Origin of the sequence: Corallococcus sp. RDP092CA (assembly GCF_041903675.1) — a bacterium.
Taxonomy (GTDB): Bacteria; Myxococcota; Myxococcia; order Myxococcales; family Myxococcaceae; genus Corallococcus.
The window spans coordinates 1-112,183 of record NZ_JAYESI010000026.1 but is presented as its reverse complement, the minus strand read 5'-3'; the positions used below and the strand labels follow the sequence as shown (position 1 = coordinate 112,183).

Sequence of the window (112,183 nt, the reverse complement as noted above, 5' to 3'; positions counted from 1 at the left end):
ACGTCCGGCGGCGACGTGGGCGGCGCGCAGCTGTCGCTCGTCACCAACGTGGCGGGCGGCGCGGTGACCGGCGCCCAGGCGTCGCTGGGGCTCAACGTGGCCAACGGGGACGTGGACGGCGTGGGGCAGCTGGCCCTGGGCGCGAACGTCGCGCGCGGCGCGCTGGGCGGCATGCAGGCGGCGCTGGGCGCCAACGTCACCACCGCGGACGCCACCGGGCTCCAGCTGTCACTGGGGGTCAACCACGCGAACGGCACGATGAAGGGCGTGCAGTTCACGCTGGGCGTCAACTCCGTGACGACGGCGGCGCGGGGCATCCAGGGGTCGGCGCTGCTCAACCGCGCGCCGTCCCTCACCGGCGTGCAGCTGGGGTTGATCAACGTGGGCGGCGACGTGTCCGGCGTGCAGCTGGGGTTGCTCAACGTCGCGGACACGGTGACCGGCGTGCAGCTGGGGCTGGTGAACGTCTCCGACGCGGTGAACGGCGTGCCGCTGGGGCTGGTCTCCTACGAGAAGGAGGGCCAGCTGCACCTGGAGGTGTTCGGCAGCGACGTGCAGCTCGCCAACCTGGCGCTGAAGTTCGGCGGCAGGCACCTCTACACGACGCTGCTCGCGGGCCTTGGCCCGGACGACCGCGTCCAGCGCTTCAGCCTGGGCCTGGGCGTGGGCGGGCACATCCCGCTGGGCTCGCGCTTCTGGGTGGACGTGGACGTCGCGGGCAGCCAGGTGCTGTCCACGCGGGAGCCGTTCTCCAGCGCGTCCAACACCCTGCTGTCGCAGGCGCGCGCCATGCTGGGCTTCCAGGTGATGCCGAGGCTGGCCGTGTTCGCCGGTCCCACCTACAACGTGGCGTTCACGTGGGGGGAGCCGGAGTTCGCGAAGCTGACCACGCTGCCGGTGCGCTCGCACGCCATCGGCACGGACACGCGCATGCAGCGCTGGCCCGGCTTCCAGATGGGCGTGCGGCTCTGAGGCCCACGCCGGGACCGCGCGGGACGCGGCCCCGGTGCGAGGGGACTCAGTCCACGACGCGGGTGGCGCGCAGGACGATGGCGTCGCCCGCGGGGCCGGCCTTGAGCCGCGTGTCCAGCGAGCCCTCCACCTTGAGGCCCCCGCTGAAGGCGCGCTTCATGAGCTCGCTGGCCTTCTCGGTGTCCCCGCCCGTGATGGCGCTCAGGTCGACCTCATGGAGGGTCTGGAGCTTCTTGTCCGGCGCGTCCGCGCTGAACAGGTCGTAGTGGTCGCAGGGCGGCGCGAAGCAGCGCTTCCCGTTGTCCTTGATGATGTAGACGGTGCTGGTGGTCATGGTGACGTCTCCGGGTGAGGGGGTGGGGGTGGCCGTGCCGGGCTCGTTGGCGGCGCCCGCGGGCGCCTCCACTTCGGTCCGCTTCAGGTCGGCGGGGGCCGCCGCGCCGGGCACATCGCCGCCGGACGGCTGCGCGGTGGGAGAGGACGGCGTGCTGCACGCCACCGGGCCGAGCGCGAGCACGGCGGACAGAATCAGGGAGCGGGCGTTCATGGCGACTCCTGAAGGAGGGCGGGGAGGCCCTCCTTCAACGCGGGAGGGGCACGGCCGGGTCCACTCTGCCCGGCCGCGCGCCCGCCTGCCAGGGTGACAGGGGCGATTTTCCTCCATGTCCCACCTGGACACCCGACCAGTCCGGATTGCCCGGCCGTAGGGCCGCGGAGCGCCGTTCGCAAGAGGGACGATGGGCGATTCCCTTCGTTGACGCTCCTGCATGCGCAGGCTACATCCGGCCCGTCAGTGCGGCCTCCGGGGCCGTGACCTGTAAGGACGCCCACGATGGAATTCCGCATCGCCGCCGACGAGCTGAAGAAGGCCCTCTACCGCGCCCAGGGCATCGTGGAGCGCAAGACGACGATGCCCATCCTCGCCAACGTGCTGCTCACGGCGAACAAGGGCAGCATCACGGTCACGGCCTTCGACCTGGACATCGGCATCGTGTCCGAGCACGCGGCGGACGTGTCCAAGCCGGGCGCCGTCACGCTGAGCGCGAAGTACGTCTTCGACATCGTCCAGAACCTCCCGGACGCGGAGGTCACGCTCAAGAAGCTGGCGAACAACTACGTCGACATCGCCTCCGGCTCCGCGCACTTCAAGATCGTCGGCATGGCCGCCGAGGAGTACCCGAAGCTGCCCAAGGAGGAGAACGCTCCGCTGGTGCAGATCTCCGGCAACGTGCTGCTGGAGATGATCAAGAAGACCCAGTTCGCCATCTCCAGCGACGAGACGCGCTACATCCTCAACGGCGTCTTCTTCGAGCCCCAGCCCAGCGGCAAGGTCCGCATGGTGGCCACGGACGGCCACCGGCTGTCGCTCATCGAGCGCGAGATGTCCGGCGACTTCAAGCTCAAGAGCGGCGTCATCATCCCGCGCAAGGGCCTGATGGAGCTCAAGCGCCTGCTGGACGAGGCCCCGGACGCGGAGTGCCACCTGGGGTTCGCGGAGAACTCGGCGCTGTTCAAGAAGCCGGGCCTCACCATGGTGATGCGCCTCATCGACGGGCAGTTCCCGGAGTACCAGCGCGTCATCCCCAAGGAGGGCGAGAAGGTCGTCCTCGTGCCCAAGGTGCGCCTGCTGGAGGGCCTCAAGCGCATCGCGCTCCTGTCCGCGGACAAGAGCAACGCCATCCGCATCGGCCTGGAGCAGGGCAAGCTGCTCATCACCGCCAGCAACCCGGACCTGGGTGAGGCACGCGACGCGCTGGACGTGGACTACAAGGGCAACGACATCACCATCGGCTTCAACGCCCGCTACCTGATGGACGTGCTGGGCGTGACGGACACGGACGAGGTCAGCTTCGAGCTGGGCGACGAGCACAGCCCGGGCGTCCTGCACGGCCCTGGCGACCGCAGCTTCACCGCCGTGGTCATGCCCATGCGCGTCTGAGCCGGCGCTGTCGTCCACCTTCCCACGTCCGCGGGGACGCCACCGTTCCACGTCCGACGCTCCGCGCCATGGGGGAGCCTGCGTCCGGCGCGTGCGCTCCCTATGATGGGGGCGTGGCCACCCGTCCAGACGACCTGAGAGCGCGGCTGGAGGACCGGGCGGACCTCCTGGAGGCCACGCGCCTGCGCTACCGCGCGCTCAAGGGCGTGCTGGAGTCCTTCTTCTGGAAGGACCGGATCCGCAACCACTTCGAGCTGCTGCGCGAGGTGGCCATCGCCCAGCCGGAGGTGGACGCGACGCTGGCCGCGCTGCGGCGCCGCGTGGAGGCGGAGGGCTGGCCGGGCAACGCCTCGCCCGTCCGGCTGATGCACGAGGTGGAGCGCCTGCGCGAGGCGGTGGAGCGCGCGGTGGAGCGGCGGCTGTCCGCCAGCGCCTCCAGGGACTCCGGCGCGGACGACGACGGCGCGCGGGAGGAGGGGCCCACGACGCTGGGCGAGCGGCTGTTGCGCCTGGAGACGGAGGCGCTGGACGCGGCGCCGCTCCTGGGAGGCCGCGTCTGGGCCCAGGCGGTGGAGCTGTTGCCGCGAAACCTGCCGGAGCTGCGCGCCGCGTGCGCCGCGGGCGAGGTGTTCGAGCGGGTGTTCAAGCGCCCCGTGGCGGAGGGGGCGCCGGCCTTCACCGACGACGAGGCGCGGGAGCTGGCCCGGGCGCTGCCGCTGGGCGCCGCCGCGCTGGTGGCGCTGTGGGAGCGGCTGGAGCGCTACGACAGCCGGGGGCGGGTGAAGGACTTCCTCCAGCGGCGCATGCGCCGGGCGCCGACGCGGGTGGCGCGCAGCGGGCCGGAGCTGCTGCTGCACGCGGCCTTCTGGCACGACGTGGCGCGGGTGCGGGTGCGCGCGGTGCTGGAGGCGGAGCTGGCGCCGGTGGTGCCGCGCGAGGCGGAGCTGTCCGCGCTCCTGTCCTGGCGGGCCGCGCTGTCGGAGGACCCCGCGCTGCGGCTGTCCGCGCGGAGCGTCTTCACGGAAGGGCGCGCGGGGTTGGTGGAGACGGCGGCGGCGCTGGCGGCCCTGTCGCGCGAGCGGCCCCGGGGCGCATGGAACGAAGAGGTCGCGTGGTCGCGGCTGGAGCAGGCCGCGCAGCGGGCGCGCGCGGAGGAGGGGCCGGAGGCGGAGGCCCTGCGGGACGCCCTGCGCCTCTTCGTGATGCTGCGGGGCCAGGCGCGCACGCCCGCGCGGCTGTTCTCGCCGGAGCACGCGAGGCCCGCGGGGGGCGACGTGGCGAAGAACCGGGACCTGGTGGCGCTGGTGCAGGCGGCGCGGCACGCGGCGCTGCGGCAGGGCGGCTGAAGACAGACACCGGCTTGGGGGCGGTGGCGGGCTTCTGTTAGGTTGGACCGGCCCGTTCTTCATTTCCTGTCGCAAGCCCCGCCCATGACCCAGCCTGTTCCTCCGCCGTCCGATGACGCGGCGCCGCTTCAGTTCGACCGCGCCGAGTTCACCGAAGCGCCCTCTGCGCCGAAGTGCTCCGTCTGCCAGCGCGCCATCAAGAGCGTGTATTACGACTTGAACACGCGCCTGCTGTGCCCCGCGTGCCGCGAAGACGTGGAGGCGGCGATGACGGGCGGTTCGAAGTTGAAGCGCGTCTTGAAGGCATCCGTGTTTGGAGTTGGCGCGGCCATCGCCGGCGCGATCGCGTACTGGGTGGTGAGCCTGTCGGGCATCAACATCGGCCTCGTCGCCATCGGGGTGGGGTGGATGGTGGGGATGGCGGTGTTCAAGGGCTCGGAGAGCCGCGGCGGCGGGGGCTACCAGGCGCTGGCGGTGGTGCTGACGTACCTGTCGGTGGCCGCGTCGCTGGCGCCGCAGGTGTACAAGGAGGTGTCGGCGGGGTTCTCCCAAGCGGAGGAGCCGGCGGCAGCGGAGCCGGTGGACGAGGACGTCCAGACAATCGCCGCGCTGTTGGGGACCGCGGTGCTGACTCCGGCGGCCCCGGTGCTCGTGGGAATCGACAGTCCCATTTCCGGACTCATCTACAGCTTCGCGCTGTTCGAGGCGTGGCGCCGCACGAAGCGGACGGAGCTCCACCTCGGCGGGCCGTACAAGTTGCAGGAGGCGTCCGCGGAGGGTGAGGCCGCGCCGGCGGAGCAGGAGCAGGCCGTTGGCTGAAGCGCTCGCGGTTTCGCTCCTCACGCAGCGGTGTGAGGGGTGTGGTTCGGAGCTCGCGCCCCGGCTGCTCACGTGTCCGTCGTGCCAGCGGCTGCTGTACGCGAAGCGGCTGGCGCAGCTGGCGGCGGACGCGCAGGCGGCGTCAGGGCGGGGCGCGCCGATGGAGGCGTTGGCGCTGTGGCGCGAGGCCCTGGAGTTGTTGCCACGGGGCACGGCGCAGCACGCGCAGGTGACGGCGCGGGTGAAGGCGTTGGGTCAGCAGGCAGATGCGCAGGGGTTGTCGGGGCCGCTGGTGGAGGCGGAGCGCAAGCGTTCGGGGATGCCGAAGGTGTTGGCCAGCATGGGCGCGGTGGGCCTGATGCTGTGGAAGTTCAAGTTCGTGCTGGCGTTGCTGTTGGGCAAGGGGAAGCTGCTGCTGCTCGGGCTCACGAAGGCGAGCACGCTGTTCTCCATGCTGTTTGCGCTGAGCTTCTACTGGACGATATGGGGCTGGAGCTTCGCGCTGGGGCTGGTGGCGTGCATCTACGTGCACGAGATGGGGCACGTGGCGGCGCTGCGGCGGCTGGGCATCAAGGCCAGCGCGCCCATGTTCATCCCGGGCTTTGGTGCGGTCGTTCGCCTGAAACAGGAGCCCGTGGATGAGCGCGAGGATGCGCGCATGGGGCTTGCGGGGCCCATCTGGGGCAGCGCGGCGGTGGTGGTGGTGCTGGTGGCGGCGGTGCTGACGGGGTGGAAGGTCCTGGGTGCCATCGCGCACTTCGCGGCATGGATGAACCTGTTCAACCTGGTGCCGGTGTGGCAGCTGGACGGCTCACGCGGGTTCCGGGCGCTGGCGCGCCCGCAGCGATGGCTGGTGGTGGCCGTGGTGGGCGCGACGTGGTTCGCCACGGGAGAGAACCTGCTGTTGATCATCGCGGGAGTGGCCGCGTTCCGGGCCCTGCTCACGCCCGCGTCGGAGAAGGGAGACCTGCGCACGCTGGTGGAGTTCAGCGCGCTGGTTGTGGGCCTGGGCGCGTTGGGCTGGGCCGCGCAGCACTGGACGGGAGTGACGGCGGCGCTGTGACCGGACCCGAGACGCTCATCCAGGTGGGCCCCTACCGGCTCCTCCGCCTGCTGGGAAGCGGAGGCATGGGGCAGGTCTTCGCGGCGCTCCACGAAGCAACCGGACAGGAGGTGGCCCTCAAGCTGCTGTCGCCCGAGTCCGCGGAGGATCCCCAGCTTGTCGCGCGCTTCCTTCAAGAAGCGCAGGCCCTGGCGCGACTGGACCATCCGGGTGTGGTGCGCGTTCTCGACAGCGGGCGGATTGGCACTACCGCGTTCCTCGCCATGGAGTTGCTCCAGGGGCAGTCCCTGCGTGAATGGATGAACAAATCCAGAGGCGACTTCCTCGGGGCCCTGGCGCTGTGCTGTCAGATCGCGAGCGTCATGGTGGACGTCCACGCACGCGGCATCGTCCATCGCGACTTGAAGCCCGAGAACATCTTCCTCTGCCCGGAGGCCACGAAGGCTCCGGGTCAGAGGGTGAAGCTCCTGGACTTTGGCATCGCCAAGCTGCCTCCCGGTGACGCGGGGCCTCTGGACCTGACCCATGTCCATACGCATGAGTCGACCCTCATTGGCACGTACGCATACATGGCGCCCGAACAGTTTCGCAGTGCCGCGTCTGTCGGGCCGCGCGCAGATGTGTACTCCCTGGGGGTGGTGCTCTTCGAACTGCTCGCGGGCCACACGCCCTTCGCCTCGACCGAGCCCATCGAACTGCTGACCGCGCATGCTAAGGAGGAACCTCCTGCCTTGAGGCAATGCGCTCCGGATGTGCCCGGGGCACTGTCCGCGTTCGTGGCCACCCTCCTCGCCAAGGAGGCGGAGGCCCGGCCCTCCATGGAGCGGTGCCAGGAGGTCCTGGCGCAATCCTGGAAACCTGAACCCGAGGACTGCCCCATCCCGGGGCTTGCACCCTTCACCGAGTCCCATGCCGCGCTCTTCTACGGACGTGACGCGGAAGTGGCGGCGCTGCTCGGGCTCCTGGAAGAAGCGCGCGTTGGGGCTCGCCGCTGGGTCCAGGTGGAAGGCCCCAGTGGTGGAGGAAAGTCCTCGTTGCTCCACGCGGGGCTCCTGCCCCGGCTGAGGACCTTGGATATCCGGCAGGGCGCCCGATGGCTCATTGCCACGGTTCGTCCGGTGAGTGTCAACGTAGATGACGCGTGAAAGGATTAGGCCGAGTGCTTCAACTTCTGCACTGCCTGGGTGGGGTGCGGGGAGGGTCCGAGGCGCACGGGGCCCGCGGGAGTCCAGGCGCGCGTCTTGCCGCGCCAACGCTCCGGGTGACGGCGGCGAGCGCGCTGGTAGAGCGCGTCGCGCTGGGCCAGCACCTGCTGTTCGCGGCGGAAGTGACGCTCGTCCGGGGTGACGAAGCTCAGGGCACTGTGGCGGTGCTGGCAGTTGTACCAGGCGACGAAGGAGGCGACCCAGCCCTTCGCCTCATCGAGGGAAGCAAAGGGCTTGTCGGGGAAGCTGGGCCGGTACTTCAAGGTGCGGAAGAGAGCCTCGGAGAAAGGGTTGTCGTCCGAGACGCGCGGGCGGCTGAAGGAAGGCACCACGCCCAGCCACTGGAGGGTGGCCAGCAAGGTGGCGCCCTTCATGGGGCCGCCGTTGTCCGAGTGCAGCCGCAGGCCCTCGGGACTGTCGGCCTCCAGCGTCGCACGGCGCAGCAGCGCGGAGGCATTGTCGGACGACTCTTCCTCGTGCACCTGCCAGCCCATAATCCGGCGGCTGTACACGTCCATCACCAGTAGATGATCTGCCCCCGTTCTTCGGGCCACGCGTTACGAGAGTCCTGCGGCGTTGCTGATGCCGTGCTCGGGGAATGATGCAGCGGGGCCGGCATGGGCACGGCGAGCTCCGACCTCCGCGGGTGTCTTGTAGCCCAGACTGCTGTGCGGACGCTTCTCGTTGTAGTCGCGCCGCCACGCCTCGATGAGGACGACGGCCTCCCTCCTGGTGGCAAACCACTCCGCCGACAGGCACTCGTCGCGGAAGCGGCCGTTGAAGCTCTCGTTGGTGCCGTTCTGCCAGGGCTTGCCCGGGTCGCTGTAGGCCGTTTGGATGCCGCTGGCCTCCAGCCACCTGCGCAGGGCCTTGGCGATGAACTCCGGGCCGTTGTCGCTTCGCAGGTACTTCGGAGGACCGTGCACCGCCACCAAGCGCGAGAGCACCTCGATGACGCGCCTGGCGTTGATGCGCCCGGCCACGTCGATGGCCAGGCACTCGCGGCTGTGCTCGTCCACGACGGTGAGGCATTTGAGCTTCTGCCCGTTGGCGCATGCGTCGTGCACGAAGTCCCAGGCCCATACGGAGTTGACGCCCTCGGGCTTCGGCTGCCGCGGCTGTCCGAGCCGAAGGCGCTTTCTCGGCCGCCTGCGAGACAGCGCCAGCCCTTCCTTCCTCCAGAGCCGGTGCACCCGCTTCACGTTGACGGCAGGCCCGTCACGCCGCAGCAGGGCCCAGGCCCGCCGGTAACCGAACCGGGGGCGTGCCCGAGCAATGCCGCGCAGCTTCTCCACCAGCGCCGCGTCCTTCTCCTCCTTGCGGCTGGCGTAACCCAGGCTGCTGCGTGCCACCTGAAGCAGCGCGCACGCCCTGCGCTGCGACACGCCTCGCTTCTCGGCGTACCGCACCTGCCGGCGGCGGACGGGCGCGCTCACCATTTTTTTGTGGAGATTTCCTTCATCACCTCGATTTCGAGATCCCTCTCGGCCAAGAGCTTCTTCAGGCGCGAGTTCTCCTTCTCCAACTCCTTGAGCCGAGCCGCGTCGCTGGCCTCCATACCGCCGAACTTCTGCCGCCACCGGTAGAGCGTCTGCTCGGCGACGCCGTGCTTCCGGGCCACCTCCACCACGCTGGCTCCAGGCGCCTCCGCCTCCCGCAGGACACGGACCATCTGCTCCTCGGTAAATCTGCTCTTCCTCACGACCGACCTTCCTCCTGGCCGCGAGGACTCTCTCACGCTTCAACTGGTCCGAAAATCGGGGGGCAGACCAAGCGCCTCCGGCCCCATCATCCGGCGCACCATCTGCTCCTTGAACTGCTCCGTGTACGGCACGTCCTGTCTGCCCTTCATGCCCCCTGGGTGCTTCTGCCGGCCTCGCGGTCCGGGCGACAACTACGCTGGCACAGGGGGGAACTACCTCTTCGTCGGCAATGACGAAGCGGGTCGCAATCTGGCGGGGCTCAGCTCCCTGGTCGCTACGTGCGAGGCGAACGGCATCAATCCCGAGGCGTACCTCACCGACGTGCTGATGCGTCTTGGCAGCCACCCCGCGTCACGCCTGGACGAGTTGCTGCCGCACCGCTGGCAGCCGTCCGCAGCCTCCGCGCCTGACTCTTCCTGAAGCGACGCACGCCTTGGCGACCACGACCTCCACGCGCGGCTGCCATGCATCGCGAGCGGAAGGGGGCATCCGTCGAACGTCGCCCGTCGGTCGGTTACGCCTCTTCCTGGGCCAACGCCTCAACGCGATGGGTCCGGTGGTGGCCTATGAGCGCACCGCCGCGGGTGGCTACGTCCCCTTCCTGACCGTGGAGACTGGGTGATGGCCAGGAGCCCGCGCGAAGTGGCACCGTCGGCTGCTGACCACACCTGGATGGCGACCTTCTGACCGCGTCTATGTCCGCAGGCTTCGCTGGACGGTAGATTCCGGAGCATGGATTGGAAGCTCCTACGCCTGGGCGCGGCCATCGCGCTACTCACGGCCTGTGCTGGCGGGAGCACACGGCGCTCCGCGCACAGTGACCTGCGCTTCGTCGACTCGGAGACCGCTGGGAAGCTGCGCCATGCAGCCTGGGTCGCCGAGCAGGGCGCCTCTTCCTCCTCGGCTTCAATCTTGGTCCAGGCGGCCCCCGTCATCCTCGGATTGATGCATCGGGGCCACGGAGCGGATGAATTGGAGGAACGACTCGCGGAATGCGCGGTCCAGGCCGAGCGTCAGGGCAATATGCGTTTCTTTCAGGACCGTCCGCCGACGCGCCAGGAGTGCCGCGAGGTGGTAGGGCGCGATCGCTGCGGCAACCCCATCACCCGGGCCATGCAACTCGGGAAGCAGAAGCACGTCCTGGTCCTCCAATGCGCAGAGGAGGTGCTCAAGGAACTTTGGGCCGCGCCCTACAGCATCGAGCAGCGCTACCGCTACTATCGGAATGCCCGGTTCGTGGAGACGATCAGCAGGGAGAAGGAGACGCGGATGCTCGCCGAGGGATGCACCGATGAGCTCCGAGGCACGATCAAGCCAGACCTCGTCCTCTATCCGGACCGCGACCTGCTCAAGGCCGCGCTCACCCTCGACTTCAAGTTCCCCTGCCCTGAGGACAACGAACCTCAGTGGACCGTCTATGGAGACGGCAGTCCCTATAAGGGACAAACGCAGGGACGGATCTACCAGGAGGCGCTTGGAGGGAAAGCCCTGCTCGTTTCTCCTCAGAATGGAGTGGTGCCCCCGCGATGAGAGAGAGCCTCCCTGTCCTTCGTCTTCATTCCAGGGGGGGCTCGGTCGTGGCCCGCGACGGTGTCGTGGTCTCGTTCTTCATCCCCCATGACCACAGGACCGTGGCTCAGGAATGCTGGCGGGCCTTGCAGACCTATTTTCGCGCCATCCCGCCCCAGTCGCTGAACTGGTACGGCGCGGACGATGGGGATGTCCTTGAGCTGGATGCGGACGGATGGGACGTCACTCGCAAGAAGATGCTGGATTGCACCTGGGCCCTGGCCTGGCACATCGGGTTGTCCGACCTGCCTGGAGGGACCGGTGGGTACCAATTCGAGTACCACGGTCTGAACCTCGACAACCCAATCCATGGCGCGCCCGCCACGGCGATTTCCTTCACCTTCCCGACTGAATACCTCCTGGAACAGGGACCCCAGCGGATGCGGGCCCTGGTATTGGAGTTGGCTCGGGAGCTGCCCTTCCATTTCGGTTACGCGAGCTTCGCTCTCGTCTCGCGAGATGGCTCCTGGACCGCAGGGGACTGGAAGCTCCTGGAGAAATACTCCGCGCGGTATCTGGGCGTAGACCTGTCCACGTCTGCCGACATCGGTTACGTCATCGGAACCCACGCCCTGGGCGCGCACTGGCTCACCTTCTTGGGCCTACCGCTGCTGGACCGGCTCGGTGGCGCCGACGCCCTGAGACAGGCACTGCCGTTCCCGGAAGTCTCCTTCCTCCCCATGGAGCAGGAACGTCTGCTGCTGACCTTGAGCGAATGGCCCGAGGCCATCGACATCGAGCAGGCCCCCATTCCGCCCCAGTACCGTGCCCTGGCCTGCTTTCTGAAACCCTTCATGTACGAGTCAGGGGAGGACGGCATCGGGCGCTACCTGGACCGCTGGAGACGACGGCTGTGCCCATGAGCATTCCAATCAGCGCGGAGTCCCGGCTCCGAAGGTTGCTCCGGGTCTTCAGTCAGACGGGCGGCGAAGGGACATGGACGCGCCCGTTCGACAACCTCCCCGTGGAGACCCGTGCCTACCTCCTGGAGCGAGCCGCACTGACGGCGGAAGAACTGCCGGTGCTCGCCTTCTTCCAGGACCCCGAACACTGGGTGCTCATCAGCACCGAGCGCATCCTGCTGGCGCAGGCGCATGGCTTCCGGTCCATTCCCTGGAGCGACCTGGAGAACGCCACGACAGACGCGGCGCACCTTCAGGCCGCGGGCGGCAAGATGTCCATGAGCCGGCTCAAGCTCCAACTTCGAGATGCCGCGGACATCGAGGTCGACGTCGAGCCCGGCCGTGCGTTCTTCGGGCTCTGGAACGTCTTGAAGACCATCGCGTCCTTCCGGCGACCGTGAGAGCAGCCAGCCAAGGGCACCGCCACGGTCAGAGGCGGATATCTTCATCGGGTCATGGGAGGCCTGTAGTACGAAGCACTCCCCCTTCTCGGTGACGTTGTGCGCCTCCTCTCGCTCCAGGTCCAGGACTTCCGCAACCTCCCGGCGGTGCAGCTCGCGCCCAGCCCTCACGCGACCATCGCCGTGGGCCAGAACGGGCAGGGGAAGACCAACCTCCTGGAGGCGCTCTACTTCCTCGCCACCCTCAAGCCCCTGCGCGCCGGCCGCCTCTCCGAGCTCGTCCGCTGGGGCTCCCAGGCCGCTCGCGTCACCGGCCGCTTCCTCCTCAAGGGCGCCGAGCGCGAGATCTCCGTCGAGGTCGGCGGCGGCACCCGCCAGGCCCTCGTGGACGGCAAGAAGGCCGCCAGCCTCGAGGACTACTTCGGCGGCGTCTCCGTCGTCGCCTTCACCCCGGATGACCTGGAGGTCATCAAGGGCGGCCCCGACGCACGCCGCGCCTTCCTCGACCGCGCCGTCTTCAACCGCTTCCCCGCCTTCCTCAAGGAAAGCCGCGAGTACGCCCGCGCCCTCAAGAACCGCAACCGCCTGCTCCGCGACGGCGCCACCGTCGACGCCGCGTACCTCGACGCGTACGACGAGACCCTCGCCCGCGCGGGCGCGCGCCTCTACGCCCGCCGCCGCGCGCTGATGGCCGAGCTCGCCTCCCGCGCCCAGGCCACCTTCGCGTCCATCGGCCGCACCGCCGACCCCGCGGTTTATGGCTACCACCCCGCGCACCTCGGCGCGGACTTCGCCCACGCCGATGAAGCCGCGCTCGCCTCCGCCCTGCGCGAGGCCCTCTCCGCGCGCCTGCGCCGCGACCTGGACCGCGGCTTCACCTCCGTGGGCCCGCACGTGGACGACGTCTCCGTCACCCTGGGCGGACGCAGCGCGCGCGCCTACGCGAGCCAGGGGCAGCAGCGCGCCCTGGTGCTGGGCTGGAAGATCGCGGAGATCGAAAACCTGGAGGCCGCCATGGGCTTCCTCCCCCTGCTGCTCCTGGATGACGTCTCCAGCGAGCTGGACCCCGAGCGCAATGCCTATCTCATGGGCTACCTAGCCCGGAGCGGCGCGCAGGTCTTCCTCACCACCACCGACGCGGGGCTCGTCCGGGCCGCCGCCGCCGGTGACACCCTCTGGCTCACCGTCCACGCCGGACAGGTGGCCACCGAGCCGCCGCCCGCCCCCTGAGTCAGTGCGCCCGCCGCCGGTGCCAGGGCCAGTGCACCGACCTTCGCCCCGAGTGATGGGGCAGCTCCTGCCGCGTCACGTGCCCGAAGTACTCGAAGCGGAACTCCGCCCACAGCAGCCCGAACGCCACCGCGAATAGGAAGACCGCCAGCGTCAACCACCACGCCGTGCCCGTGGCCAACGCGGCGATGAACAACACCCCCAGCACCGCCGCCAGCCCCAGCGAGACATCCCGCAGGCGCTTCGACTCGCTGAAGGCCATTCCCATGGCGACCATGGAGAGCGCCAGCAGCGGCCACGCCAGCCAGTACGCCGTGCGCGCGTACAGATTGGCAATCGACAGCAGGAACAAACCGAACCCGAATATCGCCAGTCCGCCGTCCATCTCATCCTCCTCGGTGAGAATCCCCCGGCTCCCGGCTGAACATGCGACCTCCCCATGTCCGCATGCACCCGACCTCCTCCAGTCCGACCGGGGACACGGCGGGAGAGCGGCCCCGGCCTTTGCGCGGGAATACCCGGCCCGGGGGCGGCGTCCCCCGCCCGGGGGGCCGCCGGGGCGCCGGGCACTCGACCGCCGTGCGCCGCGAATGGGCCCGGAAGTCGACGTTCGCGCCGACGAAGCGGTTGAAGTTCTTGCGGACCCGTCAGGCGTGCACCATGACGAGGGCTCACCGTCCCACCGGGCTCCCGGGACGTTTGAATTGAAAATGGTGCCATGCCGCGCTTGCTGCTGACGCTCGTGCTGTCCGCCCTCCTCGCGGGGTGCCACCGCGCGACGTTCGAGGACTCGGTGCTCCGGAAGTCCGACGTGAAGTACCGCGTCGGCCCGCTGTCCCAGGACGTCTGGGAGCGCCGCGGCTTCGCCGACAACGACCTCGCCTTCGTGGAGCGCGGCGACACCGGCCGCGTCATCGCCACCAACGCCACCTGCCGGGACCACGACGACCCGTCCCTCCAGGTCCTCACGAAGCACCTGCTCATGGGCTTCACCGAGCGGCAGGACCTGGGCCAGCGCACCTTCACCCTGGACGGCCGCGAGGCCCTCCGGAGCCGCTACGTCGCGCGGCTCGACGGCGTGCCCGTGTCCCTGGAGCTGGTGGTGCTGAAGAAGGACAACTGCGTCTTCGACTTCAGCTACGTCGCCCCCGTGGGCACCGCCGACGCGCGCATGGCGGACTTCGAGGGCGTCTTCAGCGGCTTCCACTCGGAGCGCCTGCGATGATGCCCGAGGCGAAGCTCTTCGCCGGCGGCCCCAACCTCAAGGAGCGCCTGCGCGAGCGCATGGAGTCCCTGGGCGCGCTGTCCGTGATGACCGGCCAGGTGTTCAGCCGCGCCGTGCGCCCTCCCTACGACTGGGCCGGCCTCATCTTCCACACCGAGTCCCTGGGCGTGCGCTCGCTGCCCATCGCGCTGCTCACCGCGACGTTCGCCGGGCTCGTCATCTCGCTCCAGTTCGGCTACTTCCTCGCCCGCTTCGGCGTGCAGTACACCGTGGGCCGCGTGGTCATCCTCACGCTGTTCCGCGAGCTGGCCCCCGTGCTCACCGCCCTCACCGTGGGCGCGCGCATCGGGTCCGGCATCGCCGCGGAGCTGGGCTCCATGACCGTGACGGAGCAGGTGGACGCCATCCGCGCGCTGGGCGCGGACCCGCTGCGCAAGCTGGTGGTGCCGCGCGTGTTCGCGTGCCTCATCGTGCTGCCGGTGCTCACCGTGTTCTCGGACGTGGTGGGCCTGGTGGCCGGCGCCCTGGTGGTGAAGTCCCAGTACGGCATCTCCCTGGACCAGTTCTCCCAGGGCGCGCTGGACGCGGTGCTGATGGGCGACTTCGTCTCCGGCGTCGTCAAGGGCGCCGTGTTCGGGCTCATCATCGGCCTCGTCGGCTGCTTCAAGGGGCTGGCGGTGGAGGGCGGCACGGAGGGCGTGGGCCGCGCCACCACGCAGACGGTGGCCATCACCTCCGTCACCGTGTGCCTGGCGGACTTCTTCATCACGAAAATCACGCTCTACTTCTGAAGCCGCCCGCACCATGCGCAAGGCCCGCCACCACAGCGACCCCGCCGTCCCGTTCAGCTTCCGCAAGCCCACGCCGGGCGAGGAGCTCATCCGCTTCGACGGGCTCATCAAGCAGTTCGGCGCCAAGCGCATCTACGACGGCGTGGACCTGGACGTGCGCGCCGGCGAGACGCTGGTGGTGCTGGGCGGCTCCGGCGTGGGCAAGAGCGTGCTGCTCAAGTGCCTCATCGGCCTCCTGCACCCGGACGGCGGCAGCATCCTGTTCGAGGGCTACGACCTGGCGAAGTTCTCCGAGGAGCAGTTCCTGGAGGTCCGCAAGCACGTGGCCATGGTGTTCCAGGGCGCGGCGCTGTTCGACTCGCTCAGCGTGGCGGACAACGTGGCGTACCCCCTGCGCGAGCACTTCCCCACCATGTCCCGCGCGGAGATCCAGAAGCGCGTGGCGGAGAAGCTGGAGCTGGTGGACCTGCCCAACACGGAGAAGCTGATGCCTTCGGACCTGTCCGGCGGCATGCGCAAGCGCGTGGGCCTGGCGCGCGCCATCGCCACGGAGCCGGAGGTCATCCTCTGGGATGAGCCCACCACGGGGCTGGACCCCGTCACCACGCAGACCATCAACGAGCTGATTGATTCGATGAAGCAGCGCCTGGGCGCCACGTCCATCGTCGTCACGCACGACATGGTGAGCGCCTTCGTGCTGGCGGACCGGATGGCCATGCTGGCCAACCGCAAGATTGTCCAGGTGGGCACCCCGGAGGAGATGCGCCGCTCCCAGGTGCCGGAGGTGCGCGCCTTCATCGACGCGCGCCGCCTGGAGCTGAACCCCCGGGGAACACCATGAGTCTCTTCACCTCGACCCCCAAGGAGAAGCGCCTGGCCGTGAGGGCGGGCCTCTTCGTCGCCGTGGGCCTCGCCGTGGCCGGCGTCGTCGTCTTCTTCATCGGTCGCGAGTCCAACCTCTTCCAGCGCCAGGTCATCTTCCGCGCCTACTTCCAGAGCGTGGACGGCCTGAGCGACCAGTCCCCCGTGTGGATTGGCGGCCTGAAGGTGGGCCGCGTGAACAGCGTGTCCTTCTCCGAGGACCTCTCGGACAGCCGCTTGCAGGTGGAGTTCCAGGTGGCCGGCGTCTACGCGGGCCGCGTCCGCGCGGACTCCGTGGCCCGCCTCACCAGCATGGGCGTGCTGGGCGACAAGGCGGTGGACATCTCCCTGGGCAGCGCGGACCAGCCGCCCATCGAGCCCGGCGGCGTCGTGAAGTCCGCCACCGGCGGGGACCTGTCCAAGCTGATGTCCAGCGCCAGCCGGGTGATGGAGAACTCCGTCGAGATCAGCGAGTCCCTCAAGGACGCCGTGAAGACCTACGCGAACCCGGACCTGTCGAAGGACCTGGCCCGGAGCGTCGCCTCGCTGCGCAACATCATCGAGGAGGTGGAGAAGGGCAACGGCGCCCTGCACGCCCTCATCTACGACCCGCGCATGGGCCAGGAGGTGAGCACGCTGCTCTCCAACGCGTCCGGCGCCGCGAAGCGCCTGGACGGGGCCCTGGGCCACGTGGAGGCCCTCCTGGGGGAGGTCCGCCGCGGCGACGGCACCGCGCACGCGCTCATCTACGGCCAGGACGGCGCGGTGGCCATGCGCGAGCTGGGCGAGGCGGCCGGCCAGCTCGCGGGCCTGCTGGAGGACGCGAAGAAGAGCCCCAACGGCGCCGTGCACCAGCTCGTCTACGGCGACGCGAAGGGCATGTTCGCGGACCTGGGCAGCGCCGCCGCGGACATCAAGCAAATCACCGCCACCGTGGCCCGGGGCGACGGCACCCTGGGCGCGCTCGTCAACGACCCCACCGTCTACGACGACCTGCGCGAGGTGCTGGGCAACGTGAAGCGCAACCGCATCCTCCGCGCCCTGGTGCGCTTCTCCCTGAGCAACCGCGAGTCCCTGGAGCAGGTGGGCGCTCCCCAGACGGCGCCCACCCAGCTCACGCCCGACGACGCCGGCACCCCCGCGAAGCCCGACGCCGCGCCCCCCGCCCCCTGAGCCTTCCAGGGCGTCCGGGAAGAGGCGCGCGCCGGGCCGTGGCCGGTCTTCCGCCGCCGGGGTCCCCGTTCAGGGGGCTCCGGCGTCTTTCTTCTTTGAAATGAAACACAGACAGGCCGCACCTCCGCCCGCGACGCCTGGTTTGCCTTCATCGGTTTTTGGAGTGAATTCAGGTTTCCAGCGCCCATTGACTTGAGCGGGTTGTTCCGTGTATTTCCGCCTCCCCACTTTCCGAGGAGTTGGGAAAATGCTTCGTCACGTCGCGCAGCGTGGTGGCCGTATCGCGGTGGTCGTTGGCACCCTGATGTCCCTGGCGGGCTGTAACAACGCCCCGACCTCCGAGGAGCCGACTCCAGCTCCCGCGGAGGAGACCACCCACGCGGAGGCCATTCCGCACCGTGGCTGCGCGACCGTGGAGCCGTCCGCCGACGAGAAGCTGGAGATTGAAGCGGCGATCGCCGGCCGCGTGCAGGCGAAGCGCGCGGTGGGCTCGGTGAACGTGCCGGTCTACGTCCACGTCATCCGCAAGGGGACGGGCGTGGCCAACGGCGACGTTCCGGACTCGCAGATCACCGCGCAGATGAACGTGCTGAACGCGGCGTACGCCAACACCCCGTTCAAGTTCACCCTGGCTGGCACGGACCGCACGACCAACGCGTCGTGGTTCAACCTGGCGCAGGGCAGCACCAACGAGAAGAACATGAAGAACTCCCTGCGCAAGGGTGGCAAGGAGTCGCTGAACCTCTACACCGCGAACCTCAGCGGCGGCCTGCTGGGCTGGGCGACCTTCCCCTCCAGCTACACCAGCCAGCCGAAGATGGACGGCGTGGTCATCCTCTTCAGCAGCGTCCCCGGCGGCACGGCGTCCCCCTACAACCTGGGCGACACGGGCACGCACGAGGTCGGCCACTGGCTGGGCCTGTACCACACGTTCCAGGGCGGCTGCTCCGGCTCGGGTGACTCCGTCAGCGACACGCCGCCGGAGGCCTCGCCCGCGTACGGCTGCCCGGTGGGCCGCGACACCTGCTCGGGCGGCGGCGTGGACCCCATCTACAACTTCATGGACTACACGGACGACAGCTGCATGAACTCGTTCACCGCCGGTCAGGTGTCCCGCGCGGACAGCGTGACCGCGACGTACCGCTAGGCCGCGGCCTCGCCTCCTGGAGTCCCGGACGCCGGAGTCCCCCACTGCACGGGGCTCCGGCGTCTTCGTTTTCCAGCGTGGACAACCCGGCACGCGCTGCTCACAGTGGGGGACCGCCCTCCGCCGTCTCATCCGGAGGGGGCCTTCAGGAGGGTATGGCGCCGTGAGAGACCTGTTGATGATTCCCGGGCCGGTGGACGTGGACGCGGAGGTGCTGCAGGCGATGTCCGGGCCGGTGCCCGGGCACCTGGACGCGGGCTTCATCGCCACCTTCGGCCGGGCCCTGAAGCGCCTGCGCGAGGTGTCGCTCGCCCCCGGCTCGCAGCCCTTCGTCGTCTCCGGCAGCGGCACGCTGGCCATGGAGCTCGCCGTGGCGAACGTCGTCGAGCCCGGCGACCGCGCGCTGGTGGTGAACACCGGCTACTTCAGCGACCGCATGGCCCACATCCTGGAGCGGCACGGCGCGAAGGTGACGCACGTGCGCGCGGGCGCCGTGGGCAGCGCCCCGGACGTGGCCCAGGTGGAGGCGGAGCTCCAGCGCGGCGGCTTCAAGCTGATGACCGCCACCCACGTGGACACCTCCACCGCGGTGCTCGCGCCCGTGGAGCCGCTGGTGAAGGCCGCGCGCCAGCACGGCGTCCTCTCCGTGGTGGACGGCGTGTGCGCCACCGCCGGCGAGGCCTTCCACCAGGACGCGTGGGGCGCGGACGTGTACCTCACCGCCAGCCAGAAGGCGGTGGGCGTGCCCCCGGGCCTCGCGCTCCTCACCGTGAGCCCCCGCGCGCTCGCCGCGTGGAGGGCCCGCAAGGCGCCCGTCGCCAGCGTGTACTCGGACTGGGCGGAGTGGCTGCCGGTGATGGAGGCCTACGAGGCCGGCAAGCCCGCCTACTTCGCCACCCCGCCCACGCCCCTGGTGTGCGCGCTGGACGTGAGCCTGGGGCAGATCCTCGCGGAGGGCATGGAGGCCCGCTTCGAGCGCCACCGCCGCATGGCCCGCGCCTTCCGCGCCGCCTGGGGCGCGCTGGGCCTGCGCCTCGTCCCCGCATCGGAGGCCGTGGCCGCCAACACCCTGAGCGCCGTGTACTACCCGGACGGCGTGGACGCGACGCTCGTGGGCCGCGTGAAGGCCCAGGGGGTGGCCATCGCCGGCGGCCTCCACCCCGAGATCAAGACGCGCTACTTCCGCGTGGGCCACATGAACCGCGTCAGCGCCGGCGACGTGCTCGTCACCGTGGGCGCCATCGAGCGCGCCCTGCGCGCCGCCGGTCACCGCCCCGCCGCCCCCGGGACGGCCGTCTCCGCCGCCCAGGCCATCCTCTCCGAGTAGGACTCGGAGTGTGGGGCGCGGCCCTCATCCCTTCTCAGGGCTCAAGAGAAGCCGTCCGTGCCCCCATTAGAATTGGATAAGCTGGAAGATAATGACAGGTACTTCCTGGATTCCATGTTTTTCTTGCCGCTTCGCTGGAATTATGTGATTTAGCTGCACGGTGTGGGCGGGGCGTGGGCCCCGGCACCTGTGAGGGGGAAGGGCCGCGCTGGAGGATGGGACCTGGGCAACGGGGGGGCCTGATTCCAGCGCTTGAAGCAGGAGTGTCGGTATGGATCGCGGACCCGTGGAAGGTTCGTCGAAGGCGGCGGCGGTCGGGGTGGCGGAGGGCGCGGAGTGGCACCTGGCGGAGCGGTGCCTGGCCGCGACAGCGGAGGATGGCGCGCGGGGGATGTTCTTCCTGGGCGTGGCCGGGGTGGTGGGCTTTCTCCAGGGCGAGGCGTCCGGCGCGAGGTGCCTGGCGGCGTCCGGGCTCAAGGACCTGAACCCCGCGGACCTGTACCCGGTGACGCACTTCCTCCCGATGGCCGCCGAGGCGACGCGGCTCCTGCGCCCCCAACTGGGCGACTGGGAGCAGGCGCTGCGGTACATCGGGACGCAGGCCACGGTGGACTTCCTGTCCTCCATGTTCGGCCGGGAGCTGATGCAGTCCGCCGCCGGCAACCCCCGGCGGATGCTCCAGCACATGGCCGAGGGCTACCGCGCCGCGGTGTCCTACGGCGAGCGCAGCGTGCTCTGGACGGGCGACCACAGCGCCCGCTTCGTGATGCGCCGGGACTTCATGCCCGTGCCGTACCACGAGGGCGTGCTCCAGGCCGCCCTGGAGGCGGTGGGCGCGCAGGACATCCAGGTGCACGGGCGGCAGCTGTCCCTGCTGGACAGCGAGTACGACGTCTCCTGGTAATCCATGAATACCCCCGCGTGCGCGCGGGGTCCGGACGCGGGACGTTCACCAGCCACCGCTCGGTGCTGAACGTCCGCCATTTCTCCCGCTGGCGTGACAGGCAGGGCCACTAGCATGTGCTGAAAGAGGCCCACACCCCACGGGAGGAGTCACGCAAATGGATGCAGCACGAGGCTCCCGGCCGGTGGGGCATGCTCAGCCCCCGGAGCTGACCGGCGTGGCCCGGGCATGACGCCCTTCCGGCTGTTGCTGGTGGAGGACAGCGTCAACGACGCGGCGCTGGTGACGGCGGAGCTGGAGCAGTCGGGCTACCTCCCCACGGCCCGGCGCGTGGAGACGCTGGAGGCGCTGCGCGACGCGCTGGCCTCCGAGCCGTGGGACCTGGTGCTGTGCGACTACCGGCTGCCGCGCTTCAACGCGCTGGACGTGCTGGCGCTGCTGCACGCCCGGGGGTGGGACGTGCCCCTCATCGTGCTGTCCAGCCAGCTGAGCGAGGAGCAGGCCGTCACGCTGATGAAGGCGGGCGCGCGCGATTGCTTCTCCAAGGACCGGCTGGCCCGGCTGGGGCCGGCGGTGGCGCGCGAGCTGGAGGAGACGCGCGTGCGGCGCGAGCGCGCGCGGGCGGAGCTGGACCGCGACATCCTGGCCAGGGCCAGCGAGCTGCTCACGGCGTCCCTGGAGCAGGCGGCGCGGTTGGACCAGCTGGTGCAACTGATGGTGCCCCGGGTGGCGGACTGGTGCGCCTTCTTCCTCCAGGACCCGGACCAGGGCGGCCTGCGGCTGGTGGCGCTGGCGCACCCGGACGCGGAGCGGCGCGCCCTCGCGTGGACGCTGGACCAGCGCTTCCCGCTGGACCCCCAGGCCGCCGCGGGTCCCGCGCACGTGCTGCGCACCGGCCAGCCGGAGTTCATTCCGGACGTGCGCCAGCGCCCGGTGCTCATCACGAAGGACGCGGCGCACCAGCGCGCCATCGAGGGGCTGGGGCTGCGCTCCGTGGTGAACGTGCCCCTGCCCGGCAACGAGGGCCGGCTGGGCGTGCTGTCCATGGGCACGCTGGGCGAGCGCGTGCTCGCGCCGGTGGACCTGGCGCTGGCGCAGGAGCTGGCGCGCAGGACGGGGCTGGTGCTGGAGAACGCGCGGCTCTTCCAGGAGGCCCGTGAAGCGGTCCGCCTGCGCGACGAGTTCCTCACCGTGGCCGCGCACGAGCTGCGCACCCCGCTCACCACGCTGCGGCTCCAGCTGGGCACGCTCCTGCAGCGCTCGGAGGCGCACAAGCTGGAGCCGGACGTGGTGACGCGGCTGGAGCGCAGCGTGCGCCAGGTGCGCCGGCTGGGCACGCTGGTGGAGGGCCTGCTGGACGTGTCGCAGCTGTCCAGCGGCGAGCTGTCCCTGATGCCCGAGCACTTCGACCTGGAGGAGCTGGTCGCGGAGGTGCTGGAGCGCTACCAGGCGGAGGCCCGCGCGGCCGGGTGCGAGCTGCGCCAGTCCCCCCGCCGCGGGCTCTGGGGGACGTGGGACCGGCTCCGGGTGGACCAGGCGGTGGCGGCGTTGATCTCCAACGCGCTCAAGTTCGGTCCGGGCCGGCCGGTGGAGGTGGACGTGGGGCGGGAAGGGAGCTTCGCGCGCATCCAGGTGCGCGACCGGGGCATCGGCGTGCCCGTGGACCAGGTGGAGCGCATCTTCGAGCGCTTCGGCCGCGCGGTCAGCTCGCACTCGTATGGCGGCCTGGGCCTGGGGCTCTACCTCGCCCGCCGCGCCGCGGAGGCGCACGGCGGACGGGCCTGGGCGGAGCCCACCGCGGGCGAGGGCGCGCGCTTCACGCTGGAGCTGCCGCTGGAGAGGGAGGCGCGCGAGTGAGCCGGCCGGTGCTGGTGGTGGATGACGACACGGACCTGCGGGAGGCGCTGGAGGAGGTCCTGCGCGACGCGGGCTACACCGTGTTCGGCGCCGGCAACGGCCTCCAGGCGCTGGAGGTGCTCCGCCGGGAGCCGGTGCAGCCGGCCCTGGTCCTGCTGGACATGATGATGCCGGTGATGGACGGCGCCACCTTCGGCCGGCAGATGCGCCAGGTGGAGGCGTGGCGGGACATCCCCGTGCTCGTCTTCTCCGCCTCCGCCAACGCGCGCCAGGTCGCGGAGGAGATGGGCGCCTGCGGCTACCTGCGAAAGCCGGTGGACGTGGAGACGCTCCTCAAGGCCGTGGCGGCCAACAAGGCCCCCGAGGCCCCCTGAGACCCGGAGTCACTCGGGGTCACCTGGAGTGTGTGTCCTCCCTCGCAGGCGGCCTGGCGCGTCCGTGTTGACGCTGCGCGCAGGCCGCTGATAAGTGCGTCCTTAACACTTTCAAGCGAGGCCTGTCCGATGAATCCCCACATGCTCGCCCAGCTCCTGGTCCAGCTCATCGTCATCATCGCAGTGTCCCGGCTGATCGGCCGGGGCGCACGCTGGCTGGGGCAGCCCCTGGTCATCGCGGAGGTGGTGGCGGGCATCGCGCTGGGCCCGTCGCTCCTGGGCTGGCTGGCGCCGGACGCCATGCGCTGGCTGTTCCCTCCGGACTCCATGCCGTTCCTGAAGATGCTGGCCGAGGTCGGCCTGGTGCTCTTCATGTTCCTGATTGGCCTGGAGCTGGACCCCAAGCTGCTCAAGGGGCGGGGCCACGCGTCGGTGGCCATCAGCCACTCCAGCATCATCACCCCGTTCGCCCTGGGCGCGGTGGCGGGCGCGCTGTGGCTCTACAAGTCGCTGTCCAGCCCGGACGTGCCGTTCTCCTCGTTCGTGCTGTTCATGGGCGTGTCCATGAGCATCACGGCCTTCCCGGTGCTGGCGCGCATCCTCACGGAGCGCGGGCTGATGCAGTCGAGGCTGGGCGCCATCGCCATCGCGTGCGCGGCGGTGGACGACGTGACGGCGTGGTGCATCCTGGCGTTCGTGGTGTCGCTGGTGCGCGCGTCGGACCTGGCGCACGCGGCGCTCACCACGGTGTTCGCGCTGCTCTACATCGGCTTCATGCTGCTGCTGGTGAAGCCGTTCCTCGCCCGGCTGGGCGCGCGCGTGGCCAACCGCGAGGGGCTCACCCAGAACGTGGTGGCCATGACGATGATCCTCCTGCTCGCCTCCGCGTGGACCACCGAGTCCATCGGCATCCACTCGCTCTTCGGCGCCTTCATGTTCGGCGCGGTGATCCCCAAGGAGGGCGGGCTGGCGGCGGCGCTGGCGGAGAAGCTGGAGGACGTGGCCGTCGTGCTGCTGCTGCCCGTGTTCTTCGCCTTCAGCGGCCTGCGCACGCAGTTGGGCCTGCTGGACACGCCGGAGGCGTGGCTCACGTGCGGCGCCATCATCGCCCTGGCGTGCCTGGGCAAGTTCGGCGGCAGCGCGGTGGCCGCGCGCCTCACCGGCCTGCGGTGGCGGGAGGCGGGGGCCGTGGGCGTCCTGATGAACACGCGCGGCCTGATGGAGCTCATCGTGCTCAACCTGGGCCTGGACCTGGGCGTCATCTCGCCCACGCTCTTCACGATGATGGTCATCATGGCGCTGGTCACGACCTTCATGACCACGCCGCTGCTGCGCCTGCTGTACTCGCCGGAGGAGCTGGCGCGCGAGAAGCTGGTGCAGGCGCCGGAGCCGTCGCTGGCCCCGTCCGCGTACACGGTGCTCCTGTGCGTGTCGCACGGGCAGGCCGGCCCGGGCATGGCGGTGCTGTCGCGCGCGCTGGCGGGCGAGCGCAACGAGGCGAACCTCTACGCGCTGCACCTGCTGTCGCCGGACCGCGCGCTCAAGGCCCGCGCGGAGGAGGCGCTGGAGCCCACGGCCGCGCCCGGCGGCGCGCTGGCGCCCCTGGTGGGCCGCGCGGAGAAGCTGGGGCTGCCGGTGCGCACGCTGTCGTTCGTGTCCTCCGAGCCCGCGCGGGACATCTGCCGCACGGCGCAGGCCAAGCGCGCGGACCTGGTGCTGCTGGGGTGGCACAAGCCGCTCTTCAGCCAGACGGTGCTGGGCGGCACGGTGCGCGAGGTGATGCAGGAGGCGGGCGGCACGGTGGCGGTGCTGGTGGACCGGGGCCTGGCGCAGGTGCGCCGGGTGCTGGTGCCCTTCGTGGGCAGCCAGCATGACCGGGCGGCGCTGGGGCTGGCGCGGCGGCTGGTGAAGCAGGCCGGCGCGGAGGTGACGGTGCTGCACGTGACGTCGCCCGAGGGCGCGGGCGCGGGCCGGGCGCAGGTGGAGGAGCTGTTCCCCGCGGACGAGGGCGCCGCCGTGAAGCTCAAGGTGGTGCGCCACGCGTCGCCGGAGGAGGCCGCGCTGGAGGAGGCGAAGGCGGGTTACGACCTCGTGGTGGTGGGCCTGGGGAGCGAATGGGGCCTGGAAGACCGGCTGTTTGGCGTGCAGCGCGAGCGAATCGTTCGCGACGCGCCCGCCTCGCTGCTCCTCGTGCGCCAATCGAAGGCGGCGACGGTGCCGGCCCGGACCCCGGAGCAGGGCCCGGCGACGGAAGCGCCCCACCCGTCGGCGCAGCCGCTCGGCGCGCGGAGCTGACCGCCATGCACCTGGGAGCCACACTGCGCCTGCTGCGGGTGGACGCGGGGCTGTCCCTGCGCGACCTGGCCCGGCGCATCGGCGTGTCGAGCGCGTACCTGAGCCGCGTGGAGAACGGCGTGGACGCGCCGCCCACGCAGGAGCGGCTGACGGCCATCGCCCGGGAGCTGGACGTGCCCCCGGGGCTGCTGATGGACGTGGCCAACCGGGTGAGCCCCTATGTCGCGGGCTACCTGGAGGACGTGCCCGCGGCGGGGACGCTGATGCTGGACATCGCGCGGCGCAAGCTCACCGGCGCGCAGCTGGCGCGCGTGCGGGCCTTCCTGGACGCGGAGTTCCCCCTGCGCGAGGTGCGCGGCGACGAGCCCGTGCCCCCGCTGGGGCCGCTCCTGAGCGCGGAGCGGGTGGTGGTGCAGCTCTCCTGCGGGGACTATGACGACGCGCTGGACGTGGCGGCCGGCCGGCTGGCGGCGGCGCTGCCCGGCGCGGACGCGGCGGCGCTCGCGGAGGGGCTGCGCAAGCGGGAGGACGAGGTCCCGTCCCAGGTGGGCAGCGGCGTGGCGGTGCCGCACGCGTTCGTGGCCGGCGCGGCCCCGGCGGCGGCGCTGGTGACGCTGGCCCGGCCCCTGAAGGTGGACACGCCGGACGGCCTGCCCCTGCGGCTGGTGGTGGCGCTGGTGGACGGCCACGTGGGCCGCGCGCGGCTGATGCGGCTGGCGCACGTGGCGCGGCTCGCGGGGCGGGGGCTGGCGGACCGGCTCCACGGCCTGGAGGAGCCCCAGCGCGTGCTGGAGACGCTGGAGGAGCTGGAGGCGCTGCGCTGAGGGCCTGGGGGCCGCGCTCCCCTCAGCGCGCCGGCGGCACCCAGTGCTCCCAGGCGCCGATGTCGCGGTAGCCCAGGTGCCGGTACACGCGGAGGCCCGCCGGGGTGGACTGGAGCACCGTCGCGGCGCACCCGCGCTTGCGCGCCTCGGCGATGATGCCCCGCATCACCGCGGACGCGAGCCCCAGCCCCCGGGCCTCCGGGTGGGTGGCCACCAGGTACACGCCCGCCGTGTCCGCCACGTCCACCGCCAGCCCGCAGGACAGCGCCCGGCCGTGCTCGCGCGCCACCACGGTGTGCACCGGCAGGCGGGGCGGCCGCTGCCACACGGAGAGGATGTCCCGCCACTCGGCGCCGTAGGTCTGGACGTTGAGCTCCACCAGGTCGTTCAGGTCCTCCACGGGCTCCACCGGCACGCCGGGCGCCGCGTCCGGCAGCTCCTCCAGCCAGGCCCCCATGGCCACCACGGTGAAGTCCGGCCGGTAGCCCGCGGCGCCCAGCACCCGCGCCGCGTCCCGCTGCCCCGGCGTCAGGGTGACGCGCCAGCGCGGCAGCCCGTGCCCCCGGTAGAAGTCCGCGACGGCGGGCAGCGCCCGGGCCAGCGCGTCCGCGTCCGTGAAGAGGACCTGCTGGAAGTGCGCGTCCTGGTAGCGGGGGAGCGCGAACGCGTCCACGCCGGGCAGCCGCAGGTGGCGCAGCGGGCCGCGCTCGGCCTGCAGCCGCTTGAAGGCGATGAGGTTGGTGCGCAGTCGCTGGGTGAGCTCGGCGTCCGTCATGCGGGCCGCCAGCCTAGGCACGGGGACGACGGGCAAAGAACAGCCCCGGAGGAAAGGACGCGCACACCGTGCGCCAGGGGGTTAGGTTTCACTCCCTTTCCGCCCGCCACCATGACCCCGCGCTTCTTCTCGTTCGATCCACGTCCCACCCGAATCGCCCTCATCGTGGGCGCGTGCCTCCTGGCGGTCCTCACCGCCTGGGCCCTGGCGGACTACCGGGGCGGAGGGGGGCTGGTCGCCATGGCGCGCGCCGGCCTCAGCGCGGGCCTGATGCTGGCCTTCCTCGTCTCCATCCACCGCCTGCGCCCCCGCGCGGGGTGGGGCGTCACCCTGGACGCCGCGGGCGTGCGGGTGGCCCGCCCCTTCAGCGGCCAGCCGCTGGAGCTGCACTGGGGGCAGATTGATTCCGTGCGCCAGGTCGGCCGCAAGGGGAGCGTGCTGGGCCTGTTCCTCAAGGAGGAGGGAAGGGTGCTCGTCACGCGACATCTTTTCGCCCGCAGGGCTGTTTATGAAGAGCTGATCGCGGCGCTGGAGGACCGCCTCCCGCCCTCGCGTTTCGATGCCTGATTCATGAATCTTTCCGCAGCCTTGCGTGGGCTCCCGGAGCTTGTCCGGGATGCCCGGTGGTGGTAGGCACAACGGGCTTGAGCCCTGTCGCAACGGCAGCCTTTCCCAAGGACACGCTTCACATGGAAAAGACCCCCGCTACCGGTGTCGCGCCGGCCGCGCCGCCCGCCGATTATGGGACGGACGCCATCACCAAGCTCGAAGGGCTGGAGGCCGTCCGCAAGCGCCCCGGCATGTACATCGGCGACACGATGACCTACGGGCTCCACAAGCTCGTGTACGAGGTCGTCGACAACTCCGTGGACGAGGCCCTCGCCGGCCACTGCACGGACATCGACGTGGTCATCCACGTGGATGGCTCGCTCAGCGTCCAGGACAACGGCCGCGGCATCCCCGTGGGCCCGCACCCCGACCCCAAGTTCAAGGGCAAGGACACGCTGGAGGTCGTGCTCACGGAGCTGCACGCCGGCAGCAAGTTCGGCAACGGCGCGTACAAGGTGTCCGGCGGCCTGCACGGCGTGGGCGTCACCTGCGTGAACTTCCTGTCGGAGTGGTTCAAGGTCCGCGTCCAGCGCGACGGCAAGGTCTACGAGCAGGCCTACGCGCGCGGCGTGTCCAACGGCCCCCCGCAGGAGACGGGCACCACGGACAAGCGCGGCACGTTGATCCACTTCAAGCCGGACCCCACGGTCATGGAGACGGTGGACTTCAACTTCGAGACGCTCAGCCAGCGCCTGCGCGAGCTCGCGTTCCTCAACGCGGGGCTGCGCATCACCATCCGCGACGAGCGCACCCAGAAGGAGCACGACTTCAAGTTCGACGGCGGCATCTCCTCCTTCGTGGAGTACCTCAACAAGGCGAAGGAGGCGCTGCACGACAAGCCCGTCTACATCAAGTCGGAGCGCGAGGGCGTGTCGCTGGAGATCGCCATGCAGTGGAACGATGGCTACGACGAGCGCATCTTCACCTTCGCCAACAACATCAACACCCACGAGGGTGGCAGCCACCTGTCCGGCTTCAAGGCCGCGCTCACGCGCACGCTCAACAGCTACGCGGAGCGGGGCGGGCTCTGGAAGGACCTGAAGGAGACGCCCGCGGGCGAGGACGCGCGTGAGGGCCTGTCCGCGGTCATCTCCGTGAAGCTCTCCAACCCCCAGTTCGAGGGCCAGACGAAGACGAAGCTGGGCAACAGCGAGGTGAAGGGCCTGGTCGAGCAGATGGTGAACGACCAGCTCGCCACCTTCCTCGAGGAGAACCCGCCGCTCGCCAAGAAGGTCGTGGCGAAGATTGGCGACGCGTGCCGCGCCCGCCTCGCCGCGCGCAAGGCGCGTGAGACGGTGCGCCGCAAGGGCGTGCTGGACGGCGGCGGCCTGCCCGGAAAGCTCGCGGACTGTCAGAGCCGCGACCCGCACGAGAGCGAGCTCTACATCGTGGAGGGTGACTCCGCGGGTGGCTCCGCGAAGCAGGGCCGGGACCGGCGCAACCAGGCCATCCTCCCGCTGCGCGGAAAGATCCTGAACGTGGAGAAGGCGCGCTTCGAGAAGATGCTGACCAGCGCGGAGATCGTCACGCTCATCACCGCGCTGGGCACGGGCATCGGGGCGGAGGACTACGACCCGGAGAAGGCGCGCTACCACCGCATCATCCTGATGACGGACGCGGACGTGGACGGCAGCCACATCCGCACGCTGCTGCTCACGTTCTTCTACCGGCAGATGCGCGAGCTCATCGACCGGGGCTTCGTCTACATCGCGCAGCCGCCGCTCTACAAGGTCACGCGCAACAAGAAGGACACCTACGTCAAGGACGAGCGCGCGCTGAACGAGTACCTGCTGCGCATCGCCGCGGAGCACTGCCGGGTGAAGACGCCCACGGGCGAGCTGGGCGGCGCGGAGCTCAAGGCGCTGCTGGAGAAGGTCATCACCTACGAGGAGCGCCTGGAGAAGCAGGCCAAGCGCCGCGACGCGCGCATCGTGGACGCGCTGGCGCAGGCCACAAACCTCCGCGCGGAGCTGCTCGCGGACGGGGCGGCGGTGGAGGCGGAGCTCGCGTCCATGCGCGAGTACTGCCAGCGGCGCATGCCGGAGGTGGTGGGCCGGCTGTCCACGCGCCTGGAGCAGGACGCGGAGCAGCAGGAGTCCCAGCGGCTGGTGGTGACGACGGACGTGAACGGCTCCATGCGCGAGTCCGTCTTCGACCAGGCCTACCTGTCCTCGCCGGAGTACCTGGAGCTCGTCGCCCTGCGCGAGGCGTTCCACTCGCTGGGCAAGGCGCCCTACCGCGTCCAGGTGGACGCGGGCGAGGTCACGGCGTTCTCCGTGCAGGAGGTGCTGGCCGCCGTCCGCAAGGACGCGCAGAAGGGCCTGGGCCTGCAGCGCTACAAGGGGCTGGGCGAGATGAACCCGGAGCAGCTCTGGGAGACGACCATGGACCCCAGCCGCCGCACGCTGCTCCAGGTGCGGGTGGAGGACATGGTGGAGAGCGACGAGATCTTCTCCCTGCTCATGGGCGAGGCGGTGGAGCCCCGCCGCGAGTTCATCGAGCGCAACGCGCTGGACGTGCAGAACCTGGACATCTGAGGTCCCGCGCCGCGCGCGGCGCCCTGAAGCACCAGGCCGTCACTCGCCGGGCCCCGGGACGGAAAGACCCGTGGGCCCGGTGCCGTTTCCCGGCTCCGCGCCCACGTGCCCTTCCCATCCTTGTCGAGCCGGGCCGCGGAAGCGAAGCGTGGCGGCCCCCGTGAGCCCTTACGGAAGGAACCTGGAGAGGAGTGACCAGCGCGAGGACGCCCCCGCGCGCATGTTCAGGAGGGCGGTGACGCCGATGACGCCCGCCATGGCGGCGATGTTCGCGATGCCGCCCACGTCCAGCGCCCGCATCGTCCGCGCGGCCTTCTCCGGCGTGCGCGCGGTGGGCGTCAGGCCTGTCTCCACGGGCACGGCGCCCCCGGGGGCCTGCTTCGCCAGGAGGGCCCCGCCGACGATGTTGGCCGCGCCCAGCGCCACGGTGGCGCCGAGCAGCACGTCCTTCGCGAGGACCAGCCCGCGCGTGGTGCGGTCGAGCTCCCGGCCCGTCAGCCGCGAGCGGCCCACCAGCCAGGTGAGGGCCGCCAGGCCGACGGACGCGGCGTTGACGATGTTGAAGCCGTTCCAGGCGGCGTTCACCACCTGTCCGCGCTCGGTCTGGGAGCCAAGCACCTTCACCGCGGGGTTGAGCGCCACCTTGCCGAAGAGCGAACCACCGAAGCCGGCGGCGAGCCCCAGGTCGTGCAGGACCAGGCCGGCCGAGGACAGGACGGGCATCATGGGCGGACTCCTGTGGAGAAGAAGTGGATGTCCGTGAGGGTAGCCACGGGCCGGGGGCGCGGGAGCAGCGCGTCAGGGCGAGACCGGGAGTGGAGCCACGGCTCGCCTGCCGGCCGTCCTCGCCGGGCGGGGGCCCGGCTGCCCGGCCGTTACCGCTCGGAGCTCCGGGCGCCGCGCAGCGCCTCCGCGCGCTCCTTGCGGGACATGTTCGTCACGTCGACGATGTCGAAATCGAGCGCGCCCTGGTTGTCCCCCAGTTGCAGGTCGGGGAAGACGCAGCGCAGGTCCTGCACGCCGGACACCTGGTAGCGCTTGCCCGTCTCGAAGAGGCGGTGCGTGCTGCGCACGGACTCGGCCTTGGGGCCCTTCTCCACGCACAGCACGGTGTGCACGCGGCCATTGGCGCCGGAGCGCACCTCCGCGAAGTCGTCGCGCACGGTGAAGGCGTAGGTGGACTTGGGGTTGAGGCCGCGCAGCAGCATCTGGTGCTGGGGCTTCACCTGCACGGCGTTCTTGTCCGCCTCGAACAGCACCGAGCGGGGCGGGACGTACGCGGACTGCCGCAGGTGCACGCGCACGGCGCCGCGGTTGTCCTCGGGGCCGGTGTCATCCAGCGCGAAGAAGTGGAGCTTCTTCGCGCCCTTGAGGGTGCGAGGCGCGCCGCTGACGAAGCCCACGGCGCTGTCCGCGGGCACGTCGCCCTCCGCGTAGTAGACGAGCGTGCCGGACGCGGTGCCGTCGCCGCTCGCGAACGCCGCGCTGCCCTCGGTCCACACGGAGTAGGCCACCGAGGGCGACACGTCGATGGTGGCCGTCGGGTACTCCAGCAGCGGCAGCGCGTTGTACATGGGCCGCAGCACCAGCAGGCGGGTGGGGTAGTCCACGCGCCGCATCTCTCGGTCCGGGTCGTTGGCCAGCGCGTCCTCGCCCGTCGCGGTCCCGGCGGAGGCCAGGCCGCCGTCCGCCTCCGGGGCGGTGCCCGCGTCCTCGGCGGGGCCACCCGCGGCGGCGACCGCGCCGGCGGTGCCCGCGTCCTGGGACGGGGCGCCCGCGTCGAGCGCGGTGGCGGTGGGGATCTCCGACGCCATCTGCGTGGTGCCGGGCGCCACCTCCAGCTCCGCCTTGAGGTGGACCTCCTGCTGGTTGGGGGTGAAGCGCCGGGTCCAGGCGCGGTAGCCCGGCCGGGTGATGACGATGGTGTGGGGCGTCCGTTGATCCGCGCCGATGACGCGGCTGGGGGTGGTCCCCACCGGCCGGCCGTTGACGACGATGGAGGCCCCTTCCGGCTTGGAGGTGAGCCACAGGACGACGGGCTCGCCGGTGCCCTCGGGGACCTCCGGTGGGGACATGAAGTGGAGCAGCAGCCCCAGGACGGCGAGCACGGCGGTGACGCCGAACACGGCGATGCTCAGCTGGCGCACCTGCTTCACGCGCTTGCGCTCGTGCTCGGCGGCCTCGGCGGCCAGCTTGTCGCGCGCGTCGTCCGCGGTGGTGCGGACCCGGGGGGCCTCCCTCTCCACGGGCTCCGGCGGCTCCGGCGCGATGGCCGTCTCCACCGGGGTGTCATGCGGCGCGGCCAGCGTGGGCAGCGCCGGGGGCATCGCGGTGGGCTCGATGCCGCCGTCGGTGTCCGGCTCGGGCGGGAGCTCGGGCGGCAGGGGGCGGCGGCCGGCGCCGGTCGTCTCCCGGGGGCCCCCCGTCGTCACGCGGCGCGCGCCGGTGCTGGTGTTGCGACGCACGGCGGTGGCCTGGGTGGACGAGCGGCGCGGGGCGCCGTCGGTCGAGGGCCGCAGGGCGGGCGTGCTGCCGGTGACGCGCACGCCGGGGCTGGAGGGGCGCACGCCGGGGCTGGAGGGCCGGCCGTTGCTGGACGGCCGGCCGTTGCTGGACGGCAGCCGCGCGCGGCCCTGCGAGGGCTCCGAGCCCGGCGTCTGCCACGCGGCCAGCTGCTCCTTGAAGCCGGGCGCCAGCTCCACCTTGCGTCCCTCGGCGGCCAGCTCCTCCGCGAAGAGGTACGTCATGAGCTGGCTGAGCATCGCGGGCGTGAAGCGGGGCGTGTCCCGGTAGAGCAGCTCCACCGCGGACTCGCTCAGGTCCTTCGCCGTCTGGTAGCGCGCGTCGCGGTCCACCGCCATCGCGTGCGCGACGATGCTCTCCAGGTCCTCGCCGATGGCCGGGTTGATGGCGGACGGGGGCAGGCAGTCGCCGGTGATGATGCGGGGCAGCACGGTGACGAACTCGCCCTCGAAGGGGCGCCGGCCGCAGAGCATCTCGTAGAGGACGACGCCCGCCGCGTACACGTCCGTGCGCGCGTCCAGGTCCTGCCGCCCCTGCGCCTGCTCCGCGGAGAAGTACGGGTACTTGCCCTTGAGCGTGCCCGGAGACGTCTTGGCCTCCACCGCGCTCGTGGCCTTGGCGATGCCGAAGTCGATGACCTTGACCTCGCCCTCGTAGGAGATGAGGACGTTGTCCGGGGACACGTCGCGGTGGACCAGGCCCAGCAGCTGGCCATCCTCGCCCACGTGGCGGTGCGCGTAGTCCAGGCCCTCGCACAGCTTGCTGACGATGTGCAGCGCCAGCGGCTGGGGGAAGAACCCGATGCCCGCGCGCGAGGCGCGGCGCAGCACCTTCGACAGGGGCTGGCCGTGCACCAGCTCCATGGCGATGAAGTACTGCCCGTCCACCTCACCGAAGTCGAAGATCTGCGCGATGTTCCCGTGCGTCAGGCCCGCCACGAGGCGCGCCTCGCTGATGAACATCTCCACGAAGTCGTGGTCGTCCACGAAGTGCGGGAGGATCTGCTTGATGACGCAAGGCTTGGTGACGCCCATCGCGCCCGTCATGCGCGCGCGGTAGGTGACCGCCATGCCTCCCGCGGCAAGCTTGGAGACCAGGACGTACTTGCCGAATGGCTGGAGACTGGGTTCTGCCACGAGCGGGGAGGCGAGGCCGGGATTGGGAAGGCCCAGCATACTCTCCTTCCATTGAAAGTCCCGGGCGCGCTCGCATGGCATGCGAAGATTTCGCTCCGGGTGCTGACCGGATGCCGCGAGCCTCCCCATGGGTCGGAACCACCCTCGGCGGTGACGCGACGTTCCAGGGTGGGCGGGGGAGGGCCGTGAGGCGGACTGTTGCGCCGGTTCACACTTCTTCACGCTGCTTCGTTCAGCGCTTCCCGGGGGCGGGGTTATCACCTGCGCCGTTCCGGGCCTCGGTCCGGGGTGGGGGTGGTGGAAGGCCGCTCCTGGGAAGCGAGACGACGGCCATGGGGCATGGGCGCCCGGTGTGGAGTGCGCGGGCCACCTGCGTGGTGGTGCTGGGGTGGCTGCTGGCCTCGGGGGCCGCGCGGGCGCAGGACGGCGGCTGGAGGTCCGCGTTCGACCTGCTGGCGAGCGGTCCCGAGCTGGGCGGCAGCGACATCCCCCGGGACACGCCGTCGCGCCGGGGCTCGGACGCGGCGGTGGTGCCGCCGGAGGTGATGGCCCGGGTGCTGACGGAGGAGGGCCCCAGGCCGGTGCCCACGGCGTCCGCGGCGGAGGCGGGGCCGGTGGTGGCGCCGGAGGCCCCGGCGGAGCCGCAGGGCGCGCTGGACGGGGGCCGGGTGTCGGAGCCCCAGGCGCGCCTGGGGGAGGACGCGCCGCGGCCACCCTTCAAGCCGCTGCCGGTGGCGGTGGCGGTGGCGCCGGGGCTGCTCCTGCACGGGCTGGGGGCGTGGACGGCGGGGGACGCGGCGACGGCGAGGGGCCTGTTCGCGGCGGAGGCGACGGGGCTGGGCCTCGTCGCCGCGGGGCTGGTGCCCATCGCGCTGACGGGCGCGTCGCGCAAGACCATCGGGCCGCTGTACGCGGTGACGCTGACGGGGGCGGGGGTGTTCTCGCTGTCGATGCTGGCGAACCTGTACGCGGTGACGTCGCCGGCGTTCGACCCGGGGCGCGTGCCGGACACGCTGCCGCCGCTGGAGCTCGACCTGGGCTATCAGTACGTGAACGACGCGACGGCGGACTCCCGGAACTTCTTCGCGCTGGGCGCGGTGGCGCGGCTGTCGGCGGTGCGGCTGGAGGCGTCCGCGCGGCTGGCGCCGGACGAGGGCAACACGCTGATCCGCGCGGGCGCGGCGTACCGGCTGTGGGGCGCGCCGGAGCGGATGCTGGGGCTGGGGGACGGGACGTCGCTGGATGTGGAGGGCTTCGCGACGTACCACCGCTACCCGACGGAGGGCTTCACGCTGGGCGGCGGGGAGGTGGCGCTCAGGGGCCGCTACGCGCTGGCGCGCTTCGGGCCGCGCTTCGCGGGGGCGTTCGTGGAGGGCGGCCTGGGGGTGTCCGCGCAGGCGTACAGCTACCCGGGGCGCGTGGACGACGACAACCTGTACGGCCAGCTGCTCTACACGTTCGGCTACGGCGTATGGCTGGGGCGGGGCGGGCCGCTGAGGGGCGAGGCGGTGCTCTTCTACGACCACCGCAAGGACGGGCTGGTGGGCGGGGTGCGAGGCCGGGGCGGCGGCATGGTGGGGTCGTTCGGCTTGAAGGGGCGCGTGCTGGTGACGGAGCGCTGGGGCGTGGCGGCGGAGGCGCAGGCGGGCGGAGCGTTGATGGGGCGGCTGTCGCTGGTGTACGCGGTGGGAGGTGACACGTGAGCGGGACGCGTGAGGACGCGGTGGGCGCGCGGGAGGCGGCGCGGCTTCGCGGGGGAGCCGTCACCCCGGGCGCGCGTTCCCAGCATGGCCTTCGGGCCCTGGGCGCGGTGGGCCTGACGGCGGCGCTGCTGACGGCGGGCTGCATGCGCCCCGGCGAGGACCGCGCGGTGCGCGACACGCGCGTGGGACAGGCGGAAGGAGCCGCGCTGACGGTGGAGGTGGAGGGCGGGCTCGCGTCGGTGCGGACGCTGGCGTCGGGGACGCTGGAGCTGTGGGGGCAGGCGCCGGCGTTCACCACGCGCGTCACCGCCGCCTCGGACGCGCGGACGGACTGGCTGTTCACGGTGCACAACGCGATGCCGGACGCGGCGCTGGAGGCCGTGGACGCGGCGGGCGCGCCGCTGGAGGTGGAGGCGCTGCCGGACGCGCACCCGACGGTGAAGGTGTGGCGCGTGGCCCTGCGGCCGGGGGCGGCGGCGCGGCTGACGGTGGCGCCGCCGGACTGGGACGCGCGGGAGCCGTTCCGGTTCGCGGCGCTGGCGGACGTGCAGGAGGCGCTGTCGAAGGTGGGGGACATCTACGCGCGGCTGAACCAGGACCCCACGCTGCGCTTCATCTTCTTCGCGGGGGACCTGACGGAGTACGGGACGCGCGAGCAGTTGGAGGAGTTCCAGCGGCGGCTGGAGGCGGACTCGCGCATCCCGCTGTTCGCGACGCTGGGCAACCACGAGACCTTCACGGACGACGCGCGCGAGTACCAGCGGCTGGTGGGCCGGGGCAGCCAGCACTTCGTCTTCCGGGGCGTGCACTTCAGCCTGGTGGACTCCGGCAGCAGCACGGTGGATCCGCTGGTGGAGGAGGCGCTGGACGGCTGGCTGGAGGAGGCGCGCGACGCGGTGCACGTGGTGGCGATGCACATCCCCCCGTTGGATCCGATTGGCGTCCGGGGCGGAGGCTTCGCGGTGCGCAACGAGGCGGCGGGGCTGGTGGGGAAGCTGGCGCGGGCGGGGGTGGACCTGACGCTCTACGGCCACATCCACAGCTACTATTCGTTCTCGAACGCGGGCATCCCGGCGTTCATCTCGGGAGGGGGCGGGGCGATTCCGGAGCGCTTCGACGGGGTGGGCCGGCACTTCCTGGCGGTGGACGTGGATCCATCGGCGGGGGTGCGGGAGGTGGGGCTGGTGCGGGTGGATTGATCAGCACGGGCCTTGACGAAGCGCGCGGGGCCGACTTTCCGGCCCGCGAGAAGACCCCCTTGAAAGGACACTGAACATCTGGGCAGATAGGCGCCGTTCACCGCCTTGTGAGGAGGCCTGCCCATGTTCGAAACCCCCGAGAACGATTCCATCTCCCCCGCGCTGCGCGCGCTGCTCGAGCTGTTCGCCACGGACCTGGCGGACGTGAAGTTCCCGGACGTGGACACGGCGGTGCTGGGCGAGGCCGCGGCGCACGTGCGGGAGAAGGCGGAGGCGGTGGCCCGGGCGCAGGCGGCGCTGGACGCGGCGAGGCAGGCGCTGAACGAGAGCCAGGAGTCGCTCTTGCAGAAGGGGCAGCGCGCGCTGGCGTACGCGAAGGTGTTCGCGGAGGACGACGCGGAGCTGGGCGGGAAGCTGGAGGCCATCCACCTGCCGCGCCCGGTGCGCAAGGGCGGCCAGGCCCCGGGGGAGCCGGTGGGCGCGGCGCAGGGCAGCGAGGAGAACGCCCCGCGCCGCCGCGGCCGCCCCCCCAAGCTGCGCCCGGTGGCCAACCTCTTCACGGACGGCGGCAACGGCGCGGACGGCGCGCAGGACGAGGCCGCCGCGAGCCTCCAGTCCTAAGCCCGCGCAAGAGAAGACCGCGTGCCCCCGTACGGCGCTGCCGGGAGCACGCGGTCATGTTCACCGAAGGGCTAGTTCTTCGGGAACGAGGTCCAGCCGGCAAGCCAGTTGGTGGTGCCCACCGCGCCGACGAAGCGCGCGCTGGTGTCGAAGCCCGCGCCCGGGGTGGCCGCGTTGTCCGGGTTCAGCGCCGGAGAGCCCGCCGCCGGGGTGAAGTCCGGGGCGTCCAGGTTCGTCGCCGCCGTCAGCTGCGCGTCCACGACCTTGTTGTTCAGGCCCACGGCCAGCACCTTCTCCGCCTCCACGAACTTGCTCACGTCCGGATCCGTCACGTTGCCCGCCGCGTCCTTCTTGGGGTTCGGCGCGTTCGGGATGGACGCCGTGTCACCCTTGTTGCTCCAGAAGAACGTGTTCTGGATTGAGAGCTCCGGCGTGGCCGCGTTCCACAGCGCCGCGGAGGCCGTGCCGTCCACGTCGACCGCCAGGTCCGCGAAGTTCGCCACGATGACGTTGCGCAGCAGGCCGCCCGCGCCCGTGTTGAACACCAGGCCCTCCTGCGCCGGCGTCGTGCCCGCCGCGCGGCCCGAGCCGATGAACGTCGCGTTCCAGATCTCCGGCACCGTGTGCGGCTGCGCGGCGTTGTCGTTCTTGTTGCCGGAGGCCTCGATGCCGCGGTTGCCCACGGTGGCGTTCTGCTGCACCACCAGGAACTGCACCTTGCCGCGCCAGCCCAGGTCGTAGTCCAGGCCGTCGTCGTCCGGCTGGGTGATGACGATGTGCTTCAGGTTCGCCGTGCCGCCGAACATCTCCACGCCGTCGTCGGCGCCCTTGTGCACCTGCACGTAGTCGATGTCCGTCGCGCTGCCGCACGCGCCCGTCGTCAGGCCGTTGAGCTCGTTGTCCTCGGCCAGCTCGTAGCCCGCGAACTCGATGCGCGCGTACTTCAGCTTGCCGCAGTCGTGCGCGTCATCTCCGCCGCCGTACTTCGTGCGCGTGTCACCGCTGGTGGCGAAGAAGCCCTCGATGGTGTTCTCGCCGCCGGCCACGTTGATGGTCGCCTTGCCCAGCAGCACCACGCCGCCCCAGTCACCGGCCGCGCGCGTGCCCGCCGCCTGCGCGCTGGTGAAGACGATGGGCTTCTCCGCCGTGCCCACCGCGTTGATCTTCGCTTCGCGGGTGATGACCAGCGCGCTGCCCTGCTCGCCCTTGACGGTGACGCCCGGCTCGATGGTGAGCGTGCCGCTCTCCACGAAGACGTAGTCCTTCAGGGTGTACGTCGTGCCCGCCTTCCAGGTCGTGTCGCCCTTGATGCTGCCGGACACGTCCTGCTCGGTGGCCTGCGGATCACCGCCGTCCGGGTTGCCGTTGTTGGGCTTGTCGTCGTCACCGCAGCCGGCGAGCAGCGCCAGGCTGGAGAGCGTGAGGACGGAGGCAAAGAGGTTCTTCATGGTGGATGCGTCCTTTCAGGGGAATGGAGGGGAGCTACAGGGCCCAGCCGAGCGCCGCGGTGAACGCCACGCCGGGCTTGTACGTCTGCACCGTCACGTCCCCCTGGCGGAGGGTGACGGACGCGTTGAGGAGGTTCGCGGCGGTCAGCTTCAGCTGCGTCGCGCCGAGCTTCTGGGTGAGGGTGAGGTCCACGCGGTGGAAGGGCCGCTCGTAGACGTCCGGCAGCCCCTGCACGCCGACCTCGCTGATGCGCTGGCCGTACACGTTGTAGAGCACGGCCACCTCGGTGCCGCTCTCCGGCCGCTCGTAGCCCACGTTCACGTTGACCACGTAGGGGGACTGGCCCTGGAGCGGGCGGTCCTTGTTCGTCTGCGCGCCCAGGGCGCCTTCACCCAGGTCCACCTTGGACTGGATGAGCGTCAGGTTCGCGCCCACGCGCACCGGGCGCAGCGAGGGGCTGAGGCGCGCCAGCGACGCGCGCGCCTCCAGCTCCACGCCGTAGCTGTCCGCGCCGGCGGCGTTCTCGAAGCCCAGGTCGCCCGAGTCCGGGTTGCGGATGACGCGCTCGATGGGGTTCTGGAAGCGCTTGTAGAAGGCGCTCGCGGCCACGACCTCGTTCTCGCCCACGAACCACTCGGCGCGCAGGTCGACGTTGTGGATGCGCGTCTCCAGCAGGTCCGGATTGCCGGACACGTTCCGGCGGCGCACGAAGTCGAAGAAGATGAAGGGCGCCAACTCGCGGAAGGTGGGCCGCGCCAGCGTGTAGCTGTAGCCCGCGCGCAGGTTCACCTCCGGGGACAGGGCGTAGGTCGCGTTGAGCGACGGCAGCACGTCCAGGTAGTGCTGATCCGCGCCGCTGTTGTCGCTCTCCACGCCGGTGAACGGGTCCTTGAGCCGCAGCTGCTGCGAGGACGCCTCCACGCGCACGCCGCCCACCAGGCGCAGCGGCTCCACGGGCTTGTAGTCCGCGGACACGTAGCCGGCGTAGATGCCCAGGAAGGCGTTGTAGGCGTCATCCGCGCGCGTCGTCTCGCGCACGGTGATGGCGGTGCCCACGTTCTCCGGCGAGAAGAGCTGCTCGGGGGACTGGGTGCGGTCCACCGGCTCCTCGGTGAGCAGGTAGCGGAAGCGGCGCGCGTTGAAGTCGCGGAAGGACACCTGGGTGAGGCCGCCCACCTTCACGCGCAGGTCGGAGGTGAAGGGCAGGGTGAGGTTGAGGCTGCCGCCGGTGGACGTCTCGCCCAGCTCCGCGAAGAATCGCTCGCCGCTGTTGGGCTGGTTGGGGAAGGACAGCTGCGCGTCCGGGTTGCTCAGGCTGGCGCTGTAGAGCGTGTCGCGCGTGTCCGGCTCGTCGCGGTCCACGCGGGAGACGTTGGCCTGCCAGTCCACCTCCGAGTCGCCCAGGAGGCCCAGGCGGTGGAAGCCGCGCAGCTGCGTGAAGGACAGCGCGCGGGTGATGAACTGGAGGCGGGTGCTGGCGTAGGTGTCCCCGCGCACGTTGTTGTTGCCGTTGGCGGTGTACGTGCGGGTGTCGGTGCCGCGCGTGTAGAGGCTGAAGAGGGTCAGCTCGTTGTCGCGGTCGAACTGGTAGCCCACGCTGGCCAGGCCGCTGAGGTTCGCGGTGGAGAAGCCCTGCGTGGTGCGCGCCACATCCTGGGAGATGAGGCCGCCGGACTCGTCGCGGGCGGCGCGGGCGAAGTCCCCCGTCTGCACGCCGTCGCGGTGGCCGTAGTTGACGGTGGCCAGGTAGCCCAGGCGCTGGTTGCCGAAGCGCAGCGTGTCCCCCAGGGACGCGCCCAGGCCCAGGTTGGGGGCGGCGCGCGTGGTGCGCTTCTCCCAGACGTTGCTGAAGCTCTCCCACTGGCTCTCCAACTGCTGCGCCGTCTCGCCGCCCGCGCCCAGGCGGTGGTCGCGCGGGAGCGCGGACGGCAGGTCGCGGTCGGAGGAGGCGAAGCCCAGCGTCTCGCCGAAGCCGCCCTGCGCCTGCGAGTTGCGCTCGCGGAAGGTGGTGACGGTGTCGCCGCCCAGGGTGAGGCGCGGCTTGAACTCGAACTGGGACGGGTAGGTGTTGGTCTCGATGAGGAGCGTGCCGCCGCCGAAGGTGCCCGGCAGGTCCGGCGTGTAGCTCTTCACCACGTTGAGGTTCGCGAGCAGGCTGGTGGGGAACAGGTCCAGCGGCACGCTGGGCTCGTCCGGCTCCGGGCTGGGCAGGAGCGCGCCGTTGAGCAGCGTGGTGGCGTAGCGGCCGCCCAGGCCGCGCAGCAGCACGTAGCGGCCGTCCACCACGGTGGCGCTGACCACGCGCTTCACCGCGTCACCGGCGCTGGAGTCTGGCGTGCGGGCGATCTCCTGCGCGCTGATGGCGTCGGAGACGGCGGCGGCCTTCTTGCGGTCCTGGAGCAGGGCGCCCTCCGCGCGGCGGTCGGAGCGGGCCTCGACGACGACCTCCTGCACCGCGCCCACGTCCGCGCTGAGCGCGACGTCCAGCTCCGTGGCCTTGCCCTGCGTGACGACGACGCCCGTGATGCGGCGGCCCTGGTACACGTCGTAGAAGGCGCGCAGGTCGTACTTGCCCGGCGGCAGCGCCAGCCGGTAGTGGCCGTCCAGGTCGGTGAGGGCCTGCTTGTCGGCGCCCGTCACGACCTTCACGGTGGCCTCGATGAGCCCTTCACCGTTGGCCTCGTCCGTCAGCCGGCCGTAGATGCCTGTGAAGCCCGGGGGCGGCGTGGCGGACCCGGCCAGGGACTCGTCGTCCATGGCGGCCTCGTCGGCGGCCGTGGCCTCCGACGGCGTGGCGCCATCGGCCGGAGCGGGCTGCGCGGCGGTCGCATCCGCAGGCTGCGCGGCGGTCGCATCCGCAGGCTGCGCGGCGGTCGCATCCGCAGGCTGCGCGGCGGTCGGATCCGCTGGCCGCGCGGCGGCGGGGATGGAGTCCTGGGGCAGCGGGTTCGCGGCGCTGCCGGGCTGCGTGCCCTGCGACGGCGCGGGGCTGGTGGGCAGCGCGCCGTCCGGCTGCGACGGCGCGGCAGGGGCGGGCACGGTGCCCGGCGGAGGGGGAAGCTCGCCGGCGGGCTGCTGGCCGGGAGACGCGGAAGGCGAAGGCGCGGCGGGCGCGGTGGGCTCCGCGCCGGGCGCCTGCGCGAAGGCAGGCAGGGTGATGAGCACGAGTGACGCCACGAAGGCGCGCACGAAGCTTGTACGAGACAACACGGCTCTCCTTGCCGACAGCGACGCGCACTCAACGCGACGCCCGTGGCATTGGGATGAAGGGTTTGTGACGTCTGCGGCGGCGGCGGGAAAACTCGGCGTCACGAACCGCGCGCGGCCTCACGCCGCGCGCGGGACGGCCAGGGGTCAGTCCGCCAGTCGCTCCGGCAGCACGGCGACGGTGATGTTCCCGCCCCGCGCCAAGTCCAGCACTTCCATGGCACTTCCGTACGGCACCGCGTCGCCCGCGTCGAAGAAGACGATCTTGTCCGCGCGCGCGTTCAGCATCCGTTGCAGGCGCGCCACCACCTGGTCACGGGGCACTTCCTCGTGGTTGATGCGCAGCGTGCCGGTCTTGTCCACCGTGAGGACCACCGGCGGCTTCGCGTCCGGAGACGGAGGCGTGGCCTCCTCCTGCTTGTCCGGCTTCGCGGGCACGTTCATCCACAGGTTCTTGGTCATCAGCGGCGTGACGACCATGAAGATGATGAGGAGGACGAGCACCACGTCCACCAGGGGCGTCACGTTCATCGTGGGGCGGACGCCGCCGCCCTTGCTGCCACCGACGTCGAAAGCCATGGCGCGTGCCTCCCCTTCAGTCCTTCTTCCGGTCGATGACCTGCAGGCTGATGCCCGGGAACCCGATGTCCTGCATCGCCTTGAACACGCCGCGCACCTGCGCGTACGCCACGCCCTTGTCCGCCTTGAGCACCACGGGCGCGTCCGGCTTCGCCTCGTGCAGCGCCTTCAGCGCCTCCACCAGCGCGTCCCGCTCCAACTGCTTGCGGTCCAGGTAGAACGCCCCGTTGGCCGCCAGGCTCACCGTGGTGGGCTCCAGGTTCTTGTTCTCCGGGTCCGGGTTCATCGCCGCGGGCAGCTCCACCGCGGCGCCGGCCTCCAGCTGCGGCGTGACGACCATGAAGATGATGAGGAGGACGAGCACCACGTCCACCAGGGGCGTCACGTTCATCTCGGGGGTGAGGCTCTTACGCGTGGCCGACATCGCCCGCCTCGGTCCGCGTGGAGACGACCTCCGAGCCCGACGCGTGCGCGGCGCCGTGGGCCACCGCGCGCTTCTCGCCGCTCATGTCCTCCAGGTAGTCCATGAACTCGCTGCGGGCCTGCTCCAGGGAGAGCAGCAGCGCGTCCGCGCGGGTGGACAGGAAGTTGAACATCAGCACCGCGGGGATGGCGACCAGCAGGCCCAGCGCCGTGACGACGAGCGCCTCCGCGATGCCGGCGGACACCGCGCCCAGGCCGCCGGAGCCCTCCTTCGCGATGCCGGCGAAGGCCTCGATGATGCCCACCACCGTGCCGAGCAGCCCGACGAACGGCGCCACCGAGCCCACCGTGGCCAGCACCGACATGCCCCGGCGCACGTCCGCGGTGATGCGCTCGTTGATGCGCACCAGGTCGCGCCGCGTGAGCTCCACCGCGCCCAGCTTCCCGGCCGGAGCGCGGGACCTGGCGAGGAACGTCTTCATGCCGCCGCCCAGCATCATCGCCAGGTGGCTGCTCTTGCTGCCGTCCGCCTCCTTCACCAGCGCGTCGTGCTGCTGCTGCGCGAGCAGCGGACCGGCGCGGCCGGCGAACGCGCGGGACGCGGCGCGCGAGCGGAAGAAGACGAACAGGCGCTCGAAGAAGACCGCCAGCGACGCGACCGCGAAGGCGACCAGCGTCCAGGCGATGCACAGGGCGAAGACGCCCATGTGCGCGTAGATTTCCTTGAGATTGAAGTTCATGGCGGTGGCTCTCCGAAGGGGGAGGAAGGCGTCAGGACTTGAGGCGGAACGGGACCTTGAAGATGCGGAAGACGGCGGTGGGCTGACCGGAGACGATGGCGGGCTTGAAGCGCCACGTGCGCACGGCGGCCAGCGCGGCGCTGGCGAAGGGCTCGTCGCCGCGCATCACCTTCAGGCCGGTGACGCGGCCGTCGACCTCGACGACGCCCTTGAGGATGACCAGCCCCTCCAGGCCCTTGGAGCGGGCGTCGGCGGGGTACTCGGGGATGAGGTTCGACGTCAGCGGCTCCGGCGGCGTCCCCGTCTCCGGGAGGTTGATGGGCTGCGCGCGGCCACCGCCAATGGCCATGCCCTCGCCGCTGCCGGTGCCACCCACCACCCCGCCCGGGACGAGCGTGCCCGTGCCGCCGACGGCCATGGGCGCCGCGGCGACCACTTCCTTCTCAGCCTCGGGCGGCTTCTCGAGCGGCACCGCGTCCGGCGCCTTCAGCGGCGCGGGAGCGACGGTGGGGACCGCGGGCGGGGGCGCGGCCTTGGCCACCGGAGGCGCGGCGCGAGGCGGCGGCTTCGCGACCGGCGGTGGCGGCGGTGGCGGCTTCACCTCCACGACGGGAGGCGGCGGCGGAGGCGGCGGGGGACGGAAGACGACGTCCACCTTCTTCTCCTGGATGACCTCCTTGACCGTGTTGGCCGCGGTCATCGCCGCCACGGCGATGAGTCCGAAGACGGCGACCGACGCGGTGGTGGAGAGGGCGAACCGCCGGGCCGCAGGCGCGCTGGAGGCGCTGTCGAACGTTTCGAACATGGCGGGGCTGCATATAGCGACGCCATGTGTCACGAAGGTTCTGGCTCCGTGACACTTTGCCCCCGGCTGTGTCTCGATTGAGTTACGGACCGTGAGGAATCAGGAAGCCCCGCGGCAGCTTCGTCACGGACTTGTCGGAAATAACCGCCGTGGGCGTTCCGTGACGTTGCGTCTGCCACAGCAGCGCGATCAGCAGCGCCGAGTAGGCCACGGCGAACGGCCGGAGGAGCAGCACGCGCCGGGCGAGCTCCGGGCCCAGCACCGCGTCCGACACGGCCACGCCGATGAGGGCCACGCACGCCACGCACGCCTGGCCCAGGCGCGAGCGGCCCTCCAGCGCCGCGCGGATCACCGGCCAGGCGAGCAGGTAGTTCGCGCGCCACGCCAACGGTGACAGGAGGGTGACGCCCAGGCAGCAGAGCGCGAGCAGCTCCACCGGGCCGGGGCGCGCCCACGCGAGCGCGCCGACGAACAGCGCCAGCGCCACGGCCTGGGCCACGGTCATCGCGCCAGGAGGCGGCAGCGACTCCGGCGGCAGCACCAGCGACAGCAGCAGCGTGGGCAGGCCCTGCGGGTTGTGGCCCAGCGCCCACGGCGGCGTGGTGCGCGCCAGGGTCTCCGTCCAGTCACGCAGCTGTGACAGGGTGCCCGCCCAGCCGTAGCGGCCCAGGGTGGGCAGCACCAGCAGGACGCCGAAGAGGGCGGTGGTCCCCACCACGCGCCAGTGACGGCGCCCCAGGAAGAACAGCCCCGCGAGCGCGGCCGGCGGCTTGAGCAGGCACGCGACGGCGAAGGCCGCGCCAGGGCCCCACGCGCGGCCCCGCTCCGCGCCCACGGCCGCGAGCACCAGCAGCCACAGCAGCACGGCGTCCACCTGGCCGTAGAAGATCTCGAAGGAGAACGCGGGCAGCAGCGCGGCGGTGGCGAGCACCGGCGCCCACGGCCACGGCGTCGCCTCCCCCGCCTCCGGGGCCGCGCGGCGCGTGAGCACGGACACGGCGCCGAGCGCGAGCACGGAGCCCAGGTTCCACAGCGCCACGGCCGCGCGCGGCGGCACGGCGGTGAAGGGCAGGAACAGGGGCGCGGTGACGGGCGCGTACTTGAACGGCATGGTGCCGTCCTCGGCGCGGTAGAGGTCGGTGCCCTCGCGGAAGCGCTCGGCGGCGGTGAGGTAGACGCGGAAGTCCGCGCCGCGCCGGGGGTGCTGCCCCACCGCCACGGCCGCCACGGCGAGCACCAGCAGCAGCGCCCACTCCACCTTCAGGGAGGCGCGTTGGCGGGGGGGCTCAGCGGTGCTCATTCACGGCCAGGGACACGGTGGGGCGCGCACCATTTCACGCGGGGGCGCCCCGCCGCAATCACAGGCCGTAGGCTTCCAGGAGCCGCAGCCACACCTCGCTCACGGTGGGATACGACGGCACCGCGTGCCAGAGCGTGTCCAGCGGCACCTCGCCCGCGACGGCGATGGTGGCCGCGTGGAGCATCTCGCCCACGCCCGGCCCGGTGAACGTCGCGCCCACGACGACCCGGCGCTTCTCGTCCACCACCAGCTTGGCCGTGCCCTGGAGGTCCTTGCCCATGACGGACGCGCCGGCCACGTTGCCCAGCGCGTACTGCACGGTCTTCACCGGCACGCCCGCCTCGCGCGCCTTGTCCTCGGTGAGGCCCACGCTGCCCACCTGCGGGTGCGTGAAGATGACCTGCGGCGTGGCCTTCGCGTCCGCCCACGCCTTCACGGGCCTGCCCAGGAGGACGTCGCCCAGCAGGCGCGCCTGGTACTTGCCCATGTGCGTGAGCAGGTTGCGGCCGTTCGCGTCGCCGCAGGCGTACAGCCAGCCGCCGTCCACGCCCGTCGCGCGGAGCTGATCATCCACCTCGATGGACGCGCCCGGCTTGAGCCCCACCGTGTCCACGCCCAGGTCGTCCGTGCGCGCGGTGCGGCCCATGGCGACGAGCAGCGCGTCCGCGCGCAGCGTGTCCCCGCCGGTCAGCGTGAGGGTGTACTCGCCCTGCGCGCCGGAGCGCTGCACCTTGGTGGCCTGCGTCTCCAGCAGCACCCGCACGCCGGAGTCGCGCAGCGCCTGGGCCACCTGCTCGCCCACGAAGGGCTCGAAGCGCTTCAGCAAGCGCGGCCCGCGCTGCACCAGCGTGACCTCCGAGCCCAGCTCGCGCCACGCCTGCGCCAGCTCCACCGCCTCCACGCCGCCGCCCAGCACCACCAGCCGGCCCGGCACGGCCTTGGCGCCGGTGCCCTCGCGGTTGTCCCACGGCTTGGATTCCTTCAGGCCCGGGATGTCCGGCAGGCGGGGCTTGCTGCCGGTGGCGACGACGACGGCCTTCTTCGCCTCCAGCTCGCGCGCCTTCCCGTCCTTGCCCGTCACGGTCACCTTGCGCGGGCCGGTGAGCCGGCCGTGGCCGCGCACCACGGTGAGCTTCGCGCCCTCGGCCCACTTCACCTGGGACCTGTCGTCGTAGCCGGACACCATCTGGTCGCGGTGCTTGAGCACGGCGTCCGCCTTGAGCGGCCCCTGGATGAGCTCGCGCACGCCGGGCGTGTGCTTCGCGAGCCACAGCGTCTCGCTGGGATGCAGCAGCGCCTTGCTGGGCATGCAGGCCCAGTAGGAACACTCGCCGCCCAGGAGCTCGTGCTCCACCAGCGCGACCTTCAGGCCCCCCGCCGCCGCACGCGCGCCCGCGTTCTCGCCCGCGGGACCCGCCCCAATCACCACCACGTCGAAAGTCTCGGCCATGAACCCCTCCCGCCCCCTGCTTGCCCCGGGAAGGCCGCCCCGCCAATCCGACTGGCGCCGCGCGTCGGATGGTGGATGGAGCGGCTGGTCACCAGAGGACAGCGCCGCCGCGTCAGGACCCGGGAGGCCCCCGCGTCTGGGCGCGGACCGCTTGCCGGAGGTGTGCCATGGGACGTGTCGCCAGAGGGGTCTCGGTTCGCTCCGCGCGGTCGCGCTGCTAGCGTCACCGGCGGCGTCCAGCTCCCGTCCGAAGGCCGCGCCCGTGTGAGCGCCGCCTCGGGCCGTGGAGGGCGCCTTCGCCGTGAGGTCCAGGCGGCGTGTCCGCGCGGGGTCGCTCGCGTGCACACCCGGCCGTGCTCCGGCACGGCTCGCAGGAATCCGTCTTCATTCATGTCCTCTTCCAGGCATCGCCGTACCCGCGCGTCCAGCCGGCGCTCGGGCTCCTCGCTGTTCCATTCCGAAGCGCCGTCCGCGCGTCACCTGCGCGTCCAATCCACCCTCTCCGAGGACGTCTCGCTGCTCTTCCGGAGCGAGCTGTCCGACCCCCGCCTCGAAGGCGTCGCGCTGGCGTCGTTCGAGCTGTCCCCCGAAGGCCGCATCGCGCGCATCGGCTACACGCTGCCGCACGACGCGGACCCCGCCGCCGTGAAGGAGGCCCTCACCCGCGCGGAGGGCTTCCTGCGCTCGCGGCTCGCGGAGCACCTGAACCTCAAGCGCACCCCGCACCTGCGCTTCGTCCTCATGGGCACCGCCCCGCGCACGGAACCCGAGGATGGGGAAGGGGGTGACGCATGATGCCCCGCATCCTCGAGGCGCCGCCGGGCGCCGTGCCCCTCCTCGCCTGGGCGCGCGGGGTGCCCGCGGCGGCCCTGAAGCAGCTCCAGCGGCTCGCCGCGCAGCCCTACGTCGCGGAGCACGTGGCGGTGATGCCGGACGTGCACCTCGCCTCGGGCGTGGCGGTGGGCACCGTCTTCGCCACGGAGGCGCACGTCGTCCCCGGCGCGCTGGGCAACGACCTGGGCTGCGGCGTGAGCGCGCACCGCTTCGCCTTCCCCGCCGCCTCGCTGTCGCGCGCGGACCTGGAGCGGCTCCTGTCCCAGCTCGCCCGGGTCATCCCGGTGGGGGACGCGGTGCACCGGGGCCGGGGCCTGCCCCTCCCACCCGCGCTCCAGTCCCCGCCGCTGTCCACCCAGAAGCTCGCCCATGCCTGGGAGCGGCTGGCGCCACGCCACCTGGGCACGCTCGGGGGAGGCAACCACTTCCTGGAGCTGGACCGCGACGGCGCGGGGGACCTCTGGCTGCTCATCCACTCCGGCTCGCGGGGCGTGGGCGGCGCCGTGGGGGAGCACCACCAGCGCGTGGCCCAGGCGCTCGGTCAGGGCACGCCGCCCGCGCTGCGCACCGACACCGAGGCGGGCCAGGCCTGCGTCCACGACCTGGACCTGGCGTGCCGCTTCGCCCGCGCGAACCGGGACGCGCTCGCGGCCCGGGCGCTCTCGGTGCTGGCGGACGTGGTGGGCGTGCCCCCGGACGCGGACAGCGCCGTGGACGTGCACCACAACCACGTCGCCTGCGAGACGCACTTCGGCCGGGCGCTCTGGGTCCACCGCAAGGGCGCGGTGGGGCTGGACGCGGGGGCCCGGGGGCTCATCCCCGGCTCCATGGGCACGGCCTCCTACGTCGTCGAGGGCCTCGCGGAGCCCCGCGCCTTCCGCTCCTGCTCGCACGGCGCGGGCCGCGTGCTCACCCGCGCCGAGGCCCGCGCCCGCATCCGCCCGGACGCGCTGGCCCACGCCCTGCGCCGCGTGGTGTTCGACCCGGGGCGGGCCCGCGCCCTGGTGGAGGAGGCGCCCGCCGCCTACCGGGACGTCGCCGAGGTGCTGGAGGACGAGGTGGACCTCGTGACGCCCCGCGTCCGGCTCACGCCCCTGGCCGTGCTGAAGGGCTGAGGGAGGGCGCGCCTGTCGGGTGGATGACAGCCCGTCCCCCTGCCAGCCGCCCGGGTGGCCTCCGGGGGGAGTGATCCACCCCCCCGCACTCCACGGATGGCGGGGCTCGGCGTCGGAGTGGGTTCCCGCGCCCGTCAAAGTGCCGTAGTATCAGCCCACGAGTACGCGTGCGAACCTGCTGGGGCGTCGTCTAATGGCAGGACGTCAGACTTTGACTCTGATTATCAAGGTTCGAATCCTTGCGCCCCAGCCACTCCGCTCCGGGGGGGACGCGGTCCTGAGTCCGTCCGGAGTTTGAAGGCGGTGGGCTGATGCCGCAGAAGACGCTCCTGCTGGTCACCGTGGGCAGTCCACCGTCCGCGCTCGTGAATGCCTTGCAGGAACCGCTGGCGACGCACCTGGGCGTCAGCGCGGTCGTGGGCCGGATGGCGCTGTCCTCCCCGGCCTACGCCTTCAACAAGGACCGGAGCCAGTACCACTGCAACGCCATCATGCGCCGGCTGGGCACGGTGCTGGACGAGGCGCGGCGGGACGCGGGGACGGGGGACGCGCGGCCGGACCTGGTGATGGGCGTGACGGACGCGGACCTCTTCGAGCCGGACTCACCCTTCGTCTTCGGCCAGGCGGACCGCGAGTCCAAGGTCGCGGTGATGAGCCTGTTCCGGCTGCGCCAGGGCGCGGAGGGGGAGCAGCTGCGCCGCCGCGTGCAGGTGGAGGCGGTGCACCAGGCCGGCCACCTCATCGGGCTGTCGTACTGCGAGGACTCGCGCTGCGTGATGTTCTTCCCGCAGTCCGCGCAGGACATCGACCGTAAGTCGCTGGGCCCCTGCAACGTCTGCCGCAACGAGCTGAACCGCCTCAACCGCTGAAGCCGTGCGCGCTCCCGGACACGGGCGCGCGTGAATGCCTCCGTGCGCGTTGACGTCCTGTCCCGCGCGCCCTGTAGTGTGGGCGCGCGAAGCGCGAGTGACAGGGCCGGCACGGCGGGAGACACAGCGATGATGGGCATGCGGCGATGGCTCGGGGGCGTGGTGGCGGTGGGGGTGTTGGGGGCGTGCGAGCCCCTGGACGCGGGCGGTGGTGGCACCATCGGCGAAGTCCTCTTCGACCGGGGCTTCGCCTTCGTGCGCGATGACCGGAACATCTACGTGGTGGACGACGACGGCGACCCCAACAGCCCGCAGCGGCTGACGACGGGGGGTGGCGCGTACACGCCGTCCATCTCCAAGAACGGCAACAGCATCGTGTTCGTGCAGCGCTCGGGCAGCACGTACTCCCTCCAGACGGTGCCCACCACGGGCGGCCCGGTGGCCACGCTGCTGAGCACCAACGACGCGGCGTGCGGCAGCTGCACCAACTTCCGCGGGCCCACGTTCAGCCCGGACGGCCGCACCATCGTCTTCGCGTTCGAACGGACGCCGGGGGCGCTGAGCACGCTGGGCCGCATCGCGGTGGATGGCAGCGGCTTCGTGGAGCTGACGCCCAACGCGGGGGGCGTCGCCTTCGGGTCGCCGTCCTTCTTCCCCAGCGGCAACACGGTGGTGGCCCCCGCGGGCGACAGCGCCTCCTACTACAACAGGCTCGCGTTCGTGCCGTTGAGCGGGGGCTTCGCGCAGTACTCGTACCTGGGCAACGAGGTGCTGGCCGCCGCGAACCGCGCGGTGGTGTCCCCGGACGGGCGGCAGGTGGCGCTGGACGCGCGGCTGTCCAGCGGCAGCACGCGCATCTTCGTGGGCAACGTGACGGCCACCGGCCTCAGCGGCTCCCTGCGGCGGCTGACGGACTACACCGCGAGCGCGGTGCAGGAGAGCTTCCCCAGCTGGGTGAGCAGCACGGAGCTGGGCTTCCTCTTCAACGACTCCGGCGGTGACCCGAGCATCTACCGCGCCCCGGTGTCCTCCACGGCCAGCTCCGTGACGCTCGCGGTGCCCTCCGCGAACGAGCCCTTCTACGGGCCCAACTAGTACGCGCCCCGCGGGCGCTTCTCCCCGCTGGGAAGCGGCTTTCCGTGCGGCTGTGGCGCTTCGTGGTTCCGGAGCTTGCCCGCGGGGGGGGAGCCGCGCGGCGCCGGGGCCTTCTTCGAAGGCGCGTTCATCAGCACGATGACGGCCAGGAGCAGGAACACCCCCGCGCCGAGCAGGCCGCTCAGGACCATGAGCGGCCCGAGCTCCGTCCCCACGCGCTGATGGCGGTGGGGGTTGTCCGGCAGGTAGCGGACCTCCAGGGCGTCTCCCACGGAGCTCTGGCTCCCCCCGAACAGCCCCCGCCGTCGTTCCCGGTATTCGCCGTGGATCTCCCCGCCTTCCGGCAGGGGGAAGGCGTACTCCACGATGTTGTACTTCCAGTCCAGCAGGCTCCGGCGGACGGAGACCACCTCGCCGTAGGCGTGCAGGCCCTCCTCCCGCAGCCTCACGGTGAGCCGCCGCTGGAGCAGCATCCGCGCCAGCATCCACAGGGGCGCTCCCACGAGGAGCACCACCATCAGCATCGCGTTCATGGGCATGGCGTCTCTCCCGGGCTAGGGCGAGTGCCGCAGTTCCTGCCGGCGGATGTCCTCGATGAGCCAATGGGCGCTCAGGACGCCGAGGACGCCCACGGACAGCACCAGCACGAGGAGGACGGTCCCCCGGATGACGTCCCTCCGCTCGACGCCGGCGCCCACCCGCATGTTGTGGTGCGGCAGGTCCGCCAGGTAGACGACCTCGACGGTGGAGCCCGGCTCCCAGTCCCCGGCGTCGGCCGCGCCCCGGAAGTTGCCGTACATCCGCGAGCCGTCCGGCAGGGCGAAGGCGTAGAAGACGTGGCGCTGTTGGCTGCGCGCATACCTCGTGACGCTCTGGACCTCGGCGTGCACGCGCACGCCCTCCTGCCGCAGCCGCACGGTGAGGCCCCGGTACTTCAAGAGCAGTCGCCACAACAACACGGGCACGCCCACGAAGACCGCGATGAGGAGCAGGAGGAGCGTGTCATTCATGGCGGCGCTCAGGATGGCGGGGACGGGGACGCGGAGGCAACCCGGGGGCCTCCGGCGCCGCCTTCGCCAGCGGCGCCACCCGCCCCATGAAGCTGAGGGATACCTCGAAGCGCGCCACGCCGTGCCTCCCGCCCGCCCCTTAAGCGGGCACCCGGCGACGCGAAACGGCAATGCCCTCCGCGCCCCGCCGTAGAGCCCGCGTGCGGGGCCCTCCCTGGCGTCGCGTCCGCCGAAACGCCATGCTCCGCGCGTCCTGCCGGAGGTACGCACCGTGTCCCTGTTCGATGCCGTCGCCGCGGGTGACCGCGCCGCCCTGAGCGCCCAGCTCGACGCGGGCGCGGACCCCAACCCCTTCGACGTGGAAGGGCGCACGCCGCTGATGGTGGCCGCCCGCGCGGGCCGGGACGACCTGGTGCGCGTGCTGCTGGAGGCCGGCGCGGACCCCTCGCTGCCGGACGCCGTGGGCGAGACGCCCTACGTCTCCGCCGCCGCCTACGGCCACGTCAACGTCTGCGCGCTCCTGGCCCCGCACGCCACCGCGGACGAGAAGGACATGGCGCGCACGCTGCTCAAGAATCAGGGCCTCGACGAAATCCCCTCGCGCCCCTCGCGCCCGTCCGAGGTCCCGCCCGGCGGCCTCCGCCGCAAGCTCGCCTCCGCCGGCGCCTACGTCACGAGCAAGCTGGGCGACGACGGCGCCACCAAGAGGCTGGAGCGCGTGCTGCGCTCGGAGGGCAACGCCCCCAAGGGCCGCAAGTAGTCGCCCACCTCCGGAGAAGGCGAAGGGCCCGGCCGCTCCCGCTTCGGGGAGCCACCGGGCCCTCGTCACAGCCGGAGGCGCGCTCGCGCTACTCCGGCTTGGCGCTCACCACGGGGCTGGGCGCCACCGTGCCGCCCTTGTTGCTGACCTCCATCGAGTCCGCCACCAGCTCGGTGATGTCCTTGATCTGGATCTGCTCGCGGCCGGTGTCGTTCTTCGCGTCGTTGAGCATCGTGGAGCAGAACGGGCAGGCCACCGCGACGATGCCCTTGCCGCCCGGCTCCTTGTAGTCGCCCACCATGCCCGGCTTCTTCTTGTCCGCGGCGTCGGGGAAGGGCGTGCTCGGGTCCTCCGCGTGCTTGAGCGTGAGGGCCACCTCGTTCATGCGGTTGTGGTTGATGCGCGTGCCGATGTGCTCCTCCATCCACATCCGGCCGCCACCGGCGCCGCAGCAGAAGCCCTCGCGCTTGCTGCGCTGCATCTCCACCACCTCCAGGCCCGGGATGCTCTGGAGCACTTCGCGGGGCGCGTCGTACACGCCGTTGTGCCGGCCCAGGTAGCAGGGGTCGTGGTAGGTCAGCTTCGTCCCGGCGTTCATCACCGAGGACAGCTTGATGCGCTTGTCCTTGAGCAGCTCGTTGATGAGCTGCGTGTGGTTGATGACGCGGTACTCGCCGCCGAACTCCGGGTACTCGTTCTTGATGGTGTTGAAGCAGTGCGGGCACTGCGTGATGACCGCCTTCACGCCCATCGCGTTCCAGGACTCGACGTTCGTCTTGGCCAGCGTCTGGTACAGGTACTCGTTGCCCATGCGGCGCGCGGAGTCGCCGTTGCACATCTCCTGCTTGGACAGCGTCGCGAAGGACACGCCCGCCTCGCGCATGATCTTCACCAGCGCGCGGCTCACCTTCTTCTGCTTGTCGTCGTAGCTGCCCGCGCAGCCCACGAAGAACAGGTACTCGTACTCGCCGCCGTCACCCCAGGTGGGCAGCGCCAGGTCCTCCGCCCACTCGTCGCGCCGGTCCTGGCCCAGGCCCCAGGGGTTGCCCTGGCGCTCCATGCCCTCGAACACGCGCTGGATCTCCGGCGGGAACTCCGCCTTCACCTGCACCTGGTAGCGGCGCATGTCGATGAGGCGCGGGACGTTCTCGATGAACACCGGGCAGGCCTGCTCGCACCAGCCGCAGCTCGTGCACGCCCACACCGTCTCCGCCTTCAGCGCGGTGCCCACGATTTCCGGCAGGGGCTCCTTCACGCCGTTGGGGCCGTAGCCCTCCTCCACCCAGCGCTCGTTGTCCCAGATCCAGTGCTTCAGGTCCTGGTTCACGGCCTTGTGCGTGAGCGGCTTGCCCGTGATGTACGTGGGACAGTGCGTCTGGCACCGGCCGCACTCGGTACAGGAGTACAGGTCCAGGCCGTTCTTCCAGGTGAGGTCCTTCACCGTGGCGGCGCCGAACTCCTCCTTCTCCAGGTTGGGCGTGGGCAGCTTGCCGGTGGAGTGCGTGCGCTGGAAGAAGACGTTGGGCAGGCCCGTGATGATGTGGAAGTGCTTGCCCAGCGGCAGGAAGTTCAGGAACGCCAGGATGATGGTCAGGTGGATGAAGAAGCCCGCCACGCCCAGCACGTGCGCGACCGGGTGGCCCAGGGGCATCATCGCCAGGCCGGTCAGGCTGGTGAGCGGCTCCCACCAGACCATCGCGGCCGGCGCCGCCGGCACCTGCGTGGCGCCCATCGGCACCTGCTGCGCGGCGGCGTGCGCGGCCACCATGTGGCTGCCGCCGAACATGAACTCGGTGATCATCAGGGCCGCGATGAAGCCCAGGATGAGGTAGGCCTCCCAGGACTGGGACATGCGGTCCGGCTTCACCTTCCAGCGCGTCCACACGAAGAACGCCACGCCCAGCAGCGCCAGCCCGGCCACGACGTCCTTCACCAGCAGGTAGACCTTGTAGAGGAAGAGCAGCGGCGGCGCGGCGTCCCACGCCGGGTGGGAGAGGTCGGTGAGCACGTCCAGCGCGGTGGACGAGAAGCCCATCACGAACAGCATGACGGTGCGCAGCGCCAGCACCATGAACGCCGCGTAGATGAAGATGTGGAACAGGCCCGGCGTGAACTCCTCCGGATCCACCATGCGCTTCTGGCCCAACCCGAAGCGCACCAGCTGCGCCACGCGGTAGGGGATGTGGTCCAGCCGGTTCTCCTTCTTCATCGCGAGCAGCACGCCCACGCGGCCGGACATCGTGATGACGAAGATGGAGATGAAGCCTGCCAGCAGCAGGCCGGTGATGATGGGGTTCATGGAACCTCGAGACCCTCTGGGGCCGCACGACGGCAACGCCGGGTTGCTGCGACGCGGCAATTCTGGAGTGTCAGTCAACCCTAGCAGGGGTGATTCGCGAATCAAGCGCCGTTCCGAGGCCCTGTCCCGCAGCGTTTTCTCCACCGCGTCCGGGCCGCCCTCCAGGGCAGGGGCGCTCTGCCTCGCTGACCCCGCCGTTCCCGCACGCGAACGCCCCCTGCCTGTCATGCCGGAAGGCAGGCGGCCGGGCATGCCGCGCTGGAGCTCACAGGAACTTGGCTGCCCCGAGGGCTTTACAAAACAGGGGTAGGGGCTCACCATGTCCGTAAATCGGTCAAGATGAACTTGTAAAGGGACCCGCATGGGGCGGGCCCGGTTGGCCGACGCAGGGCGTCCAAGGGGACGCGAGCCGTCAAGGGCCGCACACCCCGTGAACGGAGCGCCGAGGAGCCGGACATGAGCCACGACGAGAGCACGTACCTGGACGAGGGGCGGGACGACCTGGAGCTGACGGCCGAGGGCGAGTCCGGACGGGCGGTGCAGCCGCTGGAGCCCACCGAGGACCGGCGCTGGGGCCACCTGCCCGAGGAGGCCTGGGGTGGCTGGAGCGTGGTGGAGTGAGGCCCCGCCCCCGCGGCCCGTGGCCTGCGCGGGGGCCTTCGCTGGCGAGCCTGTCGGACAGTCGGACAGGTCCTGGGATTTGCACTCCCGGACGCTGATGCGGTGCGCTGGACGCCGTGACGCTCCCCGCCGTGGGCCGGGTCGAGCCTCCGGACGCGGGTCCCCCGGTTGACCGGTGTCGGACCTCAAGGAAGTAAATTCGTAAACACTGGGTGTCCCTGCGGAAAAGCAGGTGCTTGTGGGTGAGGCGGGGCGCGCGGAGGGGTGTGGCGGCGCCGGAGCGCGGGGTGATCGCCGGGCGTGGACGGGCCGTGAGTGGGGGAGGCCCCGGTCGGGCGGGACACGTTGCTTTCACGACCGGAAACCCGACATCCTTCCTGGCATACGCGACAGGACCTTCTGGGAGACGGACGCGGGCCCGTGCACAGGGGCGTTCCGGGGCTCCAGGGCGTCGTCGTGACAGGATTGGCAGGCAGGATGGGCCCACCCACCATGCGGGAGCGCGGATGAAGCAGATGGCCTGGGCAGTGGAGCGCGACGCGGAAGGCGGCCGCGAAGTGCTGCTGCTGGTGACCCTGGAAGCCGAAGCGGAGACGCCTCGGGCCCCGGTGGCGGTGAACCTGGTCATCGACCGGAGCGCGTCCATGCGGGGCGCGCCGCTGGCGGCGGCGGTGGAGGCGGCGCGAGCGCTGGTGGAGCGGGCGGGCCCCAAGGACTACGTCGGCCTGCTCACCTTCGACGCGGACGCGGAGCAGGTGCTGCCCGTGCGCGCCATGGAGCCGGGCGCGAAGGCGGCCTTCCTGAAGCTGCTGTCCCGCCTGGACTCCGGCGAGGGCACCGCGCTGCACGAGGCCGTGGAGCACGGCGCGGAGGCCGTGCGGCGCGTGCTGGTGCCGGGCGCCCGGCCGCAGCTGCTCATGCTCACGGACGGCGAGCCCTCCGTGGGCCCCACCGCGCTGGGCGAGTTCAAGGTGCTGGGCCAGCGGGTGCACGACTCCGGCGTGGCCCTGCACGCGCTGGGGCTGGGCAAGCACTACCTGCCGGAGATCCTGGAGGCCCTCACGGCGCCGTCCGGCACGGGCTTCACCCACGTGGACGACGCGGAGGGGCTGCCGCTGGCGGTGGGCGCGCTGGGCGCGGAGCTGTTCGGCGAGGTGGTGTCGGACGCGCGCGTGTACGTGCTGCCCACGGGCTTCGCGGACCTGCGCTGCCGGCACCGCTACCCGTCGCGCGTGGAGGGGGACGCGATGAGCGCCGCGCTGGGGGCGGTGTCGCACGCGTTCCCGCGCCGCGTCCTCTTCGCGGGCGTGCTGGAGAAGGGCGACTGGAACCTCACCGTCACCGCCTCGTACACGGAGAACGGCGACACCCGGCGGCTGTCCGTGCCGGTGACGCGCCTGTTGCCGGACAGTGACGAGGGCCGCTTCGTGCGCGCGGTGTCCGCGGAGCTGGAGCTGGTCTCCCATGAGGCCGCTGCCTGGAAGGCGCTCTCCCGCCGTCAGCAGGACGCGGCCGAGCGGGCGCTCGAGGGCGCGGACAAGGGGCTCTACAAGCTGGCGCGCCTGGGCTCCGCGGAGGTGCCCGCGCAGCGGCACGTGGACCGTCTGGCGGACCTGCGCCGGGCGGTGGAGCGCCGGGCCGCCCAGCCGTCCGCCCTGGGGGTGCGCCGGGCCCAGTCGGAGGTGTCGCGCATCACCATGAGCCGCATCGGGCCGGCGCTCGCCGCTCCGGCCCCGGCTCCTGCCCGGGCGGCCCTGCCCGCCGCGGCGAACGGGGGCGCGCCGCCGCAGGCCGTGACCCTGGACAGCGGCGGGCACCTGCCCTGGAAGACGGGCGGCGGCGAGTCGTAGGGCCCCCCCCGAAAGTCACCCTCCGGGGGCTTCGAGCGTAGAGGGACTGCGCGGGGCCGGGGGTGACCCCCGACGTCGGGCGTGCGGGCATGCGGAATGCCCGGCCGCCTGGAAGGTTGAGTGCATCCCGCGGGGACGCATCCCAGGTAGCACGGCGTTTCCAGGTGGATTAACGGGAGTCGCATGACGCATCCGTGGAGCAAGAGGTCTGGAAGCCGGCTCGGTGGGCTGGGGGCGGTGGGCGCGTTGCTGTTGGCGGCGTGGGCCCAGGCCGCCGCGCTGCCCGCCACCGCCGTGGGCAGCACCGCGCCGGACGAGGGCGACCCGCGCCTGGAGGGCGCGCTGCTCCTGGACGCCACGCAGGTGAAGGCGGGCGGCGACTTCCGCGTGGGCGTGCGCCTGAAGCTGGACCCGGAGTGGCACGTCTACTGGAAGAACCCGGGGGACTCCGGCTTGGCCACGGAGGTGTCGTGGGACGTGCCGGGCGTCACGGTGGGGGAGCTGCGCTGGCCCTTCCCCAGCACGTTCCGCACGCCGGATGGCTTCATCACCACGCACGGCTACCACGACGAGGTGCTGCTGTTCGCGCCCGCGCGCGTGTCGGAGAACGCCAGCGGCACGCTGAACGTGTCGGCGGCGGTGGACGCGCTCGCGTGCAAGGTGCACTGCATCCCCGCGCAGCTGGTGCTGACGCGCACGCTGCCGGTGGGGCCGGAGACGGTGTTGGACCCGGAGTTCGCGCCGCGGTTCGACGCCGCGCAGGCCCAGGTGCCGGCGCCGGTGGGCGCGGAGGGCGCGCCGCGCGTGGCCCTCAAGCTGGACGGCGCGACGCTGACGGCGGGCCAGCCCTTCACCGGCACGCTCACCGTGACGGGGGCGGACGGCAAGCCGTTCGCGGGGGGCGTGGAGGGGGACTTCTTCGTGCCCGGCCGCATCGCGGGCGTGGACAGCGTGGCGCTGACGCAGACGGCGCCGGGGACGTACGCGCTGAAGGGCCAGGCGTCGTCGGTGGTGCCCAAGGGCGAGCCCCGGCTCACGGGCGCGCTGCGCCTGGGCACGCAGGCCCAGGGCTACACGGCGGTGGACGTGGACACGGCGCTCGCGCCGGTGGTGGCGGCGGCCGGGGCCGCGCCTCCGGTGGCGGGCGCGGCGCCCTTGAAGGTGCCGTCGGTGAAGGACGCGGTGGGCAAGGTGCAGCCCGCGGCGGCGCCTCCGGTGGCGGGCGAGTCGCCCCTGGGCCTGGGGCTCGCGCTGGTGTTCGCGTTCCTGGGCGGCGCGCTGCTCAACCTGATGCCGTGCGTGTTCCCGGTGCTGGCGCTCAAGGCGTACGGCTTCACGCGGATGGTGCAGGAGGAGAAGGGCAAGGTGGCGCCGCACGCGGCGGCGTACGCGGGCGGCATCCTGGCGACGATGCTGCTGCTCGCGGGCGCGGTGCTGGCGGTGCGCGCGGGTGGCGCCAGCGTGGGCTGGGGCTTCCAGTTCCAGGAGCCGCTGTTCGTGGCGGGCGTGAGCGCGGTGCTGGTGGCGTTCGCGCTCAACCTCTTCGGGGTCTACACGCTGGGCGCGGACGGCACGGCGCTGGCGGGCAAGGTGGACCAGAGCCACGGCCTGATGCGCAGCGCGGGCGAGGGTGTGCTCGCGGTGGTGCTGGCCACGCCGTGCTCGGCGCCGCTGCTGGGCACGGCGGTGGGTTTCGCGTTCGCGGCGGGCCCGGCCACGGTGGTGGCGGTGTTCGTGGCGCTGGGGCTGGGGCTGGCGCTGCCCTTCTGTCTGCTGGTGCTGGTGCCGGGGCTGGCGAAGCGGCTGCCCAAGCCGGGCATGTGGATGGAGCGCGGCAAGCAGTTCCTGGGCTTCGCGCTGCTGGGCACGACGGTGTGGCTGGTGTGGGTGATGGGCGGGCTGGCCGGCGTGGACGGCATGGCGCGGCTGCTGGCGTTCCTCATCGCGGTGGGCCTGGGCACGTGGCTGTACGGCCAGTCGCAGGGGCTGGAGGGCGGGCGCCGGGGCGTGACGCTGGCGCTGGCGGCGCTGGTGCTGGTGGGCTCGGGGGCGGTGGCGCTGCGCTTCGAGGAGGCGCAGGCGTCCATGGATGCGCGCGGCGCGGTGGCGTCGTCGCACGGCGGGGCGCAGGCGTGGGATGAGGCCGCGGTGTCGGCGGCGCTGGCGGCGGGGCAGCCGGTGTTCGTGGACTTCACGGCGGACTGGTGCCTCACGTGCAAGTTCAACGAGCGCACGGTGCTGTCGCGCGACGACGTGCGGCAGGCGTTCCTGAAGCACAACGTGGCCTTCTTCGTGGCGGACTGGACGCGGCGGGACGCGCGCATCACCGCGAAGCTGGCGGAGCATGGCCGCGCGGGCGTGCCCATGTACCTGGTGTTGAGCCCGGGCGCGCCGGACAGGCCGGAGGTCCTCAACGAGCTGCTCACCGCGGACAGCGTCATCCAGGCGGTGCAGCGCGCGGCGGAGTGCGGGTCGCCGTTGAAGGGTGGCTCGGTGGTGTGTGCCCGGCCTTGAGCCGGGAGTGAAGTGGCGGTTGGGCTGTTCGTTGCGCGGCGTTCAACTCATTGGAGGTTCCTTCATGAAGCAGGTCTTCAAGGCACTCGCTCTCACCGCGGCCTTCGTGTCCGCTCCCGTCTTCGCCGCGGACACCGCGGAGGTGGGCAAGCCCGCTCCGGCGTTCACGCTGAAGGACGAGGCGGGCAAGGCCCACTCGCTGTCCGAGTACAAGGGCAAGGTGGTGGTGCTCGAGTGGACGAACCCGGAGTGCCCGTTCGTGAAGCGGCACTACGAGGCCAAGACGATGCAGAACACGCAGAAGGGCTTCGACGCGAAGAAGGTGGTGTGGTTGACGGTGGACTCGTCCTCCACGCACAACGCGAAGAGCGCCGCCGAGTGGAAGAAGAAGGAGGGCTTCAGCCAGCCGGTGCTGCTCGACACGGACGGCGCGGTGGGCAAGAGCTACGCGGCGAAGACGACGCCGCACATGTACGTCATCGACGGTGAGGGCGTGGTCCGCTACGCGGGCGCCATCGACAACGACCCGCGCGGCAAGGAAGCCAACAAGGTGAACTACGTGCAGACGGCGGTGGACTCGCTGCTCAACGGCAAGCAGGTGGCGACCCCGACCTCCGAGCCGTATGGCTGCTCCGTGAAGTACAAGAGCTGAGCGACGGTCACGTCGTGAAGTTCAAGGCCCGTGTCCCTGCGAAGGGACGCGGGCCTCTTCATTCCGCGTCGCGGTGGGCGTAGTCGGGGCCCAGGCCTTCGATTCGGTAGGTGTTGCCGGGGTAGGTGCGGTTGCGTGTCGTCTCCAGGGTGGAGGGGTAGCGCTCCAGCGAGACGTGGCGTTTGACGCGCTTGCGCAGCTTGAGCGCTCCACGGACCAGGCCGCCGACCCAGGCGGGTGGGGCCTCGAACTGGATGGCGGGTAGCAGGCGCGGTGGCACCAGGCTGAGGCTGATGGGCGCCACCAGCGGACGCAGCGGCCCTGGCACCCAGCCGGCGAGGATGTCCACCGTGGATCGGGCCACGCGGTGGCTGGCTTCGTTGGGCACGAACTCGCGGGCCTCGTAGTCGCGGATGAAGGCGTCGTAGGCGGCCTTGTCCTCGGGGATGTCCTTCAGGCCCATGCGGCGGCCGACCTCGCACCAGTAATGGAACCAGGCCTCTTGCTCGTGCGCGGTGAAGGGGCGCCAGCCGAAGTCGTTCATCCACTGGATGGGGAAGTCGATGAACGTCCACAACACGAAGAGGAAGTCCTCGTTCGGGATGCGGAAGAAGGAATGGATGTGATTCATCTGCTCCAGCGAACGGCGCCCATCCTCTCCCTCCCAACCGCACTCCATGAACCGCGCGATGAGCAGCCGCGTGTCGTCGTAGCGCTTCTGGCCGCGCTTGTTGAACTCGCCCGTGCGGTCCAGCAGGCGGGAGACGGAGCGGCTGCCGTAGGTGTGGAAGAGGGCGATCTCCGTGGACCGCACGATGTCGAAGGGGAACTCGTAGTTGGTCAGCAGGTGCACGATGCGCTGGCAGTCGCGCCGTGCGTCCAGGGCGGCGATCTCCCGGCTCACCTCCGGCAGTCGCGCTCGCCAGAAGGGCTTGCGGTAGACGGGGCCGGGCACGTGGGCCGCGCGAGGGTTCCCCGCGCCGCTGAAGGGGCAGCCCGAGGCGACGGACGCCTCGGGGGGATAGGCCGGGTCGGTCATGGCGGGGCGGCTCCGGGAAGCGAGACGGCGCGGGATGCTAGCCCGCTCCATGACGGCACGCCGTGGCCTTGAAGGGCTGGCCGGCGGAAGACCTTGTCCGAGGCGACAGTGCGCCGGACCTTGTCTTGAGGCGCAGGACATCCAGACAGGAGACGCGACCATGGCCAGCAACAAGGGGCCGCCGGTGAAGGGGCCCGAGCGCACGGATACCCACAGCGCGGAGGAGCTGGAGCGGGAGGCCCGGCACCAGCGTCCAGACACCGAGCGGGGCGACGTGACGGACGAGGACGTGGGCGAGGATCGCATCCTCCAGAAGGGCCTTGGCGGCTACGGCGCGCAGAAGGGTACGGAGCCCGCGAGGGAAGCGCCGCCGCTCAGCGACGACGGCGAGCGGTAGCCGTTGCCCGCCGCGCGCGGGATGGGGCCTCTGAAGACTTGGAGTGCCGCCAGGGACCCTGCGCGGCTGGGGCAAGGGCGTGTTCGTGGTCGATGGCATGGGCCTGATGCTGACGTGTCCATGAGTCTCAGCCGTGTGCGTGCCATTCGAGCCCACCGGGCAGGGACATGACGACCATCGCGGGCGCCCGGCTCCACGCGGGCTCGTGCACACGTGGCACCGGCGCCGCGAAGCCTCACGCCGCCACCGGCTCACGGCGGCGGCGGGCCCGGGCGGAGACCTCCCGGCGGCGGCCCTTGCGCAGCACGTCCAGGTGGACCTCCTCCTCGCTGGCGAGCGCCATCAGCCGTTGCAGGTCATCCACGCTGTTGACCGGCCGGTTGTTGATGCCGAGCAGCAGGTCGTCCGGCTGGAGGCCCGCGTCGTCCGCGGGCGTGCCCTCCTGCACCTTCAGCACGCGCACGGCGCGAGGTTGGCCGGTGTCCTTCGCGAGCGCGGGCTCCAGGTTCACCGCCGTGGCGGCGATGCCCAGGAACTTCCGGTCCACCCGGCCGCGCTGGATGAGCAGGCTCGCGACCCAGGCCGCCGTGGTGGCGCTCACCGCGAAGCCGATGCCCTGCGCGAACGGCAGCACCAGCGTGTTGAGCCCCACCACCCGCCCACGCGTGTCGAGCAGCGGCCCGCCCGAGTTGCCTGGGTTGATGGCCGCGTCCGTCTGGAGCATCCCCTCCAGGATGACGCCGTCGGGCAGCGTGATGGAGCGGTTGATGGCGCTCACCACGCCCAATGAAACGGACTGCTCCAGCCGGAAGGGATTGCCGATGGCCATCACCAACTGACCCACCCGCACCGTCTCCGGAGCCGCGAGCGGCAGCGTGGGGAAGCCGTCCCCCTCCGCGCGCACCACCGCGAGGTCCGTGGGGGCGTCCGCGCCCACCAGCGTGCCCCGGCGCTCCTCGCCGCCGTGGAGCTGCACGGTGAGGCGCCTGGGCGTGCGCATCACCACGTGCCGGTTGGTGAGCACGTAGCCGTCCGGCGTGAGGAACAGGCCGGTGCCGTGGCCTCGCGCGTGCTCCACGCCCACCACCGCTGGAGCCGCGCCGGCCACGAGCCCCTCCAGGTCATCCGAGAGCTGCTGCAACAGGTTCATCGCCGGCTCCTTTCAAGAACGCTTGCCCACGGTGATGGGCACCTCGCGCAGCTCGCCCGCGCGCAACACCTTCGCCGGGACGGACGTGCCCACCTTGTCGTCGCCCAGGTAGCCCAGCAGGTCCTCCACGCCGCGCAGCGTCTGGCCGCCCAGGCTCACCAGCACGTCGCCCATCAGCAGCCCTGCCTTCTGCGCGGGGCCGTCCGGATCCACGGAGAGCAGGATGAGGCCCGCCTTCGCGCCCTCGAGCTCCCGCGGCAGGCGCACCGGGTAGGCGCCCACGCCCAGGTAGCCGCGGCGGACGCCGCCGTGCTCGCGCAGCGAGCTCGCCACGCGCGTCAGCGTGCCGCCGGGGAGGACGACCGCAGCGGTGCGCGAGAAGGCCGCCGTGGGGATGCCCAGGAAGCGGCCCTGCGCGTCCACCAGCGCGCCGCCGGAGAAGCCCGGAGGCAGGTCCGCGTCGGTCTCCAGGTAGCGGTCCACCTGTCCGCCCGCGTGCGTGCGCCAGTCGCCACCGAACGCGCTGACGATGCCCAGCGTGGCCCGCGCCGTGCGCCCCGGCCGGCCGAGGGCCAGCACGATATTGCCGACCTTCACGTCATCGAGCGGCGCGGGCGCGAGCGCCGGGAGCCCGCTGGCGTCGGCCTTGAGGAGCGCGAGGTCGGTGCTCGGGTCGCGGCCCACGAGCTCGGCGGACACCGAGCGGCCGTCCGCGAGCCCCACCTGGATGGAGCCCTCGTGTTCGACGGCGTGGCTGGTGGTGAGGATGTGGCCGTCGGCATCCCAGACGACGCCGCTGGCGCCCCGGCGGCGGCGGGCCTCGACGCGGACGAGGGAGGGCGCGATGCGCTCGACGACGGTGGAGATGGACTGTGAGAGGGATTGGAGGGCGTCGGTGGACATGGCGTGTTCCTTTCGAGCCAGAAGCTAAAGGGCTCGAAGTCGCGCCACATCGGCGGACCGGGCAGGACGGCGACCCAGCCCTTCGGGCAGGTCGCCCCTCCATCCGGTCAGGGCCCTGGTTTTTCGAGCAGGGCGCCGCCCGGGCCAAAGCCCAGGGACAGGCACAGCACGCGGCGTCCCTTCACCTGCGGCGCCCGCCGCGCGGACTCGGCCGCCAGCTCCGCGTCGTTGAGCACGAGCACCGGCCCTCCCTCGTCCGGCAGGCCCGCGTGGGCGAGGATGTCCTGGACCAGGGACGCCGCGCCCTCGAAGCCGTAGGTGCAACCTCCGGGCAGCAGGCGCTCATCCAGGGGACACGGCAATGCCAGACACAGCGCGTCCGGAGGCTCGCCCGTGCCCTCCGCGAGGAACGTGCGCAGCGCTCCCGCGATGAACGCCACCGTGTCCCGGACGTGATGGCCGTCCGCGGGGCGCGGCTGACCGATGAACAGCGGAGGCAGGGTCGCGAGGTCGCGCTCGACGACGCGCGTGGCGCCGGGCCGCGCGAGCTTGAGGCTCGTCTGCCCCACGTCCACGCAGAGGGGACTCCGCGCGCCCTTCGCCTCCAGCATGCGCAGCCCCGCGCGCACGGGCGCGAAGCGTGGTGACAGCGCGATGTGCACCGGGCAGCGCAGCGCCGCCGTGGCCTCCCTCACCGCCGCGGGAAAGCCGTCCAGCTCCGCCAGCCCTCCGCTCAGGTACGCCGCGTCCGGCGCGTGCTGCTTCGCCAGCAGGAAGAGCGCCTCCGCCAGCGGGAGCATCACCCGGGCCGAGAGCGTGGCGCCGGGAACGCCCGCGCGCCGGTCGTCCTCCACCCACGGCGAGCCCAGCACCTCCCACAGCTCGCGGCCGAACACGGGCAGGTTCCACACCTCCAGCGAGGTGACTCCCTCGGGGCGGTGCCGGCGGGGGCTCCACTTCGAGCGGCTCATGTCACCAGCCCGGCGATGCGTTCGGCGGCGGTCCTCGCGCCGTCCTGCGCGCGGTAGGAGCGGGAGATCTCCGCCACGCGGTCGCGCATGGGGGACTCCGGCGCGAGCAGTCGCGCGATGGCCTCGCGGCACGCCTCCACCGTGAGCGTCCTCGGGTCCCTCGCGAGCCCGGCGCCAGCCTTCTCCAGGAAGTGCGCCTGCACGGGCTGGTCGTTGCACACCGGCAGCAGCAGCATGGGCACGCCCGCCGTCATCGCCTCCATCACGGAGTTGGCGCCGCCGTGGGAGATGAACGCCGCCGCGCGCTCGAGTACCTGACGCTGGGGCGTGTAGCGCACCGCCACCACGTCACCGGGCAGCGTGCCCGGGAAGTCCGTGTCCGCCAGCTCGCCCGCGCACAGCACCAGCGTCACGTCGAAGGGCTTCGCGGCCTCCGCGATGAGGCGGAACAGCTCCGGCTGATACGAAATCTGGCTGCCGAAGGACACGTACAGCACGGGCTTTCTTCCCAGGCGCTCCCAGGGGAAGGGCACCTCGTCGCCCCGGCGTTCGGGCGGAACGGAGGGACCCACGAGCAGCGTGTGCGGGGGCACTCCCGCGTCCGGGCCCAGGAACGCCTCGGTGGCGAAGATGACGTTGAGCCTTGGCGACAGGCACTCGCAGGTGCGGAAGCGCGCGTCGAAGCCGTGACGGCGGAACAGGGCCTGACGGTCTTCCTTCAGCGCCCCCACGTTGCGCAGCAGGGCAATCTCCGGCCGCGGCTCCAGCAGCGTGAGCGCGGAGGACACGCCCGCCCAGGGGATGCCCTCCGTGTGCGCCGCGAGCACCGCCGCGTACTGCATCCCGTCCAAGGCCATCACCTCCGGACGGAAGGCGCGCACCACCGCTCGTACAGGCTCCAGCATCGCGGGGACCGAATCCAGGAGCAGGCCCCGGATCCACCTCCCCAGCGCCACGTCATCGAGCACCAGCTTCGCCAGCGCCTCGCCTCCGGTCTCGATGCCCGGTGGCGCGGCTTCGACGTGCGGCAGGCGCAGCACCTCCACGCCCAGGGACTCGAGCTGCGGCGCGGGCTCGGGGATGCACAGCCAGCCGACGGTGTGCCCCAGGCGGCGCAGCCATTGGGCCACGCCGACCATCGGGTTGAGGTGACCCTTTTCAGGAGAGGTGGCGATGAGGACTCGGGACATTCAGGAGGGCGCCTCGGTGTGAGCCTGGAGCATGGCCAGGGACACGAGGCGCATCAACAGGCGATCCATCGGATCGGCCCTCGGGTCGTCTGGCGACAGGCGGGTGTAGCGCTCCAGCAATCCCAGCACCGCCCGCGAGTCGATGACCTGGAGGGGCCCCAGCCGCGCGGGAGACAGCCAGGCGCGATACAGCTCCAGCCAGCGCGCCCGCACTGGACTGGAGAGCGCGGTGTGCCCATACCGGGGCGTCTTGCGCGCGAGGCGGACCTCCTCCGGCACCAGCGACCGCACCGCGTGCCGGAACAGCCACTTGCCGAACCCCTCCCGCAGCAGCACGGACTCCGGCAGGGCCAGCGCCACGCGCGCGAAGCCTTCATCCAGATACGGCGTGCGGACCGTGAGCCCATGGGCCCGGGCGCCTCGCAGCTCGGGCGGGAGGATGAGCTCCGTCAGCACCCACCTGGCGTAACGCAGCTCCTCGGTGGGGAGCGCATCCTCCGAGGGCAGCTCCCACGGCGCGGCGAGCCCGGTCCCCAGGTTGTCCACAGGGGGGGCGCTCGGGGCGTGATCGCTGTCTTCGCCCTCGGAGACAGTCCTCAAGTTGTCCACAGCCGGGGGGGCTCCGCGAGGGTCCCTGGCTTGATCGGCACCACGGCCGTCCGAGGACAGCGCTCCCGTGGAGGGAGGCGTGGATGGCTTTGATTCCTGATCGCGCCGCGGGGCCCCGTCCCGAGGGCTGTCTGACTTGTCCACAGCCCCCGGTGCCTCGCGGGGGAGGGGCGCATGATCGCGCGAGCCGGCCTGGAGCGGCGTCCACGGGTTATCCACAGCCGCCAGGACCTGCGCGGCCAGGGCCCGGTCCTCGTCCACGCGGGCCTTCGCGGAAGGAATGGCGCCGGGGGTGCCTCGCAGCACTTCATCCGCCCCCGCGCCGCTCAGGAGGACGGGGCCCGCGCCCTGCCGCCGGGCCTCCAGATAGAACACAGCGCTGGCCACGGCCCGGGCGTTGAGGATGACGGTCTGGTTGGCGAGGACCGCGTGCTCGAACAGGTCCGGGAGCACGGCGTCCGGGATGAGCACGTCCACCAGCTCCGCGCCCGTCACCTTCGCCATCCGCCGCGCGTTGCTCCGCTCCACCGCGTCCGCGAAGTGCACGTCCATCGTCCACGCGCGTACCTTCCCGGGGGCGTGCCGCGCGGCCATCGCGCACAGGGCCGCGCTGTCCACGCCGCCGCTCAGGCTCACCTCGTGCGCGCCTGCCTCCACATGCGCCCGCACGGTGTCGGACCAGGCCGCCAGGAGCCGCGCCGCGAGCCCTTCCTCGTCCCGTGCCTCCACCTCCCGGACGACACGGGGGAGCGCCACGTCGATGCGCAGCCCCGCGTTGGACGCACGGGCATGGAGCAGCAGGTCGCTCACCGCCCGAGGAGACAGGCCGCGCGCGGGAGCCCTTCCAGAAGGCGACACCTTGGGATCGCGGGTCGGCATGCGGGCCGCATCATAGGGGCCTTGGCCCGCCGTATCAGGGGGAAGCGGGGTGACGGTGACGGCCCGTGACGGCGGCGGGTGGAATATCCTCCCGGAAGGCGCTTCGCTTCACACGAGCAGGGGAGGGCGGGACATGCGGGAGGAGGCAGTGGAGGTCGTGCTGCGGGAGCGCTTCGGACTGGAGTCCTTCCGGCCCGGACAGCGCGAGGTGCTCACGGCGCTGCTCCAGCCCCACGGCTCCGCGCTCGCGGTGTTCCCCACGGGCGGGGGCAAGTCGCTGTGCTACCAGCTCCCCGCGCTGCTCCTCGAAGGGCTCACGGTGGTGGTGTCACCGCTCATCGCGTTGATGAAGGATCAGATCGACGCGCTGGCGCGGCGGGGCATCCGCGCCGCGCGGCTGGACTCCTCCCTGTCGCTGGAGGAGGCCCGCGAGGTGACGCAGGCCCTGCGCGACGGGACGCTGAAGCTCCTGTACGTGGCTCCGGAGCGCTTCAACAACGAGCGCTTCATGGGGCTCCTGCGCGAGCTGCCCATCTCGCTCTTCGCGGTGGACGAAGCACACTGTGTCTCCGAGTGGGGCCACAACTTCCGGCCGGACTACCTCAAGCTCGCGCAGGCGGCGCGCACGCTCCGGGCGGAGCGCATCCTGGCGCTCACCGCCACGGCCACGCCGCAGGTGGTGCACGACATCTGCGAGGGCTTCGGCATCCCGGAGTCGCACGCGGTCGTCACCGGCTTCTACCGGAACAACCTCACGCTGGAGACCACGCCCACGGGCCCGGAGGCGCGGGACGCCCTGCTGGTGGAGCGGCTCAAGGCGCGGCCGCCCGGCCCCACCATCGTCTACGTCACGTTGCAGAAGACGGCGGAGCGCGTGGCGGAGCTGCTGCGCGCGGAGGGCTTGTCCGCGAGCGCCTACCACGCGGGGCTCGAAGCCGAGGAGCGCGAGCGGGTGCAGGAGGCATGGACCCGCTCCGCGAAGGGCATCGTCGTGGCGACCATCGCGTTCGGGATGGGCATCGACAAGGCGGACGTGCGCGCCGTGTATCACTACAACCTGCCCAAGGGCCTGGAGAGCTACAGCCAGGAGATCGGCCGCGCGGGCCGCGACGGAGCGCCGTCCGTCGTGGAGCTGCTCGCGTGCCCGGACGACGTGCCCACGCTGGAGAACTTCGCGCTCGGGGACACGCCGCTGCCAGAGGCGCTGACGGCGCTGGTGAAGGAGCTGCTGTCCTCGGGGCCCGAGCTGCACCTGGACCTGTACGCGCTGGGAAACCGCCACGACCTGCGGCCCCTGGTGTTGCGCACGGCGCTGACCTACCTGGAGCTGGAGGGCGTGCTGCGCCAGGGCACGCCGTACTACGCGGGCTACAAGGTGCGGCTGGCGGACTCGGTGGAGGCGCTCGCGGGGCGGTTCCAGGGCGAGCGCGCCCGCTTCGTGAAGGACCTGTTCGCGCACGCGAAGAAGGGGCGCACCTGGTACACGTTCGAGCCCTCCGAGGTCGCGCAGGCGCTGGGCCAGCCGCGAGACCGGGTGGTGAAGGCGCTCGACTACTTCCAGGAGCAGGGCTACGCGGAGGTGCAGGTGGCCGAGCCGCGCCAGCGCTACACGCGGCTGCGCGAGCGCGAGGACGCGGAGGCGCTCGTGGCCCTGCTGCAGGAGCGCTTCCAGAAGCGCGAGGCCCAGGAGGTGTCACGGGTGCGCGACGTCCTCCGGCTCGTCATGCACGACGGCTGTCAGAGCAACGCGCTGGTGGCCCACTTCGGCGAGCGGCGCGAAGCCCCCTGCGGTCACTGCACCTGGTGCCGCACGGGCGTGGCGCGCGTGCTGCCACCGCCGCGCCCCCGGCCGGAGCTGCGGGCGCAACTGGACGTGGCCACGTTCCGGTCGCTCGTGGCGAAGCACCCGGAGGCGCTGGGGCATCCCCGGCAGGCGGCCCGCTTCCTCTGTGGCCTGAGCAGCCCCGCGCTCTCCAAGGTGAAGCTCGGTGGGCACAAGCTCTTCGGCGTCCTGGCCGAGTACCCATTCGCCCAGGTGCTGGCGTTCTGTGAAGCCCCGTGAACGTTCAGCGGATCGCGGTCATCAGGGCCGGTGAGAAACGGGCAGGGAGGTTCGACCCTGCGCCCTGGAGACGTCTACACATTGATAGGGACAGGACGGTAGGCTGACTCATGGCGACGCTGATTCCCTCCCTCAACCAATGCCTCTCGCGGATGCAGGCCGGGGAGAAGCGGTTTGCCCGCCGGTTGGAGGAGAAGCTCGAGGACGACTACCTGCTCTGGTACGACGTCCCCATCGGGGGGACGGGGCACCACCCGGACTTCATCATCCTGCACCCTCGCCGGGGGCTGCTCGTCCTCGAGGTGAAGGACTGGAAGCGCGACACCCTCCGGAGCATCGACAAGACGCGCGCGGTCCTGATGACGCAGGCGGGCCTCAAGGAGGTGGCCAACCCCTTCGAGCAGGCCCGCCTCTATGCCCAGGAGATCGCGACGCTGCTCCAGCGCGACCCGCTGCTCGTGGGGGCCGAAGGCCCGCATCGGGGGCGACTGCTCCTGCCCTGGAGCTACGGGGTCGTGCTCTCGAACATCACCCGGAAGCAGTTCGACGATGGACAGCTGGGGAAGGTGCTGCCCCCCGCTCATGTCATCTGCCGGGATGAGATGGCGGAGGACGCCGACCCTGAGGGCTTCCAGCAGCGGCTCTGGGACATGTTCCCGTGGTCGCCCACGCAACCCCTCTCATTGCCTCAGTTGGACCGGATCCGCTGGCACGTCTTCCCCGAGCTGCGGATTGGCACGGGCCCGCTCGCCCGCTCCGCGCCAGTCCAGGCGGAGCTGGAGCTTTCGGTTCCGGACCTCATCCGCATCATGGACCTCCAACAGGAGCAGCTGGCTCGCAGCCTGGGGGAGGGACATCGCGTCATCCACGGGGTGGCGGGCTCCGGCAAGACGATGATTCTGGGCTATCGCTGCCTGCAACTGGCCCGGACGCTTCATCGCCCCATCCTGGTCCTCTGCTTCGGGAAGCCGCTCTATGGCTGGCTGGAGCAGATGCTGCGAGCCCAGGGACTGTCAGGGCAGGTGGTCATCCAGACATTCCATGCCTGGTGCCACGCTCAACTCCGCCATTTCCATGCGGGGCTCCCGCCGCCGGGGCTGTCGTCCGGTGAGTTCGCCGAGCAGCTCGTTCAACGCGTCATCGCCGCCGTGGATCGCGGCCTCATCCCCCGGGCACAATACGGGGCGGTGCTCATCGACGAGGGCCATGACTTCCAGCCGGAGTGGTTCAAGCTCATCTCGCAGATGGTGGACCCGGGGACGAACTCGCTCCTGCTGCTCTACGACGACGCCCAGTCCATCTACCCGCATCGGCGGTTCAGCTTTCGGAGCGTGGGCATCCAGGCCCAGGGCCGTACCACCATCCTGCGGCTGAACTACCGCAACACCGCGGACATCCTCCGGTTCGCCGCCGACTTCGCGCGAGAGGTCCTGACGCCCAGCGACGCGGACGAAGATGGCGTTCCGCTCGTCCAACCCCAATCCGCGGGACGCCGTGGACCTGTGCCGACGATCGTCGAGCTGCCGAGCCTGCATGAGGAGCTGCGCTACATCGCGGGGCGCTTCCAGCAGCTCCACGCGGAAGGCCACGCCTGGAATGAGATGGCGCTGCTCTATCGGAGCGCGGACATCGGCCAGCGCGCCGTCCGGCAGCTGACCCACCTGGGTATTCCGCTGCAATGGGTGGGCAAAGGCGCTGGCCAATCCGCCTTCAAGTCCTCCGAAGCCAGCGTGAAGGTCCTGACGTTCCACTCCAGCAAGGGGCTGGAGTTCCCCGTCGTCGCCATTCCACGCCTCAAGCGACCGGCACCCGAGCGGCCCGATGCCAGGGAGGAAGCTCGCCTGCTCTACGTGGCCATGACCCGTGCGATGGAGCAGCTCGTCCTGACCGCGAGCTGAGGACACGCTGCTTCGAACCTGCGTGGAAGATCAGGGGTAGACTCCCGCCCCGTGCGCTACGAGCTTCACGACAGCCGCGTCCTCACCTGGTCCCTGGAGACGCACGTCACCACGCACTGCAACCTGCGCTGCGCGCAGTGCTGTCCCCTGTCGCCGCACCTGCCCGCGTGGGCCGTGTCCCCCCAGGCGCTCGCCGAGGACCTGCGCCGGCTGTCGCGCGTGCTCAAGCCCAACGTCTTCAAGCTCACTGGCGGCGAGCCCTTCCTCCACCCGGACCTGCCCGCCGTGCTGGACGTGGTGCGCGCCTCCGGGCTCACCGAGCAGGTGTCCGTCACCACCAACGGCTTCCTCGCCCAGAGCGCCCCCGACGCCGTGTACGAGCGGCTCGACCGGATGACCCTGTCGTTCTACACGTCCGCGCCCCTGCCCGAGCGCTCCATCGCCCGCATCACCGAGCGCTGCGACCGGCACGGCGTCCACCTCACGGTGAAGGCCATCGACCGCTTCCAGCGCATCACCCCGGACGCGCCGCTCGCGTCCGACGCGGAGGTGCGCGACGTCTTCGCGAAGTGCTGGCTCAAGCAGCGCTGTCACCTGGTCCACCAGGGCCGCTTCTACACCTGCACCCGGCCGCCCCACGTCGCCACCGTCCTCGCCGCGGAGCACCCGCACCTGCCCGCGCTCGTCGAACGCGACGGCGTGCCGCTCGATGATCCGGACCTGCTCACGCGCCTGCTGGCCTACCTGGAGCGGGACGTGCCGCTCGCCACCTGCCGCCACTGTCTGGGGTCCAGCGGCCCCTGGGAGCCCCACGCGCAATTGCCGCGCGCTCGCGCCGCGTCCTGATCAAGGCGCCGGGTCCCCGGCCTTTGCGGATGGCGCGGCCAGGGGCAGCTCCACGGTGAAGACGGAGCCTTGGCCCAGGAGGCTCTCCACGCGCACCGTGCCGCCCATGGCCTGCACCAGCGTGCGGGTGATGTAGAGGCCCAGGCCCAGGCCGCCGTAGTGCCGGTCGCTCACCGCGCGCTCGAAGCGGCCGAAGAGGCGCGGCAGCGACTCCTCCGAGATGCCGATGCCCTGGTCCCGCACCGTCATCGCCGCCTTGCCGTCGCGCACCTCCAGGCGGACCTGGATGGGGCGCCCCTGGCCGTACTTGATGGCGTTGTCCACCAGGTTCACCACCACCTGCTCCAGGCGCGGCCGGTCCCACAGGCCCGTCATCACGGCCTCCGCGGCCTCCAACTGGAGCGCGGAGCCGGAGCGCGCGGCGGGGCCCTCGTAGGCGGTCACCACGTCGCGCACCAGCTCCACCAGGTCCACGGGCGCGCACTCCAGCGACAGCCGCCCGGCCGCGATGCGCGACACGTCCAGCAGGTCGTTCACCAGCTCCGCCAGCTTCTTCAGCTGCCGCGAGCCCACGTCCAGGTAGCGCTCCACCACCTCGCGCGGCACCGGGCCCGGGTTGCGGTCCAGCTCGCGCCGCAGCGCCTGGAGCTTGAGGTTCAGCGGCGTGAGCGGCGTCTTCAGCTCGTGGCTCGCGATGGACAGGAACTCGTCGCGCAGGCGCACCGCCTCGCGCGCCTCGCGGTACAGCCTCGCGTTCTCCATGGAGAGCGCGGCGCGGTTGGCCAGCTCCTGGAGGAAGGGCAGGTCCGCGGCCGTGTAGCTGCGCCCGGAGCGGTGCGTGGTGACGAAGCTGAGCAGCCCCAGCGAGTGCTCCCCCGCCACCAGCGGCACCACCACCAGTGAACGGACGCGCAGCTTCCGGAGCAGCGCGACGCGCGCCGGGTCGTTCGTGAGCTGCGGGAGGAGGTCGTCGGTGAAGTCCTCGATGAAGAAGGGCTGGCCGTGGAACAGCGGGGCCCGGCCGGCCAGCTGGGGGATGCCCGACACGTACGTCGTGCGGATCCGCAGCGCCTCCGCGAGCGCCTCCGGCTCCGTGTCCGCGTGCTCCACCTCCATGCGCTGGAAGGAGCCGTCCTCCAGCGCCGAGTCGATGAGGCACCAGTCCGCCAGCGTGGGCACCGCCAGGCGCACCACGTTGCGCACCGTGGCCTGGTAGTCCAGCGACGTGGCCAGGAAGGAGCTGGCCCCCGCGAGGATGCGCAGGTGCTCCTCGTTGTGCGACAGCTCGCGCGCCAGCCGCTCCGCCCGCGCGCGGGCGTGCACCAGGTCCGTCACGTCGAAGCCGAAGCCCGCGATGCCGTCCACCTGCCCGCGCGTGTCGTGCGTGGGCGTGTACGTGGCGTCGAAGATGTAGTCGCGGAGGGAGCCGTCCGGCTGCGGCAGCTTGAGGTGCACCTCCCGGCCCACGAAGGGCTCTCCCGTCGTGTAGACGTGGTCGAGGATGCGGGCCACGCGCTCCGCCTCCTCCTTCGGCCCCACCTCGCGCGCGGGCAGCCCCAGCAGCCGCGCCGGGTTGCCCAGCAGCGCGGAGTGGAGGGGGTTGGACAGCTCGAAGACGTGCTGCGGGCCGCGGAAGATGGCCAGGTGCGCGGGGGCGTGCATGAACAGCTCGTGCATGCGCGCGCGCTCGTACTCGGCGGCGGCGCGGGAGGAGCGCTCGCGCGCCAGCAGGTCCGCGCGCTCCGCGTTGGCCCGGCGCAGGCGCACGTTCAGCGTCGTCGCGAACAGCGACAGCGCGAGGAAGAACAGCAGCGGGGCGCCGGTGTCCGGCTCCAGCCGCCATGCCTCCAGGGGCTGGAGGAAGAAGTACTGCACCAGGACCAGCGACAGCCCGGTGGACACCATCCCCGGCCCCCAGCCTCCCCGCCAGCTGGAGAACACGACGGCGGCGAAGAAGGCCAGGTACGGGGTGCTGGTCATCACGGGCCAGAGGGCCCGCTGGAGGACGAAGGCCACCCCCACGCTCACCACCGCCAGCGCGTAGCGCACCCACGCGGAGCCCTCTTCCCTCCGGAGCACCGGAGGCGTGCCCGGAGACGCGGGAGGAGGCGGCGCCGGTGGATGCGGCGGGGCGGACGGAGCGGAGGCGTTCATGGACGCGCGGGGCGGACGGGCCGGCGGACGGCCGTCAGCGTGTCTCCTTCCGCCGGTCCGCCTGGAGGAAGCCCTGCATGGCGGTGGGGTAGCGCTCGCCCGCGGCCACCCCCGGCGGCGCGATGGCCTCGATGTCCGCCAGGTCCTCCTGGCGGAGCTTCACGTCCAGCGCGCCCAGGTTGTCGTCCAGGTACTTGCGGCGCTTGGTGCCGGGGATGGGGACCACGTCCTCGCCGCGCGCCAGCACCCAGGCGAGCGCGAGCTGCGCGGGCGTGCACCCCTTCTGCGTCGCCAGCCGGTCGATGTGCTCCACCAGCTTCAGGTTGCGCTGGAAGTTCTCCCCCTGGAAGCGGGGCGAGTGGCGGCGGTAGTCGTCCTCCGGCAGGTCCTCGAAGCGCTTGAACTGGCCGGTGAGGAAGCCGCGGCCCAGCGGGCTGTAGGGGACGAAGCCCACGCCCAGCTCGCGGCACGTCTGGAGGACGCCGTCCTCCGGGTCGCGGCTCCACAGCGAGTACTCCGACTGGAGCGCGGTGATGGGGTGCACGGCGCACGCGCGGCGCAGCGTCTCCGAGTTCGCCTCCGACAGCCCCAGGAAGCGCACCTTGCCGGCCTTCACCAGGTCCGCCATCGCGCCCACCGTGTCCTCGATGGGCGTCTTCGGATCCACCCGGTGCAGGTAGTACAGGTCGATGACGTCCATGCCCAGGCGCTTCAGGCTCGCGTCGCACGCCTGCCTCACGTACTCGGGGCTGCCGTTGACGCCGCGCGACTGGGGGTTCGCGGGGTCGCGCACGAGGCCGAACTTCGTGGCCAGGACGATGCGCTGGCGGTGCGGCCCCAGCACGCGGCCCACCAGCTCCTCGTTGCGGCCGGGGCCATAGGCGTCCGCCGTGTCGAAGAAGGTGATGCCCCGGTCCAGCGCGTGGAGCAGCGTGGCCTCCGACTCCGCGTCATCGCGGCCCGCGTAGAAGTCCGACATCCCCATGCAGCCCAGGCCCAGCGCTGAAACGGTGAGGCCCTGCCTGCCCAGCTTCCGAGTCTCCATGTGTCCTCCGTGCGGGTGCGCTTCCCCATGAAGAATCTTCACGCGAGGCGCGGGAATCCAGGGCAAACGCTCGGGCGGAGGCCCGGCTCACCCAGAAGGCTCCAGCTCGCAACGGAAGGGGAGCGGCTTGGCGACCGGGGCCCCTCCTTGCTCCCCGCGCGCCTCCACGACGGGGGCGTCCCAGCCCAGGTTGCGCAGCGCCGCCGCGAGCCGCTCGCACAGCGCGGCCACGCTGTCCGGGGGCGCGCCCGAGAGCTCCAGCGTGAAGCGCTCGCGCGTCACCTGCGTCAGCCGGAACGCGCGCAGCGGATGGTGCTTGAACACCCAGGCCAGGGACCAGGCGTCCACCGCGCGCCCCGAGGGCGTGCGGAACGCGCAGGCCCCGCGTCCCCCGAACCCCGTCAGCGTCCAGCCGTGGAAGCCGCAGGCGCACGCGTCGCGCCGCACGGTGCCCGTGTCCCCGGGGCGGTAGCGCAGGAGCGGCAGCACGCTGGGCCGCAGCCGCGTCACCACCACCTCGTCCCCGTCCGGCTCCAGCCAGACGTCCGGCGTGAGCACGTGGAAGCGGCCCTGGTTCGCGTCCTCCAGGCACTCCCACGCGAGCGGCCCCGTCTCCGTGGCGGCGTAGTAGTTGAGGACCGGCACGCCGCGCTCGCGCCTCCACGCGTCGCGCAGCGCCTGGGGTAGGTGCTGCGCGGAGGTGAGCGCCAGCCGGGGCGAGGGCACCTCCGGGTGGGCCAGCAGCCAGCGCAGCCCCTCCGGGTCGGAGAAGACGACCGAGGCCTTCACCCGCTGGAGGCGCGCCACCGCGTCGTCGCGCAGCACGGAGACGCGGTGCAGGGCGCCGTCGTGGAACAGCGGCAGGCGCACGGAGTACTCCAGGCCTCCAGGCAGCGCGTCCAGCAGCACCACGCGCGGACGCGGCGGGGGCGCGGCGCCGGCGCGCTCGGTGAAGAAGCGAAGCACGGCCCACATGAGCAGGCAGTCGCGCCGGTCGCGCAGCACGTTCACCGGGTCGCCGGTGGTGCCGGAGCTCTTCACCACCACGCACTCGTCGGACGCGGCGGGCAGGGTGGGCACGTCCTCCCAGTGGCGCGCGAGCGTGGCGCGGTCCAGCGCGGGGAAGTGGCGCAGGTCCTCCAGCCGCTGCAGGTCCCCCGGGTGCAGGCCCGCCTCGCGCAGCACGCGCACGTAGTAGGGCGAGCCCCGGAGCGCCTCGCGGAGGGCCGGCAGGCGCGCCTCCAGCGCCGCGCGGGCGGCGGCTTCGTCCACCGTGGCCGCGCCGCGCGCCAGCGCCGCCGCCACGTCCAGCGCCCACGGCAGGTGCGGGCGCTGCGTGTGGCTGTCGCGGCGGATGCGGGCCCTGGGCGCGACCCCGAGCGTCACTCGCGCCAGCCCCGGGCCTCGGCCTCCTTGCGCTGGGCCTCCTGGAGCATCTCCTGGCGCCGGTCCGCCTCCTTCTTGCGCGCCTCCTCCACCTTGCGCAGGTCCGTCACGGCCTGCCGGTAGTCCAGGTCCTTGAGGCGGCGCTTCGACTCGGCCTCCGTCTCGCCCTCGACGTCCGCGCCCAGGGCCGCCAGCCACTTGCGCAGGAACTCCTCCTGGCGGAAGGCGTTGGCGCGGATCATCTCCGCGGTGAGGGGGTGCACCTCCTCGAAGAACTGGTGGAGCCGCGCCTGCGGGGTGCGGTCCGGGGTGAGGTAGAGCACCGTCTTCTTGCGCAGGTCCGAGGACACCAGCACGTGCGCGAGCATGCCCACCTGCTCGCGGAACAGCGGGTTCTTCAGGCGCTGCTCCAGCTTCGCCCACTCGGCCTGTGACGGGGGCCGCTGGCTGGCCAGGCGGAAGGTGTCGCAGACGATGGCCACCGCCAGGTCGTGCGGATACGGCGACACGAGGGGCGTGGCCGCCAGCTGCTCACGGAGGTGGGGAATCGAGACCGCCATCAGTTCTCCAAGAGGGCATCGGCCAGCGCCGCGGCGGCACGGCCAAAGTCAGACATCCATTGCACGGTCGCCAGCCGGAAGCGCGGGCTCCCCATCACCGGCGCCATCACGTGCCGCACGGTCGCATCGTCCACCACCGCCAGGAAGGCCACCACCCGGCGCGAGCGCGCCATCGCGCGGGCGAACCGCGGCAGCGCGCCCTCCTGGCGCATGTTGTAGAGGAAGTCGCTGTCGGAGATGACGACGCGCAGCACGTCCGGCCGCTCCTCGGACAGCTGCTCCATCACCTCCACCGGGAACCACGTCCCTCCACCGATGTAGTGGAAGAAGAAGTCGCGCGCCGTCTCCTCGTCGTACATCCAGGGGGACACGATGGGGTTGTCCGCCGAATAGATGATGCCGCGCACCGTGGCGCCCTTGCGCAGCGCGGAGGCGGACAGCACCTGCGCGGCCAGCGTCATCGCGTTGAGCGACTGCTCCGGGTTGGGCATGGAGCCGCTGGTGTCCAGGTAGATCTCCAGCGCGGGCACGCCCAGGTCGGACGGGGGCGGCAGGTCCGCCTCCAGCTCGCGGCGCAGCGGGGCCACGGCCGCCAGGGGGCCCTGGGAGATGACCGTGAGCGTCCAGTCGATGGTGGACGGGTCGTCGCCGTACTCCCACGCCTCCGGAAGCGTGCGCAGGTAGGGCTCTGGCTTCGAGGGGGAGGCGGGCAGCTTGAGGAGGTACTGGTCCACGAGCCGACGGTAGTAGCGGGCCACCAGCGCCCGCCGCAGCGTGCCGCCGTTCGTGCCGGGCAGGTGCGCCGTCACGCGGCGGATGGCGTCCAGCGGCTCCGACTCCTTCGTGTCGTGAGCGTCATCCAGCCAGCCGTTGGCGCGGGCCTCGTCCAGCGCATCCGCCCACCGGCCGCCGGCCTGCATCGCCGCGTCCAGGTCGCCCTCGTCCGGCGTGGAGACGTCCCCGGCCAGCGGGATGCGGAAGCCCATCTCGGAGGGCATGTCGATGAAGCGGATGAACGCGGCGCAGAAGTAGAGGAATTGCAGGCGCGGGTCGGGCAGCGCGTAGAACGTCTGCACGAACATGCGCGCCTGCGCGCGGAAGCCCGGGTAGGCCGCCTCCAGCTTCGGCAGCAGGGCCTCGGGCACCAGGGACCCGGGCTCCCGGCGCCACAGCTCCTCGTAGATGGCCAGGTAGAAGCAGAACAGCGGGGTCGGGCTGCCCGCGCCGCCGTCCTCCTTCTTTCGTGGATCCTTCTTCTTCTTCTTCTCGCGCCCCTCGGGCGTGCGCAGGAAGCCCCGGTACACCTGGCACAGGGCCTCCGCGTGGGTGCGGCCCACGAACTCGTTCACCTGGAGGTCGAAGAACAGGTTGGTGAGCGACTGGGCCAGGCCCGGGATGAGGCGCTGCTCCAGCACGCGCAGCTCCGCGTCCCACCCCAGCGTGTGCGGGAAGCGCACGTGGTGCCCGATTTCATGCGCCAGCACGGCGGTGAGGCTGTCGCGCGCGCCCATGCGGACCAGCAGGTCGAAGTGGACGAACACCTGCCGGCGCGCCAGGTCGATGTACGCGAGCGGCTCATCCGGCGCGGCCTCGCCGGGGCGGAAGCGCTGGTGCGGCACGGGGGGGCTCAGCTCCACGTGCACGTCCCACAGCGCCAGCGCGTCGCGCCAGCACCGCTCCACCTCCTCCGGGGTGAAGGCCGCGCCCGCGCTCATGTCGGCAGGAGGACCGCCAGCCACTGGGAGGTGTGCATCGTGGCCACCGCGCGCCATTCGTTGTGGTGGGTGCTGTACCAGTCACCCGCGCGCGGGTCGCGCTGCGCCAGCGAGGTGAGCGCCTTGGAGGGCTTGCCCGTCGAGGGCTCCAGCCGCTCGTTGCAGCCCATGGGCCCCAGGAGCACGGGCTTCTTCACCAGCCACACGCCCTGCGTGGCCGCGTCGCGTCCGCCCGCAGCGGTGGCGCGGTGACGGTCGTGCACGCAGACGACGGCGGGCGCCAGGAAGTGCACCTCCCCGGGCATGAAGCGCGCGTCCTCCTGGGACAGGTCCACCCACTGCGCGGTGGACGTGTCGCCCAGCGTCTGGGAGGGCGGCTCCATCGCCTCGTTGGCGATGGCGTGCAGGTGGCCCTCCAGGTCCGCCAGCGAGGTCAGGCTCGCGCCCAGGCGGCAGAACAGCCGCTGCACCCAGGGCGGCGCGGACTCCAGGTTCTCGCTGAGGTTCCACATGCGCGCGAGCGCCGGGGCCTGCTCCTCCTTGCGCAGCTTCGGCAGGAGGCGCGGCACGAGGTCCGACCACGCGAGCGTGAAGAAGTTCCGCCGCCCGGCGGACTCCGGGTACAGGTAGCCCAGCCCGATGCCCTCGGCGCCCAGGCGCAGGTAGTCGCGCAGCAGCTCCTCGCCGGCCGCGGCGTCGCCGCTGGTCAGCGCCTGGCCCAGGCGGACCCCGGGGCCATCCAGGAAGGCGGTCCACAGCGCGGGGTCCCAGCGCACGAACCGGCCGCGGGCTTCGTTCTCCAGGTCCTTGACGAAGTCGCTCATGGCTGCTGCCCCTGACCGCCCGGGTTCTCCTTCAGCCACGTCGCGTAGTTGCGGTAGCGGCTGTAGAGGGACTTCAAGTGGATGAGGTCCTCGTACACCGGGCCGGACAGCTCCTGGCGGGTCATCAGCTCGTTCATCAGCGCGGTGACGGTGGACAGGCGCCTCTCCGTGGTGCGCAGGTCCACGCCGGACAGGCCCAGGTCCAGCTCGGCGCGCAGGGCGACGACCTTCTGGCGCACGGGCGCGTGGGTGCCGTAGCGGGCCATGGCCATGTCGAACATGTTGCGGATCCACGCCACCCGGTCCTGGAGCAGCAGCTTGTTGCCCTTCACCTCGAAGAAGGGGCTGCGCGCGTTGGGGGTGAGCTTCTCGTGCAGCACCCAGGGGATGATCTGCCGGAAGTCCTCCAGCTCCGCGACGCGGTGGCCGCGGAAGAACGCGAGCGCCTTCGCGAAGTGGAGGATGGTCTGGTAGGCGCGCACGCTGGTGCCGTTCTCCGTCTGCGTGCAGAGGTGCACTTTTTTGTCCAGGGGGCACTGCTCGTTGCACACGGCGGACACGGTCTGGCCGGCCAGCTTCAGCGTGTCCTTGTGCTTGAACTCGAAGCGCGGGGACGCCATGCGGCAGAAGTCCAGCTGGCCCAGGAAGAAGGCCACGCGCTCCAGCACGCCCTTGGGCACCTCCACGGCGAGGATGGCGTTGTAGGCCTTCTCCAACTCGCCGGGCGTGAAGACGATGTCCTTGGGGAGCAGCTCCTCCGGGGACTTGTCGGACTCGATGCGCTGGAGCAGGGTGTCCACGAAGCCGGAGTTGAAGGGCACGGCGCGCACGACGACGTCCAGGCGGTCCTTGAGGGCCTCGATGACCTGGAAGGTGCCGCCGCCCTGGTCGTCGTTGGCGGTGAGGAACCAGGACGAGCGGCCGGTGTAGACGTACTGGTCCATCATCTCCGCGTAGCCCTCGCCCAGCAGCGACAGCAGGGCGGACTGGGTCTTGGTGGGGATGCGGTTGTACTCGTCGACGATCTTGACGCGCTGGCCAATCCACTTGCGCCAGCTGACCTTCACGGCGGACAGGTCCTCCGCCTTGAGCATGTCGGAGGGCAGCGGGGCGCCGAGCAGGTCCGCGATGGACAGCTGCGGGTGGCCGCGCTGGATGCCCCGGTGGACGTCCTCGCGGCCCATGCCGGAGAGCAGGGCCATGAGGATGGCGGAGGTGGTCTTCCCGCGGCCCGGCCCGCCCACGAGCAGGGCGCGGCGGCAGGTGAAGAGGGTGAGCAGGGGGATGAGGACGAAGGAGCTGTAGCTCATGTCCTCCGGGAGGTGGACCTCGTCCCCCGCGGTGTTCTTGAGCGCGGCGGAGCCGCCGAACTCGATGTCGTAGTAGGGGCAGATGACGGCGTTGTTGGTGATCCACCAATACGCCTGCCGCATCTTGTCGTGGAGGCTGCCGCCGTCGCGCTCGGAGAGGTGGACGCTGAGGCCCTTGTCCGCCGACGCGCGCCCGGTGAGCAGGCGCGAGACCCAATCCTGGTTGGCCATGGAGGGGTGGGAGTGTAGCAGCGGGGATGGTCGTTGCGATGCCCGGAGACGCAGGCTCCCTCCCTGGGGGGTGACCAGGCTCCAGGAGTCATGCTACGCGGACGCGTTCGAGGTCGAGGAGGGGAGCCGGGAAGTGGAACGAATTGCTGCTGCGGAGGCTGGCCCGATCGATGAAGCGGAGGCGATGGTGATGGCCATCTCCGACCATCAATACAAGGATGTGGAGCCAGTGTTCCTCTGGGGCGTCGAACATCTGCGCGAGCTTCGAACCAGCGATTAGAGCGTCACCAGCCCCAGCCGCGCCGCGCGCACCACGGCCTCCGTGCGGCGCTGCACGCCCAGCTTGGCCAGCACCGCGTTCACGTGGAACTTCGCGGTGTGCTCGCTGATGGTGAGCCGGTCCGCGATGGCCTTGTTCGACAGGCCCTCCGCCAGCAGGCCCAGCACCTCGCGCTCGCGCGGCGTCAGCGCGTCCGGGCCCGGCGCTCCCGACGGCGCCGTGCTCCTGGGCGCCGCGCGCACCTGGGCCAGACCCGGCTCGAACACCGTGAGGCCTCGGGCGACCGCGTGCAGCGCGGCCCCCAGCATCCCCGGCGCCACGTCGCGCAAGAGCAGGCCCCTCGCGCCCGCGCCCAACGCCAGCTCGCCCGCTGCCTCGTCCGCCACCAGCGCCAGCACCGGCGCGCCCAGGTCCGGCGCCGCCCCTTCCTCCAGCCGCAGGCCCGTATCCCAGAGCACCACATCGGGCGGCGCGCCCCTCGCCGACTCCAGCTCCTCCTGCGTGCCCGCCGCCACCACCGTCCAGGCCTCCGCCTGGTCGCTCAGCGCCCGTGCGAGCGCGCCCCGGGCCAGGGGGTCCTCCGATACGAGCGCGAGCCTGGGCGGTGACGAGGGCGCATCCAACATGAGCCCCTCATCCCTAACCGCGCCCGCTCCGTTCGCCACACCGCGCGGCGCCAGGGCGCCCCTCCCTTCCTCGGGGCTGCTCCCTTGTGAAGAATCGTGAAGTCCTCGCGGGAGGGGTACGCAATGACGGTCCGGACCACGCACGGGTGGATGGCGGGGCTGCTCCTCGCGGGGAGCGTCCAGGCCTCGCCGCCCTCCTATGCGAAGCAGGGCGAGGAGATCGTCGCCCTCGTGCGCACCCGCTTCCTCGACGCGGAGCAGGGCGCCGCCTGGGCGGACGCGCACCAGGGCTATGCCGCCGACGCCAGGGACGTGGAGGACTTCACCCGGCGCACCCGCGCGGCGCTCGCGGAGCTGAAGGCCTCGCACACGGCCTACTACCCCAAGGAGAGCCCTGGCCACGCGGAGGTGTCCGCCATCTTCCAGACCTTCCTCAAACAGAAGAAGGTGGAGGCCACCGGCATCGGCGTGGACGTGGTGGAGATGCCAGCAGGCTTCTTCGTCCGCCACGTCTTCGCGGAGGGCCCCGGCGCGAAGGCGGGCCTGCTCCGGGGAGACCGGCTCGTCGCCGTGGAGGGCAAACCCTTTCATCCCTGGCATGCCTTCACGCGCCGCGCGGGCAAGGCCACGCGCCTCACCGTGGAGCGCGTGAAGGGCGCTGAGCCCCTCTCGCTCACCGTCACGCCCCACCGCGTGAACCCGCGCCAGGAGTGGCTCGCGTTCCAGAAGGCCAGCGGGCAGGTCGTGGAGCGCCAGGGCCGCCGCGTCGCCTACCAGCACGTCTACGCATGCACCGGCGAGGAGTACCAGCAGGCCCTGGAGGAGGCGCTCCAGGACACCTTCGCGGACGCGGACGCGCTCGTCATCGACTTCCGCGACGGCTGGGGCGGCTGCAATCCCACCTTCGTCAACCTCTTCAACCCCCAGGTCCCCCAGCTCGTCAGCACCGGCCGAGACGGGGCGCCTCACGCCTTCACGCCGTCCTGGCGCAAGCCGGTGGTGCTGCTCGTCAATGGCAACTCACGCAGCGGCAAGGAGCTGGTGGCCTTCACGCTGAAGCGCCACCGACTGGCCACGCTCGTGGGGCAGCGCACCGCGGGCGCGGTGCTGGGCGGCGGGCCGCAGAAGCTGGCCAACGGGGACCTGCTCTACCTCGCCGTCATGGACGTGAAGGTGGACGGCGAGCGGCTGGAGGGCGTGGGCGTCCCGGTGGACGTGGAGGTCCCGGACGCGCTGCCCTACGCGGCCGGCGCGGATCCGCAGCGGGAGAAGGCGCTCGACGTGGCCGCCTCCCTCGTGAAGGGCTGACGCCTCAGCGCAGCGTGACGCCGTGCCCCGGCGCGTCCGGGTCCAACGTCAGCCGCGCGCCCGCGTACTGGCCTCCGCCCTGGAACGGATGGCTCGCGATGAACAGCGGCGTGTCCAGGTCCGCGTAGGTGAAGCCGCCCAGCCCCGCCGCCAGGTGCGCGGACGCGCTCATCGCGAGCACGCTCTCCACCATCCCGCCCACCATCAGCTCCAGCCCCGCCGCGCGGGCCAGGCTCCACATCGTCACCGCCTCCACCATCCCGCACTTCATCGTCTTGATGTTGATGCCGTGGCACGCGTCCTCACGGATGAGCCGCAGCACGTCCTTCACCGAGCGCGCCGACTCGTCCGCGCACACCGGCACCTTCGAGCGGCGCGTCACCTCCGCGAGCCCCGCGAAGTCGGACGCGGGCACCGGCTGCTCGAAGAGCGACAGCGGCACCTCCGCGCGCTCCAGCTCCTTGAGGAACGCCAGCGCCTCCGCCACGTCGTAGCCCCCGTTCGCGTCCGCGAAGAGCCGCGCCTTCGGGGCCTCCTGGTGGATGGCCACCAGCCGCGCCGCGTCCGAGTCCGGATCCAGCGCGCCCACCTTCACCTTCAACGTGTCGATGCCCCGCCCCAGGATGGCCCGCGTGGACGCCACCGCGTGCGCCACGTCCCCGGCGGTGACCGTCATGTCGATGTCCAGCGCCGTCCCCGCTCCGCCGAAGAAGGCATACAGCGGGATGCGGTGGTGCCGCGCGAGCGCATCCAGGATTGCCATCTCCACGCCACACCGCGCGGCCGGCGCCAGCGCGAGCGCATCCGCCAGCGCCTCCGATGCCGGACGCCACGCCCGGGCATCGCGCCCCACGAGCAGCCCCCGCACCGGCGCCAGCGCGGCCAGCGTGCTCGCCTGCGTCTCCCCGCTCACCGCAGTGAAGGGCGCCGCCTCGCCCAGCCCCACGGTGCCGTCCGCCAGCGTCACCCGCACGAGCACGTTCTCCGCCGCGTGCTGCGCGCCCGTCGCGATGGCGAACGGCTCCGTCAGGGGCAGGTGCAGCGCTTCGAACGCGACGTGCGTGATGAAGGGAGGGCGCATGGGTGGGTGGGAGTGTGGCCGACGTCCTCGGGTGGGAGGGAGCGCTTCGTTGAATCCCTCCCTCATTCATTCAGTGATTATCTCTGTAATTCAATAATATTGAGAAATAAAAGAACTTTGTGGCTGGCTTGAGCCGCCGTGCAATTCGTGGCGACATGCGGGCTCCCCGCGGGGTGGGCAGTCGCCGGGGCGGTGAGGAGTTGGATGTCCGCGACCGAGACGACCGTGGCCCTGCCGCTCCCGGACGCGCTCCTGGCCGCGTTGGAGGAGGCCGAGCGTGAGCACCCGGAGGCGTGCATGGTGCTGCGCGCCGTGCGCTCACCGGGCGGGGCCATCCAGGACTTCGAGTGGCTGTGGGCGAACCCCGCCGCCGCCCGCGCGCTGGGCCGCGGGCCGGAGTCCCTGCGCGGCCGGCGCCTGGGCGAGGTGTCCTCGAAGGACGGCATCGCCGGCCGCATGGACCTGCTGCGCCAGGTGGTGGAGTCCGGCCGGCCGCACGCGGACCACTTCTCCGAAGGGGACGTCCTCCTGCAAGGCACCGCGGTGCCGCTGCGCGACGGGGTGCTGTTGCGCCTTCGTGACATCACCAGCGCCCAGCGGGTGGAGGAGGGGCTGCGCGAGACGCTGGACTGGGTGCGCGACGTGCTGGAGAGCATGCCGGACGCCTTCTTCACCGTGGACACGGCCTGGCGCCTCACCTACGTGAACCGCAACGCCGCCGCGCTCACCGGCCGCACGCCCGAGGCGCTCTTCCGCCGCGTGCTGTGGGACGCGTGCCCGGAGCTGTGCGGCACCCCGCTCGAGCGCGCGCTGCGCGAGGCGGCCGCCGAGGAGAGCTACCGCCTCTTCGAGCTGCGCACCGGGCGCGACCGCTGGCACGAGGTGCACACCTGGTCCAGCGGCCGCAACATCTCCACCTACGCGCGGGACATCACCGACAAGAAGCGCGTGCAGGCGGAGCGCGACGCGCTGCTCGCCCGCGAGCACTCCGGCCGCCTGGAGGCGGAGGCCCTGGCCCAGCGCCGCACGCACGAGCTGATCGCCGCGCGCGAGCGGCTGGTGCAGTCGGAGAAGCTGGCCATGGCGGGCCAGCTGGCCGCGGGCGTGGGCCACGAAATCAACAACCCCCTGTCCTACGTCACCGGCAACCTCCAGTTCGCGGTGGAGCAGCTCACGCCGCTCGCCCGCCGCCCCGGGCTCCAGGACGCGCTCGGGGAGGCGCTGGAGGCGCTGCGCGAGGCGCGCGAGGGCGCGGAGCGGATCCGCGTCATCGTGCGCGACCTCCAGACCTTCGCCCGCGCGGACGAGCTGCGCCTGGAGCCCGTGGACGTGCACGCGGCGGTGGAGTTCGGCATCTCCATGGCGATGACCCACCTGCGGAGCCGCGCCCAGGTGGAGCGCCGCTTCGGCCAGGTGCCGCCCGCGCTGGCGCACGAGACGCGCCTGGGCCAGGTGTTCCTCCACCTGCTCATCAACGCCGCGCACGCCATCCCCTCCGGCGCGTATGACCGGCACCGCGTCACGGTCACCACCCGCCGCGAGGGCGCGTGGGTGCTGGTGGAGGTGTCCGACACCGGCCTGGGCATGACGCCGGAGGTGCTCCAGCGCGCCTTCGAGCCGTTCTTCACCACGCGCCCCATGGGGGAGGGCAGCGGCCTGGGGCTGTCCATCTGCCTGGGGCTCGTGCGCAGCATGCACGGCGAGCTGACGGCCACCAGCATCCCCGGCATGGGCAGCACCTTCCAGGTGCGGCTGCCGGTCTCGGAGCCCATCGTGTCCCCGGGCGTCCCCGCGGCGGGCGCGCAGGATGGGTCCGCGCGCAAGCGCGTGCTGGTGGTGGACGACGAGCCGCAGCTCACCGCGGTGCTCCGGCGCATGCTGGGCCGGCAGCACGACGTGGTGGTGGCGCACAGCGGCCGGGAGGCGCTGGCGCTGCTGGAGGAGGACGACGCCTTCGACCGCGTCTTCTGCGACCTGATGATGGCGGACCTGACCGGCATGGACGTGCACGCGGAGCTGTCGCGGCGCCGGCCGGAGCTCCTGTCGCGCTTCGTGTTCATGACGGGCGGCAGCTTCACGGAGCGCGCCCGCGCCTTCCTCCAGGCCGTGCCGCTGCCGCGCATCGAGAAGCCCTTCGAGCCGGGCCTCCTGCACTCGCTGGTGGAGTCCTCGCCGCCGCGCACGGGGTAGCGCGGCGGCGCGCCGCGGAGCCTACAGCTTCACCTCGTCGCGCTCCGGCCGCGTGATGTACGCGGTGGTGGGGTTCGCGGGGTCGGCCAGCCGCTTCATCAGGCTGTCCATGCCGTTGGAGCGCGCGAAGGCCATCTCGTTCTTCGTCACGCCCACCAGCGTGAGCAGCTCCACCTGGCCGCTGGGCAGGGTGAAGTGGCTGGGGCGGGTGGCGTCCTTCACGAACACGAAGCCCGACAGCTTGGTGTCACCGCCGGTGAGCGTGCCGTCCACAGGGTAGCGGTGCCCCATGGCGAACAGCCGCGCGCACACGAGGTTGTAGGCCATCATGTCCAGCAGGCGCAGCACGGGCCAGCGCTCCTCCTCGGGCGTGTGGATGACCATCTCGTAGCCCAGGCCGCTGCGGGCGTCGTCCGGCAGGTCCTCGCCGGGGGCCACCGTGAAGGGGTTGGACAGGCCGCTCGTCACGTAGGTCCAGTACGGGTGCTCCGGGCTGGGAGGCGCCACGCGCACGCCCATGGGCAGCCAGTTCGGATCCAGCTCCGTGCCCTGGGCCAGCTCGCTCTCCAGCCACCCCTCCAGCACGCCCGTGCCCTCGAGGAGGTCCACCTCCTCGCGGATGGCGCCGAACAGCTTGGGGTACTCCACCTCATCGCGGTCGGCCCAGCAGTCTTCGTACCACTGGATGAAGTCTTCCTCTGTCTCCGGGACTTTCATGGGGGCGGACTCTAGAGGTTCACCCCGATTTCACAACTTGAACCGCGCGCGGATGCCCACCGGCCGGTGGGCTGGCGGACAGACGTCCGGGGTTTTCAGGTACCGGTGGACCCGGGGGCCCCGCCGGCTCCGGAGCCGGCCCACGGCTTGAGGCCGCAGATGCGCTCCGCCTCTTCCACCGCGGGTGCCAGCCGCGCGTGCTCCATGCGCAGGAAGCTCCGCACGGCCTTGTCCAGGCGCTTGTCGAAAACCAGGTGGGCGCTGTGCACGGCGGTGGGCTCGAAGCCGCGAGACACCTTGTGCTCGCCGCCGGCGCCGGGCTCGAAGACCTTGCGGCCCGCGCGGATGCAGTCGTCCACGGAGTGATACAGGCAGACGTTGAAGTGCAGGAAGGGGTGCTCCTCCGTGCAGCCCCAGTAGCGGCCGTAGAGCCGCTCCGGCGTGGCCAGGTTGAAGGCCCCGGCGATGACCTTCCCGTCCTTCACCGCCTCCACCATCTCCACCGCGTGGGGCAGGTCGCGGAAGACGCGCTCGAAGAAGCCGGGGGTGAGCTGCACCTGGCCCCAGGCGTGGCGCTCGCAGGTGGACGTGTAGAAGGTGTACGCGCGTCGGGCGTGCTCTTGCGTCAGCTCCGCGCCGCGCACGGTGCGCAGCTGGATGCCCTGGGTGGCCGCGGCGCCGCGCTCGCGCTTGAGCTGGTTGCGGCGCTTGGAGTCGAAGCGGGCCAGGTAGTCGTCGTAGCCTTGATAGCCCGGGTTCTTCCAATGGAACTGGAGCGTGATGCGGCGCGCGAGCCCGGCCTCCTCCAGGAGGTCCGCCTCCTCGTCCGTGGGGTAGAGCACGTGCACGCCGGAGCAGCCCTGCGCCCGGGCCGCGTCCACGGCGGCCTGGAGGAGCGCGAGGCGTAGCTTCGAGGCGTCCTCGCCGGGGGCGGTGAGGAAGCGCGGCACGGTGGCGGGGGACAGGGGGCCGCCCACGAGCAGCTTCGGGTAGTATTCCACGCCCAGCTGGGCGGCGGCGTTGGCCCAGCCGAAGTCGTAGATGTACTCGCCCATGCTGTGGAACTTGAGGTAGGCGGGCGCGGCGGCGACGAGCTTCTTCCCGCGCCACAGCGTCAGGTGGTGCGGGGCCCAGCCGGTGTCCTCGGTGGCGCTGCCGCTCTCCTCCATGGCGGACAGCCACGCGTGGCGCACGAAGGGGGGCGCGCCGTCGGCGACCAGGGCATCCCACTGGGGGGCCGGGACATCGCGGATGGCGTCGAGAATGCGGACCTTGAGAGGGGTGTCGGCGGGCACGGGAGCAGTCTTAACGCGGGCCTGTCTCCTTCGCTCCCGTTCGTCCCTCCGGCGGGCACCCGGGCGAGCGGGCCCAGGGCGCCTCAGGAGGCCTTCTTGCGGGGCGGCGCCCGGGTCCGGGCGGCCATCACCCGGGCCATGTTGTCTTCAATCCAGGAGGTCAGCGCCTCCACGTGGACGGCGACCTCCCCGCCCAGGCGCGTGAGGCTGTAGTCCACGTGCGGGGGAATCACGGGGTGGGCCTCGCGGTGCACGAAGCCGTCCTGCTCCAGGGCCTGGAGCGTCTGGGCGAGCATCTTCTCGCTGACCCCGCCCACCTTGCGGCGCAGCTCGCTGAAGCGGTGGGTGCCTTCCTCCTTGAGCGCGACGAGCACCAGCACGCCCCACTGGCTGGTGACGTGCTCCAGCACGCCGCGCGAGGGACACGCCGCCGCGTACAGGTCCCCGCGCTGCTTCACCTTCTCCAGCAGCGGGCTGCGCTTGCTTGTCTTCATGGCGTGACACTTACCACGAGGTGCGTACTTACCAAAAGTGAGTGACGCCGTTAGGGTCAGTGCCGGTTCGAATTCGCGCCTGGGGCGCGGGAAGGAAGGGGCGAAGCCATGTTCGTTGTCACGGGAGCCACGGGGAAGCTGGGGCAGTTCGTCGTCGAGGGGTTGCTGAAGAAGGTGCCGGCGAACGAGGTGGCGGTGGCGGTGCGCAACCCGGACAAGGCGAAGGCCTGGGCGGCGCGCGGCGTGCAGGTGCGCAAGGTGGACTACGACCAGCCGGAGACGCTGAGCGGAGTGTTCTCGAAGGGAGACACGGTGCTGCTCATCTCCGCGAACGAGGTGGGGAGGCGCTTCCCGCAGCACTTGGTGGTCATTGAGGCGGCGAAGAAGGCGGGGGTGAGGCTGCTGGCCTACACGAGCATCCTGTTCGCGGACCGGAGCGGCCTGTCGCTGGCGGGGGAGCACAAGGCGACGGAGGAGGCCATCCGCGCGTCGGGCATCCCGTATGTGTTCCTGCGCAACGGCTGGTACGTGGAGAACTACACGGAGCACCTCGGGCCGGCGCTCCAGTACGGCGTGGTGCAGGGCAGCGCGAAGGACGGCCGGGTGGCGGCGGCGACGCGCGAGGAGTACGCGGACGCGGCGGTGGCGGTGCTGACGGGCGCGGGCCACGAGAACCAGGTGTACGAGCTGGCGGGGGACGCGAGCTTCTCGCTGCCGGAGTACGTGGCGGAGCTGTCGCGCCAGTCCGGCAAGCCGGTGAAGTACGTGGACCTGCCGGTGGCGGAGTTCTCCGCGGCGCTCCAGCAGGTGGGCGTGCCCAAGCCCTTCGCGGACACGCTGGCGGACGCGGACGCGGGGCTCGCGCGCGGGGAGCTGAATGACACCAGCCACACGCTGAGCCGGCTGATTGGCCGGCCCACGGCGCCGTTCGGGAGCGCGATTGGCGCGGCGTTGAAGCAGGGCTGAGCGTTCCGGCACAGACCTTCCGGACCTGCGTGCCAGTCCGGAAGTTTGGCGTGGAACGGACGGCTTGGGTAGGGTCCAGGTTCGATGCGGAACGCCCTACCTAGTTGGTTCGTCGCTATGCTCGTCCTCGTGGCTGCTCCTGCCCTGGCAGGGCCACGTGAGCGTGCGCAGATCCGAACCCTGGTGCTGTCGGAGCATCCGGATGACGCGGCCCACCGCATCCACGTGTCGGGACAAATCGTGACGGTGCTCCGGTTCGAGCAACCCTGCGACCCGCTAAAGACGAAGCTCTTGGGATGGGAGGGGCGCTTCGAGCCTCTGGTGGTCGCGGGGAAGCGGGTGGTGATCGAGCCCCTCCGGGCCCTGGGGCCGGATGAGAGCGTTCCCCTGCTCGTGACGCTCGCGGATGGGACCGCGATGTCGTTCTTGTTGCGGCCTCCTTTCATGGAGGAGGGTGGCTGGACGGATCAGCAGGTGGACGTCTTCAAGGACCGGGAGAGCTACCAGTCCCTGGTCTCCGTCCTGACGCGCACGCTCAGGGCGAAGAATGAGCTGGAGCTGGAGAACGCGAGGCTGCGTGAGGAGGAGACCTCCACGGACCACGCGCTGGCGGCGCTACTGGTGTCGGGGGCTGGGGCGCAGACGCCGTTCAAGCGGCAGCACACGTGGCGTGGATATGACGTGGATGCCCAGCTCTCGATGACGGTCTACTCGGGCAAGGGCAAGGCGGCGATCATGCTCAGCGTGACGAATCAGAGTGAGAGCCGGACCTGGCGCTTGTCCCAGACGAAGCTCTTCGCATCATCCAGTCGCGCGCCGAAGACCGTGGCCATCCGGGCCGAACGCGAGTCGATCGCGGTGGGGCAGACAGGTGCCATCGCGTTCGTGGTGGACCGCAGTGCGTTCCTCAACCCGGAGGGAAAGTTCGAGGAGTTGGCGCTGGAGGTCTACCAGCATGACGGGCGACTCCAGGCCTCCGTGCTGCTGGACCCTCAACTGGTGCGTGAGTAAGAGCCGGGCAATGGTCTCCAGGAAGCTCGAACGTGTGTGCTGCCTTGCCTTGTCGGTAATGGCCTCGGGATGCGCGGGCTCGACAATGGGACGGGTGTCGCTTCGAGCCGATGGGACACCGGGACCCGAGCGGTGCTCGGAAGAAGCGCTCGAAGCGATGCGCTATCTGCGGCTGGCGGTGGGGGCTGGCGCGCTCGTCGAGTTCGATGTGAACCAGGGCGACGCCGAACCCGTCACGCTCTATGAGGGCCGGGTCGAGAGCATGTTGTTGAGTGACCTGGGGCCACTGGACTCGCCCACGCGGCTCTACGGCTACGTGTGGACGAGTGGACCCCAGGTGGTCATCCGCTACTACGAGGCGCGTCCCCCGGATTCGGCAGCGCGGGTACCCATCTGCGCGGTGGTTCGCATGACAAAGGGGCAGATGCGGAAGCTGTCCGGCTCTCTCCCGGGAACCGCCGTCCTCAAGTACTCACGAGGCGGCGTCTTCATCGTGGACAAGTTCCTCTAAGCTCCACGGGATGGCTTCCAGGACGTTTGAGTTTGCGTGCGGTCTCTTCTGCATGGCCCTGATCGCGGGTTGCGCTGGTGCCGCGACAGGGAAAGTGAGTCTGCGGCCCGACGGAACTCCCGGGCCCGAGAAATGCCCGGAAGAGGCGCTCAAGGCAATGCGCTATCTGCGATTGGGCGTGGGGGATGGCGCGACGGTCGAATTCGATGTGAACCAGATGCGTAGCCGGTCCATCACCTTGCACGAAGGCCATGTCGAGAGTGTGTTGGTCGACGACCTGGGGACGCTGGAGGCACCGGCGCGCCTTTATGGATACGTCTGGACGAGCGGACCCCAGGCAGTCATCCGCTATTTCGAGGCCCTTCCACCGGGTGCATCACAGCGGGTGCCCATCTGCGCGGTGGCGCGGACGGCCAAGGGACAGATGCGGAAGCTCCCTGGCTCAGCCCCCGGAACCGCTGTCCTTGAGTTCTCCGGCGGGGGCGTCTTCATCGTGGACGAGTTCCTCTGAACCCTCGGGCAGGAATCCGGTTCCCAGGGATGAGAAAGCGAGAGTTCTGCTGAGCCTCCTGGCGGCGGCGTTTCGCACGAACCTGTCCGACAGTCGGACAGGTTTTGGAGAACCGGAGCGGGCGAGGTGTAGAGCAGGGCTGTTCGAGGGCTTGGAATGCTCCTTGCCATGCGCAACACGGAGGCAGCCATGATCGTCGTCACGGGAGCCACGGGCCGGCTGGGCCGTTTCGTCATCGAGGGCCTGTTGAAGAAGGTCCCCGCCAACCAGGTCACCGTCGCGGTGCGCAATCCGGACAAGGCCGCGGAGTGGGACGCGCGCGGCGTGCAGGTGCGCAAGGCGGACTACAGCCAGCCAGAGACCTGGGATGGCGTGTTCTCCCATGGGGACACGGTGCTGTTCATCTCTTCCAGCGAGGTGGGCCAGCGCCGCAAGCAGCACCAGACCGTGGTGGACGCGGCGAAGAAGGCCGGCGTGAAGCTGCTGGCCTATACGAGCATCCTGCACGCGGACACATCGCGGATGCTGCTGGCCGGAGAGCACCTGTTCACGGAGGAGGCCATCCGCGCTTCAGGGCTTCCGTTCGTGTTCCTGCGGCACGGCTGGTACCTGGAGAACTACACGGAGGCCGCACAGCGCACGTTGGCGCAGGGCGTGCTCCGGGGCTGCGCGAAGGACGGCCGCGTCGCTCCCGCCACCCGCCAGGAGTACGCGGACGCCGCCGTGGCGGTGCTCACCGGCACGGGCCACGAGAACCAGGTGTATAAGCTCGCGGGCGACACGGGCTTCACGCTGGCGGAGTACACGGCGGAGCTGTCCCGCCAGTCTGGCAGGACCGTGACGTACCAGGACCTGTCACCGGCCGACTTCGCCGCCGCGCTCCAGCAGGCGGGCCTGCCCAAGGGCTACGCGGACGTGCTGGCGAACTCCGACGAAGGCATCGCCCGGGGCGACCTGAACGACACCAGCCGCACGCTGAGCCGCCTCATCGGCCGTCCCACCACGACCCTGGCCGAGGAGCTGGCCGGCATGCTCAAGCAGGGTTGAGAAACACCACGGGGGAGCAGTCCCTGTCGGACGGCTCCCCCGCGTTGCTTCAAGTCTGGACGCTATGTCAGGCCGCCTGCGCTCCGGCGCCGCTCTGGCGGGCCACCTCGCGCGGCTCCGGATAGACGGCGCGCTGGGGCGTGGTGATGCGGATGACGCCCAGCTTGGACAGCACGCGCATCACCTGCCACGTGGGGTCGATCTCGAAGGCGCGCGCCGCGAAGTTCGGGCTGCTGCCGTACTTGTGGTGGTTGTTCTGGAACAGCTCCCCCATGCACAGCACGTCCACCGGCAGCGTGTTTCGCGACTTGTCGCTGCCCTTGAAGTTCCGGTAGCCGTACTTGTGACCGCACCAGTTCACGATGGCGCCGTGCACCGGCCCCATCACGAAGTGGATCGGCAGCAGCAGGAACTGCCAGGGCGACGTCGCGAACGTCACGTAGAACGCCGTGTAGAGCGCCACCCAGCCCAGCACCGCCCACCAGGACTGGCCCAGCGTCTCGTCCACGAGCTTCCACTCCGGATAGCCACCGTCGAAGCGCGGCTCCGGCTGGATCTTCCGCGTCACGAGGCCGGAGTAGCGCTCCTTCGTGTGCCACATCATCCGCAGCACGTCCTTGAAGTAGTGCGGCGAGTGCGGATCCTTCTCCGTGTCCGAGTACGCGTGGTGCTCGCGGTGCAGGATGGCGTACGCGCGCGGCGACAGGTACGACGAGCCCTGCACCAGGTAGGTGAGCAGGTGCATCACCTTCTCCGTCCGCGGCCCCATGCTGTACATCCGGTGCGCCGCGTAACGGTGCTGGAAGAAGCTCTGGAAGAAGACGCAGAGCAGCCAGTGACTGATGAAGAAGATGACGATGGCCATGACTCTCCCGTGATGACAGACACAGGGCTAACACCCCCGCTGTCACGGCAATGTCAGCGCTCCCCACGTCACCGGCACCGTCCCTCCATCCACCTCCCGCTCCGGACGCACGCCACTGAGCGGCCCCCTCCCGCCGCCTGTCCGCTGGTGGATAAGCCCCGGTGCGGCCAGCCATTCATCCCCGGCTGCCGTGTCGCACCGCGACGTTGCGGGCCGCCTCCAGGGAGGGCAGAAGGGCACGCGGCGCGTCACCCCTCGCGACGCCCAGGAGCTTCATCCGTGGATCGGGCCACCCTCGTCGGACTCGACAAGCAGCACGTCTGGCACCCCTACACCGCCATGGAGGCGTACATCGCGAAGACGGATCCGCTCGTCATCGTCCGCGCGGAGGGGGTCTGGCTCCATGATGCGGACGGACGGCGCTACCTGGACGCCAACGGCTCGTGGTGGGTGTCCACCCTGGGCCACCGTCACCCGCGCCTCGTCCGCGCGCTCACCGAGCAGCTGGGCAGCCTGGCCCACGTCTCGCTCGCGGGCATCACCCACGACCCGGCGGCCCGGCTGGGCGCGGAGCTGACCGCGCTGGCCCCGGGCGCGGACCGGGCGGACGTGCCCCCGGAGCAGCGGCTGTCGCGTGTCTTCTATTCGGACAACGGCAGCACCGCGGTGGAGGTGGCCATCAAGATGACCGCGCAGTACTGGGCGCAGAACGGCCGGCCCCGCCGCACGCGCTTCATCACCCTGACCGGCGCCTTCCACGGCGAGACCCTCGGCTCCACCAGCGTGGGCGGCGTGCACGAGTTCCGCGACGTGTTCGGCCCGCTCCTCTTCGACGTGGTGCACGTGCCGTCCCCCGCGGAGCCCGACGGCCACGCGCGCGCCCTGGCGCAGCTGAAGGCCGCGCTCGCGGCGGATCCGGATGGCATCGCCGGCGTCATCCTGGAGCCCGTCATCCAGGGCGCGGCGGGCATGTGGATGTCGTCGCCGGACTTCGTGCGCGAGGTGCGCGAGGCCACCCGCGCGGTGGACACCTTCCTCATCGCCGACGAGGTCTTCACCGGCATGGGCCGCACCGGCGCCCGCTTCGCGGTGGACCTGGCCGGCGTGGTGCCGGACCTGCTGTGCCTGGCCAAGGCGCTCAGCGGCGGCCTGATGCCCTTCGCCGCCACGCTCGCGTCCGAGCGCATCTTCCAGGGCTTCCTGGGGGCGAAGGACCGGGCGCTCTATTACGGGCACTCGTACTGCGGCAACCCGCTGGGCGCGTCCGTGGCGCGCGAGGTGCTGGCCGTGTACCGCGACGAGGACGTGCTGGGGCAGGTCCAGCGCAAGGCGCCGCGCGTGAAGGCCGCCTTCGAGCGCATGGCCGCCACCCTCCCCGGGCTCGAGCGCCCGCGCGCGGTGGGCATGGTGGGCGCCGTGGACCTGGGCGGAGGCGGCTACTTCGCGGACAGCGGCTGGCGCGTGTACGAGGCCGCCCGACGCCGCGGCCTCTACCTGCGCCCCATGGGCAACACCGTCTACATCGCGCCCGCGCTCAACATCCCGGACGCGGACCTGGACCTGCTGCTCCAGGGCGTGGAGGACAGCCTGCGCGAGGTGGCGGCGGGCTGAGGCGCCCCTCGTCAGCGGCGCGTGCCGGGGAGCCCCCTCCTGCCTCCCATGCGCGCGCGGTCCCACCACACGCGCAGGTTCAGCTCCGCCCGCAGCTCCAGGGGGCAGCGGGCCTGCTCCATCCGCTCGCGGAAGAGGTCGAGGACCTCGTGCGCCAGCTCCATCGGGTCGCGCTCCTCCAGGTGGAGGTCCAGCTCGCCCGCCTCGATGCGCGAGAGGTCCCGCAGCGCGTTGAGCCGCGTAGAGCTGCGCGCGCTCCGGCTCCCACGCGATGAGGATGGGGACGGTGGAGGACAGGCACAGGCCGAGCGTCGTGCGCAGGCTCTGCGGCCAGGTGTCCACCGGCCCGAGCGGCGTCTTCGACCAGTCCATGGACCGGATGAGCGCACCCATCTCCCTGCCGCCGGACAGCCAGCCCATGGCGGTGGGGACCAGGGGAGACGTCCGGTTGATAGCGGATTCGCCGGGCCTGGGGGAGCGCGGCCGCTCCGCGAAGCTCAGGGGGCCGCGCGGGGCTGCCGCTTTTCGCGGGCATGCCGCACCGCGAGCGCCACCAGCAGCGCGGCCACGCCGGCCAGCGCGATGAAGTGCTCCACGCGGCCCACGCCCCTGGCCACGCGATCCACGCTCGCGGACCCCAGGTAGCCCAGCGTCACCACCAGCGGCGAGCTCAGGCACAGCGCCAGCCCGTCCCAGAAGAGGAAGCGCCGCAGGGGCATGCCCTCCGCCGCGGCCATGGCGAACACCGGCACGCGCAGCACGGACAGGAACCGGCCGATGAAGACGACCCGCGAGCCGTGCTTCGCGTACAGCCCCTGGATGCGCTCGCGGCGCTCGGGCGGGAACAGGCGGCGGGTGCGCCGGTGCGTATACAGGGCCTGCCCCAGCCGGCGCGCGGTGAGGAAGAGCACGGTGTCCCCGCACAGCACGCCCGCGAAGCACAGCGCGATGGCGAGCGGCAGCGGCATGGCGCCCCGGTGCGACAGCACGCCCGCCGCCAGCTGCACCAGGTCCTCCGGGAAGGGCAGCCCCAGCCCTCCCGCCACGAGCACCAGGAAGATGAGCGGGCCGGAGCCGTGCGTCAGCAGGAGCTGGAGGGGAGAGTGGCTCATCAGGGCTCGGGCAGGACGGCCGCGGCGCGGCGCTCCTGGCGGAAGAGGAGGACCTCGCGGACGATGATCTGCACGGTGGCCGCCACGGGCACGGCCACCACCGCGCCCACGATGCCCGCGAGCTCCACGCAGAAGAGGACCGCGAGCAGCGTGACGAGCGGGTTGACGTGCACGGTGCGCTTGAACACGAGCGGCGCCATCACGTTGCCCTCCAACTGGCCATAGAGGAGGAAGTAGATGAACACCGCCAGCGCCTTCCACAGGCCGCCGGTGGCCAGCGTGAGCAGGGTGATGATGCCGCCCGCGATGATGGGGCCCGCGTAGGGCACCAGGCTGGAGAAGCCGCTGGCCACGCCCAGCGGCAGGTAGAAGGGCATGCCCAGCACCGCCAGCATGGTGGTGGTGAGCGTGGCGTTGATGGCGCAGATGAGGGTGATGCCGGACAGGTAGCCGCCCGTCGCGCTGTAGACGTTGCGCAGCACGCGCACGTAGCGCAGGCGGTGGTCGGGGCGGGCCAGGTCCAGGAGGCGCCGGAGCACGCCGCCGCCGAACACCAGCATGAACACCACCAGGAAGAAGACGGTGATGATACCGCCCAGGAGTCCCACCACGCCGCCGATGGCGCTCATCAGGAGCGAGGGCAGGGGCCCGGCGAGCGCGGGCGTGGCCTCCTCCAGCCGCTCGTTCCAGCCCAGGCTCTGCAGGCGCTGGTTGAGCGCGCGCAGGATGCCGGTGCCGCGCACCTGCTTCCACAGGTGCGGCCACTGCGTCACCAGCGCGTCCACCTGCTCCACCAGGTTCGGAATCACCAGCAGGCCCAGCGCCACGACGGCGATGAACAGCGTCAGCAGCACCAGGGTGATGGACAGCCAGCGCTTCAGGCCGCGCTTCTCCAGCCGCGACACGCCGTGCTCCAGCGACAGCGCGATGAGCGCCGCGATGCCGGTGAGCGTGAGCGCCACGCGCGTCTTGGCGACGAGCACCACCAGGAGCATCACACCCAGCACCCCGAAGCACACGGTGAACACCGTGCGGAGCGACACCTGGGACTTCGATTGCGGCGGGACGACGGGCTCGGACACCGGCAGGGCTCCCTGGGGTGGGCCACCGGCTGCGGGCCCCATGCCCTGCGGATGCATCCTTCCGGGCCCGGCGGCAACCACCGTCGTCCACCAAGTGCGCGGGCAGGCGTCGGGCGCGGCCCAAGCGTCCTGCGGGTGACACCCGGCCTCGGTGAAGGGACGTTGCCAGACGCAATCACCGGCCGTGTGGTTCGTCCCCCGGGCAGCCTCGAAATGCCCGGCCTGGCCGCCGGGCCGTCCGTCCCTCCGCGGACAGGTGCGCGTCTGGCAGGTGACGGCGCCGCGCGCGGGCGTCTGGCACCTGACGCGCCGGGACGTCTCGGAAAAGTGGGAGTGCTTGGTTTGCCGGGCCCGGACGTCAGACAGGGGTGGGAACCTTCGTGGGAAGGGACTTTCGCGGGCCGGGAGAGGACACCATGAAAAAGACGGGTGAGCTGGAGCTGGAAGGGGTGCGGCAGGAGGCCCTGGAGACCGAGGCCCGGTGGCGCGGGTTGGCGCAGAAGCTGTCGGAGCTGGGCGGCGAGGAGATGGACGCGCAGCTGCTGGTGACGTTCCGGAGCGCGCGGGACGCGGGCGCGGTGCCGCCGGACGCGGGCTTCTTCCTGGTGGCGCACATCCTCACGGCGATGGCGGACGAGGCCATCGCGGAGGATCCGCGCGTGCGGATGCGGGCCCGGGAGCTGGACGCGATGGAGCGCGCCTACGGCCTCACCGGCGAGGGCTGGCCGGAGGGGGAGCTCCCGCCGGAGGAGTGGGAGGCGCTGTGCGTGGAGTACGAGCGGGCCTGTGACGAGGCGCGCGCCGCGTTCTTCCGCGCGTACGGCGAGGAGGAGATGTCGCGGCTGTACCTGGACCAGCGCGTCACCTTCCACCATCGCTTCGAGAGCGGGCGGCGCTTCTTCCACGGGCTGCCCATGCTGCCCACGCAGCTGCACTGAGCCGCAGGTCCGCCAGGCTCCGCCCCCCGCGCCTCGCGGGAGGCGGCGGATGCGAGCGGCTGTTGGGCGTGGGGCGCGCGGGTGTCCGGGGCGGGGCCCGCGCGTTGCTCAGCGGCTGGCGCGGAGGCCGGGTTCGGCGGGGGCCACGAGCGAGGTGAGCACGTGGTCTCGCCACTGGCCGTTGATGAGGAGGAAGTCGCGCGCGTAGCCCTCGGGGATGAAGCCCAGGCGGCGGAGGACGGCGGCGCTGCGGAGGTTCTCCGGCAGGTGGTTGGCCTGGAGCCGGTGCAGGCCCATGGCGCCGAAGGCGAAGTCGCAGAAGGCGCGGAGGCCTTCGGTCATGAGGCCCTTGCCCTCGTGGCGATGATCCAGGCCGTAGCCCAGGTCCGCGGTCTGGAGCGGCCCCCTGCGGATGTGGGCGAGCGTGGCGTTGCCGATGACGGGGGAGAGCGCGAGGGGCTGGCCCCTGGGGAGGAGGAAGACGCGCAGGGACACGTCGTGGCGGAAGTCCTCGCGGTCCTGGGCCAGGCGCGTGCGCCAGTAGGCCGGGGAGAAGAAGGTCGCCGGGCGGTCCGGGGACACCGGGCCCAGGTGGTCCTTGTTGGCCACGTGGTACGCCAGCACGCGCTCCGCTGCGTCGGGCGGCAGCAGCATCAAGTGCAGGCGCTCGGTGGTGAGCAGGACGGGGGACTTGTCGGTCATGGCGGAGCCGGCTTGAAGGGTAACGCGCTCCCTCGAGGCATGCGCGCCTGACGCACGGAAAGAAGAAGGTCTCCACCCACGCGGGATGGAGACCTTCGTGCTCAAGCCCGCGAGCGTGCGCTACTCCCCGTGGTCCATGGGCTGCTGGGGCACCTGCTGCTGCGCGGCGCCGTCGCCCGAGCCCTGCTCCGGCTGGGGGCTCTGGTGGTCGATGCCCGCGCCATGCGGCCTCGCGTCCGCGCCGCTGCCGCCCGTGCCTTCCGGCTTCGCGTTCTGGTCCTGGTCGCCCCGGGCTGGCTGCTGCGCCCCGCTGCCTCCCACGCCGCCGCCGCGCGACGGCTGCGCTCCGGCCACGTTGCGCTCCACCACGATCTCCACGCGGCGGTTGTTCGCGCGGCCCTCCGCCGTCGCGTTCGACGCCACGGGCCGGTTCTCACCCATGCCGCGGACCTGGATGCGGTCCGGCGGGACGCCCTGGTTCACCAGGAAGTTCTTCACGCTCTCCGCTCTCCGCTCCGACAGCTGGTCGTTGTAGCTCTCCGGCCCTCGCGAGTCCGTGTGGCCCTCGATGAGGAGCGGGTTCTTCGACTCCTTCAGCGCCGTCGCCACCTCCGACAGCCGGTCTCGCGCCGCGGGCAGCAGCTCCGTCGCGTTCGTCGCGAACAGCACGCTGCCCGACAACGTCACCACCGTGCCGCGCGCCTCCTCGCGCACCTTCACGTTCTCGTCCTGCAGCCGCGTCAGCGCCTGCGACGCGCGCTGCTCCGCCTGGAGCCGCGCCTGACGCTCCTGCTCCAGCTCCTGCGTGCGCTGCTGGAGCTGCTGGTTGAGCTCCGCCAGCCGCTGCGCCTCGGCCTGCTGCTGCTCCATGCGCCGCTGCATCTCTGCTTCCAGTTGCTGCCGCTGCTGCGCGTCCGCCGTGCGCATCCGCTCGGCCTCCTGCGCGCGCTGCGCCTCGTACTGCTGCCGCTGCTGCTCGTACAGCTGCCGCTGCTGCTCGTACCTCGCGCGCTCCTCCTCCTGCTGACGCGTGAGGTTCTGCGCGCGCGCTTCCTGCTCCTGGCGCAGGAGCGCCTCCGCCTGGGCCCGCTGCTGCGCGGCCAGGTCCGCCTCGCCGCGCGCCTGGGCGATCTCCGCCTTGCGCAAGGCCACGTACGCCAGCGAGCGCGTCTTCGTCGAGCCCTGGCTCTCCGCGTACTCGTTCTCCGCCTCCTGCAGGGCCGCCCGGGCCGCCGCCACGTCCGCGGGGCGCTCGCGGCCCTCGGGGCTCGTGGCCACCTCGCGGTAGGCCTGGCGCGCCGCGGTCAGCTCACCCGGCGGCGGACCATGCGCACACCCCACCGAGAGCGCCGTGACTCCGGCGACCGCCAACCATCCAAGTTTCCAACGCTGCATGACTCGCTCCTCACAAGGCTAGAGGTGGGGGACTCACTGACCGCGGCGCAGGGACTCGGCCTGCTCGGAGGCCCGCCGCGCCTCGTCCTTCAGCGGCACCGCGCGGGCCAGCGCCGACGCGAGGTCCGCGTCCGCGGCCGCCTGGCGGAACCGCAGCTCCGCGGCCTCCTGCTCACCCTCGCGGATCAGCCGCTCGCCGTCGGCGATCTGCTGGCGCGCGTACTCCAGATGCCGGGCGGCCTCGGGCACCTTCGGCGCCTGCGAGTTCTCCGCCGAGCGGAGCGCCGCCTCCGCCTGGACGCGCTGCTGATGGGTGGACGTGGCAATCACCTGCTTGCCTGCGCAGCCAAGGGCCGCGGCGCAGAGCAGGGTGACGGCGAACAGCTTCGGGCGCATGGATCACCTCATGCCGGTGGAATGCTGGGACGCTCCGGCGCGGCCCAGAGGGAGTCGCTCCAGAAAATGGGCGGTGTGCATCCAGTCGGCATCGGCGACCCGTCCCCGCCAGGCACGCTGGCCAAGGGGGTTGACAGGCGTCGTGTAGGGAACGAGGCGCGCAGCCAGGAGGCGCCGCGCAGGGCCGCTCCCCATGGCTGCCTGCACGGGCTGCTGGCCGCGCGGCGGCAGGGACGCTAGAGGGGGGAACATGCGCCTGCACCTCGTGGACGGCACCTATGAGCTGTACCGGGCCCACTACTCGCCCCGGCCGGGCACCACCGCTCCAGACGGGCGCGACGTGAAGGCCACCGCCGGGGTGATGGACTCCCTGCTCGCCCTCCTGCACGACGAGGAGGAGGCCGTGACACACGTGGCGGTCGCGTTCGACAACCCCATCCGCTCGTTCCGCAACGCGCTGTTCGCCGGTTACAAGAGTGACGACGGCGTGCCGCCGGAGTTGCACGCGCAGTTCGACCTGGTGGAGGAGGCCGTGGCGGCGCTCGGCGTGCGCGTCTGGTCCATGAAGGACCAGGAGGCGGACGACGCGCTGGCCACCGCGGCGGCGCGCTGGGCGGGCGAGGTGGAGCAGGTGCGGCTGCTCACCCCGGACAAGGACCTGGGGCAGTGCGTGCGCGGCCAGCGCGTGGTGCAGGTGGACCGGCGGCAGCAGAAGGTGGTGGACGCGGACGGGGTGAAGGCGAAGCTGGGCGTGGCGCCGGAGAGCGTGCCGGACCTGCTGGCGCTGATGGGCGACGACGCGGACGGCATCCCGGGGCTGGCCGGCTTCGGAGCGAAGGGCGCGGCGGCGGTGCTCCAGGCGTATGGACACCTGGAGGCCATCCCGGACAGCGCCGCGGAGTGGACGGTGAAGGTGCGGGGCGCGGACAAGCTGGCGGCGACGTTGAAGGCGCACCGCGAGGACGCGCGGCTGTATCGCACGCTGGCGACCCTGGTGGAGGACGCGCCGCTGCCGGGCACGGCGTCGCTCGCGGACCTGGAGTGGAAGGGCGTGCCGGAAGCGCGCTTCAAGGCGTTCTGTGAAGGATTGGGATTGAAGAGCCTCCAGCGTCGGCCAAGGCGCTGGGCGGCATGAGGAAGCCATGAGCATGGAATTGAAGCCCCCGCCGTCGGACGGCTGGGTCCCCACGCTGGACGACACCCCCTTCACCCGCATGGGCGGCGAGGAGGCCGTCTACGCGCTCGCGGAGGCCTTCTACGACGTGATGGACGCGGAGGAGCCCGCGCTCGCGTCGATTCACGAGCGGGACGACCAGGGGAAGGTGAACCGGGGCACGCGTCAGCGCTTCGGCATGTTCCTGGTGGGCTGGCTGGGCGGGCCGCAGCACTACAGCGCGACGCACGGCCACCCCCGGCTGCGCATGCGCCACGGCCACCTGCCGGTGGACACGGCGATGCGGGACGCGTGGCTGCGCTGCATGCAGAAGGCCCTGGACCAGCGCGGCGTCACCGGCGGCCTGCGGAGCTTCCTGGATGATCGCTTCGCGCAGGTGGCGGACTTCCTTCGCAACACGGAGGGATGAGGCCCGGGGCTGCGGACGCGGTACGCGAGTCACCTGGACGGCTGCCCTTCCCCTCGGGAGCTCCCTCCGCGGGCTCACGCCGCCGCTGGAGTGGACCCTGACCCGCGAGGTCTGGAGACGGCCTCAAGCCCTGAAGCGCCGGCTGGCCGGGAGTGTCGCTGGCGGGGCATGGACTCGCGGTATGAGCACGCAGCGACAGCCGCCCCCCGTCACTCCGCCCATCCATGAGCTGGGGACCCTGGTCGAGGAGGTGGCGGGCGCCTCGGGCTCCACGCGCGCCCTGAAGGCCGGGTACCTCAACGCCATCATCGCCCGGTGGGTCCAGACGGAGAACCCGGCGCCGCTCGCGTCCACGCCGCCGGGCGCCTGGGTGCCCGCTCGCCGGGCCGTGGCCCCACGGGCGCGGCGCCCCCAACCTCCAGCTTTCACCACCCAGTTGGGGGTTGAGCGCCATGCGAACGAACAACGATGTCTGGACGGCGGCGGGCTTCGGCGTCCTCGCCGGGATGCGCAGCATGACGGCGCCCGCGCTCCTCTCGCGGGAGCTGTCGCGCAAGCCGACGCGCGCGCTGAAGCGGGCCCTGCCGGGCCTGACGTCGCGAAAGGTGTCGCAGCGCCTGGGCCTCCTGGCGCTCGGTGAGGTGCTGGGGGACAAGTCCCCCACGGCGCCCGCGCGCACCGCCTTCCCCATCCTGACGGGCCGGGTCCTCTCGGGGGCCATCACCGGCGCCGCGGTGTCTCGCAAGCGCAGGGGCGCGAGGCTGGGCCTCACCCTCATCGGCGCGGGCGCCGCCATCGCCTCCAGCTACGTCTTCTATGGCTTCCGCCGCCTCATGACGCAGCGGCTGCGTGTGCCGAACGTGGCCGCGGGCCTGGTCGAGGATGGCCTCGCGCTGGCCCTGGGCTCGCGCCTCACCCGGGCGCTGCGTTAGGCCCCACCTCGCGGCTCACGCCGGCGCCTTGCCGGAGGTGAGCCGCGCCTCCAACCGCGCCAGCACCGCGTGCTCCGCCCGCGCCCGCTCCGCCAGGGGCTCGAAGAGCAGCCGCGAGCGCAGGCCCATGCCCTCCGTCAGCTCGAACTGGCGCAGGTCCTCCGGCAGCGCGAGCAGCACCTCGCCCAGCGGTCGCACCCGGTGCAACTGGTACGAACCCGCCGCCTCCAGCGCGCGCACCACGTCCGCCACGGGCTCCGCGCGGGCCAGCGCCTCGCGCGACTGCTCCTCGTACCGCAGGCCCGCCTCCACCCGCTCCTCCAGGTCCGCGAGCACCGCCGCCGACGTGCGCTGCGCCTCCTTCACCAGCCGCAGCGGATCCAATGCCCGCTCCACGCGCCTGCGCACCGCCGGGGACAGCGCCCGGGCCCGCCCCTCCACGCGCGACAGCACCGCGTCGCGGTAGCTCGCCGCGAAGCAGACCACGAACAGCGCCTCCTCCAGCGGCGCCCGCTCCCGCGCGGCCAGCCCCTCCGCCAGCGAGCACAGCCCCTCGCCGGTGAGCACGTACCGCCGTCCCCGGGGCAGCCCCTTCACCGGCGCGCTGGTGCTCGCCTCCGCGTGGCCCGCGCGCACCAGCCGCTCCAGCGTCCGCCGCACCTGCGTCAGGTCGATGTCCTGCGAGGGCCGGGTGACGTCGTGCTCGACCCAGTTGGTGAACAAGAGGAAGTAGAAGCGCACGTCCGACACGCGAAAGCCGCCCGCGCGAGCCCCCGCCCCGTGCGCCGCGAGCAGCGCCGCCTGCACGAAGGTGGCCTGCGTGTCGATGTAGCCCAACCGCGCCGTCAGGGTGCTGTTCCGAGCCATGCCCGGGAGGATGCCAGCCCCGCCCCTCCCGCCCCAACCCTCCCAGGTGACAGTGTCCGTCAGGCCCTTTAGACACCTCCGGGCGCGTCATTCGTATGAGGAGCCAGCCTGAACCCTTTCGAGGAATCTCCATGCTCCCCTGGCTCGTCCTCATCGCCGGTCTCTGCTTTCTCATGGAACAGCTGTCGCTGGGGTGGAAGCTGCCCCGCGTGCGCGGCTGGCACCTGCGCGTGGTGCTCATCAACCTGGCGCAGGTGGGGGTGGTGATTCTGGGCGGCTACACGTGGGACCGGTGGTTCTCCGCGCGCTCGGTCTTCCACCTGTCCGAGCACGTGAACCCGGTGGCGGGCGGGGTGCTGGCCTATCTCATCGCCACGTTCGTCTTCTACTGGTGGCACCGGGCCCGGCACGAGAGCGACGTGCTCTGGCGCCTCTTCCACCAGATCCATCACAGCCCGCAGCGGCTGGAGGTCATCACCAGCTTCTACAAGCACCCGCTGGAGATGACGGCCAACAGCCTCATTGGCGGGCTGCTCGTCTACACGGTGCTGGGGTTGAGCCCGGTGGCGGGCGGCGTCTACACGGCCTGCTGCGCGCTGGGCGAGTACTTCTACCACACCAACATCCGCACCCCGCGCTGGGTGGGCTGGTTCTTCCAGCGGCCGGAGATGCACCGCATCCACCACGAGTACGGCAAGCACAAGAACAACTACGGCGACCTGCCCCTCTGGGACATGTTGTTCGGCACCTACGAGAACCCGGAGACGTGGGACGCCACCTGCGGCTTCGACGACGCGAAGGAGCAGCGGCTGGGGGACATGCTGGCCTTCCGCGACGTGCACCGCTCGTAGGAGGTGGCACACTGGCGCCCCTTCGCTTCATCCGGGAGGTTGCGCCATGGCCAGCTCGCGTCGGCAGTTCCTGACCCACACCGTGCTTGGACTCGCGAGCACCGCCGTCTCCGCGGCGCCGGACGCGGACCCATCCGCGCCGCCGGCCGGGGCGCCGCCCACCTTCGGCGCGGGCCCCACGGTGGGGCCGGAGGTCAGCCCCACCACCTTCGCGGAGGCCGAGAAGCTGATGCAGGTGCGGCTCACGCCCGCCGAGCGCACCCAGGCCGCCGGCAACTGGCGTGTGTCCCTGGCGCCGCTGCACGAGCGCCGCACCGGCCCGCGCAAGCTCGCGCTGGAGCCCACGCTGTCGCCCGCGTCGCAGTGGAACCCCTCGCTGCCGGGGCTCGGGCCCACCGCGCCCGCCAGGGACCGCTTCGTGCGCAGCCGCGCCGCGAAGGTGCCGCTGCCCGCGAAGGAGGAGGACATCGCCTTCGCGCCGCTCACCCAGCTGTCGCGCTGGGTGGAGTCGCGCGCCATCACGTCGGAGCGGCTCACGCGGCTCTATCTCGCGCGGCTGAAGCGCCACGACCCGAAGCTCCAGTGCGTCATCACCCTGACGGAGGAGCTGGCGCTCCAGCAGGCGCGGCAGGCGGACAAGGACCTCGCGGCGGGCCGCTACAAGGGCCCGCTGCACGGCATCCCCTGGGGAGCGAAGGACCTGGTGGACACCGCGGGCATCCGCACCACCTACGGCGCGGAGCCGTTCCGCGACCGCGTCCCCACCACGGACGCCGCCGTGGTGGACCGGCTGCACCGCGCGGGCGCCGTGCTGGTGGCGAAGCTCAGCCTGGGCGCGCTCGCGCTCAACGACGTCTGGTTCGGCGGCGAGACGAAGAACCCGTGGCTCCTGGAGGAGGGCTCCTCCGGCAGCAGCGCGGGGCCGGGCGCGGCGACGGCGGCGGGGCTCGTGGGCTTCTCCCTGGGCAGCGAGACGGGGGGCAGCATCGTGTCGCCGTCCATGCGCTGCGGCGTCACCGGCCTGCGCCCCACCTTCGGCCGCGTGCCGCGCACGGGCGCCATGACGCTGTGCTGGTCGCTGGACAAGCTGGGGCCCATGACGCGCGGGGTGGAGGACTCGCTGCTGGTGCTCGCCGCGCTCAACGGCCCGGACGCGGGCGACGTGGCGAGCGTGCCCGCGAAGCTGGACTTCGACGCGAACGCGCCCGTGAAGGGCCTGCGCGTGGGCTATGTGCCCGCGTGGATGAAGGAGCGCCCCGCCACGGACGTGGACCGCCAGGCGCTGGAGACGCTCCAGGGGCTGGGCCTGACGCCGGTGGAGGTCCAGCTCCCCGACTGGCCTTACGCCTCCCTCAACGTCATCCTCTTCGCGGAGGCCGCCGCCGCCTTCGAGGAGCTCACGCTCGGCCACGGCGTGGACGCGCTGAAGATGCAGACGCCGGACGCGTGGCCCAACCTCTTCCGCCAGTCCCGCTTCCTGTCCGCGGTGGACTTCGTGCAGGCGGACCGGCTGCGCCGCAAGGTGGCCCAGGAGATGGCGCGCATCATGTCCCAGGTGGACGTGCTGCTCGTGCCCTCGCTGCGCGACGAGGCCCTCACCATCACCAACCACACGGGCCACCCGTCGCTCACGCTGCGCACCGGCTTCGTGGAGGTGTCCAGGGCCCGCAGCGACTGGGCCCCGGACCCCATGCGCCCCGCGCCCACCTTCGCCACCCCGCGCCGCGTCCCCCACGGCGTGACGCTCATCGGCCAGCTCTTCGGCGAGGGCACCCTGGGCCGCGTGGGCATCGCCCTGGAGCGGGCCTCCGGCGTCGCTGGTGAGCGCCCGCCCGGCTTTTGAGTGGGGCTCCGCGCGGCTGCTTCATCGCGCAAGGCTGCATTCCAACGAGGCACCGACGGGTCGACCCTGTCGGTGCCGCGGATCGATGCACCTGAATCAAGGACCGAGGCGGGGGAACCCGCGTGACCCCGAGACTCCAGCTCGGTCCTGGCCGAGGCCCGTGCCTTGAAGGTCGACTGACACACGCCAGGGCCCGCCGGCGAGGCCGGGGGGACGGCCAGCCCGGGACCCCGGGGCACCTGTTGCCCGGGTTGGCACACCCGCACCTTCCGCGCCGGTCAAGCAGGGGAGGGGCGCATGGACTGGTCCAGGCAGGGAGTGAAGCTGGGGGGATGTGGGCCTTGCTGGTGGCGACGGGGGCGCAGGCCTTCACGGACTCGGACGCGGTGCGGGCCTTCACGTTCGCCCGCGCGCAGCTCGCGGACACGATTCCGGAGCTGCCCAACGTGAACCGGTCACCCAAGTCGTCCCTGTCCAACGGGACGTGGACCACGGTGGCCAACACGGAGACGCACGACCTGGGCTTCAAGATGTACAACAGCTATGGCAATGCCTGGCGGCTCACGGGGGACCCCTACTACCGCGACGTGCTGCTCACCTCCGCCGCCTCGCTGGCCACCCGCTACAACAGCACGGTGGGCATCATCGATTGCTGTGATTGGAACTCGAGCTGGAACATCCCGCTCGTCACCGACACGATGATGGACATCGAGCTGCTGCTCTGGGGCGCGCAGAACGGCGGCCCCGCGGTGTGGCGCACCATGGCGGTGAACCACGCGCTCCGGACGCTCCAGGACGCGGTGCGCTCCAATGGCAGCTCGTTCCACTACGTGGACTACAACAACAACGGCACCATCCGCTCCCGAGGCACCTTCCAGGGCTACTCCGCCAGCTCCACCTGGGCGCGCGGGCAGGCGTGGCTCATCTACGGCTACACGATGGTGTACCGCTACACGAAGGACGCGCGCTTCCTCACCGCGGCCCGGCGGGTGACGGACTGGTACCTGGCGAACCTGCCCGCGGACCGTGTGCCCAACTGGGACTTCAACGCCCCCAGCCAGTCCAAGGACTCCTCCGCCGCGGCCGTGGTCGCGTCCGCCCTGCTGGAGCTGAGCACCCTGGAGACGGACGCCACCCGGCGCACCACCTACCGCACCGCCGCGCTGGCGATGTTGGACTCGCTGGTGTCGCCCGCGTACCTCGCGCAGGGCACCAACAGCCCGGGCCTGCTGCTGCACGGCGTGGGCAACTACCCGGCGGGGCAGGAGATCAACGTCAGCCTCATCTACGGCGACGACTACTTCCTGGAGGCCCTGCTGCGCTTCAACCCGCGCCCCAACTACCCCTGGTACTCGAAGCTGACCCTGCCGCGCGGCCAGCACCTGCTGGGCACCAGCAACACGGGCACGCGCATCGTGGAGTTCGACCTCACCCCGCTGGCGGACAACCTGGGCGGCGGCGTGGTGGGCTGGACGGACAGCTCCACGGAGGTGACGGCCTTCAACCGGCTGAACATGGCGCTGCGCATGAGCGAGGACGGCATCTTCCAGGTGCGCAATGGCGCGGGCTACTCGTGGATCCGCCGGGTGCCGTACGTGCGCAACCAGACGTACCACTTCCGCATGAGCGTGGACCTGCTCGCGCAGCGCTACACGGTCTGGGTGACGCCCCCGGGCAGCGCGGAGGTGCTGCTCGTGGACCGGGTCGCGTTCCGCTCGGACGGGCCGCCCATCAATGACCTGGGCCGCGTCGCGGTCATCTCCACCGTGGTGGACAGCGACTTCCGCGTGAACAACCACCGCGTCTACGCGCCCGGCGCGAGCGTGGCCGCCGCGCTCGACGTCCCGGACCCGCTGCCCGAAGCCCTGTGGCGGGAGCTGGATGTCCCCGAGCGCGTCTCCACGGGCCCCCTGGTCCCGTCCGAGCGCTGACACCCGGGGCCCGCCCGGAGGCTCGCCCCTCGTCAGGGGGGCCTCCGTGGGGGCACGGAAGCTTCGTCACCGCGTCGCGGGATACAGGAAGCGCAGGATGTCGCCGAAGCGCGCGCTCCACGCGGCCTCGTTGTGCTGACCTCCCTCCACCACCGTGTACCGGAGGTCGTCGTCCAGCACCCAGCCCCTGGCCACCAGCGCGTCGCGCAGGGCCTGGGCATCCGCCACCGTCTCCGCCTGGCTGCCGGAGCCTTCATGGGTGCCGATGTCCTCCCAGATGCGCAGCGCGGGCTTCGCGGTGAGCGCGTTCACCTCCGCGAGGAGCTCCCGGTCCGCCCACCACACCGACGGCGACACCACGCCCAGGCGGCTGAAGACGTCCGGGTGCTTGAGCCCCAGCGACAGGGAGACGAGCCCGCCCAGCGACGAGCCCGCGAGCCCCGTGAACTCCGCCTCCGGCTTCGTGCGGAGCTCCGCGTCGATGCGCGGCTTCAGCTCCTGGATGAGGAACCGGCCGTACACGTCCGCGCGGCCCGCGTCCGGGAACTCCGGCGGGAAGGGCACCGGCGTGTACTCCGCGATGCGGTCCGCGGTGTTGTAGATGCCCACGATGATGAGCGGCTCCACCTGGCCTGCCTCCACCAGCGCCTGCGCCGTCTCATCCACGTTCCACTCGCCGGCGAACGCGGTGCTGACGTCCATCAGGTTCTGCCCGTCGTGCATGTAGAGCACCGGGTAGCGGCGTGCGGGGTCCGCGTCGTAGCCGGGCGGCAGCCAGATGATGACGTCGCGCGGTTTGAGGGTGGGGTCCTGGGGCACGACGTCGCGCAGGTAGCGCACGTCTCCGGTGAGCGGCGGGGGAGGCGGGGGCGTGGTCAGGTCCGCCCAGCCGCGCACCTCCACGGACGCGCGCTCGAAGCCGCCGCCGGTGGTGAAGGTGTGGTTGGCCACCTCCGCGCCCGTGCTGCTCTTCTCCACCGTCTCCCAGGAGCCGCGCGTCACCTTGAACTCCAGGGCCGTGCCCGCCGCGAAGGTGACGGCGCCCGCGTAGGCGCCGTCCACGGCCTGGTAGAGCTCCACCTCCGCGCCATTCCAGTTCCCCAGTTCCGGCTGGTTCCCGGACAGCCACACCCTGGCATCGGTCGGGGTGATGTCCGGCACGTGGACAATGAACACGGTCTTCGCGCTTGTCTCCCCTCCCTCCGCGCCGAAGCGCTCCACCGTGAGGGCGACGCTCTCCTCGTCCTCCTGGACGGTGAGGGTGTGGTCCGCCTCCGGAGCTCCCTGCGCGTCCAGCGCCACCTGCGGTGTGGGCGCGGTCATCCGCACCGCGTAGGTGAAGGCGGTGCCCCTGGGCACCCGGGCCTTCAGGCTGAACCGCCGGCCGCCCTGGTGGACCAGCGCCAGGCCCCGCCCGTCCGCGCCGCTGAACGTGGCGCTGGGGCCCTGGAGGAAGAGCTCCGCGTCCGCCGGCGTCTCCGGCGGAACGGTGAGGTCGAACTGGACGTCGGAGTCGTGTTGCTCGGTGGGCTTCGGGTCGCCCGAGGAACAGCCCCAGAGGGCCGCCAACGCCAGGACGAGCAGCAGGGTGGGCCGCGAGGGCCAGGCGCGTGACATGGACGGGTGGGCCTCCGGAGGCCGGAGCGCGGGCCTCTCGTGAGCGCTCACCCTAGCAGCGCGTCCCGACGCCTTCAGCGGGGCCCCCGGGACCCGGGCGGTGACGTCCCCGGGGGCTGGCCACTTGGCAGTGGGTGAACAGTGCCTACCTTGCGCCGCGCACGGGGGGAGGCGCGACGGATACTGCTTCCCCCCTCAAGTGAAGGAGTCACACCACATGAAGAAGCTGACGCTGCTGGCCTTGACGCTGGGCGCCCTCTCCGTGGGCGTGGGCTGCCACCGCAACACCCGCGAGGCCGCCAAGGACGACATGGAGCAGGCGGGCGACACCGTGAAGGACAAGGCCGAGGACGCCGCCGACGCCACGGGCGACGCCGCGGAGAAGGCCGGCGACAAGATCGAGGACGCGACGGACAAGTAGCCTGCCGCCGCGCCATGCGGAGCAAGCACCCCGGACGCCCGGCCCCTTCGCAGGAGCCTGGCGCCGGGGTGTCGTCATTCCACGCGGCTCCTCCGTGCGCGGCTAGGTCGTGTCCGCAAATTAGAGCCAGAGGCGGATGGAGGCGATGTGGACCATCGCCAGGTAGTTGGCGGCGCGCTTCTCGTAGCGCGTCGCCACCCGCCGGTTCTGCTTCAAGCGACTGAAGAGG

At 71.6% G+C, this 112,183-nt stretch carries 101 protein-coding genes, 1 tRNA gene and 2 pseudogenes (1 of these 104 cut by a window edge); 58 read left to right on the top strand and 46 right to left on the bottom strand.

Annotation, left to right across the window (positions count from 1 at the left end; all coding sequences use genetic code 11):
• Window positions 1–972 carry the final stretch of a caspase domain-containing protein gene (locus U8525_RS25415; protein ID WP_374268907.1) on the top strand. Its footprint begins 1,293 nt before the window's first position, so only the last 972 of its 2,265 coding nucleotides appear in the window; the start codon falls outside the window, past its left edge; it ends in the stop codon at window positions 970–972.
• A 46-nt stretch (window positions 973–1,018) separates the two neighbouring features.
• On the opposite strand, the gene U8525_RS25410 is transcribed toward U8525_RS25415, so the two are convergent.
• Window positions 1,019–1,519: a hypothetical protein gene (locus U8525_RS25410; RefSeq protein WP_374268906.1), complete on the bottom strand. Its 501-nt coding sequence runs from the start codon at window positions 1,517–1,519 to the stop codon at window positions 1,019–1,021.
• Between the two features lie 285 nt (window positions 1,520–1,804).
• On the opposite strand from U8525_RS25410, the gene dnaN reads away from it, so the two are divergent.
• From dnaN to U8525_RS25385, 5 genes are all read left to right on the top strand, one after another.
• Window positions 1,805–2,911 carry a DNA polymerase III subunit beta gene (gene dnaN / locus U8525_RS25405; RefSeq protein WP_374268905.1) on the top strand — a complete coding sequence of 369 codons (1,107 nt, stop codon included), beginning with the start codon at window positions 1,805–1,807 and terminating at the stop codon, window positions 2,909–2,911.
• Window positions 2,912–3,024: 113 nt separating this feature from the next.
• Entirely contained in the window at window positions 3,025–4,257 is a 1,233-nt protein-coding gene (locus tag U8525_RS25400) for a hypothetical protein (protein WP_374268904.1), read from the top strand.
• A gap of 84 nt (window positions 4,258–4,341) precedes the next feature.
• The gene (locus U8525_RS25395) at window positions 4,342–5,076 is read left to right on the top strand and encodes a hypothetical protein (RefSeq protein WP_374268903.1); all 735 of its coding nucleotides are present in this window, start codon (window positions 4,342–4,344) and stop codon (window positions 5,074–5,076) included.
• Entirely contained in the window at window positions 5,069–6,139 is a 1,071-nt protein-coding gene (locus U8525_RS25390; protein ID WP_374268902.1) for a site-2 protease family protein, read from the top strand. The genes U8525_RS25395 and U8525_RS25390 overlap by 8 nt, the downstream gene beginning before the upstream one ends.
• Window positions 6,136–7,284 carry a serine/threonine-protein kinase gene (locus U8525_RS25385; RefSeq protein WP_374268901.1) on the top strand — a complete coding sequence of 383 codons (1,149 nt, stop codon included), beginning with the start codon at window positions 6,136–6,138 and terminating at the stop codon, window positions 7,282–7,284. Before U8525_RS25390 ends, U8525_RS25385 begins: the two co-directional genes overlap by 4 nt.
• A gap of 5 nt (window positions 7,285–7,289) precedes the next feature.
• Here U8525_RS25385 and U8525_RS25380 read toward each other — a convergent pair whose 3' ends face one another.
• Entirely contained in the window at window positions 7,290–7,898 is a 609-nt protein-coding gene (locus tag U8525_RS25380) for a transposase (RefSeq protein WP_374268900.1), read from the bottom strand.
• 3 nt (window positions 7,899–7,901) lie between these two features.
• A protein-coding gene (locus tag U8525_RS25375) for an IS3 family transposase (RefSeq protein WP_374268899.1) occupies window positions 7,902–9,046 on the bottom strand; the annotation gives its coding sequence in 2 pieces (ribosomal slippage) (window positions 7,902–8,791 and window positions 8,791–9,046; 1,146 coding nt in all).
• A 172-nt stretch (window positions 9,047–9,218) separates the two neighbouring features.
• On the opposite strand from U8525_RS25375, the pseudogene U8525_RS25370 reads away from it, so the two are divergent.
• From U8525_RS25370 to recF, 5 genes and pseudogenes are all read left to right on the top strand, one after another.
• Window positions 9,219–9,467 (top strand): annotated as a pseudogene (locus U8525_RS25370) (transposase domain-containing protein); the annotation flags it as partial.
• A gap of 312 nt (window positions 9,468–9,779) precedes the next feature.
• The gene (locus tag U8525_RS25365) at window positions 9,780–10,577 is read left to right on the top strand and encodes a hypothetical protein (RefSeq protein ID WP_374268898.1); all 798 of its coding nucleotides are present in this window, start codon (window positions 9,780–9,782) and stop codon (window positions 10,575–10,577) included.
• A gap of 47 nt (window positions 10,578–10,624) precedes the next feature.
• Window positions 10,625–11,479, top strand: a complete 855-nt coding sequence (locus U8525_RS25360; RefSeq protein WP_374268897.1) for a type VI immunity family protein — start codon at window positions 10,625–10,627, stop codon at window positions 11,477–11,479.
• On the top strand, window positions 11,476–11,919 hold the full coding sequence (locus U8525_RS25355) for a hypothetical protein (protein WP_374268896.1): 444 nt from the start codon (window positions 11,476–11,478) through the stop codon (window positions 11,917–11,919). Before U8525_RS25360 ends, U8525_RS25355 begins: the two co-directional genes overlap by 4 nt.
• 99 nt (window positions 11,920–12,018) lie before the next feature.
• Window positions 12,019–13,149, top strand: coding sequence for a DNA replication/repair protein RecF (gene recF / locus U8525_RS25350; RefSeq protein ID WP_374268895.1), 1,131 nt, complete (start codon window positions 12,019–12,021; stop codon window positions 13,147–13,149).
• Between the two features lies 1 nt (window position 13,150).
• On the opposite strand, the gene U8525_RS25345 is transcribed toward recF, so the two are convergent.
• Entirely contained in the window at window positions 13,151–13,534 is a 384-nt protein-coding gene (locus tag U8525_RS25345; protein WP_374268894.1) for a hypothetical protein, read from the bottom strand.
• Between the two features lie 333 nt (window positions 13,535–13,867).
• Between U8525_RS25345 and U8525_RS25340 the strand changes: the two genes are divergently transcribed.
• The 11 genes from U8525_RS25340 (at window position 13,868) to U8525_RS25290 (ending at window position 25,927) form a co-directional block, all read left to right on the top strand.
• Window positions 13,868–14,374 (top strand): hypothetical protein, encoded by a 507-nt coding sequence (locus U8525_RS25340; RefSeq protein WP_374268893.1) that lies wholly within the window; start codon window positions 13,868–13,870, stop codon window positions 14,372–14,374.
• Entirely contained in the window at window positions 14,371–15,165 is a 795-nt protein-coding gene (locus U8525_RS25335; protein ID WP_374268892.1) for an MlaE family ABC transporter permease, read from the top strand. Before U8525_RS25340 ends, U8525_RS25335 begins: the two co-directional genes overlap by 4 nt.
• A gap of 13 nt (window positions 15,166–15,178) precedes the next feature.
• Window positions 15,179–16,006: an ABC transporter ATP-binding protein gene (locus U8525_RS25330; RefSeq protein WP_374268891.1), complete on the top strand. Its 828-nt coding sequence runs from the start codon at window positions 15,179–15,181 to the stop codon at window positions 16,004–16,006.
• Window positions 16,003–17,199: an MlaD family protein gene (locus tag U8525_RS25325; RefSeq protein ID WP_374268890.1), complete on the top strand. Its 1,197-nt coding sequence runs from the start codon at window positions 16,003–16,005 to the stop codon at window positions 17,197–17,199. The genes U8525_RS25330 and U8525_RS25325 overlap by 4 nt, the downstream gene beginning before the upstream one ends.
• 247 nt (window positions 17,200–17,446) lie before the next feature.
• Window positions 17,447–18,346: a zinc metalloprotease gene (locus U8525_RS25320; RefSeq protein ID WP_374268889.1), complete on the top strand. Its 900-nt coding sequence runs from the start codon at window positions 17,447–17,449 to the stop codon at window positions 18,344–18,346.
• Window positions 18,347–18,509: 163 nt separating this feature from the next.
• Complete coding sequence (locus U8525_RS25315) at window positions 18,510–19,673, top strand: alanine--glyoxylate aminotransferase family protein (RefSeq protein WP_374268888.1); 1,164 nt, start codon at window positions 18,510–18,512, stop codon at window positions 19,671–19,673.
• A gap of 271 nt (window positions 19,674–19,944) precedes the next feature.
• Entirely contained in the window at window positions 19,945–20,577 is a 633-nt protein-coding gene (locus U8525_RS25310) for a TIGR02265 family protein (RefSeq protein WP_374268887.1), read from the top strand.
• A 228-nt stretch (window positions 20,578–20,805) separates the two neighbouring features.
• The gene (locus tag U8525_RS25305; RefSeq protein ID WP_374268886.1) at window positions 20,806–22,434 is read left to right on the top strand and encodes an ATP-binding protein; all 1,629 of its coding nucleotides are present in this window, start codon (window positions 20,806–20,808) and stop codon (window positions 22,432–22,434) included.
• On the top strand, window positions 22,431–22,808 hold the full coding sequence (locus tag U8525_RS25300) for a response regulator (RefSeq protein WP_374268885.1): 378 nt from the start codon (window positions 22,431–22,433) through the stop codon (window positions 22,806–22,808). Before U8525_RS25305 ends, U8525_RS25300 begins: the two co-directional genes overlap by 4 nt.
• Window positions 22,809–22,937: 129 nt before the next feature.
• The gene (locus tag U8525_RS25295; protein WP_374268884.1) at window positions 22,938–25,103 is read left to right on the top strand and encodes a cation:proton antiporter; all 2,166 of its coding nucleotides are present in this window, start codon (window positions 22,938–22,940) and stop codon (window positions 25,101–25,103) included.
• Window positions 25,104–25,108: 5 nt separating this feature from the next.
• Window positions 25,109–25,927, top strand: a complete 819-nt coding sequence (locus U8525_RS25290; protein WP_374268883.1) for a helix-turn-helix domain-containing protein — start codon at window positions 25,109–25,111, stop codon at window positions 25,925–25,927.
• Between the two features lie 22 nt (window positions 25,928–25,949).
• Here the strand turns inward: U8525_RS25290 and U8525_RS25285 are convergent, their stop codons facing one another.
• The gene (locus tag U8525_RS25285) at window positions 25,950–26,702 is read right to left on the bottom strand and encodes a GNAT family N-acetyltransferase (RefSeq protein ID WP_374268882.1); all 753 of its coding nucleotides are present in this window, start codon (window positions 26,700–26,702) and stop codon (window positions 25,950–25,952) included.
• A gap of 111 nt (window positions 26,703–26,813) precedes the next feature.
• Here U8525_RS25285 and U8525_RS25280 point away from each other — a divergent pair, with 111 nt between their 5' ends.
• On the top strand, window positions 26,814–27,269 hold the full coding sequence (locus tag U8525_RS25280) for a hypothetical protein (protein ID WP_374268881.1): 456 nt from the start codon (window positions 26,814–26,816) through the stop codon (window positions 27,267–27,269).
• Window positions 27,270–27,391: 122 nt separating this feature from the next.
• Window positions 27,392–29,848 (top strand): DNA topoisomerase (ATP-hydrolyzing) subunit B, encoded by a 2,457-nt coding sequence (gene gyrB / locus U8525_RS25275; protein ID WP_374268880.1) that lies wholly within the window; start codon window positions 27,392–27,394, stop codon window positions 29,846–29,848.
• A gap of 168 nt (window positions 29,849–30,016) precedes the next feature.
• Here the strand turns inward: gyrB and U8525_RS25270 are convergent, their stop codons facing one another.
• Both U8525_RS25270 and U8525_RS25265 read right to left on the bottom strand, forming a co-directional pair.
• Entirely contained in the window at window positions 30,017–30,574 is a 558-nt protein-coding gene (locus U8525_RS25270; protein ID WP_374268879.1) for a hypothetical protein, read from the bottom strand.
• Window positions 30,575–30,723: 149 nt separating this feature from the next.
• Complete coding sequence (locus tag U8525_RS25265; protein ID WP_374268878.1) at window positions 30,724–33,441, bottom strand: protein kinase; 2,718 nt, start codon at window positions 33,439–33,441, stop codon at window positions 30,724–30,726.
• A gap of 398 nt (window positions 33,442–33,839) precedes the next feature.
• On the opposite strand from U8525_RS25265, the gene U8525_RS25260 reads away from it, so the two are divergent.
• The 3 genes from U8525_RS25260 to U8525_RS25250 all read left to right on the top strand — a co-directional run bounded on the left by U8525_RS25260 (window position 33,840) and on the right by U8525_RS25250 (window position 37,030).
• Window positions 33,840–35,210, top strand: coding sequence for a hypothetical protein (locus tag U8525_RS25260; RefSeq protein ID WP_374268877.1), 1,371 nt, complete (start codon window positions 33,840–33,842; stop codon window positions 35,208–35,210).
• Between the two features lie 143 nt (window positions 35,211–35,353).
• The gene (locus U8525_RS25255; protein WP_374268918.1) at window positions 35,354–36,409 is read left to right on the top strand and encodes a metallophosphoesterase; all 1,056 of its coding nucleotides are present in this window, start codon (window positions 35,354–35,356) and stop codon (window positions 36,407–36,409) included.
• A gap of 123 nt (window positions 36,410–36,532) precedes the next feature.
• A complete protein-coding gene (locus U8525_RS25250) occupies window positions 36,533–37,030 on the top strand; it encodes a hypothetical protein (RefSeq protein ID WP_374268876.1) in 498 nt (165 codons plus the stop codon).
• Window positions 37,031–37,101: 71 nt separating this feature from the next.
• On the opposite strand, the gene U8525_RS25245 is transcribed toward U8525_RS25250, so the two are convergent.
• The 8 genes from U8525_RS25245 to U8525_RS25210 all read right to left on the bottom strand — a co-directional run bounded on the left by U8525_RS25245 (window position 37,102) and on the right by U8525_RS25210 (window position 46,983).
• Complete coding sequence (locus U8525_RS25245) at window positions 37,102–38,478, bottom strand: hypothetical protein (protein WP_374268875.1); 1,377 nt, start codon at window positions 38,476–38,478, stop codon at window positions 37,102–37,104.
• Between the two features lie 34 nt (window positions 38,479–38,512).
• On the bottom strand, window positions 38,513–41,689 hold the full coding sequence (locus tag U8525_RS25240) for a TonB-dependent receptor domain-containing protein (protein ID WP_374268874.1): 3,177 nt from the start codon (window positions 41,687–41,689) through the stop codon (window positions 38,513–38,515).
• A 144-nt stretch (window positions 41,690–41,833) separates the two neighbouring features.
• Complete coding sequence (locus U8525_RS25235; protein ID WP_374268873.1) at window positions 41,834–42,265, bottom strand: ExbD/TolR family protein; 432 nt, start codon at window positions 42,263–42,265, stop codon at window positions 41,834–41,836.
• Window positions 42,266–42,281: 16 nt separating this feature from the next.
• Complete coding sequence (locus U8525_RS25230; RefSeq protein ID WP_374268872.1) at window positions 42,282–42,689, bottom strand: ExbD/TolR family protein; 408 nt, start codon at window positions 42,687–42,689, stop codon at window positions 42,282–42,284.
• Window positions 42,673–43,428, bottom strand: coding sequence for a MotA/TolQ/ExbB proton channel family protein (locus tag U8525_RS25225; protein WP_374268871.1), 756 nt, complete (start codon window positions 43,426–43,428; stop codon window positions 42,673–42,675). Before U8525_RS25225 ends, U8525_RS25230 begins: the two co-directional genes overlap by 17 nt.
• 31 nt (window positions 43,429–43,459) lie before the next feature.
• The gene (locus U8525_RS25220) at window positions 43,460–44,233 is read right to left on the bottom strand and encodes an energy transducer TonB (RefSeq protein ID WP_374268870.1); all 774 of its coding nucleotides are present in this window, start codon (window positions 44,231–44,233) and stop codon (window positions 43,460–43,462) included.
• An 82-nt stretch (window positions 44,234–44,315) separates the two neighbouring features.
• Complete coding sequence (locus tag U8525_RS25215; protein ID WP_374268869.1) at window positions 44,316–45,533, bottom strand: glycosyltransferase family 87 protein; 1,218 nt, start codon at window positions 45,531–45,533, stop codon at window positions 44,316–44,318.
• Between the two features lie 58 nt (window positions 45,534–45,591).
• Window positions 45,592–46,983 carry an NAD(P)/FAD-dependent oxidoreductase gene (locus U8525_RS25210; protein ID WP_374268868.1) on the bottom strand — a complete coding sequence of 464 codons (1,392 nt, stop codon included), beginning with the start codon at window positions 46,981–46,983 and terminating at the stop codon, window positions 45,592–45,594.
• 390 nt (window positions 46,984–47,373) lie between these two features.
• On the opposite strand from U8525_RS25210, the gene U8525_RS25205 reads away from it, so the two are divergent.
• The 5 genes from U8525_RS25205 to U8525_RS25185 all read left to right on the top strand — a co-directional run bounded on the left by U8525_RS25205 (window position 47,374) and on the right by U8525_RS25185 (window position 50,896).
• Window positions 47,374–47,778: a ribosome-binding factor A gene (locus tag U8525_RS25205; protein WP_374268867.1), complete on the top strand. Its 405-nt coding sequence runs from the start codon at window positions 47,374–47,376 to the stop codon at window positions 47,776–47,778.
• On the top strand, window positions 47,775–48,932 hold the full coding sequence (locus U8525_RS25200; protein ID WP_374268866.1) for an RtcB family protein: 1,158 nt from the start codon (window positions 47,775–47,777) through the stop codon (window positions 48,930–48,932). Before U8525_RS25205 ends, U8525_RS25200 begins: the two co-directional genes overlap by 4 nt.
• 179 nt (window positions 48,933–49,111) lie before the next feature.
• A tRNA-Gln gene (locus U8525_RS25195) sits at window positions 49,112–49,185 on the top strand.
• Between the two features lie 58 nt (window positions 49,186–49,243).
• The gene (locus U8525_RS25190; protein ID WP_374268865.1) at window positions 49,244–49,801 is read left to right on the top strand and encodes a non-proteolytic archaemetzincin-like protein; all 558 of its coding nucleotides are present in this window, start codon (window positions 49,244–49,246) and stop codon (window positions 49,799–49,801) included.
• A 138-nt stretch (window positions 49,802–49,939) separates the two neighbouring features.
• A complete protein-coding gene (locus U8525_RS25185; protein ID WP_374268864.1) occupies window positions 49,940–50,896 on the top strand; it encodes a TolB family protein in 957 nt (318 codons plus the stop codon).
• Here the strand turns inward: U8525_RS25185 and U8525_RS25180 are convergent.
• Window positions 50,893–51,435 (bottom strand): DUF3592 domain-containing protein, encoded by a 543-nt coding sequence (locus U8525_RS25180; protein WP_374268863.1) that lies wholly within the window; start codon window positions 51,433–51,435, stop codon window positions 50,893–50,895. The genes U8525_RS25185 and U8525_RS25180 overlap by 4 nt on opposite strands.
• A 15-nt stretch (window positions 51,436–51,450) precedes the next feature.
• Window positions 51,451–51,906: a DUF3592 domain-containing protein gene (locus U8525_RS25175; protein ID WP_374268862.1), complete on the bottom strand. Its 456-nt coding sequence runs from the start codon at window positions 51,904–51,906 to the stop codon at window positions 51,451–51,453.
• 271 nt (window positions 51,907–52,177) lie between these two features.
• Between U8525_RS25175 and U8525_RS25170 the strand changes: the two genes are divergently transcribed.
• Complete coding sequence (locus U8525_RS25170; protein ID WP_374268861.1) at window positions 52,178–52,666, top strand: ankyrin repeat domain-containing protein; 489 nt, start codon at window positions 52,178–52,180, stop codon at window positions 52,664–52,666.
• An 88-nt stretch (window positions 52,667–52,754) separates the two neighbouring features.
• Here U8525_RS25170 and U8525_RS25165 read toward each other — a convergent pair whose 3' ends face one another.
• Window positions 52,755–54,965: a (Fe-S)-binding protein gene (locus U8525_RS25165; RefSeq protein WP_374268860.1), complete on the bottom strand. Its 2,211-nt coding sequence runs from the start codon at window positions 54,963–54,965 to the stop codon at window positions 52,755–52,757.
• 456 nt (window positions 54,966–55,421) lie between these two features.
• On the opposite strand from U8525_RS25165, the gene U8525_RS25160 reads away from it, so the two are divergent.
• The 4 genes from U8525_RS25160 to U8525_RS25145 all read left to right on the top strand — a co-directional run bounded on the left by U8525_RS25160 (window position 55,422) and on the right by U8525_RS25145 (window position 60,602).
• Entirely contained in the window at window positions 55,422–55,586 is a 165-nt protein-coding gene (locus U8525_RS25160; protein WP_374268859.1) for a hypothetical protein, read from the top strand.
• A 506-nt stretch (window positions 55,587–56,092) separates the two neighbouring features.
• A complete protein-coding gene (locus U8525_RS25155) occupies window positions 56,093–57,436 on the top strand; it encodes a VWA domain-containing protein (RefSeq protein WP_374268858.1) in 1,344 nt (447 codons plus the stop codon).
• 183 nt (window positions 57,437–57,619) lie between these two features.
• Window positions 57,620–59,950, top strand: coding sequence for a protein-disulfide reductase DsbD family protein (locus tag U8525_RS25150; RefSeq protein ID WP_374268857.1), 2,331 nt, complete (start codon window positions 57,620–57,622; stop codon window positions 59,948–59,950).
• Between the two features lie 64 nt (window positions 59,951–60,014).
• Window positions 60,015–60,602, top strand: a complete 588-nt coding sequence (locus U8525_RS25145; protein ID WP_374268856.1) for a redoxin domain-containing protein — start codon at window positions 60,015–60,017, stop codon at window positions 60,600–60,602.
• A 58-nt stretch (window positions 60,603–60,660) separates the two neighbouring features.
• On the opposite strand, the gene U8525_RS25140 is transcribed toward U8525_RS25145, so the two are convergent.
• Window positions 60,661–61,641, bottom strand: coding sequence for an oxygenase MpaB family protein (locus U8525_RS25140; protein WP_374268855.1), 981 nt, complete (start codon window positions 61,639–61,641; stop codon window positions 60,661–60,663).
• 160 nt (window positions 61,642–61,801) lie between these two features.
• On the opposite strand from U8525_RS25140, the gene U8525_RS25135 reads away from it, so the two are divergent.
• Entirely contained in the window at window positions 61,802–62,038 is a 237-nt protein-coding gene (locus tag U8525_RS25135) for a hypothetical protein (protein ID WP_374268854.1), read from the top strand.
• A gap of 235 nt (window positions 62,039–62,273) precedes the next feature.
• On the opposite strand, the gene U8525_RS25130 is transcribed toward U8525_RS25135, so the two are convergent.
• From U8525_RS25130 to U8525_RS25110, 5 genes are all read right to left on the bottom strand, one after another.
• Window positions 62,274–63,188 (bottom strand): S1C family serine protease, encoded by a 915-nt coding sequence (locus U8525_RS25130; protein WP_374268853.1) that lies wholly within the window; start codon window positions 63,186–63,188, stop codon window positions 62,274–62,276.
• A 12-nt stretch (window positions 63,189–63,200) separates the two neighbouring features.
• Complete coding sequence (locus U8525_RS25125) at window positions 63,201–64,091, bottom strand: S1C family serine protease (protein WP_374268852.1); 891 nt, start codon at window positions 64,089–64,091, stop codon at window positions 63,201–63,203.
• A 107-nt stretch (window positions 64,092–64,198) separates the two neighbouring features.
• A complete protein-coding gene (locus U8525_RS25120) occupies window positions 64,199–65,062 on the bottom strand; it encodes an ROK family protein (RefSeq protein ID WP_374268851.1) in 864 nt (287 codons plus the stop codon).
• Window positions 65,059–66,252 carry a glycosyltransferase gene (locus U8525_RS25115; protein WP_374268850.1) on the bottom strand — a complete coding sequence of 398 codons (1,194 nt, stop codon included), beginning with the start codon at window positions 66,250–66,252 and terminating at the stop codon, window positions 65,059–65,061. Before U8525_RS25115 ends, U8525_RS25120 begins: the two co-directional genes overlap by 4 nt.
• Window positions 66,253–67,740, bottom strand: a complete 1,488-nt coding sequence (locus tag U8525_RS25110; RefSeq protein ID WP_374268849.1) for an asparagine synthase-related protein — start codon at window positions 67,738–67,740, stop codon at window positions 66,253–66,255.
• A 133-nt stretch (window positions 67,741–67,873) separates the two neighbouring features.
• Here U8525_RS25110 and U8525_RS25105 point away from each other — a divergent pair, with 133 nt between their 5' ends.
• From U8525_RS25105 to U8525_RS25095, 3 genes are all read left to right on the top strand, one after another.
• A complete protein-coding gene (locus U8525_RS25105; protein ID WP_374268848.1) occupies window positions 67,874–69,802 on the top strand; it encodes an ATP-dependent DNA helicase RecQ in 1,929 nt (642 codons plus the stop codon).
• Window positions 69,803–69,912: 110 nt separating this feature from the next.
• A complete protein-coding gene (locus U8525_RS25100; RefSeq protein ID WP_374268847.1) occupies window positions 69,913–71,700 on the top strand; it encodes a DEAD/DEAH box helicase in 1,788 nt (595 codons plus the stop codon).
• 51 nt (window positions 71,701–71,751) lie between these two features.
• A complete protein-coding gene (locus tag U8525_RS25095) occupies window positions 71,752–72,546 on the top strand; it encodes a radical SAM protein (protein WP_374268846.1) in 795 nt (264 codons plus the stop codon).
• Here U8525_RS25095 and U8525_RS25090 read toward each other — a convergent pair whose 3' ends face one another.
• The 7 genes from U8525_RS25090 to U8525_RS25060 all read right to left on the bottom strand — a co-directional run bounded on the left by U8525_RS25090 (window position 72,547) and on the right by U8525_RS25060 (window position 81,771).
• The gene (locus U8525_RS25090; RefSeq protein ID WP_374268845.1) at window positions 72,547–74,595 is read right to left on the bottom strand and encodes an ATP-binding protein; all 2,049 of its coding nucleotides are present in this window, start codon (window positions 74,593–74,595) and stop codon (window positions 72,547–72,549) included.
• 139 nt (window positions 74,596–74,734) lie between these two features.
• On the bottom strand, window positions 74,735–75,745 hold the full coding sequence (locus tag U8525_RS25085; protein WP_374268844.1) for an aldo/keto reductase: 1,011 nt from the start codon (window positions 75,743–75,745) through the stop codon (window positions 74,735–74,737).
• An 87-nt stretch (window positions 75,746–75,832) separates the two neighbouring features.
• The gene (locus U8525_RS25080; protein ID WP_374268843.1) at window positions 75,833–77,131 is read right to left on the bottom strand and encodes a phenylacetate--CoA ligase family protein; all 1,299 of its coding nucleotides are present in this window, start codon (window positions 77,129–77,131) and stop codon (window positions 75,833–75,835) included.
• Window positions 77,128–77,691, bottom strand: coding sequence for a hypothetical protein (locus tag U8525_RS25075; protein WP_374268842.1), 564 nt, complete (start codon window positions 77,689–77,691; stop codon window positions 77,128–77,130). The genes U8525_RS25080 and U8525_RS25075 overlap by 4 nt, the downstream gene beginning before the upstream one ends.
• Complete coding sequence (locus U8525_RS25070) at window positions 77,691–79,406, bottom strand: M48 family metalloprotease (protein ID WP_374268841.1); 1,716 nt, start codon at window positions 79,404–79,406, stop codon at window positions 77,691–77,693. The genes U8525_RS25075 and U8525_RS25070 overlap by 1 nt, the downstream gene beginning before the upstream one ends.
• Entirely contained in the window at window positions 79,403–80,230 is an 828-nt protein-coding gene (locus U8525_RS25065) for a hypothetical protein (protein ID WP_374268840.1), read from the bottom strand. Before U8525_RS25065 ends, U8525_RS25070 begins: the two co-directional genes overlap by 4 nt.
• Entirely contained in the window at window positions 80,227–81,771 is a 1,545-nt protein-coding gene (locus tag U8525_RS25060; RefSeq protein WP_374268839.1) for an AAA family ATPase, read from the bottom strand. Before U8525_RS25060 ends, U8525_RS25065 begins: the two co-directional genes overlap by 4 nt.
• 133 nt (window positions 81,772–81,904) lie before the next feature.
• Here U8525_RS25060 and U8525_RS25055 point away from each other — a divergent pair, with 133 nt between their 5' ends.
• The gene (locus U8525_RS25055; protein WP_374268838.1) at window positions 81,905–82,051 is read left to right on the top strand and encodes a hypothetical protein; all 147 of its coding nucleotides are present in this window, start codon (window positions 81,905–81,907) and stop codon (window positions 82,049–82,051) included.
• Here the strand turns inward: U8525_RS25055 and U8525_RS25050 are convergent.
• Window positions 82,048–82,677 carry a LuxR C-terminal-related transcriptional regulator gene (locus U8525_RS25050; RefSeq protein WP_374268837.1) on the bottom strand — a complete coding sequence of 210 codons (630 nt, stop codon included), beginning with the start codon at window positions 82,675–82,677 and terminating at the stop codon, window positions 82,048–82,050. The genes U8525_RS25055 and U8525_RS25050 overlap by 4 nt on opposite strands.
• A gap of 123 nt (window positions 82,678–82,800) precedes the next feature.
• Between U8525_RS25050 and U8525_RS25045 the strand changes: the two genes are divergently transcribed.
• The gene (locus U8525_RS25045; protein ID WP_374268836.1) at window positions 82,801–83,985 is read left to right on the top strand and encodes a S41 family peptidase; all 1,185 of its coding nucleotides are present in this window, start codon (window positions 82,801–82,803) and stop codon (window positions 83,983–83,985) included.
• A gap of 4 nt (window positions 83,986–83,989) precedes the next feature.
• On the opposite strand, the gene U8525_RS25040 is transcribed toward U8525_RS25045, so the two are convergent.
• Complete coding sequence (locus tag U8525_RS25040) at window positions 83,990–85,066, bottom strand: dipeptide epimerase (RefSeq protein WP_374268835.1); 1,077 nt, start codon at window positions 85,064–85,066, stop codon at window positions 83,990–83,992.
• A gap of 204 nt (window positions 85,067–85,270) precedes the next feature.
• Between U8525_RS25040 and U8525_RS25035 the strand changes: the two genes are divergently transcribed.
• On the top strand, window positions 85,271–87,256 hold the full coding sequence (locus U8525_RS25035; RefSeq protein WP_374268834.1) for an ATP-binding protein: 1,986 nt from the start codon (window positions 85,271–85,273) through the stop codon (window positions 87,254–87,256).
• A 21-nt stretch (window positions 87,257–87,277) separates the two neighbouring features.
• Here the strand turns inward: U8525_RS25035 and U8525_RS25030 are convergent, their stop codons facing one another.
• From U8525_RS25030 to U8525_RS25020, 3 genes are all read right to left on the bottom strand, one after another.
• Window positions 87,278–87,973 (bottom strand): suppressor of fused domain protein, encoded by a 696-nt coding sequence (locus U8525_RS25030; protein ID WP_374268833.1) that lies wholly within the window; start codon window positions 87,971–87,973, stop codon window positions 87,278–87,280.
• A gap of 95 nt (window positions 87,974–88,068) precedes the next feature.
• Window positions 88,069–89,268, bottom strand: coding sequence for a GNAT family N-acetyltransferase (locus tag U8525_RS25025; protein WP_374268832.1), 1,200 nt, complete (start codon window positions 89,266–89,268; stop codon window positions 88,069–88,071).
• A gap of 83 nt (window positions 89,269–89,351) precedes the next feature.
• Window positions 89,352–89,762: a winged helix-turn-helix transcriptional regulator gene (locus tag U8525_RS25020; protein WP_374268831.1), complete on the bottom strand. Its 411-nt coding sequence runs from the start codon at window positions 89,760–89,762 to the stop codon at window positions 89,352–89,354.
• A 108-nt stretch (window positions 89,763–89,870) separates the two neighbouring features.
• Here U8525_RS25020 and U8525_RS25015 point away from each other — a divergent pair, with 108 nt between their 5' ends.
• From U8525_RS25015 to U8525_RS24995, 5 genes are all read left to right on the top strand, one after another.
• The gene (locus tag U8525_RS25015) at window positions 89,871–90,728 is read left to right on the top strand and encodes an SDR family oxidoreductase (RefSeq protein ID WP_374268830.1); all 858 of its coding nucleotides are present in this window, start codon (window positions 89,871–89,873) and stop codon (window positions 90,726–90,728) included.
• Between the two features lie 84 nt (window positions 90,729–90,812).
• Complete coding sequence (locus U8525_RS25010; RefSeq protein ID WP_374268829.1) at window positions 90,813–91,739, top strand: DUF2381 family protein; 927 nt, start codon at window positions 90,813–90,815, stop codon at window positions 91,737–91,739.
• A gap of 157 nt (window positions 91,740–91,896) precedes the next feature.
• Complete coding sequence (locus U8525_RS25005; RefSeq protein ID WP_374268828.1) at window positions 91,897–92,250, top strand: serine/threonine protein kinase; 354 nt, start codon at window positions 91,897–91,899, stop codon at window positions 92,248–92,250.
• Between the two features lie 10 nt (window positions 92,251–92,260).
• On the top strand, window positions 92,261–92,761 hold the full coding sequence (locus U8525_RS25000) for a serine/threonine protein kinase (protein WP_374268827.1): 501 nt from the start codon (window positions 92,261–92,263) through the stop codon (window positions 92,759–92,761).
• Window positions 92,762–92,950: 189 nt separating this feature from the next.
• Complete coding sequence (locus U8525_RS24995) at window positions 92,951–93,808, top strand: SDR family oxidoreductase (protein WP_374268826.1); 858 nt, start codon at window positions 92,951–92,953, stop codon at window positions 93,806–93,808.
• 67 nt (window positions 93,809–93,875) lie between these two features.
• Here the strand turns inward: U8525_RS24995 and U8525_RS24990 are convergent, their stop codons facing one another.
• Window positions 93,876–94,673 carry an acyl-CoA desaturase gene (locus U8525_RS24990; protein WP_374268825.1) on the bottom strand — a complete coding sequence of 266 codons (798 nt, stop codon included), beginning with the start codon at window positions 94,671–94,673 and terminating at the stop codon, window positions 93,876–93,878.
• 279 nt (window positions 94,674–94,952) lie between these two features.
• Here U8525_RS24990 and bioA point away from each other — a divergent pair, with 279 nt between their 5' ends.
• Window positions 94,953–96,284, top strand: coding sequence for an adenosylmethionine--8-amino-7-oxononanoate transaminase (bioA, locus tag U8525_RS24985; protein ID WP_374268824.1), 1,332 nt, complete (start codon window positions 94,953–94,955; stop codon window positions 96,282–96,284).
• 11 nt (window positions 96,285–96,295) lie between these two features.
• Here bioA and U8525_RS24980 read toward each other — a convergent pair whose 3' ends face one another.
• The 3 genes from U8525_RS24980 to U8525_RS24970 all read right to left on the bottom strand — a co-directional run bounded on the left by U8525_RS24980 (window position 96,296) and on the right by U8525_RS24970 (window position 98,520).
• Window positions 96,296–96,448, bottom strand: coding sequence for a hypothetical protein (locus U8525_RS24980; protein WP_374268823.1), 153 nt, complete (start codon window positions 96,446–96,448; stop codon window positions 96,296–96,298).
• Window positions 96,449–96,781: 333 nt separating this feature from the next.
• Window positions 96,782–97,396: a DedA family protein gene (locus U8525_RS24975; RefSeq protein ID WP_374268822.1), complete on the bottom strand. Its 615-nt coding sequence runs from the start codon at window positions 97,394–97,396 to the stop codon at window positions 96,782–96,784.
• Entirely contained in the window at window positions 97,396–98,520 is a 1,125-nt protein-coding gene (locus U8525_RS24970) for an AI-2E family transporter (RefSeq protein ID WP_374268821.1), read from the bottom strand. Before U8525_RS24970 ends, U8525_RS24975 begins: the two co-directional genes overlap by 1 nt.
• A gap of 374 nt (window positions 98,521–98,894) precedes the next feature.
• Here U8525_RS24970 and U8525_RS24965 point away from each other — a divergent pair, with 374 nt between their 5' ends.
• Window positions 98,895–99,416 carry a hypothetical protein gene (locus U8525_RS24965; protein ID WP_374268820.1) on the top strand — a complete coding sequence of 174 codons (522 nt, stop codon included), beginning with the start codon at window positions 98,895–98,897 and terminating at the stop codon, window positions 99,414–99,416.
• 108 nt (window positions 99,417–99,524) lie between these two features.
• Here the strand turns inward: U8525_RS24965 and U8525_RS24960 are convergent, their stop codons facing one another.
• The 3 genes from U8525_RS24960 to U8525_RS24950 form a co-directional block, all read right to left on the bottom strand.
• A complete protein-coding gene (locus U8525_RS24960) occupies window positions 99,525–100,118 on the bottom strand; it encodes a GNAT family N-acetyltransferase (RefSeq protein WP_374268819.1) in 594 nt (197 codons plus the stop codon).
• A gap of 120 nt (window positions 100,119–100,238) precedes the next feature.
• Complete coding sequence (locus tag U8525_RS24955) at window positions 100,239–101,489, bottom strand: OmpA family protein (RefSeq protein WP_374268818.1); 1,251 nt, start codon at window positions 101,487–101,489, stop codon at window positions 100,239–100,241.
• 57 nt (window positions 101,490–101,546) lie between these two features.
• Complete coding sequence (locus U8525_RS24950) at window positions 101,547–101,909, bottom strand: hypothetical protein (RefSeq protein WP_374268817.1); 363 nt, start codon at window positions 101,907–101,909, stop codon at window positions 101,547–101,549.
• A 250-nt stretch (window positions 101,910–102,159) separates the two neighbouring features.
• On the opposite strand from U8525_RS24950, the gene U8525_RS24945 reads away from it, so the two are divergent.
• The 3 genes from U8525_RS24945 (at window position 102,160) to U8525_RS24935 (ending at window position 104,424) form a co-directional block, all read left to right on the top strand.
• Complete coding sequence (locus tag U8525_RS24945) at window positions 102,160–103,044, top strand: 5'-3' exonuclease H3TH domain-containing protein (protein ID WP_374268816.1); 885 nt, start codon at window positions 102,160–102,162, stop codon at window positions 103,042–103,044.
• A 7-nt stretch (window positions 103,045–103,051) separates the two neighbouring features.
• Complete coding sequence (locus U8525_RS24940; protein WP_374268815.1) at window positions 103,052–103,492, top strand: group II truncated hemoglobin; 441 nt, start codon at window positions 103,052–103,054, stop codon at window positions 103,490–103,492.
• A 452-nt stretch (window positions 103,493–103,944) separates the two neighbouring features.
• Window positions 103,945–104,424, top strand: a complete 480-nt coding sequence (locus tag U8525_RS24935; RefSeq protein ID WP_374268814.1) for a hypothetical protein — start codon at window positions 103,945–103,947, stop codon at window positions 104,422–104,424.
• Window positions 104,425–104,439: 15 nt separating this feature from the next.
• On the opposite strand, the gene U8525_RS24930 is transcribed toward U8525_RS24935, so the two are convergent.
• Window positions 104,440–105,291: a hypothetical protein gene (locus tag U8525_RS24930; RefSeq protein WP_374268813.1), complete on the bottom strand. Its 852-nt coding sequence runs from the start codon at window positions 105,289–105,291 to the stop codon at window positions 104,440–104,442.
• 131 nt (window positions 105,292–105,422) lie between these two features.
• Here U8525_RS24930 and U8525_RS24925 point away from each other — a divergent pair, with 131 nt between their 5' ends.
• The 3 genes from U8525_RS24925 (at window position 105,423) to U8525_RS24915 (ending at window position 109,916) form a co-directional block, all read left to right on the top strand.
• Complete coding sequence (locus U8525_RS24925; protein WP_374268812.1) at window positions 105,423–106,142, top strand: sterol desaturase family protein; 720 nt, start codon at window positions 105,423–105,425, stop codon at window positions 106,140–106,142.
• 46 nt (window positions 106,143–106,188) lie between these two features.
• Window positions 106,189–107,985 carry an amidase gene (locus U8525_RS24920; RefSeq protein ID WP_374268811.1) on the top strand — a complete coding sequence of 599 codons (1,797 nt, stop codon included), beginning with the start codon at window positions 106,189–106,191 and terminating at the stop codon, window positions 107,983–107,985.
• A 332-nt stretch (window positions 107,986–108,317) separates the two neighbouring features.
• Entirely contained in the window at window positions 108,318–109,916 is a 1,599-nt protein-coding gene (locus tag U8525_RS24915; RefSeq protein ID WP_374268810.1) for an alpha-12C2-mannosidase, read from the top strand.
• A gap of 66 nt (window positions 109,917–109,982) precedes the next feature.
• Here the strand turns inward: U8525_RS24915 and U8525_RS24910 are convergent, their stop codons facing one another.
• A complete protein-coding gene (locus U8525_RS24910; RefSeq protein WP_374268809.1) occupies window positions 109,983–111,533 on the bottom strand; it encodes an alpha/beta hydrolase-fold protein in 1,551 nt (516 codons plus the stop codon).
• A gap of 217 nt (window positions 111,534–111,750) precedes the next feature.
• Between U8525_RS24910 and U8525_RS24905 the strand changes: the two genes are divergently transcribed.
• The gene (locus tag U8525_RS24905; protein ID WP_374268808.1) at window positions 111,751–111,954 is read left to right on the top strand and encodes a YtxH domain-containing protein; all 204 of its coding nucleotides are present in this window, start codon (window positions 111,751–111,753) and stop codon (window positions 111,952–111,954) included.
• A gap of 120 nt (window positions 111,955–112,074) precedes the next feature.
• Here U8525_RS24905 and U8525_RS24900 read toward each other — a convergent pair.
• A pseudogene (locus U8525_RS24900) lies at window positions 112,075–112,183 on the bottom strand (IS5/IS1182 family transposase); the annotation flags it as partial.

Excerpts from the sequence above, each read along its gene's own strand:
- U8525_RS25105 (WP_374268848.1), top strand. The coding sequence starts at position 67,874 with ATGCGGGAGGAGGCAGTGGAGGTCGTGCTGCGGGAGCGCTTCGGACTG.
- U8525_RS25305 (WP_374268886.1), top strand. The coding sequence starts at position 20,806 with ATGACGCCCTTCCGGCTGTTGCTGGTGGAGGACAGCGTCAACGACGCG.
- U8525_RS25345 (WP_374268894.1), bottom strand. The coding sequence starts at position 13,534 with ATGGACGGCGGACTGGCGATATTCGGGTTCGGTTTGTTCCTGCTGTCG.
- U8525_RS25000 (WP_374268827.1), top strand. The coding sequence starts at position 92,261 with ATGGCTTCCAGGACGTTTGAGTTTGCGTGCGGTCTCTTCTGCATGGCC.
- U8525_RS25310 (WP_374268887.1), top strand. The coding sequence starts at position 19,945 with ATGGATCGCGGACCCGTGGAAGGTTCGTCGAAGGCGGCGGCGGTCGGG.
- U8525_RS25210 (WP_374268868.1), bottom strand. The coding sequence starts at position 46,983 with ATGGCCGAGACTTTCGACGTGGTGGTGATTGGGGCGGGTCCCGCGGGC.
- U8525_RS24940 (WP_374268815.1), top strand. The coding sequence starts at position 103,052 with ATGAGCATGGAATTGAAGCCCCCGCCGTCGGACGGCTGGGTCCCCACG.
- U8525_RS25185 (WP_374268864.1), top strand. The coding sequence starts at position 49,940 with ATGCGGCGATGGCTCGGGGGCGTGGTGGCGGTGGGGGTGTTGGGGGCG.
- U8525_RS25230 (WP_374268872.1), bottom strand. The coding sequence starts at position 42,689 with ATGTCGGCCACGCGTAAGAGCCTCACCCCCGAGATGAACGTGACGCCC.
- U8525_RS25295 (WP_374268884.1), top strand. The coding sequence starts at position 22,938 with ATGAATCCCCACATGCTCGCCCAGCTCCTGGTCCAGCTCATCGTCATC.
- U8525_RS24920 (WP_374268811.1), top strand. The coding sequence starts at position 106,189 with ATGGCCAGCTCGCGTCGGCAGTTCCTGACCCACACCGTGCTTGGACTC.
- U8525_RS25085 (WP_374268844.1), bottom strand. The coding sequence starts at position 75,745 with ATGGAGACTCGGAAGCTGGGCAGGCAGGGCCTCACCGTTTCAGCGCTG.
- U8525_RS25265 (WP_374268878.1), bottom strand. The coding sequence starts at position 33,441 with ATGGCGGTCACCTACCGCGCGCGCATGACGGGCGCGATGGGCGTCACC.
- U8525_RS25075 (WP_374268842.1), bottom strand. The coding sequence starts at position 77,691 with ATGGCGGTCTCGATTCCCCACCTCCGTGAGCAGCTGGCGGCCACGCCC.
- U8525_RS25325 (WP_374268890.1), top strand. The coding sequence starts at position 16,003 with ATGAGTCTCTTCACCTCGACCCCCAAGGAGAAGCGCCTGGCCGTGAGG.
- U8525_RS25320 (WP_374268889.1), top strand. The coding sequence starts at position 17,447 with ATGCTTCGTCACGTCGCGCAGCGTGGTGGCCGTATCGCGGTGGTCGTT.
- U8525_RS25165 (WP_374268860.1), bottom strand. The coding sequence starts at position 54,965 with ATGAACCCCATCATCACCGGCCTGCTGCTGGCAGGCTTCATCTCCATC.
- U8525_RS25010 (WP_374268829.1), top strand. The coding sequence starts at position 90,813 with ATGCGGAACGCCCTACCTAGTTGGTTCGTCGCTATGCTCGTCCTCGTG.
- U8525_RS24995 (WP_374268826.1), top strand. The coding sequence starts at position 92,951 with ATGATCGTCGTCACGGGAGCCACGGGCCGGCTGGGCCGTTTCGTCATC.
- U8525_RS25290 (WP_374268883.1), top strand. The coding sequence starts at position 25,109 with ATGCACCTGGGAGCCACACTGCGCCTGCTGCGGGTGGACGCGGGGCTG.
- U8525_RS25140 (WP_374268855.1), bottom strand. The coding sequence starts at position 61,641 with ATGACCGACCCGGCCTATCCCCCCGAGGCGTCCGTCGCCTCGGGCTGC.
- U8525_RS25020 (WP_374268831.1), bottom strand. The coding sequence starts at position 89,762 with ATGAAGACAAGCAAGCGCAGCCCGCTGCTGGAGAAGGTGAAGCAGCGC.
- U8525_RS24910 (WP_374268809.1), bottom strand. The coding sequence starts at position 111,533 with ATGTCACGCGCCTGGCCCTCGCGGCCCACCCTGCTGCTCGTCCTGGCG.
- U8525_RS25340 (WP_374268893.1), top strand. The coding sequence starts at position 13,868 with ATGCCGCGCTTGCTGCTGACGCTCGTGCTGTCCGCCCTCCTCGCGGGG.
- U8525_RS25245 (WP_374268875.1), bottom strand. The coding sequence starts at position 38,478 with ATGAAGAACCTCTTTGCCTCCGTCCTCACGCTCTCCAGCCTGGCGCTG.
- dnaN (WP_374268905.1), top strand. The coding sequence starts at position 1,805 with ATGGAATTCCGCATCGCCGCCGACGAGCTGAAGAAGGCCCTCTACCGC.
- U8525_RS25160 (WP_374268859.1), top strand. The coding sequence starts at position 55,422 with ATGAGCCACGACGAGAGCACGTACCTGGACGAGGGGCGGGACGACCTG.
- U8525_RS25260 (WP_374268877.1), top strand. The coding sequence starts at position 33,840 with ATGGGGCATGGGCGCCCGGTGTGGAGTGCGCGGGCCACCTGCGTGGTG.
- U8525_RS25395 (WP_374268903.1), top strand. The coding sequence starts at position 4,342 with ATGACCCAGCCTGTTCCTCCGCCGTCCGATGACGCGGCGCCGCTTCAG.
- U8525_RS25225 (WP_374268871.1), bottom strand. The coding sequence starts at position 43,428 with ATGAACTTCAATCTCAAGGAAATCTACGCGCACATGGGCGTCTTCGCC.
- U8525_RS25110 (WP_374268849.1), bottom strand. The coding sequence starts at position 67,740 with ATGCCGACCCGCGATCCCAAGGTGTCGCCTTCTGGAAGGGCTCCCGCG.
- U8525_RS25040 (WP_374268835.1), bottom strand. The coding sequence starts at position 85,066 with ATGCGCCCTCCCTTCATCACGCACGTCGCGTTCGAAGCGCTGCACCTG.
- U8525_RS25335 (WP_374268892.1), top strand. The coding sequence starts at position 14,371 with ATGATGCCCGAGGCGAAGCTCTTCGCCGGCGGCCCCAACCTCAAGGAG.
- U8525_RS25155 (WP_374268858.1), top strand. The coding sequence starts at position 56,093 with ATGAAGCAGATGGCCTGGGCAGTGGAGCGCGACGCGGAAGGCGGCCGC.
- U8525_RS25060 (WP_374268839.1), bottom strand. The coding sequence starts at position 81,771 with ATGGCCAACCAGGATTGGGTCTCGCGCCTGCTCACCGGGCGCGCGTCG.
- U8525_RS25200 (WP_374268866.1), top strand. The coding sequence starts at position 47,775 with ATGATGCCCCGCATCCTCGAGGCGCCGCCGGGCGCCGTGCCCCTCCTC.
- U8525_RS24975 (WP_374268822.1), bottom strand. The coding sequence starts at position 97,396 with ATGAGCCACTCTCCCCTCCAGCTCCTGCTGACGCACGGCTCCGGCCCG.
- U8525_RS25015 (WP_374268830.1), top strand. The coding sequence starts at position 89,871 with ATGTTCGTTGTCACGGGAGCCACGGGGAAGCTGGGGCAGTTCGTCGTC.
- U8525_RS25220 (WP_374268870.1), bottom strand. The coding sequence starts at position 44,233 with ATGTTCGAAACGTTCGACAGCGCCTCCAGCGCGCCTGCGGCCCGGCGG.
- U8525_RS25180 (WP_374268863.1), bottom strand. The coding sequence starts at position 51,435 with ATGCCCATGAACGCGATGCTGATGGTGGTGCTCCTCGTGGGAGCGCCC.
- U8525_RS24960 (WP_374268819.1), bottom strand. The coding sequence starts at position 100,118 with ATGACCGACAAGTCCCCCGTCCTGCTCACCACCGAGCGCCTGCACTTG.
- U8525_RS24930 (WP_374268813.1), bottom strand. The coding sequence starts at position 105,291 with ATGGCTCGGAACAGCACCCTGACGGCGCGGTTGGGCTACATCGACACG.
- U8525_RS25005 (WP_374268828.1), top strand. The coding sequence starts at position 91,897 with ATGCGCTATCTGCGGCTGGCGGTGGGGGCTGGCGCGCTCGTCGAGTTC.
- U8525_RS25285 (WP_374268882.1), bottom strand. The coding sequence starts at position 26,702 with ATGACGGACGCCGAGCTCACCCAGCGACTGCGCACCAACCTCATCGCC.
- U8525_RS24950 (WP_374268817.1), bottom strand. The coding sequence starts at position 101,909 with ATGCGCCCGAAGCTGTTCGCCGTCACCCTGCTCTGCGCCGCGGCCCTT.
- U8525_RS24935 (WP_374268814.1), top strand. The coding sequence starts at position 103,945 with ATGCGAACGAACAACGATGTCTGGACGGCGGCGGGCTTCGGCGTCCTC.
- U8525_RS25145 (WP_374268856.1), top strand. The coding sequence starts at position 60,015 with ATGAAGCAGGTCTTCAAGGCACTCGCTCTCACCGCGGCCTTCGTGTCC.
- U8525_RS25045 (WP_374268836.1), top strand. The coding sequence starts at position 82,801 with ATGACGGTCCGGACCACGCACGGGTGGATGGCGGGGCTGCTCCTCGCG.
- U8525_RS25050 (WP_374268837.1), bottom strand. The coding sequence starts at position 82,677 with ATGTTGGATGCGCCCTCGTCACCGCCCAGGCTCGCGCTCGTATCGGAG.
- U8525_RS25190 (WP_374268865.1), top strand. The coding sequence starts at position 49,244 with ATGCCGCAGAAGACGCTCCTGCTGGTCACCGTGGGCAGTCCACCGTCC.
- U8525_RS25215 (WP_374268869.1), bottom strand. The coding sequence starts at position 45,533 with ATGAGCACCGCTGAGCCCCCCCGCCAACGCGCCTCCCTGAAGGTGGAG.
- U8525_RS24965 (WP_374268820.1), top strand. The coding sequence starts at position 98,895 with ATGAAAAAGACGGGTGAGCTGGAGCTGGAAGGGGTGCGGCAGGAGGCC.
- U8525_RS24990 (WP_374268825.1), bottom strand. The coding sequence starts at position 94,673 with ATGGCCATCGTCATCTTCTTCATCAGTCACTGGCTGCTCTGCGTCTTC.
- U8525_RS25235 (WP_374268873.1), bottom strand. The coding sequence starts at position 42,265 with ATGGCTTTCGACGTCGGTGGCAGCAAGGGCGGCGGCGTCCGCCCCACG.
- U8525_RS24925 (WP_374268812.1), top strand. The coding sequence starts at position 105,423 with ATGCTCCCCTGGCTCGTCCTCATCGCCGGTCTCTGCTTTCTCATGGAA.
- gyrB (WP_374268880.1), top strand. The coding sequence starts at position 27,392 with ATGGAAAAGACCCCCGCTACCGGTGTCGCGCCGGCCGCGCCGCCCGCC.
- U8525_RS25270 (WP_374268879.1), bottom strand. The coding sequence starts at position 30,574 with ATGATGCCCGTCCTGTCCTCGGCCGGCCTGGTCCTGCACGACCTGGGG.
- U8525_RS25250 (WP_374268876.1), top strand. The coding sequence starts at position 36,533 with ATGTTCGAAACCCCCGAGAACGATTCCATCTCCCCCGCGCTGCGCGCG.
- U8525_RS25125 (WP_374268852.1), bottom strand. The coding sequence starts at position 64,091 with ATGTCCACCGACGCCCTCCAATCCCTCTCACAGTCCATCTCCACCGTC.
- U8525_RS25330 (WP_374268891.1), top strand. The coding sequence starts at position 15,179 with ATGCGCAAGGCCCGCCACCACAGCGACCCCGCCGTCCCGTTCAGCTTC.
- U8525_RS25030 (WP_374268833.1), bottom strand. The coding sequence starts at position 87,973 with ATGAAAGTCCCGGAGACAGAGGAAGACTTCATCCAGTGGTACGAAGAC.
- U8525_RS24945 (WP_374268816.1), top strand. The coding sequence starts at position 102,160 with ATGCGCCTGCACCTCGTGGACGGCACCTATGAGCTGTACCGGGCCCAC.
- U8525_RS25410 (WP_374268906.1), bottom strand. The coding sequence starts at position 1,519 with ATGAACGCCCGCTCCCTGATTCTGTCCGCCGTGCTCGCGCTCGGCCCG.
- U8525_RS25070 (WP_374268841.1), bottom strand. The coding sequence starts at position 79,406 with ATGAGCGCGGGCGCGGCCTTCACCCCGGAGGAGGTGGAGCGGTGCTGG.
- U8525_RS25135 (WP_374268854.1), top strand. The coding sequence starts at position 61,802 with ATGGCCAGCAACAAGGGGCCGCCGGTGAAGGGGCCCGAGCGCACGGAT.
- U8525_RS25130 (WP_374268853.1), bottom strand. The coding sequence starts at position 63,188 with ATGAACCTGTTGCAGCAGCTCTCGGATGACCTGGAGGGGCTCGTGGCC.
- U8525_RS25205 (WP_374268867.1), top strand. The coding sequence starts at position 47,374 with ATGTCCTCTTCCAGGCATCGCCGTACCCGCGCGTCCAGCCGGCGCTCG.
- U8525_RS25255 (WP_374268918.1), top strand. The coding sequence starts at position 35,354 with ATGCGCCCCGGCGAGGACCGCGCGGTGCGCGACACGCGCGTGGGACAG.
- U8525_RS25065 (WP_374268840.1), bottom strand. The coding sequence starts at position 80,230 with ATGAGCGACTTCGTCAAGGACCTGGAGAACGAAGCCCGCGGCCGGTTC.
- U8525_RS24980 (WP_374268823.1), bottom strand. The coding sequence starts at position 96,448 with ATGGAGCTGGCGCACGAGGTCCTCGACCTCTTCCGCGAGCGGATGGAG.
- U8525_RS25120 (WP_374268851.1), bottom strand. The coding sequence starts at position 65,062 with ATGAGCCGCTCGAAGTGGAGCCCCCGCCGGCACCGCCCCGAGGGAGTC.
- U8525_RS25175 (WP_374268862.1), bottom strand. The coding sequence starts at position 51,906 with ATGAATGACACGCTCCTCCTGCTCCTCATCGCGGTCTTCGTGGGCGTG.
- U8525_RS24905 (WP_374268808.1), top strand. The coding sequence starts at position 111,751 with ATGAAGAAGCTGACGCTGCTGGCCTTGACGCTGGGCGCCCTCTCCGTG.
- U8525_RS25355 (WP_374268896.1), top strand. The coding sequence starts at position 11,476 with ATGAGCATTCCAATCAGCGCGGAGTCCCGGCTCCGAAGGTTGCTCCGG.
- U8525_RS25150 (WP_374268857.1), top strand. The coding sequence starts at position 57,620 with ATGACGCATCCGTGGAGCAAGAGGTCTGGAAGCCGGCTCGGTGGGCTG.
- U8525_RS24915 (WP_374268810.1), top strand. The coding sequence starts at position 108,318 with ATGTGGGCCTTGCTGGTGGCGACGGGGGCGCAGGCCTTCACGGACTCG.
- U8525_RS25365 (WP_374268898.1), top strand. The coding sequence starts at position 9,780 with ATGGATTGGAAGCTCCTACGCCTGGGCGCGGCCATCGCGCTACTCACG.
- U8525_RS25115 (WP_374268850.1), bottom strand. The coding sequence starts at position 66,252 with ATGTCCCGAGTCCTCATCGCCACCTCTCCTGAAAAGGGTCACCTCAAC.
- U8525_RS25280 (WP_374268881.1), top strand. The coding sequence starts at position 26,814 with ATGACCCCGCGCTTCTTCTCGTTCGATCCACGTCCCACCCGAATCGCC.
- U8525_RS25100 (WP_374268847.1), top strand. The coding sequence starts at position 69,913 with ATGGCGACGCTGATTCCCTCCCTCAACCAATGCCTCTCGCGGATGCAG.
- U8525_RS25035 (WP_374268834.1), top strand. The coding sequence starts at position 85,271 with ATGTCCGCGACCGAGACGACCGTGGCCCTGCCGCTCCCGGACGCGCTC.
- U8525_RS24970 (WP_374268821.1), bottom strand. The coding sequence starts at position 98,520 with ATGGGGCCCGCAGCCGGTGGCCCACCCCAGGGAGCCCTGCCGGTGTCC.